This is a genomic window from Fibrobacter sp. UWB5 (assembly GCF_002210295.1).
Classification (GTDB): domain Bacteria; phylum Fibrobacterota; class Fibrobacteria; order Fibrobacterales; family Fibrobacteraceae; genus Fibrobacter.
Genome location: NZ_MWQH01000008.1, coordinates 57,672 through 141,635 on the forward strand (window position 1 = coordinate 57,672; position 83,964 = coordinate 141,635).

65 protein-coding genes (1 of these 65 cut by a window edge) are annotated in these 83,964 nt (G+C 51.5%); 45 read left to right on the forward strand and 20 right to left on the reverse strand.

Features of this window, described 5'->3' with window-relative positions:
• Both B7989_RS11320 and B7989_RS11325 read left to right on the forward strand, forming a co-directional pair.
• A protein-coding gene (locus B7989_RS11320; protein ID WP_088628595.1) for a TonB-dependent receptor crosses the window boundary here: on the forward strand, positions 1-384 show its end. 1,710 nt of this gene lie to the left of the window's left edge; the window shows 384 of its 2,094 coding nt (coding positions 1,711-2,094); its start codon lies beyond the left edge, outside the window; it ends in the stop codon at positions 382-384.
• Between the two features lie 40 nt (positions 385-424).
• Positions 425-1,915: a hypothetical protein gene (locus tag B7989_RS11325; protein WP_088628596.1), complete on the forward strand. Its 1,491-nt coding sequence runs from the start codon at positions 425-427 to the stop codon at positions 1,913-1,915.
• Between the two features lie 8 nt (positions 1,916-1,923).
• Here the strand turns inward: B7989_RS11325 and dusA are convergent, their stop codons facing one another.
• Positions 1,924-2,907, reverse strand: coding sequence for a tRNA dihydrouridine(20/20a) synthase DusA (gene dusA / locus B7989_RS11330; RefSeq protein WP_088628597.1), 984 nt, complete (start codon positions 2,905-2,907; stop codon positions 1,924-1,926).
• The gene (locus B7989_RS11335; protein ID WP_088628598.1) at positions 2,907-3,731 is read right to left on the reverse strand and encodes a tetratricopeptide repeat protein; all 825 of its coding nucleotides are present in this window, start codon (positions 3,729-3,731) and stop codon (positions 2,907-2,909) included. Before B7989_RS11335 ends, dusA begins: the two co-directional genes overlap by 1 nt.
• A gap of 113 nt (positions 3,732-3,844) precedes the next feature.
• Here B7989_RS11335 and B7989_RS11340 point away from each other — a divergent pair, with 113 nt between their 5' ends.
• The 10 genes from B7989_RS11340 to B7989_RS11380 all read left to right on the forward strand — a co-directional run bounded on the left by B7989_RS11340 (position 3,845) and on the right by B7989_RS11380 (position 13,655).
• Complete coding sequence (locus B7989_RS11340; RefSeq protein ID WP_144265044.1) at positions 3,845-4,366, forward strand: hypothetical protein; 522 nt, start codon at positions 3,845-3,847, stop codon at positions 4,364-4,366.
• On the forward strand, positions 4,359-5,108 hold the full coding sequence (locus B7989_RS11345; protein WP_088628600.1) for a hypothetical protein: 750 nt from the start codon (positions 4,359-4,361) through the stop codon (positions 5,106-5,108). The genes B7989_RS11340 and B7989_RS11345 overlap by 8 nt, the downstream gene beginning before the upstream one ends.
• Positions 5,105-6,037, forward strand: coding sequence for an AraC family transcriptional regulator (locus B7989_RS11350; RefSeq protein ID WP_088628601.1), 933 nt, complete (start codon positions 5,105-5,107; stop codon positions 6,035-6,037). Before B7989_RS11345 ends, B7989_RS11350 begins: the two co-directional genes overlap by 4 nt.
• Positions 6,034-7,161: an AI-2E family transporter gene (locus B7989_RS11355; protein ID WP_088628602.1), complete on the forward strand. Its 1,128-nt coding sequence runs from the start codon at positions 6,034-6,036 to the stop codon at positions 7,159-7,161. The genes B7989_RS11350 and B7989_RS11355 overlap by 4 nt, the downstream gene beginning before the upstream one ends.
• 106 nt (positions 7,162-7,267) lie before the next feature.
• Positions 7,268-7,570, forward strand: a complete 303-nt coding sequence (locus B7989_RS11360; RefSeq protein ID WP_073053306.1) for an HU family DNA-binding protein — start codon at positions 7,268-7,270, stop codon at positions 7,568-7,570.
• Positions 7,571-7,717: 147 nt separating this feature from the next.
• A complete protein-coding gene (locus B7989_RS14015) occupies positions 7,718-7,891 on the forward strand; it encodes a hypothetical protein (RefSeq protein ID WP_158212908.1) in 174 nt (57 codons plus the stop codon).
• Between the two features lie 271 nt (positions 7,892-8,162).
• Complete coding sequence (carB, locus tag B7989_RS11365; protein WP_088628603.1) at positions 8,163-11,381, forward strand: carbamoyl-phosphate synthase large subunit; 3,219 nt, start codon at positions 8,163-8,165, stop codon at positions 11,379-11,381.
• A gap of 88 nt (positions 11,382-11,469) precedes the next feature.
• Positions 11,470-12,273 carry a hypothetical protein gene (locus tag B7989_RS11370; protein WP_144265045.1) on the forward strand — a complete coding sequence of 268 codons (804 nt, stop codon included), beginning with the start codon at positions 11,470-11,472 and terminating at the stop codon, positions 12,271-12,273.
• Between the two features lie 54 nt (positions 12,274-12,327).
• Positions 12,328-13,119: a hypothetical protein gene (locus B7989_RS11375; RefSeq protein ID WP_233144392.1), complete on the forward strand. Its 792-nt coding sequence runs from the start codon at positions 12,328-12,330 to the stop codon at positions 13,117-13,119.
• Positions 13,119-13,655, forward strand: coding sequence for a hypothetical protein (locus tag B7989_RS11380; protein ID WP_088628606.1), 537 nt, complete (start codon positions 13,119-13,121; stop codon positions 13,653-13,655). Before B7989_RS11375 ends, B7989_RS11380 begins: the two co-directional genes overlap by 1 nt.
• A gap of 216 nt (positions 13,656-13,871) precedes the next feature.
• Here B7989_RS11380 and bioB read toward each other — a convergent pair whose 3' ends face one another.
• The 4 genes from bioB to B7989_RS11400 form a co-directional block, all read right to left on the reverse strand.
• The gene (gene bioB / locus B7989_RS11385) at positions 13,872-14,843 is read right to left on the reverse strand and encodes a biotin synthase BioB (RefSeq protein ID WP_088628607.1); all 972 of its coding nucleotides are present in this window, start codon (positions 14,841-14,843) and stop codon (positions 13,872-13,874) included.
• Positions 14,844-14,910: 67 nt separating this feature from the next.
• A complete protein-coding gene (argF, locus tag B7989_RS11390; RefSeq protein WP_088628608.1) occupies positions 14,911-15,870 on the reverse strand; it encodes an ornithine carbamoyltransferase in 960 nt (319 codons plus the stop codon).
• 383 nt (positions 15,871-16,253) lie between these two features.
• Entirely contained in the window at positions 16,254-17,885 is a 1,632-nt protein-coding gene (locus tag B7989_RS11395) for a hypothetical protein (protein ID WP_088628609.1), read from the reverse strand.
• A gap of 137 nt (positions 17,886-18,022) precedes the next feature.
• Positions 18,023-18,928 (reverse strand): DMT family transporter, encoded by a 906-nt coding sequence (locus tag B7989_RS11400; protein ID WP_088628610.1) that lies wholly within the window; start codon positions 18,926-18,928, stop codon positions 18,023-18,025.
• A 70-nt stretch (positions 18,929-18,998) separates the two neighbouring features.
• Here B7989_RS11400 and B7989_RS11405 point away from each other — a divergent pair, with 70 nt between their 5' ends.
• From B7989_RS11405 to trpS, 4 genes are all read left to right on the forward strand, one after another.
• Positions 18,999-19,838, forward strand: coding sequence for a type III pantothenate kinase (locus B7989_RS11405; protein WP_233144394.1), 840 nt, complete (start codon positions 18,999-19,001; stop codon positions 19,836-19,838).
• A gap of 86 nt (positions 19,839-19,924) precedes the next feature.
• A complete protein-coding gene (locus B7989_RS11410; protein ID WP_158212909.1) occupies positions 19,925-20,890 on the forward strand; it encodes a GGDEF domain-containing protein in 966 nt (321 codons plus the stop codon).
• A gap of 31 nt (positions 20,891-20,921) precedes the next feature.
• Entirely contained in the window at positions 20,922-21,863 is a 942-nt protein-coding gene (locus B7989_RS11415) for a UDP-glucuronic acid decarboxylase family protein (RefSeq protein WP_072798431.1), read from the forward strand.
• A gap of 16 nt (positions 21,864-21,879) precedes the next feature.
• Positions 21,880-22,875: a tryptophan--tRNA ligase gene (gene trpS, locus B7989_RS11420; RefSeq protein ID WP_088628612.1), complete on the forward strand. Its 996-nt coding sequence runs from the start codon at positions 21,880-21,882 to the stop codon at positions 22,873-22,875.
• Between the two features lie 67 nt (positions 22,876-22,942).
• On the opposite strand, the gene B7989_RS11425 is transcribed toward trpS, so the two are convergent.
• Entirely contained in the window at positions 22,943-24,736 is a 1,794-nt protein-coding gene (locus tag B7989_RS11425; RefSeq protein ID WP_088628613.1) for an ATP-dependent endonuclease, read from the reverse strand.
• Positions 24,737-24,964: 228 nt separating this feature from the next.
• Here B7989_RS11425 and B7989_RS11430 point away from each other — a divergent pair, with 228 nt between their 5' ends.
• Together B7989_RS11430 and B7989_RS11435 are read left to right on the forward strand one after the other, a co-directional pair.
• The gene (locus tag B7989_RS11430; protein WP_233144395.1) at positions 24,965-27,655 is read left to right on the forward strand and encodes an outer membrane protein assembly factor; all 2,691 of its coding nucleotides are present in this window, start codon (positions 24,965-24,967) and stop codon (positions 27,653-27,655) included.
• A gap of 9 nt (positions 27,656-27,664) precedes the next feature.
• Positions 27,665-28,180: an OmpH family outer membrane protein gene (locus B7989_RS11435; RefSeq protein ID WP_088628615.1), complete on the forward strand. Its 516-nt coding sequence runs from the start codon at positions 27,665-27,667 to the stop codon at positions 28,178-28,180.
• 99 nt (positions 28,181-28,279) lie between these two features.
• On the opposite strand, the gene B7989_RS11440 is transcribed toward B7989_RS11435, so the two are convergent.
• Positions 28,280-29,452 (reverse strand): sugar transferase, encoded by a 1,173-nt coding sequence (locus B7989_RS11440; RefSeq protein ID WP_088628616.1) that lies wholly within the window; start codon positions 29,450-29,452, stop codon positions 28,280-28,282.
• 93 nt (positions 29,453-29,545) lie between these two features.
• Here B7989_RS11440 and B7989_RS11445 point away from each other — a divergent pair, with 93 nt between their 5' ends.
• The 7 genes from B7989_RS11445 to B7989_RS11475 all read left to right on the forward strand — a co-directional run bounded on the left by B7989_RS11445 (position 29,546) and on the right by B7989_RS11475 (position 41,508).
• Positions 29,546-33,064 carry an InlB B-repeat-containing protein gene (locus tag B7989_RS11445; protein WP_088628617.1) on the forward strand — a complete coding sequence of 1,173 codons (3,519 nt, stop codon included), beginning with the start codon at positions 29,546-29,548 and terminating at the stop codon, positions 33,062-33,064.
• 49 nt (positions 33,065-33,113) lie between these two features.
• Positions 33,114-34,403 carry a homoserine dehydrogenase gene (locus tag B7989_RS11450; protein ID WP_088628618.1) on the forward strand — a complete coding sequence of 430 codons (1,290 nt, stop codon included), beginning with the start codon at positions 33,114-33,116 and terminating at the stop codon, positions 34,401-34,403.
• A 55-nt stretch (positions 34,404-34,458) separates the two neighbouring features.
• Complete coding sequence (locus B7989_RS11455) at positions 34,459-35,910, forward strand: sugar transferase (RefSeq protein ID WP_088628619.1); 1,452 nt, start codon at positions 34,459-34,461, stop codon at positions 35,908-35,910.
• On the forward strand, positions 35,910-36,773 hold the full coding sequence (gene nadC, locus B7989_RS11460; RefSeq protein ID WP_072798449.1) for a carboxylating nicotinate-nucleotide diphosphorylase: 864 nt from the start codon (positions 35,910-35,912) through the stop codon (positions 36,771-36,773). The genes B7989_RS11455 and nadC overlap by 1 nt, the downstream gene beginning before the upstream one ends.
• Positions 36,774-37,133: 360 nt before the next feature.
• Positions 37,134-39,455 carry an NADP-dependent malic enzyme gene (locus tag B7989_RS11465; protein ID WP_088628620.1) on the forward strand — a complete coding sequence of 774 codons (2,322 nt, stop codon included), beginning with the start codon at positions 37,134-37,136 and terminating at the stop codon, positions 39,453-39,455.
• Between the two features lie 189 nt (positions 39,456-39,644).
• Positions 39,645-40,478 (forward strand): TIGR02147 family protein, encoded by an 834-nt coding sequence (locus B7989_RS11470; protein WP_088628621.1) that lies wholly within the window; start codon positions 39,645-39,647, stop codon positions 40,476-40,478.
• Between the two features lies 1 nt (position 40,479).
• Positions 40,480-41,508, forward strand: coding sequence for a hypothetical protein (locus tag B7989_RS11475; protein WP_088628622.1), 1,029 nt, complete (start codon positions 40,480-40,482; stop codon positions 41,506-41,508).
• A 97-nt stretch (positions 41,509-41,605) separates the two neighbouring features.
• Here B7989_RS11475 and B7989_RS11480 read toward each other — a convergent pair whose 3' ends face one another.
• Complete coding sequence (locus B7989_RS11480) at positions 41,606-42,214, reverse strand: hypothetical protein (protein WP_088628623.1); 609 nt, start codon at positions 42,212-42,214, stop codon at positions 41,606-41,608.
• Positions 42,215-42,462: 248 nt separating this feature from the next.
• Between B7989_RS11480 and B7989_RS11485 the strand changes: the two genes are divergently transcribed.
• Both B7989_RS11485 and B7989_RS11490 read left to right on the forward strand, forming a co-directional pair.
• Complete coding sequence (locus B7989_RS11485; RefSeq protein ID WP_088628624.1) at positions 42,463-44,592, forward strand: FISUMP domain-containing protein; 2,130 nt, start codon at positions 42,463-42,465, stop codon at positions 44,590-44,592.
• Positions 44,593-44,670: 78 nt separating this feature from the next.
• The gene (locus B7989_RS11490; RefSeq protein ID WP_088628625.1) at positions 44,671-48,357 is read left to right on the forward strand and encodes an SNF2-related protein; all 3,687 of its coding nucleotides are present in this window, start codon (positions 44,671-44,673) and stop codon (positions 48,355-48,357) included.
• Between the two features lie 125 nt (positions 48,358-48,482).
• On the opposite strand, the gene B7989_RS11495 is transcribed toward B7989_RS11490, so the two are convergent.
• From B7989_RS11495 to polA, 3 genes are all read right to left on the reverse strand, one after another.
• Positions 48,483-50,573: a glycoside hydrolase family 5 protein gene (locus B7989_RS11495; protein WP_088628626.1), complete on the reverse strand. Its 2,091-nt coding sequence runs from the start codon at positions 50,571-50,573 to the stop codon at positions 48,483-48,485.
• Positions 50,574-50,820: 247 nt separating this feature from the next.
• A complete protein-coding gene (locus tag B7989_RS11500; protein ID WP_088628627.1) occupies positions 50,821-52,407 on the reverse strand; it encodes a glycoside hydrolase family 5 protein in 1,587 nt (528 codons plus the stop codon).
• Between the two features lie 122 nt (positions 52,408-52,529).
• Positions 52,530-55,340, reverse strand: a complete 2,811-nt coding sequence (gene polA / locus B7989_RS11505; protein ID WP_088628628.1) for a DNA polymerase I — start codon at positions 55,338-55,340, stop codon at positions 52,530-52,532.
• A gap of 53 nt (positions 55,341-55,393) precedes the next feature.
• Here polA and B7989_RS11510 point away from each other — a divergent pair, with 53 nt between their 5' ends.
• Positions 55,394-56,095 (forward strand): SIMPL domain-containing protein, encoded by a 702-nt coding sequence (locus B7989_RS11510; protein ID WP_088628629.1) that lies wholly within the window; start codon positions 55,394-55,396, stop codon positions 56,093-56,095.
• A gap of 51 nt (positions 56,096-56,146) precedes the next feature.
• Positions 56,147-57,304, forward strand: coding sequence for an FprA family A-type flavoprotein (locus tag B7989_RS11515; protein WP_088628630.1), 1,158 nt, complete (start codon positions 56,147-56,149; stop codon positions 57,302-57,304).
• 45 nt (positions 57,305-57,349) lie between these two features.
• On the opposite strand, the gene B7989_RS11520 is transcribed toward B7989_RS11515, so the two are convergent.
• Together B7989_RS11520 and B7989_RS11525 are read right to left on the reverse strand one after the other, a co-directional pair.
• A complete protein-coding gene (locus B7989_RS11520; RefSeq protein WP_088628631.1) occupies positions 57,350-58,990 on the reverse strand; it encodes an NAD(P)H-hydrate dehydratase in 1,641 nt (546 codons plus the stop codon).
• A complete protein-coding gene (locus tag B7989_RS11525; protein WP_088628632.1) occupies positions 58,991-59,911 on the reverse strand; it encodes a porin family protein in 921 nt (306 codons plus the stop codon).
• A 210-nt stretch (positions 59,912-60,121) separates the two neighbouring features.
• Between B7989_RS11525 and B7989_RS11530 the strand changes: the two genes are divergently transcribed.
• The 9 genes from B7989_RS11530 to B7989_RS11570 all read left to right on the forward strand — a co-directional run bounded on the left by B7989_RS11530 (position 60,122) and on the right by B7989_RS11570 (position 69,903).
• Complete coding sequence (locus tag B7989_RS11530) at positions 60,122-61,546, forward strand: esterase (RefSeq protein WP_088628633.1); 1,425 nt, start codon at positions 60,122-60,124, stop codon at positions 61,544-61,546.
• A 94-nt stretch (positions 61,547-61,640) separates the two neighbouring features.
• Entirely contained in the window at positions 61,641-63,026 is a 1,386-nt protein-coding gene (locus B7989_RS11535; RefSeq protein WP_088628634.1) for an ATP-binding cassette domain-containing protein, read from the forward strand.
• Entirely contained in the window at positions 63,026-64,150 is a 1,125-nt protein-coding gene (locus B7989_RS11540; protein WP_088628635.1) for an Mrp/NBP35 family ATP-binding protein, read from the forward strand. Before B7989_RS11535 ends, B7989_RS11540 begins: the two co-directional genes overlap by 1 nt.
• The gene (locus B7989_RS11545; RefSeq protein WP_088628636.1) at positions 64,147-64,443 is read left to right on the forward strand and encodes a DUF971 domain-containing protein; all 297 of its coding nucleotides are present in this window, start codon (positions 64,147-64,149) and stop codon (positions 64,441-64,443) included. Before B7989_RS11540 ends, B7989_RS11545 begins: the two co-directional genes overlap by 4 nt.
• 62 nt (positions 64,444-64,505) lie before the next feature.
• Positions 64,506-65,357: an RNA polymerase sigma factor RpoD/SigA gene (locus tag B7989_RS11550; RefSeq protein ID WP_088628637.1), complete on the forward strand. Its 852-nt coding sequence runs from the start codon at positions 64,506-64,508 to the stop codon at positions 65,355-65,357.
• Entirely contained in the window at positions 65,357-67,072 is a 1,716-nt protein-coding gene (locus tag B7989_RS11555; RefSeq protein WP_088628638.1) for a lipopolysaccharide assembly protein LapB, read from the forward strand. Before B7989_RS11550 ends, B7989_RS11555 begins: the two co-directional genes overlap by 1 nt.
• 117 nt (positions 67,073-67,189) lie before the next feature.
• Positions 67,190-69,094, forward strand: coding sequence for a tetratricopeptide repeat protein (locus tag B7989_RS11560; RefSeq protein WP_233144396.1), 1,905 nt, complete (start codon positions 67,190-67,192; stop codon positions 69,092-69,094).
• Positions 69,081-69,548 carry a septal ring lytic transglycosylase RlpA family protein gene (locus tag B7989_RS11565; RefSeq protein ID WP_233144397.1) on the forward strand — a complete coding sequence of 156 codons (468 nt, stop codon included), beginning with the start codon at positions 69,081-69,083 and terminating at the stop codon, positions 69,546-69,548. The genes B7989_RS11560 and B7989_RS11565 overlap by 14 nt, the downstream gene beginning before the upstream one ends.
• A 127-nt stretch (positions 69,549-69,675) precedes the next feature.
• On the forward strand, positions 69,676-69,903 hold the full coding sequence (locus B7989_RS11570; protein WP_088628639.1) for a hypothetical protein: 228 nt from the start codon (positions 69,676-69,678) through the stop codon (positions 69,901-69,903).
• Between the two features lie 52 nt (positions 69,904-69,955).
• On the opposite strand, the gene prmC is transcribed toward B7989_RS11570, so the two are convergent.
• Both prmC and prfA read right to left on the reverse strand, forming a co-directional pair.
• The gene (gene prmC, locus B7989_RS11575) at positions 69,956-70,825 is read right to left on the reverse strand and encodes a peptide chain release factor N(5)-glutamine methyltransferase (RefSeq protein ID WP_233144398.1); all 870 of its coding nucleotides are present in this window, start codon (positions 70,823-70,825) and stop codon (positions 69,956-69,958) included.
• Positions 70,826-70,845: 20 nt separating this feature from the next.
• A complete protein-coding gene (gene prfA, locus B7989_RS11580; RefSeq protein WP_072800236.1) occupies positions 70,846-71,913 on the reverse strand; it encodes a peptide chain release factor 1 in 1,068 nt (355 codons plus the stop codon).
• A gap of 110 nt (positions 71,914-72,023) precedes the next feature.
• Between prfA and B7989_RS11585 the strand changes: the two genes are divergently transcribed.
• Genes B7989_RS11585 through B7989_RS11595 form a run of 3 tightly spaced genes read left to right on the forward strand, consistent with a single transcriptional unit; the run spans position 72,024 to position 74,954 of the window.
• Positions 72,024-73,553, forward strand: coding sequence for a hypothetical protein (locus tag B7989_RS11585; protein WP_144265046.1), 1,530 nt, complete (start codon positions 72,024-72,026; stop codon positions 73,551-73,553).
• Between the two features lie 11 nt (positions 73,554-73,564).
• A complete protein-coding gene (gene tsaA, locus B7989_RS11590) occupies positions 73,565-74,377 on the forward strand; it encodes a tRNA (N6-threonylcarbamoyladenosine(37)-N6)-methyltransferase TrmO (protein ID WP_088628642.1) in 813 nt (270 codons plus the stop codon).
• 25 nt (positions 74,378-74,402) lie between these two features.
• A complete protein-coding gene (locus tag B7989_RS11595; protein ID WP_088628643.1) occupies positions 74,403-74,954 on the forward strand; it encodes an outer membrane beta-barrel protein in 552 nt (183 codons plus the stop codon).
• On the opposite strand, the gene B7989_RS11600 is transcribed toward B7989_RS11595, so the two are convergent.
• Entirely contained in the window at positions 74,932-75,483 is a 552-nt protein-coding gene (locus tag B7989_RS11600) for an NUDIX hydrolase (RefSeq protein WP_088628644.1), read from the reverse strand. The two genes, B7989_RS11595 and B7989_RS11600, sit on opposite strands and share 23 nt — an antisense overlap.
• 131 nt (positions 75,484-75,614) lie before the next feature.
• On the opposite strand from B7989_RS11600, the gene B7989_RS14195 reads away from it, so the two are divergent.
• Positions 75,615-76,748, forward strand: coding sequence for a GGDEF domain-containing protein (locus B7989_RS14195; protein WP_233144399.1), 1,134 nt, complete (start codon positions 75,615-75,617; stop codon positions 76,746-76,748).
• A gap of 29 nt (positions 76,749-76,777) precedes the next feature.
• Here B7989_RS14195 and B7989_RS11615 read toward each other — a convergent pair whose 3' ends face one another.
• From B7989_RS11615 to B7989_RS11625, 3 genes are all read right to left on the reverse strand, one after another.
• Positions 76,778-77,971: an MFS transporter gene (locus B7989_RS11615; RefSeq protein ID WP_088628645.1), complete on the reverse strand. Its 1,194-nt coding sequence runs from the start codon at positions 77,969-77,971 to the stop codon at positions 76,778-76,780.
• Positions 77,972-78,056: 85 nt separating this feature from the next.
• Positions 78,057-79,217: a class I SAM-dependent RNA methyltransferase gene (locus tag B7989_RS11620; protein ID WP_088628646.1), complete on the reverse strand. Its 1,161-nt coding sequence runs from the start codon at positions 79,215-79,217 to the stop codon at positions 78,057-78,059.
• A 48-nt stretch (positions 79,218-79,265) separates the two neighbouring features.
• On the reverse strand, positions 79,266-81,320 hold the full coding sequence (locus tag B7989_RS11625) for a carbohydrate-binding domain-containing protein (RefSeq protein WP_088628647.1): 2,055 nt from the start codon (positions 81,318-81,320) through the stop codon (positions 79,266-79,268).
• Positions 81,321-81,502: 182 nt separating this feature from the next.
• Between B7989_RS11625 and B7989_RS11630 the strand changes: the two genes are divergently transcribed.
• Genes B7989_RS11630 through pheS form a run of 3 tightly spaced genes read left to right on the forward strand, consistent with a single transcriptional unit; the run spans position 81,503 to position 83,678 of the window.
• Positions 81,503-81,994: a pyridoxamine 5'-phosphate oxidase family protein gene (locus B7989_RS11630; RefSeq protein ID WP_088628648.1), complete on the forward strand. Its 492-nt coding sequence runs from the start codon at positions 81,503-81,505 to the stop codon at positions 81,992-81,994.
• A 14-nt stretch (positions 81,995-82,008) separates the two neighbouring features.
• On the forward strand, positions 82,009-82,647 hold the full coding sequence (locus tag B7989_RS11635) for a GNAT family N-acetyltransferase (protein WP_088628649.1): 639 nt from the start codon (positions 82,009-82,011) through the stop codon (positions 82,645-82,647).
• A gap of 8 nt (positions 82,648-82,655) precedes the next feature.
• Complete coding sequence (gene pheS / locus B7989_RS11640; RefSeq protein WP_088628650.1) at positions 82,656-83,678, forward strand: phenylalanine--tRNA ligase subunit alpha; 1,023 nt, start codon at positions 82,656-82,658, stop codon at positions 83,676-83,678.
• The last annotated feature ends 286 nt before the right edge of the window (positions 83,679-83,964 follow it).

Here is an 83,964-nt window from a genome sequence, read left to right on the forward strand (position 1 = left end):
CGTCCGGTTGATTTTTTCCAGACCGTATTGCGTGCCACCATCCAGGACCCGCGTGATGATAGCAGAAATAAATCCTACAATGGAAATCTTTTGCCCGGAGAGCCGGTACACAGTTACTATGCCGAAGGGACGGTGTTCTTGCCGTTGCATTTGAGTAGCACATTTTCGATGGATAGCAGGTCTAGAATTTACAGCGATCGCCTGAACTTTACGAGACAGCCTCCGGTAACGCATTACAATGCATCGCTTGCATGGCAACCGTGGGAAAAAACTCGTCTTGTTTTTGCGGTCAATAACATATCGGATGAAACTTATCGAAACATTTATACGCCCTATCCGACACCAGGGCGTGAATACAAGTTCACAATCATACAGGGGTTCTAGCCCCCGCGCTAAAATAGCGTAAAGCCAGAAAGGAGCAATAATGAATAAAAAGATACTCACAACACTAGCGGCGTTATCGTTCGCGTTCTACCTGGGCGCTTGCGGTGACGACAATAGTTCCTCGGCAAGCATTGAATGCTTGGACAACGAAAACTGCTTGGATGAAGATCTGAGCAGCAGTTCCGAAGACGATGGCAGCTCTAGCTCTGCCAAGTCCGGCAAGGACAAGTCTTCTAGTTCTGTCAAGAAAGATGGCAAGTCCAGTAGCTCCGAAAAGGCTACCTCTAGCTCCAGTGAAAAGAAGGACGAAAAGTCCAGTTCCAGCGCTAAGGATGAAAAGTCCAGCTCTAGCGAAAAGAAAGACGAAAAGTCCAGTTCTAGCGAAAAGGTTGAATCCAGCAGCTCCGAAGCTCCGGTATCTAGTTCCTCTGCAGAACCCGAGTCCAGCAGCTCTGTCGAACTGAAGGTGACATACCTTTCTGAAACCCCGAATGCCGCTGACCTCGAAGTTTCTGGCGACACGCTGTTCGCTGTGTTCCAGCGCTATGTTCCGGTTGAAGGCGGCGCCGATTTCAAGGACCCGGGCCTTCTCGCCATGTTCAAGTTGAGCGATGGTACCCTTCTCGATACGGTTCAGCTTCTGACGAAGAACCCGATGTCTGTGAAGGTTGTGAAGGGCAACGTGTATGTGGGAACTCAGGGCGAATACAATTCCTCTTGGGGAATCGATGCCGATGAAAACCGCGGTATTGAAAAGATCGACCTGAAGAAGAAAAAGTCTGAACTTTGGGTAAGCGGTGAAAAACTCGGCGGTGGCGTAAACTCCATGGAAGTGAATGCTGCAGACGGCAAGGCCTATGTCGCTGTTTACAAGGCTTATGGCACCGTCCCTGTTGTAGAAGTTGATTTGGCTAGCAAGACTGTGAAGAGCGTTGGCGACGTGATGGATGGTTCTGGCGGATTGTTCTATGATGCCGATGCAAAGCTTCTTTATATCGGTGACCGTGGCTTTATGGATTGGAACCCTCCATACGATATGGGAAATATGTTCGTCCATGTTTATGATGGTAAGACCCTTAAGGCTGCAACAGACGAAGATGGTTTCTTGCAGTCCTACAGCATTACCAAGGCTGGTGGCGAAATATTTGTCTACGTTTCTGACTATTCGAGTGGCGCTCTCTACTGGATTGAAGACGATGACTTTAGCTCTGAACGCGTCCAGTTCTCTTCTGACGCCGTCATTAGAAATGTGGGCGGCAAGCTGATTGTGCTTGATCGTGGCGGAGCTGCCGAAAAGGGTAACATTGCAGAGGTGGATCCTGCTGCAAAGTCTGTTTCTTGGCAGAAGGCATTTGAAACCAAGGTCAACCCCTATGACATAGTTGCAATCAATGGTAGCAATGCTTGGGTGGCCCTCTATGATGTTGCTGAAATCCGCAAGATTTCCCTTGCAGACGGTTCGACGATTTCTTCCATCGACACGAAGGAATTCAGCGCCAAGAAGGTCGAAGAAGTTACTGACGCCGAATAATTGACAGACTAAGGTTCTGTAACCAAGTCCATAGCCCTGCGGATCATTTCCGCGGGGTTGTTTGTTTTGGGGGCATTTTCGCCGAGGTACTGGCGGAACTTGCGTGCGCCGGGCTTGCCGTTAAAGAGCCCGTAAATGTGGCGCACTAGAATGGTGGCGGGCGTTCCGCGGGCCGATTCCATCTCTACGTAGGGGAGGTAGGCTTCCAGGAGTTCCTTGCGTAACGAGAATCGCGGCGGTTTGCTTTCACCGAAAATTCTTTCGTCGGCATCGCGTAGGAACCACGGATTTTCGTAGGCTTCGCGACCGACCATCACGCCGTCCAAATCTTGGAGCAGTTCAAGCGTTTGGTCGAGCGTCTTGATGCCGCCATTAATCGAAATGTTCAGCTGCGGCATTTCTGCCTTGAGTCGGTGTACCGTGTCGTAGTTTAGCGGAGGAACTTCGCGGTTTTCTTTAGGGCTCAGGCCCTTGAGCCATGCCTTACGGGCGTGAACAATGAACACGCGGCAGCCGGCATCGGCAATAGTGCCGATAAAATCGCGGAAAAATTCCCAAGAATCGAATTCGTCGACGCCGATACGGCACTTGATAGACACGGGGATGCTCACGGCGTCCTGCATCGCCTTAAAACAGTCGGCGACTAGGTTCTTGTCTTTCATGAGGCACGCGCCGAAGTTTCCGTTCTGCACGCGGTCCGAAGGGCAGCCGCAATTCAGGTTGACTTCCTGAAAACCGGATTCCTCGACCATCTTGCTGCATTTGGCCAAATCGGCGGGATTAGAGCCGCCGAGCTGCAACACCGCGGGGTATTCGAATTCCTGATGGCGCAGGAACTGGTCCGGGTCAGTGTGCAGCAGCGCGTTGGTCGTGACCATTTCGCTGTACAACAAGATGTGCTTGGACAATAACCGCAAGAAATACCGTTCGTGACGGTCGGTGCAGTCGAGCATCGGGGCGATAGATAATCTGCGGTTGAAGTCAAGATTCATTAGATAAACATCATCGTGTTGAGTTTGGCGCGGTACTTCCAGGTGAGTTCGTGTTTCGGGCCGAGAACTCCGAACAAAGTAAGCATGGCCTTCTTGGCGGCGCCGTCGTTCCATTCCGGAGCTTCCACGTACAGGTTCAGGAATGCCTGCAATGCACTTTCAAAATCTTCGCTACAAGCGAGCTTGCATGCTTCGTGGTAAACAATCGCTTCTTTGCCCTGCACGTCTTTCTTGGCGGCTTCGGCGTGGAAGTCCAGAAGTTCCAACAGCGATTTCGCTTCGCGGTACTGGTCGTCGGCTTCGGTGAACTTGGCAAGTACAGATTTTGCCTTTTCGGTGTCGCCCATGCCGAGGCTTGCCTTTGCCCACAAAAGCTGCAACTTCTTGTCGTCGGGGGTCTTTGCAAGCGCTTCGTCGAGCATCGGGAGCGCCTGGTCAAAATTCTTTTGGGCGATGGCGTCTTCGAGGGCCATCTGGAAGCGGGCTTCGTCGCTCACGAAGAATTTTTCGAGACGCTTCTTGAGGTCTGCTTCGGGCAACACGCCCTGGATTACGTCTGCAATCTGACCCTTCTCGACAATGTGAACTTCGGGCACCGAGCGCACGCGGAACGCCTGGATCAGCTGCATGTTTTCGCGTTCGTCGCAACTCACGACGCCGAGCGTAAAGTCCATGCTGGTAGAAAGCTGCCCCAGCAACTGGGAATACGGTGCGCAGTCGGGGTATTCTGCAGAAGAGAAAAGCACTGCTACGGCGCGGGTTTCAGAGGCCTGAGCGACCTCGGTTTCAAAATTTTCAGCGGTAATCTGTACAACTTTAGCCATACGCTAAATATAGAACTTAGAACTTAGAGCTTAGAACTTAGAACCAAGATAATGAGCTTTTTTCTAAGTTCTACCAACTAAGTTCTATCAACTAAAATACTATATTCCTCAACATGAATACCTGTCCTTATTGCAAATCGGAGGTGGCAGAAATCAAGTTCCAGCATCTGGACTTGCGCATTTGCCCCAAGTGCTATTCTACGTTTTTCCCGTGCGACCAGACCATGGCCTTCCGCAGCGACCTCACCGACAAGTCCCGCGAGCTCTGGCTCAAGGCGCTCCTTGCCAAGAACGTGCAGGACCCGGTTTGCGAAGACCCCTGCTGCATCGATCACGGCGAACCTCTGGTGCAAGGAAAACTCCCGGATTACGGCTACGACGGCAAGGTCACCACTTGCTGCAAGATGTTCCACATGCCGCCATCCATGACCATTACGCTTTTAAAACGTACATTGGAACACCCGTTTCAGATGCCCGCTAAAGAAGGCAAACATCATTTCTTCTTTATCCGCGCGCTCGATGCCGTGGTGAACAAACTCTTTGGCGAAAAGGAACCTGACGAAGATCCGCTGGATTTGGTGCAGTACAGCCTTCACCTGAAACCGATTCTGGAACCTGAAGATTCTAATGGCTAAGACATATATTATAATAGTGGCGATTGCCGCCGTCATTCTCGGCGTATACTTTGCCTTGCCGGATCGTCACTTTGTCGATTCCGTGTTCCCGCTGCACGATGGCGCCTCTGTCTTTGAATACGACGACAAGGCCGATGGCGGTTCGTCCGAGGTGACGTTTGCGTTGACGGATTCCTCGGCCTCCTTTAGTTGCATGCTCGGTGCCGATACAGCCAAGAGCGCCTGGTGCGGACTTTTGTTGGACCTCAGTCAAGGCGAGAAGGCGGAATACCGCAACTGGACTTTTGTAGATTCGCTCATTTTTGAATTGGAATCTAGCGGAACCGATGAAATCCTTGTGAAAGTTTGGACGTTTGATCCGGATGTCACCGACATCTCCAAACCGCGTACGTTCCGCCTGCTCATGAAGGAAATTCCGCTGACCAAGGGCCGCCAGCGTATCGCCTTCCCGTTTGAACAGTTCTACACGCCGGACTTTTGGTATGACGACGAACATGTTGATCGTACGTTGAACCGCCGCCATCAAGAAACAGTGGCCCGCGTCGAAATCGCTCCGGGCTGGAATCAGCCGCGCGGCAAAAAGTTCTCGCTCAAGTTCTATTCCATTACGGCAAAGGGTGTGAGCAATTTTGCCTTTGGCGTCGTGATGTTCTTAATGCTTGGGCTCATGATTGTGGCGATCGGCCGCACGCATTCGTATAACAAGGAACACGAAGAAAAGTCTGCGGAGCCTCGCGCATGAAAAAAATCATCATCGCAACAGCTGCGCTTGTAGTTGTTGTCGCCGTATGGATTTGCCTGTTCGTCAAGTTTAGCGCAACTGAACAAATCCTGTTCCCTGGCGGCACGTTCCAGGTGTATGCCGTTTCTGACGCAAATGTGGGCGGATTCTCGACGGTCGAACTTTCCAATCAGGATTCCGTCATTTCTGCCCACGTGAACATTCGCTCGGGCATGGCTTACCCGTATGCAGGTGTGGGCGTTAATTTGCTCTCGGTCAATAATCGCCCGGCAAACGGATTCTTCGATTTTTCGGATTTCGATTCGCTCGTCATCGATGTCGAAACGGTCCGCATGCAGCGAGTGGGCATCAAGATTCTGAATGACGACCCCGTGTACAGTAAAAAGAATGTGTACCAGAGCTATCGCCCGATGGTAGCCCAGGCGCCTGTGATTGTTCGCGACCGCGTGAGCCGCGCCTCCGTATCGATGCTCGACTTTAAAGTGCCTGAATGGTGGCTTGCCATGCAGGGCCTCGACAAAGACGATGGCTTGCGCTACATGAACCGCGGCATGTTCTTTGAAATCTGTAACGGCGAAGGAACCATGCTCGGCATCCCCGACGACATCGTGGTGCGCTCGATCAAACTCTGGGGCGAAAACCGTACCTTCAAGGCGCTCATGGTTGTGGCGCTCGTGGTCATGGTTTTGGTGTATGCGGGCATTGTTGCGCTGACGGTTCGCAATTCCGCAGGCCATATTGCTAGCCGCGAAAAGAAACGTGACGAACTGAAAACTCGCATGGCGCAGGCTGCCAAGCTCTTAAAAGAATCGGACCGCTCGGTTGCCGAAATCGCGCTTGCCGTAGGCGAAAAAAATCCGGCGGCATTCGAAAAAGCTTTCGCCAAAATCTATGGCGTAAAACCTCTGGAATATAAGGCTAAGAAATGAGACGTATTTGGACTGTAGACCGCGTGATGCGGCTTTTGATTATGGCCGCCGGTGTCGGCATTCTACTTTGGGTGCTGCATTATTTGAGTGGCGTGCTCGCTCCGTTTTTTGCGGCGTTCCTTATCGCCTACATTTTCGATCCGCTGGTTACAAAAATTCAGAACAAGGTCAAGTTTCGCATTGCCGCTGTCATAGTGGTGCTTACGCTCATGATTCTTGTGGTGGGTGGAGCCTTGTGGCTTTTTATCCCGATGGTGGTTGGCGAAATCAGGCACTTGGGCGAACTGATTCCAAAACTGTTTAACGATTCTACATGGGCTGAACGCTTGTCAATGTTCGTGCCGAAAAACTTGTGGCAAGAAATAAAGACGTTCATTTCTTGGAACAAGGTTGCCGTCGCCATGCAAACTCTCGATTTCTGGAATGCCGCGCAGTCCGTGGCCGGAAAGGTTTTGCCGAGCGCATGGAACGTACTTGCCAAGACTTCTAATTTGTTTGTATGGCTTTCCGGCGCGATCCTTATCTTTATGTACCTTGTGTTCATCATGCTTGATATGCCTAAGCTTCGCGGCGGTATCAAGAAGCTGTTTCCGACAAGGTATAAAGAGGGCGCTTCTGATTTTGCAAAGAAGATGGACGTGTTCATGGGTAGCTATTTCCGTGCGCAATCCTTGGTCGCATTGACGGTCGGTATTTTGTATGCAATCGGCTTTGGAATCATCGGACTGCCAATGGGAGTCGCCTTTGGCTTGTTCTCTGGCGCACTGAACATGGTGCCGTACTTGCAGCTGGCGACAATCCCTGTGGCCTTACTGCTAGCGGTGGTCTATGCTCTCGACAAGGGCATGCCGTTCTGGGAAGTTGCTTTGCTTGTGAGCGCTGTTTACTTGATTGTGCAAATCATTGAAGACATGTTCTTGGTGCCAAAGATTGTCGGATCGTCGATGGATTTGCCGCCCGTAGGCATTCTCCTTTCGCTTTCTATCTGGGGAAAGCTGCTTGGTTTCCTCGGCTTGATCGTTGCGATTCCATTCACTTGTTTGTGTCTGGTGTATTTAGACAAAATTCAGAAGAAAGCAGACACGATTGTAGAGTCGGAAGGCGAACCACCGCCCGAGGCTTGATTTTATAAGGATTTTTCAAAAATTTTTCAAAAAAAGTGTGCCGCGACGCAAAAAAAAAAGTATAATATCACTATAAAATTCTTAACCTACTCAAGGAGTTAATAAAATGAATAAGCAAGATCTCATCGACGCCATCCTCGCTAACAAGGAAGCTGGCATTGAATCCAAGGCTGCCGCTGGCCGCGCTGTTGACGCCGTTCTCGACGGTATCACCGCTGGTATCAAGAAGGACGGTCTCGTTCAGTTGATCGGTTTCGGTACCTTCACTGTTAAGGAACGTGCTGCACGTACCGGCCGCAACCCGCAGACTGGTGCTACGATCAAGATCAAGGCTTCCAAGACTGTTTCCTTCAAGGTCGGCGCTGGCCTCAAGGAAACCGCTAAGAAGACCAAGGTTGCTAAGAAGTAATTTTGCTCTAAAGCGATTTGCTTTTGCACTCGGGACTCCCGGGTGCTTTTTTTATTAGGTGTTCAAAACCGCGGCGCTCGCCTTTTGCATCGCCTTTTATTATATTTAATTGTAAGGTGTTGAATATCAATTAATTAGCGAGGTTTTATGATTCGCAAATTTATCGGTTTCGTCTCGATTTTGGCCGTTGCGCTCGCTTTTGCGGGTTGCGGTACCGCAAGTTCTGATGCAGATGACCACTGCACTGTGGACCCGAACGCAGCAGATTGCGCAAACGAAGAACCGGATGAACCTGCTGGTGATCCTGCCGGCGAACCGTAAGCCGAAATAATTTTTCATTTTTTGGTTTTTGCCTTGAAAGCGTTACATTTTTTGTCTATATTTGCGCAAGTTTAAACCTTGAGCAATTTAGACAGGAAGATGAACAAAAATCTTGCAATGTCGAAGCCCCAGAGCTGCGAGACCTGCGCAATCCACTGCGCAACTGCAACGGGTTTTTCCAAGGTTGATAATTTTTCTGATTTTATTTTTGTCGAGCCGTTTGGTTCGACATTTTTTTTAGGATTTAATTAATACAAACGGAGAAAACAAAATGAAGATTGAAGGCATCGACAAAGTCCTTATCATCGGTTCTGGCCCGATCGTGATCGGTCAGGCTTGCGAATTCGACTATTCCGGCACCCAGGCTTGCAAGGCCCTGCGCGAACAGGGTTACAAGATTGTGCTCGTGAACTCCAACCCGGCTACCATCATGACCGACCCGGTCATGGCCGATGCCACCTACATCGAACCGCTGAACGTCGCCCGCCTCACCCAGATTATCGAAAAGGAACGCCCGCAGGCCCTCCTCCCGAACTTGGGCGGTCAGACTGGCCTGAACCTCGCCTCTGCTCTGAGCAAGGCCGGCGTGCTGGACAAGTACGGCGTGAAGGTCATCGGTGTGAACCTCGACGCTATCGAACGCGGCGAAGACCGTGAAATCTTCAAGGAAACCATGCAGAAACTCGGCATCGACACCCCGCGCTCCGGCATTTGCCACTCTGTGGAAGAAGCCGAAAAGATCGTTGCTGAAATCGGCTACCCGGTGGTGGTTCGCCCGGCATACACCATGGGTGGTGCAGGCGGCGGTTTCTGCTACAATGTGGAAGAACTCCGCACCATTTGCTCCAACGGTCTTGAACTCTCCATGACGCACCAGTGCCTCATCGAAGAATCCATCCTCGGTTGGGAAGAACTCGAAGTTGAAGTGGTTCGCGATTCCAAGAACCAGATGATCGCCATCTGCTTCATCGAAAACATCGACCCGGTGGGCGTGCATACCGGCGACTCCTTCTGTGCCGCCCCGTTCCTCACCATCGACAAGAAGCTCGAAGAAGAACTGAAGGAAAAGGCCTTCAAGATTGTGGAATCCATCGGCGTGATTGGCGGTACCAACGTGCAGTTCGCTCACGACCCGAAGACCGGCCGCGTGGTGATTATCGAAATCAACCCGCGTACCAGCCGCTCTTCCGCTCTCGCTTCCAAGGCTACCGGCTTCCCGATCGCCCTCATTTCTGCAAAGCTCGCCGCAGGCCTTACCCTCGACCAGATTCCGTACTGGCGCGACGGAAGCCTCGAAAAGTACACCCCGAGCGGTGACTACGTGGTGCTCAAGTTCGCTCGCTGGGCATTCGAAAAGTTCCGCGGCGTCGATGACTGCCTCGGCACCCAGATGAAGGCCGTGGGCGAAGTCATGGCTATCGGCAAGACCTACAAGGAAACCCTCCAGAAGGCTATCCGCGGCCTCGAAAACGGTCGCTCCGGCCTCGGCTTTGCGAAGGACTTCAACAAGAAGAGCAAGGAAGAACTCCTTGAAATGATGAAGACCGCTTCTTCCGAACGCCACTTCCAGATGTACGAAGCCATCCGTAAGGGTGCTACCGACGAAGAAATCTTCGCCGCCACCTACGAAAAGGCCTACTTCGTGCAGCAGATGCGCGAACTCGTGGAACTCGAAGAAGAAATGCTCAAGACTCCGGGCCGCCTGCCTTCTGACGAACTCCTCATCAAGGCCAAGAAGGACGGCTTCAGCGACAAGTACATCGCTAAGATTCTCGGCATCCGCGAAAAGGACGTGCGCAAGAAGCGTACGGAACTCGGCGTGGTCGAAGGCTGGTGCGCAGTGCCGGTGAGCGGCGTGAAGGACCAGTACTACTACTACAGCACCTACAACTGCAAGGACGAATCTACCGCTTCCAACAACCCGAAGAAGATCATGATTCTCGGCGGTGGCCCGAACAGAATCGGCCAGGGTATCGAATTCGACTACTGCTGCTGCCACGCTGCCATGGCCCTCCGCGAAATGGGTTACGAAACCATCATGGTCAACTGCAACCCTGAAACGGTTTCTACCGACTACGATACCAGCGACAAGCTGTACTTCGAACCGGTCAGCCTCGAAGACGTTCTCCAGATTTACCACAAGGAAAAGCCGGCTGGCGTGATCGTGCAGTTCGGTGGTCAGACTCCGCTGAACATCGCCCGCGCCCTCTCCGACGAAGGCGTCAAGATTCTCGGTACGAGCATCGACTCCATCGATATCGCTGAAGACCGCGACCTGTTCCGCAAGATGATGGATCAGCTCGGCATCCCGATGCCGGAAAGCGGCATGGCCACGAACATCGACGAAGCCCTCGCTTGCGTCAAGCAGATCGGTGGCTACCCGGTGATGATCCGCCCGAGCTTCGTGCTTGGCGGCCGCGGCATGGAAGTCATCTACGATGAAAACATGCTCCGCGAATACGTTGCCAAGGCTGTCGGCGTGACCCCGGATCGTCCGCTCCTCATCGACCGCTTCCTCCACAACGCTCTCGAATGCGAAGCTGACGCCCTCTCTGACGGCGAACACGTTTACATCCCGTCCGTGATGGAACACGTGGAACTTGCCGGTGTCCACTCCGGTGACTCCGCTTGCATTATCCCGCCGGTAACCATCACGAAGGAAAACTTGGCAACCATCAAGGATTACACCAGGAAGATTGCTGAAGCCCTCCACGTTTGCGGCCTCATGAACATGCAGTACGCCATCGAAGACGGCAAGGTGTTCGTTCTCGAAGCCAACCCGCGCGCCTCCCGTACGGTGCCTCTGGTCTCCAAGGTCTGTAACACGCAGATGGCCCGCCTTGCGACCCGCCTGATGCTCGGTGCCAAGCTCGAAGACTTGAAGCTCAAGGACAAGAAGTTCAACCACCACGGTGCCAAGGAAGCGGTGTTCCCGTTCGACAAGTTCCCGAAGGTGGACCCGGTTCTCGGCCCCGAAATGCGCTCCACCGGCGAAGTCCTCGGCCTTTCCGACGACTACGCCCTCGCTTACTACAAGAGCCAGGAAGCCGCAGGTTCCTTCCTCCCGTCCGAAGGCGCTGTGCTCATCAGCCTTTCTGACAAGGTGAACCTCTCCGAACAGGCGATTGAAATCGGTAAGGAATTCCAGAAGCTCGGCTTCAAGATTTACGCTACCGAAGGTACCGCCAAGTTCTACGAAGCCGCCGGTGTCAAGTGCGAAGTGGTGAACAAGATCGCTGAAGGCCGCCCGAACGTTCTCGATATCATCCTGAACAAGCAGGTGAACCTCATCATCAACACGCCGTGGGCAAAGCGCGACGCCATCAAGGACGAAAGCGCTATCCGCAAGGCCGCCATTAAGTACAAGGTTCCGTACATCACGACCCTCGCCGGTGCTTACAACACCGTGAAGGGCATCGCCGCTGCCCGCAACGGCCACGGCGCTGTGAAGAGCCTCCAGGAATACCACGCTTCTATTGAAGAAGTGTAGTCTCCTTCAATCCTAAAAATATTACACCTCGTCGCCAAAAGCGGCGGGGTGTTTTCTTTTGTTTGCAAGGAAATTTATATTTGCCACCATGAATCATTTGATTGCTAGAAGAATCTTTGCTTTGCTCGCTATGGCGGCATTTATGCTCTCTTTTACGGGGTGCGCTGTCACTTCTTCTGGAAACATGCTGGGGGAGGCGGCGGTTCTCAAGTATTCGAAAGGGGATAACAAATACCGCTTTATTGACGTGGGGATAATGTCGGTGTCATCAGACGACGATCATATGATTTCTTCTCCGCATTATAGCACTACGGTGGGAGGCTTTTCGGCCAAGGCGAACTTTAACCTTTGTTCGTTTGATTATTCGCTCGCGGGGCAAAAAGGAGGCCTGTTCCTGTCTGTTCCGGTAACGATCCCGATGGATGTCGGCTTTAGGCCGAGTTTTGTGCAGTGGGTTGGCCCGTTCTATTTGGGGGCGGGAGCCTCTTTTGTGGGCGGCTATTATTCCAACAAGCAGAAAGAATACTATGATTCCGAAGTGAGAAATCCGAAGGGACGCTTTGATGGATTTATCCTGTACAATGTTGGTGGGGGCGCCCTATTCAATCTAGGCGAATCGTTTGCGCTGGGAGCCTATGCGAATTACGAAAGAATGGCCTTGAATAGTGGTGGCTCTACGGTGGAAAACTATGACCCGATGCCGATAATTTGGGGCGATGGACATGAAAACTATCCGGCCTATGCATTCCGTAAAAACGTAATGACTCTGGGGGTGAACGCCTTTTTCGATTTGAAGAAACCGTTTGGTTTTTATATGGAGTACAGCCCGGAATCCTTGATGTATAATGACGGCTGGTCGAAATTCAGTTGGGGCGCCATCATTCTCTATTGATGAATTGAAGCATTTATGAAATTCTGTGCTGCTTTAATTGTTCTTTTGTGTGCCATGCTTTGGGCGAAACCAAACGTGTGCATTCCCACTGTGGAATTGGACGGAGTGCATCAGGATTATGCCGATAAGCTTGTGCGCTTGACCAAGGAATCCCTGATAGATAAAAATGAGGTGCAGGTAGTTGAAGGTGAATCCGAAAGCGACTTCGTTTTGCAAATCAAGATGCTGAGCTGGGAAAATGGCATCGTGATTGTTTATAGTTTGATGGATTCCGACGATAAAGATGTAATCTGGACGTGCAAGCACATGGCCTATACGCCAGAAGATCTTGCCCCTGTTGCAAATTTAGTCGTGAATACAAAGAAGTTTGATCAGGAGGACCGTTTTAAATTGGGCGTTGGCCTTGGTGCAATCGGGTTCGCTGCTCCGGAGTTTGCTGCCGCGCCATCGGTTGATTTGGTTGCGAATTACCTTCGCAAGGACCTCCTTTTGTCGCTAGATGTAAACTGGGGCTTTGACGAAGGGCTGGGTGACGATTTTAGTTATTTGGGCGCGTTTCTTTCGGCTGCCTATGTGTTTGATGGCCGAACAGTTTCTCCTTTTGTGGGGCCTGGTGCCGGCTTAATTTATCTTGACTACGATTCTAAAAAGTACAAGATTGACGAAGCTCCCGAAGGCTTTGCCTTTTTCTTGAAGACGGGTGTTCTTTTTAAACCTGTCGATTATAAAACGGTTTTCGCTTTAGATGTCCGTTATCTGTACAACTTCTGCAATCTTGAGAAAAAGTCTGATGACGGCTATAACAATGCCCATGGGTGGAGTGCTAGCGTGCAGGTGTGGTGGTAATGATGAAATCTGTTATTGCATTGTTGTTGACAATAGTACTTGTGGGGTGCTCGGGGCATTCTTGGAAGAGTGTTTCTGAAAATGGTTTCTGGGTGACGGTTTCTGAAGGCAATGATTACGATTTTTACCAGAATGGCAAATTAGTCTGCGAATCGGCCCACAGCTGCAGATTTGACCGCACTTTCGATAAGGAAATCCTTCTGGAAATCCGTAAGGGAGACGTTGTGTACGGCCATTTGCTTGTGGCCCGTAAAGACAGCGAATTCGGCAAGCGCATGATGAATGCAGTCGAGTCGACGAATACTGCAAGGCGTGATGCCGAAGAAATTGCGAAATTTTTGCCGGTGCTTACCGGTAAAAATACAAAGCTTGAAACATTTGTGGGCGGGTCTTTAGTTGTGGCCAGTCTTTTCGCTTTTCCTATTTCGCTTGCGTTGAATGTTCCTGATCAAGCTCCGGAAAACAGGACCATCTCTATAGGCGCTGGCGATAGTTCCGCGGTCGCCTTCCCCTGGAATCAACCTGCGAAAGAATAAAAAATCCCGGAGCGCATTGCGTCCGGGAAATGGAGTACAAAAAAAGCCGCTCTGGTGGGTCTGTCTCGTCTAGAGACTTGCGGCTCGCGTTTGCTGACTGGAACGGCTGCGATGCCGGCGCTTCTTATCCACCAGAAGGGCTCAATCACTAATATACCACTTTATTTCTAAAGTGGTACGATTTTCTTTGTTTTCGATATTCCAAGTTGGAATATATTAGCCGATAAACCCGTGCGGGGTAAAGCCGAGGCCTTTAACCAGCTCGAAGTCCTTGCAGCTGTTGACGCCGGCGGTGGTAAGCATGTCGTCGGTGATGGCTGCGTTGGCGCCGCTCTTGAAGGCGCGTTTGCCGTCGTCGCCCAGTACACCGCGGCCGCCCGCGAGGCGGATGAATGCCTTCGGGTTGATGAATCGGTAGATGGCCACGATGCGGCAGAACTCGTCGTTCGTGAGTTTCGGAAGGTTCTCGTAGGGCGTGCCCGGGATGGCGTTCAGCACGTTCACCGGCGTGGACTTGACGCCGAGTTTGCGGAGGTCAAGGCACATGTCGATGCGGTCTTCCATGGTTTCGCCGAGGCCCATGATGCCGCCGCTGCAGATTTCAAGACCTGCGGCAAGGGCGTTTTGCAGAGCGCCAATCTTGTCGTCGTAGGTGTGCGTGGTGCACACGTCCGGGAAGTGCCTGCGGTAGGTTTCAAGGTTGTTGTGGAAGCGGGTGAGGCCTGCTTCTTTGAGCTTGTCGAACTGCTCGCGGTTCAAGAGTCCTGCCGAAAGGCATACGGAAAGTTTTGTTTCTTTCTTGAGGCGGCGAATGGCTTCGCCAATCTGTTCTACGTCGCGGTTTGAAAGCGTACGGCCCGAGGTCACGATGGAGTAACGCGGAATGCCCGCGGCTTCTTTCTTCTTGGCATCAGCCACGATTTCGTCGGCGCTGAGGAGCTTGTATTCGGGGGCACCGGTATGGTAGTAGCTGCTCTGGGCGCAGTACTTGCAGTTTTCGGAGCAACGCCCACTGCGGGCGTTCACGATGGAGCAAAAATCGAAGTCGTTTCCGTGGAATTTTTCGCGAATCTCGTTCGCGGCATCGCAGAGTTCCTGCAAATCTTCGCTCAAAAGCTGGATAGCCTCTTCGCGAGTAATTTCGTAACCGCCTAAAACTTTTTCTTTAAGATCTTGAACGAAGGACATTTTTGATTCCTTAAAAAAGGAGATGCCCGCACAAGGCGGGCATGACAATTTTAACTTTTTCCCGCTATTAGGCGTTGAATGGCGGCATGACCTGCCAGAGAACAGCCTTATGAGCGTGCAAACGGTTTTCGGCTTCTTCGAAGCTCATGTTCACGTCGAGGTTGTCCATCACGGAGTCCGTGATTTCTTCACCGCGGTGAGCCGGCAGGCAGTGGCTGACCTTGCAGTGAGCCGGAGCGAGCTTCAAAAGTTCGTCGTTGATCTGGAACGGCAAGAAGTGAGACTGCTTCGTAGCCTTTTCACCTTCCTGGCCCATGGAGACCCACACGTCGCTATAAAGAATGTCGGCGTCCTTGACGGCTTCCTTCGGATCGTGGAATACGCGGTACTGGCAACCGTGCTTCTTGAGGCCTTCCTGAGCTTCTTCGACAACCTTGGCGGGCTGTTCGAAACCCTTTGGGCAGGCGAGCGTGAAGTTCATGCCCACCTTGGAGGCGAGGGCGAGGAAGGAGTTGGCGACGTTGTTGCCGTCACCGATGAAGGCGACAGTCTTCGGCTTGCCATCGGCGTTCTTGAAACCGCCGAGGTTTTCGCAAATCATCTGGGCAAAAGCGATTGCCTGACACGGGTGATAGTCGTCGGTCAAGGCGTTCACGACCGGCACGCTACCGTATTCGGCGAGCTGTTCCACCAGGTCCTGCTTGAAGCAGCGGACCACGATGGCATTCACCCAGCGGCTGAGGCAACGGGCGACGTCCTTGACGCTTTCGCGCTTGCCAAGGCCAATGGAATCGGGGGCGAGCAATACGGCGTGGCCGCCGAGCTGGTTCATGCCTACCTGGAATGTGGTGATAGTTCGCAGCGAGGGCTTTTCGAAGAACATGGCGATGTTCTGGCCGTGCAGGCGGTCAGACACCTTGCCGGCGTGGACTTCTGCCTTCAGGCGAGAAGCGATTTCGATAGTTTCCAGGATTTTTTCTTCGCTCCAGTCCATGAGGCGGAGGAAGTGCTTGTTGCGATCAATCATTTTTTGATTCCTTTGGGCAAGCCCGTAAAACAAAAAAAATTAAAAAACGGAGCTTTTACACTCCGTCTTTAACAGGAAATCACAATAGAATGCTAACGGATATTAGCGAAGTTTCTTTTTGTGACGGTCACGACGACGGCGCTTCTTACGCTTGTGAGTCGCAATCTTCCTGCGCTTTCTTTTCTTTCCGCAAGGCATGTTGTTTCTCCGTTAAGGGTTAAACTTGAAAATGTGCCTCCAAATAGAGAAAATTTTAGGGGCTTTGTCAAGGTGAACGACCCTTAAAAAAGGTAAAAACGCATAAAAATATGCAAAAAGAGCATGTAAAAAAGCCCCCCAGCTTGCGCCGAAGGGCTTTCGAGGTGTCTGGTTTTCTAGGGGAGCTAGTTCAAAGTGGGTGTTTCCCAGTCGATCCATTCGGACTTGTTGAAGTTGATGGTCTGGGTGTTCTTGCTGTAGTCGATCTTGCCCGTCTTGGCGTCCTTGCCGAGCAGGAACTTGTTCATAAAGTCCTTGACTTCGTCGAACTGTCCGTTCGGGAGCGAACAGTGCGCGTGGCCGCCTTCCTGGCTATAGGTGTAATTTTCCGTCACGCCGAGAGCCTTGTAGGTTTCGAGAGAAGCCTGGCCGCAGTAGTTCGACGGCACTTCGCCCAGCCATTCCTGGCCCGCGTTGTCAATGATGAGGAGCGGACGCGGAGCGACCATGCTTACGAGCATGTGCTGGTCGAACGGGAGCGTGTTTTCCTTGCCATCGTAGTTCTTGAACGACTTGATCATCCAGTTACCTTCGGAACCCGCGCTATTCAGACCCTGCACAAACTGCTTGCCCTTCTGCTTGTTGACCTGGGCGCCTACACGCCAAAGCGATGCGCCGCCCGAACCGGATTCCTGCGGAATGGTGAGCGCGATGCGTTCGTCAAAAGCGCCGATGGCGAGGGCTGCCTTACCCAGGCGGGAACAACCGCTAACAGCCAGGTGCTTGACATCGATGCCTGCATCGGGGTCTTTTTCCAAAGCGTCGATCAGACGGCTCACTCCCCATGCCCAGGCGATAATGGTGCCCTGGCCGCCGTTGTAAAGCTGGAAGAACTTGCCGCCACCGTTTTCGGGAGCGACATTGTTCGTATTGAAGGTTATCATGGCGATGTCCAAGCCATTGGTCGAGGAGCCGAGGCTTCCGCATGAGCCAAATCCCTGGTCCAGGCCGATGAGGGCCGGCTTCGGCTTGTCCTTGGTGCCGGCGCTGTTGATGGTGACGTCGAAGGAGGCGGACTTGCCCTTGTCGGTAACGGTGACGGTGTACTTGTTGCCGGACTTCTTGCCCTCGACCTTTTCGGGATTGCGCGGCTTTTCGCCGAACATGAGTTTTTCGTACATGGCGCCGATTTCTTCGCGACGGCACTTCCAATCGGCCTTGCTAGAAATACGCTTGCCGTCAAGTCCCATGAACGGGTCCGGGAGTTTGGCGTTGTTCACGCTCGTCGGGATGTTACCGATCTGGCATTCGCTGCGGTGGTCTTCCACGAAGTCGTTGCCGGGTGTCGGCGGAATGACTTCTTCTTCGCTGGAACTGGATTCGGCGGGTTTCACGTCGCCTGCAGAGCTGCTAGAAGTGTGGTGATGGTGTCCGCTGCTCGAAGATCCGACAACGGGTTCTGAGGTCAAAGAACTTGAAGATGTGTAAGAATTATTTGGAATAGAGTCGTTTTGAGCATTGGCGAGACTATCCGTTTGGCTGGAATCTTGAGGCGTTACGACCGGTTCCTGGGTGGTTGCTCCCGAAGAGTCTGACGGAACGTCAATCACGTTCGGCCCTTCGTTAATTTCAAAGTCGATTGTCTCGACAGGCGTCTGCTGATTGGCTAAATTTGCCGAATCTATGTTAAATTCGCCATATTTGTCAATGAGACACTGCTCTGTGGTACATTCGGTAGCGGTCGTGTTCTCGTCGCCGCATGCCCAAAAACCGGTGGCAATAATTGCCACTGGCAACAAGTATTTATATTTCTTCATACATCCAATCCCAATTAGAGTGTAGTGAATTCTGCACTCGTAAATGTGTAAATAAAATATATTCTTTTTTTAAAAGTGGAAACTTTTGTTCCGATTTTTTACGTTAATTTTTATCAACAGGGCGTGTCGCTTGCTTTTTAGCGCCTAATTTGCGCGAAAACGATAGCGACCATCATGATGGCGCAACCGCAGATTTCGCGGGCTGAAAGTTGTTCCCCTAGAATTGCCCAGCCCGCAAGCACGGCGAAAACCGATTCCAGGCTCATCGTAAGCGAAGCGATGGTGGGTTTTACTTTGTCTTGAGCAACAATCTGTAACGTGTAGGCGATTCCGCTAGAGCAGAAGGCGGCAAAGCAAAGTCCTGCGACGGCTCTTGGATTGACAAGCGCGGCAGCAATCGTGCTAAATTCCATAACAGGGAATTTCATGTCGAAAACAATCATGAGCGGTGCCGTCAAAACGCCGATAGTGAGGAACTGGATCGCCGAAACGCAAATCGGATCAACACGATTCACGAACTTGTCGATGACCAAAATATGGATTGAAAAGGCGAGGGCGCACAGCAGCGAAACACCATCCGAAAGTTCCAATGAAAAACCGTCCTTGATGCAGAGCAGGTAAAGCCCGAAGGTCGTGATGACGACGCATAGCCAAGTCTTGATTGAAGTCTTCTTGCCAATGAATAAGCTGACGATGGGTACAAGCACGATATAGCATGCGGTAAGGAAACCGGACTTTCCGGCTGGGGTGCCGAGAAACATTCCCAGCTGTTGCAGGTTCATGGCCGTGCACAAGGCGAGCCCGCAAAAGAATCCGGCTTTCCAGTGTAGAATCCGCTCCTCGCGGTTGTGAGGCCTGCGCGGACTTTTGCCGAAAATGTCGAGAATCTTGAAAATCAGGGCCAAAAAGCCAGCCGCGATAAAGCAACGTATGCACGAAAAGGTGAACGGCCCGAAGGCGTTGCCCTCAATTTGGGCTACAAAGCCCGACCCCCAGATGGCGGCGGTTAGAACGAGTAAAAGCGTATACCATAAATTGGTCATGTATACATATATAGAAATCCTCAAGATTTGAAAAAAAATTATATCTTTTAAGGAAAAGACTATTTTACAGATGAAAAAGACTGCTGAAAAGAAGAATACGATTTCCTTTGTGGTCGATGTGGGCAACTCCCACACGGTGATTGGCATTTTTAAGGATACCAAGGTTGTTGATTATTGGCGCCTGACCACCCGCAAGGAAACCACCTCTGATGAAGTGATGAATAAAGTGGGCGGCCTATTGAGGTTCTCCAAGATTAAGTCCGAAGAGATTACCCACGTGGGACTTTCTACCGTGGTGCCCGCTTTGGAACGCCCTTGGATCAAGGCTTTGGATTCCTTGCTTAAAAAACGTGTGCAGGTGGTGAATTCCAAGAACTGCATGGGTTTGCAGATTAATTACCAGAACCCGTCTATGGCCGGTGCCGACCGTTTGTGCAATGTGGTTGCCATGCGCGAGGCTGGCTTCAAGAATGCGATTGTCGTGGATATGGGGACCGCTACCACTTTCGACGTCATGAAGGATGGCGCCTTTGCGGGTGGCGTGATTATTCCCGGCATTAACGCAAGCCTGGATGCCTTGACGGAAAAGGCCGCGCGTCTTTTGCCTGTGACGATTGAATGGCCCGATGCTGTAGTGGCGGACAATACCGATGACGCAATCCGCGCTGGTCTTCTGTATGGATTCCTTGCTCAGTTGGAGTTCCTGATCGGAAAAATCAAGAAGGAAATGGGCTGCGATGACATGCCCGTCTATGCGACCGGTGGTTGGGGGAAAACCATCGCTCGTAGAACATCCTTGATTGATAAATACGATCCGTTTTTGACGCTGCGAGGGATTCGTCTGGTAGCGTTGAACGGGACGGCAACTTCTGCTTACAGCGAAGAGTCGCGGGACGCCGAGGAAGAATAATTTTTCTCAAGTAAGAAGGGGAAAGACATATGCCAAAAAAGATTCTCGAAAATCTTTCGGAGAATCGGACCTTAATCTTTTTGATTATGTGTCTGTGCGTCCACGTTTTTAACGTGTTCCTGTTCTGGGAATTTGGACTGTATCCGTTGGTCGTTTTGAATGCCGTCAGCTCTGCGATATACGTTATTTTCTTGACTTTTTTTAAGAACGAAAATCTCAGAATTTCTTTCGCCTACTTTGAAATCATTATATTCTCTGCCATGACGGAATTGATTTCTGGCGGCCATTTTGGTACCTTGACTTTTGTTATTGGCATGGAGGCGGTGATTTTCTTTATGCTGCCTTATTCCAACAGGAAAAAACACATATATCAGCTTATTGGTGCTGCGCTTGCGGTTGCAATTAGCTTGATTTCCGTTTTTAATTATTCCCTTTATCCAGAACTGATGGATTTGGTTCTGCTTCACAGCTCTTTTGTGAAAGTCTTGAACTTGATCATTACGCTGTTCTCGCTGTTCTATTTGACCAACCTTTATTTGGTGGAACTGAGAACCACTCGTGAAAAGTTGGACTACAACAGTAATCATGACATGCTGACCGGACTCTATAACCGTCGATTCTTTGAAGGTATCATGAAACGTAGCAAAGAGGAAAAAGAAACCTCTTACTCCGTGGCTATGTTGGATGTGGATGACTTCAAGAAAATTAACGATACATACGGCCATGAAACGGGTGATAAGGTTTTGGCTGCGGTGAGCAAGTGTATTGAAAGTTGCCTTCCCCAGAATGGCGTGGCAGTTCGTTGGGGTGGTGAAGAATTTGTGCTGTATTTGCCGCAGGCGGATAGTGCCCAAGCTGAGGGTATTTTGAACTGTTTTAGAACCAAACTTTCGGAACAGGTGATTTATCATAGGGGGACTCGCGTCTCCATTACGGCGACGATCGGCCTTTGCACGGGTGAAAGTATTGCTGACTACGAGGAATACATCCGCCAGGCGGACGAAAAGCTGTACTGGGGTAAACAACACGGCAAGAACCAGATCGTTAAATAGCTATATTATGCTCATATAATTGGAGCTTAATATGCGCTGTCTAGTTACTGGTGGGGCTGGTTTTTTGGGAAGTCACTTGTGTGAACGTCTTTTGAACGACGGACACGAGGTTATTTGCCTTGACAACTACTTTACGGGTCGTTTGATGAATGTCGACCACCTGCGCGACAATCATCGCTTCGAACTGATCCGCCACGATGTGACAGAACCGATTCTGTTGGAAGTGGACCGCATCTTTAACTTGGCATGCCCCGCAAGCCCCATCCATTACCAGTTTAATCCGGTAAAGACCATCAAGACGAGCGTGATGGGTGCCATCAACATGCTTGGCATGGCCAAGCGCGTAAAAGCACGCATCTTGCAGGCAAGCACCAGCGAAGTCTATGGCGATCCGGCCGTGCATCCGCAGACCGAAGACTATTGGGGAAACGTGAACCCGATCGGCATCCGTAGCTGCTACGATGAAGGCAAACGCGTCGCCGAAACCCTGTTCATGGATTACCACCGCCAGAACAATGTGGATATCCGCATCGTGCGAATTTTTAACACCTACGGCCCGCGCATGCTCATGAACGATGGCCGCGTCGTCAGTAACTTTATTGTGCAGGCGCTCAAGGGCGAAGACATCACCATTTACGGTGACGGTAGCCAGACCCGTAGCTTCTGCTATGTAGACGACTTAATCGAAGGCTTTATCCGCATGATGAACCAGGACAAGATTATTGGACCGGTCAACATCGGAAACCCCGGCGAATTTACGATGCTTGAACTTGCTAAAGAAGTTCTTGAACTCACGAGTTCCAAAAGCAAGATCGTGTACAAGCCGCTTCCGGGTGATGACCCTAAGATGCGCCGTCCGAACATTGACCTTGCAAAATCCGCTCTCGGCTGGGAACCGACGATTCCCTTGCGTCAGGGCCTCGAAAAGACGATTGTGTATTTCGACAAGCTTTTAAAAGACAATAAACAATAAACCCTAAAATCGTTCCATGAAAAAAATTTCACTCACGGGCATCAAGCCCACCGGCACTCCTCACTTGGGTAACTACTTGGGCGCAATTCGCCCGGCTCTTGAACTTTCGAAGACCTACGATACGGTATACTTCATTGCCGATTACCATGCTTTGACTACGGTGCAGAACGGCGCCGAAATGCGCGCCAACATCTACAAGATTGCTGCAACCTGGCTTGCTCTCGGCCTGAACCCGGAAGAAGGCTTGTTCTACAAGCAGAGTGATATTCCTGAAATTTTCGAACTCAGCTGGGCTTTGAGCTGCTTTACGCCGAAGGGTTTCATGAACCGCGCTCACGCTTACAAGGACAAGGTGGCGAAGAACGAAGCCGCCGGCGAAGATCCGGATGCCAACGTGAACATGGGTCTTTACTGCTACCCGTGCTTGATGGATGCCGACATTTTGATGTTCAGCGCAGACATCGTGCCGGTCGGCAAGGACCAGAAACAGCACGTGGAATTTGCCCGCGATATCGCCATCAAGTTCAACAAGCATTTTGGCGAAGACGTGTTCACCATTCCGGAACCCGTGTTCCAGGAAACCACGGGTATCATCCCGGGCCTCGATGGCCGCAAGATGAGCAAGTCCTACGACAACGTCATCGACATCTTCCTCGAAAGCAAGGCCTTGAAGAAGAAAATCGGCAAGATCGTGACGAACTCCCAGGGCATCGAAGAGCCCAAGGATCCGGATACTTGCAACGTGTTCAAGCTGTACAAGCTGTTTGCAACTCCGGAACAGACTGAGGCTTTGGCTGCCCGCTACCGCGCTGGCGGCATGGGCTGGGGCCACGCCAAGCAGGAACTCCAGAACGTTCTCGAAGAACACCTCGGCCCTGCTCGCGAAAAGTACTTCTACCTGCTCAGCCATACCGAAGAAATCGACAAGATTCTTGCCTACGGTAAGGAGAAGGCTCGAGTTAAGTCTAAAGCTATGATGGAAAAGGTTCGCAGCCTTCTTGGAACGTACTAATTCGTCTATAAGCTTCGCAATATTGTATATGAGAAGACCCTCGGTTGTCCGAGGGTCTTTTGTCTAATTAATTTCCGCGGCTGCCTTCAATAATCCAATTACACAGTTCCTCGATACTTGCGTAGTCGGGGAGAGTTTTTATAAAGTTCGATGATTTGCTGCGTTCGATGAACTTGCTCCAAGCCTGTTCATTCTTGGCTTCGAGACCCAAGTGTTCTTCGATGGCGCCGCGCGTCCACACCCAAATGCCTTGGTTGCGGAGCTTGGCGTGAATGCTGCGGATGGGTTGCTGCGCTTCTTCCATTTCGGCCATCATGGCATAAGCGGTGGAGGCGCTAATGTTACTGTGCTTGTTGACGGGCAGCCCGTTTACCAAGCGCAAATGATTGTGGAAGGCGAGTTCGCGGAACAGGTCGCGGCAATACTTGATGTCGGGATCGTTCGGTTCCAGGAATCCGTCGCGGGTCGCGGTGGTGAATGCGTAATCAAGGTCCACGATGGCGCGCACGGGCATGTCCATGGCATCGAGCACCTGCATGCTCTTGCGGGTGTTGCTTACGCCGCCTTGGCGGACCAAGGCGCATTTGATGAGGGCGAAAGACTGCCCGGTAATGCGTTCGAACAAGGCGGGAAGCACGCGCCATTCTGTTTTACCTTCGGTCAAAAGTACATAGTCGGCAAACAGGAGCTCGTTGCTGTTTGAAAGGCTGAACAGCATCTGCAGCTGGCTGGGAGCATCTTGCACCACCTGGTGCACGGCGTCTTCCATTCGCTTGCGCATGTAGGTGCCGCGTTCCTTGTTCTTGCGGATGAGTAGCGAGGTGCTTACGTCTTCGCTGGTAACCATCTGGGCGCTGTGGGTGGCAAATACCACCTGGTAGCCTTCGTTCGAAAGGTTCTTGAGAGCCACGCGCACGAGTTCTACTGCTTGCGGGTGCAGGTAAAGTTCCGGCGAATCGATGAGCAGCAGCGTGCGGCTAAGGTAATGGTTGTGGTGGTGCTTCTTGACATCGGCTAGATAACGCACCAAAGCCATCTGGATGGCGCGCTTGCTGCCTTCGCCCATGCGGCTAATGTCGCGTTCAAAGCCGTCGTCTTCGTCGATGACTTTGAGGCTTGCGCTCTTGAGGAATGTTTCAAGGGTCGGCATGGGAATGTCGAATTCCACTTTGACGCTTGGGAACAGCGGCGAAAGCTTTTCGTTGACTTCTCGGTCAAAGGTCTCGATTTCGGCGGCGCGGTTTTCGCTGTCGGGCGAAAGCAGGTCGCTGAATTTGTTCAAAAGCGTGTTGATTTCGTTGCCGAAACGGCGTTCCAGCGGCTTGAAAATTTCGTGCAGGAGCTTGGTGAACGCCTGGTTCCCTTCAAAATCCCAAATGGCGATCGATTCGGGGAACATGCGGTGGTAAGCGAACTTGAACGCTTCACTGGGGCGAACCCATTCGCGTTTGTCGCCCTTGCGGTGATTGCTCGGCACGAATACGAAAAGCTCGAGCGCTTCCGGATTTTCGTTGGGAATGCGCTGCACTTTTTTGACGCGCAGGCGGCCAGGGCCTTGCGGCGTGTTCTGTAAAAACGGTCGCACTTCGGCGGCGTATTCTTCGCCCAAACGGTTCAGGACCTGTTCCGTAATGCCGTCAAAAACGCCAGTGACTTCTACGGGGTCGTTGGGGTCGTCAAAATACGAAATATCCAGCGAAAATTTGGACAAAAGCCAGCGAATACCCATCAAGATGTTCGTTTTGCCCGCATTGTTGTAGCCGATGAGCGCGGTAAAGCTACTGAGAGGAAACGTCTGCCTCTGAATAGAACGCAGATTCGAAATAGTAATCTCGGATAATCTCAGTGCTTGTTGTGTCATACCCTGAATGTATATAAAAAGTGTGGGGTGCGAACACTAAAAATGCCGTTTTTTTTACTTTTTGGAAAGGTCGGCATAGGTCTCCCGCTTATAACTTTTGTATTTTTGTCCCGAATTTTGTTTATAGGTAGGTTTATTCTGCGCTTTCGCTGGCTGTTTTTTATTGCTGTGTTTGTAGGGCTCGCTCAGGCCCAGCTTTTGGACATGTCCGAAATGTCCGAGAGCTATATGGTCGAAAATAAGATCCATAAGGTCAAGGTCGAAGGTACCGTCCACATGGACGATCGCGCTGTCCTTAGCCGTATCGGGATTCGTGATGGTCAAAGCTATTCTCCGACGGCCCTGACCGAAAAGGTGCAGTCTTCGGTGACTTCCCTTTACAAATCCGGCCTTTTTGACGATGTGACCGCCTGGATCGACTACGTGGGCGATGGCACCGATGTCGACCTCATTTTCAAGATTAAGGAACTCCCGGCTTTGGATACGGCCGTATTCGAAGGTTGCGACGAAGAATCCGAAGAAGATTTGAAACTCAAGATCCGCATGATTCCGGGTCAGGTGTATAGCAAGAGCCAGTTGGAACGCGACCGTCAGGCTATTTTGGACTTCTACCGCGCCGAAGGCTACCTGTTGGCCGAAGTGGGCTACCGCGAAACGCCGGTCGACGAAAACAAGAATATGGTGACCTTCCTTATCCGCGAGGGTGAAAAGGTCAAAGTCCGTCAGTTCGATATCCAGGGCAACGACCATGTGCCCGCCGAAGATATCATGGAACACATGGTTACAAAGCTTGACCAGTGGTGGGGCGGCGGCGAATTCAAGGAAAACATTTTTGAGGCTGACCGCGACACGGTGTTGAACGCAATTCGCCATTTCGGTTACCTGGATGCAGAATTGACTGAATACAGCGCCGAATACCTGCCGGACTCCACCTGCTTGTTCTATATGGGCCGCATGGTTCCGCTGGGCGAAAACCTGGAAGTCCTTTACAAGCAGTTGAACCTCGCTTTGGGTGACTCCGCGACGCCGCTTTACAAGATGGCGGGTAAGCCCACCATGCAGGTGACTCATTTCTTCCGCAGGCACCGCGAAGTGGGCGAAATGCCGTGGGTGTCTAGACCTAAGGTCACGGTTAAGGCCGAAGAAGACGCCTGGAAGATGCTGAACGACATTATCCGCTACGAAAATGCCCGTAAGGAATTCCTGGACATTGTCGATGGTCGCAAGTGGAAGAACCCCAAGATCGATTCTTTGCGCAAGGTCAAGAAGCGTTCTACCTATCAAGAAAAGTTGATGGTCCGCTACATGATCGAAGACATGTTCCCGGTCCTCAACAAGTACGACAATATCAAGACCTCCAGCTCGATTCTCATTCATATCCACATGATTGAAGGTCGCAAGTACTACATGGGTGGCTTGCACTTCTCAGGTAACGAAGTGCTCAACGACAAGATGCTTGCCTATGCCTATCGCCTCGACAGCGGTGAAGTCTTTGACCAGTACAAGTACGACGCTTCCCGCAAGGCCCTTCTGGATGCCTACCGCGAAGACGGCTACCTGTTTGCCCAGTACGAAGAAACCCGTACGTTCGAAAACGATTCTATTGTGAACCTGTCCTACAGGATGACCGAAGGCCTGCCTGCCCAGATTCACAAGGTGCATATTCACGGCAATACCAAGACCAACGAAAAGGTAATCCGTCGCGAAGTCCGCCTGTATCCGGGCGATACTTACCGCCAGTCCCTGTTGGAACGTAGCTTCCGTGAAATCATGCAGCTCAACTACTTCGACATGGTCGTGCCCGACATCAAGGTGGTGGGCGAGCAGGACGTGGACCTCGACTTTACCGTGCAAGAAAAGGAAGCTGGTACCGGCCAGTTCAGCTTGGGCGTGTCTTATAGCGAAAGCGACGGTGTCGTGGGTACGGCTAGCGTGTCTATTCCGAACTGCTGTATGGGTGACGGCCAGGCCGCATCGTTCAGCGTGGAATACGGTGCCGACAAGAAGAGTGCTTCTATCAGCTTCCAGGAACCCTGGTTCATGGATAAGCCGATTACCTTGGGTGCAAGCCTTAGCTACTCCTGGTGGAACATGTCCAAGTATGACGACCCCGACATTACCCGTTACGGCGGTTCTGTCTACCTGGGTAAGCGCCTCAAGTGGCCCGATGACTATTTCTACGGCCAGATCGGTTACAGCTGGCTCATGAACAAGCAGGGCCCCAACATTGACGACAGCTACGTGGTTTACACCGGTGTGGAATCGGCCTTGAACTTCCGCCTGTTGCGTGACGACAAGAACCTGCCGCAGTTCCCGACCGAAGGTTCTCGCTATGTGCTCGATATCCAGTGGGCAGACGACGTGCTGTTCAGTGACTTCAACTTCGTGAAGACAGAACTTACGGTGAAGTGGTGGTTCCCGCTGTTCCGCGACCGCTTGGCCATTGCCCTTACGAACCAGTACGGTGTGATCTTTGGCGACCAGTTGCAGTATCGCACGCTTTACACTATGGGTGGCGTGATGGGCTACGAAGGCATGATGCGTGGTTACAGCTCGGGTTCTATCGGCTATCGCCGCTTGGGTCGTAGCTACCAGTACACGGGTGCTGAACTGCAGCTCGGTCTTGTACCGCAGACCTTCTACCTGTTGCCGTTCTTCTTCGATGCCGGTAACGTGTTCGGTGAACGCTACAACCCGCGTACCAAGGTGCCCGAACCCTCCAGGAACCCGCTCAACGAATGGGATCCGACGAGCCTCAAGAAAGATATCGGTTTCGGTTTCCGCGTGATTGTTCCGATGCTCGGTATTATCGGCTTCGACTTTGCTTGGCCGCTTGATGTGGGCGAAACCTATAGCGGTACTCAGCGCACCGAAGTGGGCGACATGCAGTTCAACTTTGTCATCGGCCAAGGATTCTAAGGAGGCATTATGCTTAAGCGTCTGCTGATTGTTTTGGTTCTCGCGTTTGCGACCGTCTCGTTTGCCGAAGACGGGCTCCGCATTGCGCATGTGGATTCCAAGCTGATCTTTGACGGCTACAAGGGCACCAAGCGCGCCCAGGAAGAATACGACCGTCAGGTGGCTAAGTGGGAACAGCAGGGCAACTTGCTGCAGAAGGAACTTGCCGCCATCAAGGAAAAGCTCGACAAGCAGGTGCTGATGCTCAGCGACGAAAAGAAGCGTGAGCTCGAAGCCGAATACAACAAGAAGGACATGGAACTCAAGAACTTTATTGACCGCGTGTATGGCCGTAAGGGTGAACTGATTTCTGAAAACGAAAAGGTGAGTGGCCCGATCATTCAGTTGATTCGTAAGGCCATTAACGAAATTGCCCTGCAAGAAGGCTACGATATGGTGGTCGACCGTGCAACGGGCGCCGTAGTGTTCTGGAAAAAAGAAAACGACCTGACCCAGAAAGTGCTTGACTACCTGAACAACAGATAATTTCCGAAAAGTCCGAAAAAATTTAAAACCTCGCGATGAGCGAGGTTTTCTTTTGTGAAATATTTTCAGGAATGTTCATCTCACATTTCACATTACTAATTAGTACGCGCCTTCGCCCTTGAACACGACCTTGAAGGTCTTTAAGATGAGCGAGACGTCGTCGCTCAGTTTGCCGTTGCGCTTGATGTAGTCGTTGTCCAAACGCATCTGACCTTCGAAGCTGATGTTGCTGCGGCCGCTGACCTGCCAAATGCAGGTGAGACCTGGCGTTACGGAAAGACGCATGCGGTGCCAGGGCTCGTATTCCGCCACTTCGGACGGAATCGGCGGACGCGGGCCCACAATAGACATGTCGCCCTTGATGATATTGAAAAACTGCGGGAGTTCGTCGAGGCTGAACTTGCGGAGCACGTGACCGAACGGATAGATGCGCGGGTCGTTCTTCATCTTGAACGTCTTGCCGCCCGTTTCGTTCTGGGCCATCAATTCCTTTTTGCGTTCTTCGGCGTCCACGTACATGCTGCGGAACTTGTACATGGTGAACAGCTTGCCGTTCTTGCCTACGCGGGTCTGCTTGAAGATGACAGGACCCTTCGGGTCGCTAATCTTGACCGCGGCGGCGCAGAACAGGAGCAGCGGGGAACAGAGTACGATTGCAATGCTGGTGCAAGTCACGTCGACAATGCGCTTGACCATGTGGCGGTAGCGAATGGTGTGCGGGTGTTCCCAAATGTGGTCGAGGTTCAAGCGGCTAAGCGAGAAGAAACGGCCGTTGGCGCTGTTGAAATCCTTGATTTTGTCAGCCAGCTCCAGGTTGTCTTTTTCCTGGTAGCCCGTGTAAAGGTAGGCTTCGAAAATCGGGCGCTTCGGGTTGATGCGGAGCGTCTGGATAAGGCCTGCGTCGTTCAACTTGTGCAAGATTTCTTTGCGAATAGATTCCAACACCGAGAGGTCGGAATTCAGCAAGATAATGCCGAGACCGCTACCATCGGAAAGGTAGCCCAAAACATCGATAAAGCGCAAGTGCGAAAACATGGTCAAAATGCTGATTCGCCAGGTGTTTTCGACGGTCTTGTTCGGGCTGCCCCAACCAAAGAAGTCGTACTGGTGCGAATACATCTTGATGTACAGGAACGGCTTGCGTGTGCGGTTCGCACGCATAAATTCTTCGTTCAAACGCGTTCTAAAGAGCTTTGCCGGGTAGACAATGTTCTTTAGCTTTTGCTCGTCGAGAATAGAGCCAATTGCCGGGTTAACGGATTCCTGTTCCATGTCGCTAAATATAGTTACTTGTAACTGCTTAGGCAAAGTTGAACTTTCAATTATTGTATCTTTCTATTGTTAATCGTATAAGAAGGAATTATTATGAAACACGTCCTTTCGGCAACTGTTGGGGTCCTGTTTGCAGCCCTGTCTGCAAGTGCGGCAACTATCTTTCCCAAAACCCCGACTTTATCAGGGGGGTGTTACGAAATTTCGGATGCGCGAGAGCTTTATGGCTTTGCTGCAATCGTGAACGGAACTGATGGCAATGTCAAGAACAAGTCTGCTTGTGGCAAGCTTACAAAGGATATCGTTGTCAACGATATAGAAGACGTTTACGATATAGATATTAATGATGTCGATGCTGTAGTTCAGTGGAACCCGTTAGACACCTTTGCGGGAACGTTCGACGGGAACGGGCACACCATTTCGGGGCTTGTTCGGAACGTGGCTCAAGAAACCGATCCTCAGGATGTGGGCTTTATTCGCGTGCTGGTTGCCAACCCCGAAACCCCGACGGTCGTCAAGAATTTGGGACTTGTAAAATCAATGTTCTATGCAAAAAATTCGGATGTTGCCATGGGGATTTTTGCAGTTCGCGTTGTTGATTCCGATTTAGAAGATGGAGCGGATTCCTATGCTCAGATAGTCAATTGCTTTAACCAGTCTGTGGCTTACTTTGAAAAAAATGGTGAACGTTCTTACTTGGTGCGCTATGCCGATAGACATGTTATACTGACTATAGAGAATAGCTATAATGTGGGGGAAGGGCAACTGTTTGGCAGTAGTTCGGATACTGTCATTGTCAAGAATTCTTATCAGTTGGATAATAAAGAGTCAATGGACTCAGATGGTGTTAAGCATGCGACCGAGAAACAGTTCAAAAGTGGCGTTGTGGCGTATGTTTTGCACGAAGCGGATCCTGTTTGGGGACAGGACGTGGGGACTGATGTATACCCGAATTTTTCGGGCACTATCAAGAATTCCAAGGTGGATCGCTACAAGGTAACGTTCCATACTTTTACGGGAGATACAGCAACTTATTTCGATAGTTACATTTCTGGATTTACTTATGATTTACCCGATACGGTTGCCAAGGAAAAAACGATTTTCCGTGGTTGGTTCAAGGACAAGGAATTCAGTGGGGAGCCTGATAAATTTATTGATGCTAGTACATCGGGCAATCTTGAGTATTGGGCGAAATTGGAAAATTTCTATGAAATAACGTTCCATCTTGATGGCGGGCGTGTTCGTCAGGATTGGTATACCAATTATGGTTCTGTATTCAGTAATGATTGTGAGTTTTGGCGTAACAATGAAACTACATCCTGTAAATATGTGGAAGGCTTTAAAGGTAATCTTCCAACTGCAAATAATGCCTTTAAAGAGGGCTATTTTCTTGAAGGATGGTACGATAACGCCGAATTGACGGGGAACCGGATTGACTCTATGAGCGATACGGATGCTGGCGATAAGGATTTCTATGCAAAGTGGGTCAAACTGAAAACGCCTACATTGGATGCCGCAGACAATTGCTATGAGATTTCGGATGTGGCAGAACTCTATGGCTTTGCTCAAATGGTAAACGGAATGGACAGCCTCGATCGAGTGGGGCCGTATGCTAACCTATGCGCTAAACTTACGAAAGATATTGTGGTAAATGAAAATGTCTTGAAGTCGGATGGAACTCTTGATAAGTCAAGAGCGAATAAGTTCTTGCATTGGTTGCGGATATCTCAATTTTGGGGAACGTTTGATGGCCAGGGACATAGTATTTCGGGTCTATACATGTTTGACTCTTTCGGAATGATAGACAATATTTTGTCAAAGGCCGATGGAACACCCTCCGTTATTCGCAATCTGACGATTGTCGATTCCTATTCTGTGGGCAGCGGCATCGTTGCGTCTTTGTATAATCCGCTGATTGTGGATAACTGCCATTTCAAGGGCAATATTGATGTCAGAAAGAGTATTTGTTATGGATACAGGTGTAGCTTGCCTAGAATTGGAGGCGTAGGCGGACTTGTCGGACATTCCGAAACCAATCTCGTTGTTAAGAATAGCAGTTTTGAAGGCAAGATGATCGCGAAAGAAGAAGCGAATATGGGAGGCCTTGTGGGGAGCAGTTATGGAGAATTGACTCTCGTACAGAATTATAGTAAGGGGGCCGCTTATCTGGAAAACGAATCGACTGACGATTATATTTTTATTAATGCAGGATCTCTTGTTGGGCATCTTCTCGGGAACGCTCTTATAGTGAATAATTACAGCGTCTTTGATATGAACGGAGAGGGGAGAGGTTTGCTTGGTGGCTTAATTGGAAACAACGCTAGCTTTTTCATAGCATCTAAGAAAGATAGAATAGAATATAAACCATTGCAGTCATATATACTGAACAATTACAATATGGGATCTTTCTCGGATGGATATACGATTTCTCGGCCTGCTGACGTGTGGGCCATAGAAAACGTTTTCTATAAGGCTGCGGAAGGGGTCGATGTTGACGGCGCCCAGTCGGTTGCGGCAAGTGGTTTTAAAGATGGTTCGCTCGCGACAACTTTGCATGACTATGTGCAGAAGGACTCTCTGGGTAATGCGATTGCGGGGGGTGTCGATGGCAAAGTCTGGAAACAGGGCGATGACTATCCTGTGTTTACCCAAAAGGATGAACGGTATATCGCGGCTCTCCATACGGATACCACGGGTTCGTGTGCTTATCTTTTCTACACGCCCGGAGAGACGCTTACTTTGCCGGAACAGAAACGTGAAGGCTATACGTTTGAAGGCTGGTACATGTCACCAAAATTCTTGAGTGACGAACTTGTTACCGAAATTGCTGCGACTGATTTCGGCTACCTTAATTTCTATGCAAAGTGGAGTATAATCACTGTAACTGTTCGGGCTACTGCGGAAGATCCTGATGCGGGTCGTGTTAAGGTTGGAAACACGTGGTCCAATCTGTCTAACCCCACTGCTTATGGAACCTATGATTATGGGACAACGGTTTATGTACAGGCTATACCTTATGATGGTTACCGTTTTGTGGAATGGGATAACCTGTGCGGAACGAAGTCCTATTGTTCCTTTAGCGCAACGGAAGATGTCAATCTCGTAGCAATCTTTGAAGAGGCTCCTTCGAGCAGTTCAGTTACATCTAGTTCTAGTGAATCGTCATCGAGCGTTGCGTCTAGTTCTTCTGCGGAGCCGCCGAAATCGAGTAGCAGTTCCGTGAAGTCGTCGTCGAGCGTTTCGAGCAGCAGCGCAAAGAGCAGCTCTTCTGCAAAGTCGAGCTCAAGTTCTGCAAAATCGTCTAGTTCTGCGAAGTCTTCTTCTAGTGCAAAGTCTAGCTCGAGTGGAAAGTCGGACAATTCTTCGAGCAGCGGAAAGAAGGACTCGTTTGAACAGATTCCTGTGCCGCAGTTTAGTGTGAGCGTTGTAAATCGCACCTTGCAGGTGGCGGGAGCCCGTACGGGCGACAGGTATGTATTGTTCGATATGCAGGGCAATGTGGTGCTCCGTGGAACCGCAAATAGCGCGAATTTCAGCATCGCGGTGCCTGTTTCGGGTCATTATGTGCTCCGAATCGGTTACGGAACTCGCAAGGTGGCTGTGGGAAACTAGCGCAAAATTCTATATTTGTGCGCGTAAAAATTTAAAATGGAGACGCCTTATGCTGCGTATTGGTCTTATTGGTACTGGAACCGTTGGTGGCGGTGTTATCCAGATTCTGGAACAGAAGATTGCCGAGTACAAGGAAAAGCTCGGTGTTGAACTCGAACTCGCCTGCATCTGCGCGAAGTCCGAAGAAGAAGTTGCCCCGTACAAGGCAAAGGGCTACAAGGTTTCGACCAACGCCGACGAGATGATTGCCGGTAACGACATTGACGTGCTCGTGGAACTTGCCGGCGGCTACAACATGCCGCGCAAGTGGATCCTCGCTGCCCTTGAAAGCGGCAAGCACGTGGTGACTGCCAACAAGGCTCTTCTCGCCAAGTACGGTCACGAAATTTTCCCGCTTGCAGCCAAGAACGGTCTGCATGTGCTGTTCGAAGCCGCTGTTGGCGGTGGCATTCCTATCATCCGTAGCCTGCAGGAAGGCCTGCTCGGCTCTACGGTGGAACACCTGAGCTGCATCATTAACGGTACTTGTAACTACATCCTCAGCCGCATGGCCGACGAAGGCCTGGACTTCGACGTGGTTCTGAAGGATGCCCAGAAGCTCGGCTTTGCCGAAGCTGACCCGACCTTCGACATTGAAGGTATCGACTCCGCCCACAAGACTGCCTTGCTTGCTAGCCTCTGCAGCGGCCACCGCGTGGACTTCGAAAAGATTCACGTGACGGGTATTTCCAAGATTACCGCCCAGGATATCGCATTTGCCAAGGAACTTGGCTGCTGCGTGAAGCTCCTCGGCATCTATCACCGTGACGGTGACCGCGTGGACGCCCGTGTCCATCCGTGCTTCGTTTCTAACGAAAACCTGCTTTCTAACGTGAACGGCGTAATCAATGCCGTGTACCTGAAGTGCGACAACCTGGGCGAAACGGTTCAGACTGGCGCCGGTGCAGGCCGCTTGCCGACTGCTTCTGCTGTCGTAGCCGACCTCGTTTCCTTGGCCCGCTCTGTGGATCAGGGTAAGCGCAAGGCTCTCCCGATGGGCTGGTTCAACGTCGACAACTCTGCAACGCTCGTTCCGATTTCGGAAACCTCTGCCCGCTACTACCTGCGCTTCACCTCTCGTGACGCTTGCGGTGTGCTCGCCAAGATTACCAGCATTCTGGCCGAAAACAAGATTTCCATCGAAACCATTATCCAGAAGAACGTGAAGGATCCGGGTAAGGTTTCTATTGTGGTAATCACCGAAAAGACCCAGGATTGCAAGACCTCGAAGGCTGTCGACGCTATCGATGCATTGCCCGAAATCGTCGAAAAGAGCCAGGTGATTCGTTTCCTTGCCTAAAAACGGCACCGAACGGAAAATCTGAAATTCTGTAATTTGGTAATTTAGGGCTGTTATGATTCGCGCCGCAACATTGGAACGCATTCTCGTTGTCCTTTCGGACTTCGTGGCGTTGTCGATTTGCTTTGTACTCGCTTTCTGGGTGCAGTTCCACAGTGGTTGGATTGCCGATAAGTTCGATCCGAGCAAGTCGTTTGCCGACTATGCCCATATGGGCCTCGTGCTGAATATGGGCTGGCTTGTGCTGTTCACTTGCGCCGGGCTTTACCGTTCATGGCTGTTGATGTCGCGTACGCACCAGGTTTTGCGCGTGTTGCGTGCGGTGCTCATTGGCATCGTGCTTGTAATTGCAGTCCTGTTCGGTGCAGAATTTATCGGTAAGGTCATGGTGAACGAACCGCTCAACCAAGGCTACCTGTACGGTTCTCGATTCCCCTGGATTTTTATTTATGGCGGCTTTGCGCTGTTCCTGGTGATTCTCTTCAGAATGCTCATTTACCGCTGTCTGCGTAGGCTCTTGAGCCTTGGCTTTGGTGCGAATAACATTCTGGTGCTGGGTGCAACCGAAGCCGGCAAGAATATTGCCGAAGCGCTTGCGAAGACTCCTGAACGCGGCCAGCGTGTGGTGGGCTTTGTCGATGAACGTTTCCAGGTGATGGAACATGAGTTTGCGAATGTTCCGGTGCTTGGCAAGTATTCTGATCTTGCGTCTCTTATCAAGAAGTACAAGGTAACGGGCATTATTATTGCGCACGAAAGTTCTTCGCCGCAAGAAATCATGCGCGTGCTCGTGTGGGTTTGCGACCAGCCGGTTCACATTTACCTGGTGCCCGAACTTTATAGCGTGATTAACGGCCAGTTCAAGGCGAATTTGGTTTACGGCTTTGAATTGCAGGAACTGTTTGCGTTTACCATGCCTTTGTGGCAGGTTCGCGTCAAGCGCATTATCGATATTCTGTTTGGTGCATTCCTCGGCTTGATTTCGTTCCCGGTATGCGTGCTCGCTGCCATTGCAATCAAGCTCGAAGATCATGGACCGGTGTTCTATTCCCAGGAACGCATTGGCCTGTACGGCAAGCCCTTTACGGTTTACAAGTTCCGCACCATGCGTACCGATGCCGAAAAGTTTGGCGCCCAGTGGGCCACCAAGGACGACCCCCGCATTACCAAGGTGGGTAAGTTCTTGCGCAAGACCCGTATCGATGAACTTCCGCAGATTTTGTGTGTGCTTAAAGGCGACATGAGCATGGTGGGCCCGCGCCCGGAACGTGCCGTGTTCATTGCCAAGCTTCGTGAAGAAATACCGTTCTATATTAGCCGCCTGAAAATGAAGCCGGGTCTGACCGGTTGGGCTCAGGTGTGCCACCATTACGATACTAGCACCGAAGACGTGAAAATCAAGTTGCAGTACGACATGTACTATTTCGAAAACATGAGCTTGTTGCTTGATTTCCAGATTCTGATGCGTACGGTTTATGTTGTTTTAACTGGTAAGGGAGCGCAGTAATGTACGGTGACAATTCGACTCCGATTTTTCCGACCGAAGATGCTTTGACCATGATCCGTCTGGCTTTGGCCGAAGATGTTCGCACGGGCGACGTGACGAGCGAATGGACGATTCCTGCCGACCAGAAGCAACATGCCCGCTTGATTGCCAAGGAAGATGGCGTGCTCGCAGGCCTCCCGGTGATTGAACTTGTGTTCCAGGAACTCAAGGCAAACGTGAAGGTGACCCTCCACAAGAAAGACGGCGATGTCGTGAAGAAGGGTGACCTGATTGCCGAAATGGACGGCACGACGCACGAACTCTTGACGGGCGAACGCACGCTTTTGAATTTTATCCAGCAGCTTTCCGGTGTGGCAACGGTTGCCCATACCTTCCAGGAAGCTTTGAAGGCAGGCAAGACCAAGGTTCTCGATACCCGCAAGACGGTTCCCGGTTTTCGCACTTTGCAGAAGTACGCCGTTCGCGTGGGTGGCGGTTCCAACCACCGCATGGGTCTCTTTGACATGGTGCTCGTGAAGGACAACCACATTGCTGCAGCAGGTGGTGTGCTCCAGGCCCTCGAAGTCGTGAAGAAGAACAACAAGCAGAACTTGATGGTCGAAATGGAAGTCGAAAATTTCGATCAGCTGCGCGCACTCCTGAACAAGGGTGTGGACGTGATCATGCTTGACAACATGAGCAATGAAATGATGGCCGAAGCTTTGAAGATTATCAAGGAAAGCGGCGACAAGTGCCTGGTCGAAGGTTCCGGCAACATGACGCTCGAACGCGCCAAGGAAATCGCGACCCTGGGTCTTGACTATATTTCGGTTGGCGCCCTTACACATAGTGTAAAGGCTCTCGACATCTCTATGAGAATATAAGACCGTTCGCGCCCAATCAGATAAGTACGTCCCCAGAGCGCTCACTCTCGCAACCGCCCCAGCTTAACGCCTGGGGCTTTGTTGCTCACGGAAGACCGTTCGCGCCCAATCTAGTTAAGTACGTCCCCAGAGCGCTCACTCTCGCAACCACGCCTCGTTAATACGAGGCGCCTGTTGCTCACGAATCTAATAGTAAAATATGGCCTAAAAAGGGCGTTTTGGCTCCCTTTGGACGTCAAAAAAATACATCTTTCTTAAATGGGTACAAAAATCTTTACAGTACCCATTGCTTTTTTTATATTTGGGCGCGAAAATTGAACTTTCGCGGCTTTAGATGCTGGCGAAAACAAGGAGAAAAGAATGAGCAAGGACTTAAAGGAAAAAGCTCTCGAATATCACGCCATGGGCAAGCCCGGCAAAATCGAAATCGTGCCGACCAAGCCGCATAGCACGCAGACCGACTTGGGCCTTGCATACACTCCGGGTGTAGCTGTTCCTTGCTTGGAAATCGAAAAGGACAACAACCTTGCTTATGAATACACCGGTAAGGGAAACCTCGTTGCTGTGATCAGTAACGGTACGGCAGTGCTTGGCCTCGGAGACATTGGCGCCCTCGCTGGTAAGCCGGTGATGGAAGGTAAGGCTCTCCTCTTCAAGATTTACGCCGGTATCGATGTGTTCGACATCGAAATCAACGAAAAGGATCCGAAGAAGTTTATCGAAATCGTGAAGGGTATCGCCCCGACGTTCGGCGGTATCAACCTCGAAGACATCAAGGCTCCGGAATGCTTCGAAATCGAAGATACCCTGAAGGCTGAACTCGACATCCCCGTGATGCATGATGACCAGCACGGTACCGCAATCATTTCTTCTGCAGGCCTCTTGAACGCAATTGAAGTGGCTGGCAAGAGCATTCGCAACGTGAAGATGGTGGTGAACGGTGCGGGTGCAGCCGCTTGCGCCTGCACGCGACTCTACTTGTCGCTCGGTCTCAAGAAAGAAAACTTGGTGATGTGCGACAGTAAGGGTGTCATTCGCAAGGACCGCAAGGGCCTTACCGAAGCGAAGGCTTTCTTTGCGACCGACCGCACCGATATCGAAACGCTTGAAGACGCCATGAAGGGCGCCGATGTGTTCGTCGGCCTCTCCAAGGCTAACGTCCTGACTCGCGAAATGGTCCGCAGCATGGCCGACCAGCCGATTGTTTTCGCTCTCGCTAACCCGAACCCCGAAATCAGCTACGAAGAAGCCATGGCAAGCCGTGGTGATCTGATTTTTGCAACGGGCCGCAGCGACTATCCGAACCAGGTGAACAACGTGATCGGTTTCCCGTACATTTTCCGCGGTGCCCTCGACGTTCGCGCTACCTGCATTAACGAACACATGAAGCACGCCGCCGTGCGCGCCATTGCAGCCCTTGCCCACAAGCCGGTTCCGGATGTGGTGAACATTGCTTACAACTCCCAGCGCTTTACCTTCGGTAAGGAATACTTGATTCCGAAGCCGCTGGATCCGCGTCTGTTGACCGACGTGTCTATCGCTGTGGCCAAGGCCGCTATCGAAAGTGGCGTGGCCCGCAAGCCGATTACCGATTGGGACGCCTACTACGACCGTCTGCGCGACATGATGGGTTACGACAACAAGCTTATCCGTCAGTTCAGCGATACGGCTCGCAGCAACCCGAAGCGCGTGGTGTTTGCCGAAAGCAACCTCAACATGCTCAAGGCTGCGGTGCAGGCCAAGACCGAAGGCGTTGCACACCCGATTCTGCTCGGCAACCCCGAACGTATTCAGATTATTGCCCAGCGCGAACAGCTCGACCTTACGGGCATCAAGATTGTGAACCCGCGTTCTCCGGAAGAATTCGAACGCCGTCGCAAGTATGCTGAAATCTACGCCGAAGAAAACGGCCGTAACGGTGTTACGCTCGACGAAGCTCGCGACGACATGTTTGAACCGAACCACTTCGGTATGATGATGGTGAAGGTTGGCGATGCTGACGCCCTCATTTCCGGTGGTTACTCCAAGTATTCCGAAACGATTGAACTCGCCAAGGAAATCATCGGTATCCGCGAAGAATACAAGCATTTCGGTGCTATGCACATTTTGAGCACTCGCAAGGGTACGTTCTTCCTGGCCGATACGCTGGTGAACCGCGACCCCGATGCAGAAACCCTCGTGGATATCGTCAAGCTCACTCACGACGCCGTGCGCTTCTTTGCTCACGAACCGGTGATGGCCATGCTCAGCTACGCTAACTTCGGTAGCGACAAGGGAGCTCCACGCGGAACGTCCAACACTGCCCGCGAAGCCGTGCGCATGATTCACGAACAGTATCCGGATTACGTGATCGACGGCGAAATGCAGGTGAACGTGGCGCTCGACAAGGATCTTCGCGATACCAAGTACCCCTTCAACAAGATCAAGGGCCAGACTGTCAATACGCTCATCTTCCCGTGCCTCTCTTCTGCAAATACCACTTGCAAGATGCTCCTCGAAATGGGCGTGGGCGAATCTATCGGTCCTGTGCAGATGGGCCTGAACAAGCCGGTGCACTTCACCGACTCCGACGCCTCTGTGCATGATATCTTCAACCTGACTGTTGCCGCCGTGATTGACGCCATCGTTCAGGAAAAGAAGGATGAAGAAAAGAACCGCAAAAAGTTCGACAAGATGTGGTAATTTGGGGGCATAAAGCCTGATTCAGTCGCCGCGGGGGTCCCTTCGCGGCGATTTTTATGATACGTGTGTATCATATAGTGCAAAAATACGTTTGTGTTTTTAATGAAAATGCGTAAAAATGAATAAAAATTAAAATTTTGTACTATAAACTATTGACTTTAGCTTTTTTAGAGTGTATATTTGAGATGTATGAAACCGATTGTAGAATATCAAGATTATCACGCCTTCATGAGCGATTACTATGAAGAACGCAAAAGGACTTCGGCGTTCTCGTGGCGTGAATTTGCAAAGATTGCCGGTTTCATTTCGCCTACTTACCTTAAATTGGTTTGCGAAGGAAAAAGCAATCTGAGCAAAGTGGCCATGGGCCGCGTGGCACGGGCGATGGGGCTTGTGGGGCACGAGGAAACTTACTTTGAGGCGATGGTCCAATTTGGAAACGCCAGAAAAGACGACCAGAAGAAAAAATTCCTGGAACAAATGCAGTCGATGGCGCTCTCGCATAAAGTGCGTGTTGTCGACAAGGATGCTTTTGAATATTACGAGACCTGGAAAAATTCGGTGGTGCGCGAACTTGCTCCCATGATGCCGGGGGCCATGCCGGGCGAGATTGCCAAGATGTGTACGCAAGAGGTCTCTGCTCTGGAAGTTCGCAAGTCGTTGCAGTTCTTGGAACGGGCCGGATTCTTGAAGCAGACGACGGAAAACGTTTACGAGCAAACTGAAAAGTCCGTGGAAGGCTCCAAGGAAGGCTTGCCGCTTGCGATTCGTGCGATGCACCGCGAAATGGGCAACCTGGCCGTTGATTCTCTGGACCGTTTTACGGCGGATGAACGCAACGTCACTGGCGTTACCATGGGCGTTAACCGCGAAACCTATGAAAAAATTGTCGAAGAACTCGACGCCTGTCGCAAAAAAATTGTGGCCATTGCGTCGGAATGCAAGGACATTTCACAGGTTTATAGACTAAATTTACAACTATTCCCCCTTAGCAGGGACTTCAAGAAAGTCGAGGAGGCTTAAAATGAAACGGAACTTTTATTTGGTTTTCGCTGCGGTAGCCGCTGCGTTTGTGGGCTGTGCCGATGAGTCGGCAGTCAGCGGAACGTCGGTAGAACCGAATACGCTTGCGGAACTTTCTTCAAGTTCGGAACTCGATATTCCGAATAGTTCGGAAGATGTTGTTCAGGAAAGTTCTTCCAGTGAAGTGGTTAATGTCTCCTCTAGCTCGGAAATCCCGATGTTGTCATCGAGCTCGGAAACACCGATGTCGTCATCAAGTTCGGATGCTCCGGTGCAGTCTTCAAGTTCTAGCGATCCTTCTTGGGTGTTTTCTAGCGCCTATATTCCGCCTATTAACTGCAAGGTTGGTGGTTATGGCGGTTGCGTGGTTTCTTATTATGGTGATTTGTGGAGTGGTGAAGAAACGATTGATACGGTACAAACGAGCGCATTTGCCGAAGATAAATCCCAGTTCGGGATAAATGCGGGAAAATGGTTCTTGGATGGAAATCCTTTTGATGAAGGTGGTAAATCGACAATCCAGTGGGCGGTTCCTGTTGGTGACGAAAAGGATTCTACTTCGCTTCGTCCTGTGATAGAAAATTGCAATGGACTTTGCGGAACCTTTGAACTGAATAAGGGATCGTTGACTTATAATCCATTTGTTGAGGTCGGTTTCTATGTGGCAGGCTTTGATTCCAATGGAGTGATGCTATCGGCCGATGTTTCGAACTGGACTGGAATTTGTGTGATGTACTCTTCTTCAATTCTTGGCTCTTTGGTGCTTGATTTAGGTGATTCGCTTAATCAGGTTTTGAAATATGATGTGCCTTCTGTAACTCTATCTAAGTCGCTATCGGGAACGTCCAAGTGTTTTGAATGGCGCAAGTTCAAACGTGCGGGCTGGGGCGCTAAAGTGGAAGGCTGGGAAGATGAAAATGCCGGTGAAATGGCTGCACAGCACCTTGCCAAGGTCGTGTTCCGGTTCCAAGATAAGGATGGAACGAAAGGCGAATTCAACATTCATGCTATAGGCACGGCTCTAGAATAAAGCGAAATGATTCGTCGCTAGCGATTTGCAAAAAAAATACCGCATGCAGTAAATGCTTGCGGTATTTTTTTACAAGGTTATTTAGCTGAAAACCGGATTATTTCGTCCAGAATTTCTTGATAAACTTGTTGTAGTAGGTGCTAGCAGCAGTTTCGTTGCTAAAGCCCTTTGACGTCGTAATCAGAACGGTGTCCTTTCCGTGAATGACGCGGTGAACGCCGATGAATGCGAGATACTTGGAGCATTCGGTGTAATGGCGTGCCGTGGCGACGTTGTTGCCGTGATTAACACCGCTGCGAGCGTCATCTAGGAACTTGTTGAGATTTTTCGTGTTGACCGGGTAAATGTGGCTTTCGATATCGGGGCTACTGTACGGAACCATTGCTCCGACTCTGCTGTCGTAGACTTCGACTGTGGTCGTGGTTGTACCGAGAATGTCGTAGCAGCCGATTTCCGGGTCGTAAGTTGTAGAGATGCTTGTAGATGCATGCATTCTTACGGGGAACTGCGTGACCGTCCTGGATGCTGCAAAATTTGCGGTGTAGTAGCTCATCTTTGCCAAGGCGACATCGTTGTTGATGTTGCCGACAGAAGCGATGCTTTCACCAGTCGTTTCTTCGGTGATGCTGGCTTCTGTTCCGAGGCTAGATTCCTGCGAACAGGCGAACAGGAATGCAGATAAAGCTAACAGGGAAATATATTTCATTTGTCCTAACTCCTTTTGTTAAATTGTAGGTAAAATTAAATATAAATGAATTAAGTAGATTTTGTAAGCTGGTCAAAAAGGAAAAAATATAAATGTAATAATTGAAAAGAAGCGGTTGTATTACGATGTGGTTGAATTGAAAATTGTTGTAATATTGCCTTGCTTTGGCTCAAAATTTGATTGCTTTGGTATGACAATAGTGGAAAAATGTTATCTTTCCTGCAGTAATATGTTAAAGGGGGGCCGGAATGGCTATCAAAAAGTTTAGTTCGCTTCTTATTGCGGGTGCACTGTCTGCTTTTATTTTTGCATGCTCGAATGGAGCCGATTCGTCTGACGAAAATCGGGACGAGATTCTGACGAGTTCGTCTTCGGAGTCGGATGATCCTGCGGAAGAACCGGAATCGTCCTCTTCGAAAGTTTCTGACTCGACGGATGAGGATTCCTCTTCTTCGGACGCATCCTCTACGGATGTTCCCTCTTCGGATTCGCTCGGTTGGAAGGCGGGGGATACCATCACCCTTTCGGGCTATGTGAACAGGGGCCTTGTAAAGCTCGCTACTCCGGTCACGATCTATGAATTGAACGAAAATCTTGAAGAAACGGGTGTCGTGTATAGTAGCTTTGTTAATGATTCCCTCGGTTTTTATTTCGTGCATGATGTTGTACTTTCTTCGCCGTACGTTTATATTAAAATGGAAAATGTGGCTGCGAACTACGTTTGCGAAGAGGGCACTGCGACGAGGCAGCCCATTGAGGCGTTGCTTGACTTGCGTGAGGGACTCGATGCTAATTTGAATATTTTGACTACGTTGCAGGCATGGCGCACCAAGCATTTTATGAAAAAAGGGAAGAGCTTTGCCGAAGCGAGAAAGCTGGCTTACGATGAACTGCGCACTGAATTTATGATGGATTCGCTCCAGTTGCGCTTTGAACAGATTTCGATGGCGGAATCGATTGTGGATAATTATTACTTGCTGGGTGTCGAGGCGATGTCCATCTACGAGACGGATTTCGGTCCTTTCAAAGAAGTAAATTTCCAAGAAGATACCATGAACCTGGACTATTTCTGGGACGTTGCCTACGCCAGGACGGCGGGTCAATTTTGTTTTAAGCTCGAGGAGCATTCCAAGGCCTGGCATTACAAGGTCAAGTTGACGCAGACCAAGGAATACATAAAGCAAGTTTATGAAGCGCGATTTGATTTTGGTAGTTGTTCCGCCGAAAATTATGCCGAAGTAAAGACGCCGCGCTATCAGCAGGGTTATGAAAACAAGAGTTCCTATTATTGCGACTCTACCAAATGGATTCACTTGAACCAATATAATTGTATAAGTCTGGATCAACTTGTTATCGATACGCTGCATGGCGAAATCGGTGACATGGTAGAAGGCGCTTACTGTAAGGGACGGTTCTACAAATATGTGGATTTTGATGGTTGGAAAACAGCCACGGAACTGGATGTCGGCTTAAAACAGCCTTGCACCTCTAAGGCGGTCGGGTATAAGGCGAGTGGCCGTAAGTGCTATGCTTGCGACGCAAACGATTGGAAGGAAGTTTCGCTTCCTAAGGACGATTGTGACGAACTATTGCATGAATGCGAAGAAGATGACGGAACGATTTTCAAGGGCTACTTTAACCAGGATAGTTCCTATGTGTGCGATGGTTCCAAGGCCCGCCGTATCAATGAACGCGAAAAGCTCTTTAATTCGGCCTGTGTTTCTACAAGCGAAAAGAAATCGTTCGAGGTCGGCCTTTCGACGTTCAACTGCGAAAAGGGAAAATGGAGCTTGACTTCGGGCGATTCTGCCGCCAATGCATTGCTCGATGAACGCGACGGTCAGGTTTACCGCACCGTGGGGCTCGGGACCCAGCGCTGGATGGCCGAAGAACTGAACTACTATGATACCGTGTCTTCGGAATATCTGGTGGGGAATATCTACAGGGTTTCCCAGGAATCGGATGAGTATACCATTACGCTTTATTCTGCCGTAGCCAAGGCCTCTAGTGTTTGCCCGGCGGGGTACCATGTTCCCACGCAGGATGAATGGCAGACTCTCTTCCAGTTTGCAGACAAGTACCGCCTTGCGAGCGATGTTGTCGCAAGCCTCAGTTCCCAAGACCATAACAACATTCCTTATTATTCGGACTATTTCGACGAATACGGCTTTTCGCTAAATGCGTACGGTTTTGTGAATGGCCAAGGACAGTATACGCAGAATTTGAATGAGGTTTATCTGTGGGCGGCGGACTCCGTTGATGGTCAGAACGTCATGTTCTTTACGAGCCGTACTGCTAAAGAACCCAAATTCATTACGAGTTCCATTGCGGCTCACCGGGCCTCAATCCGGTGCGTAGAAGACCGTAAAGAAGAGTAGAAAGAGCCTTGTATTTCTGTTAAATTTTTGCTCAAATGAGCAATTTTTATTGCGAAAAATTGCTATATTTGGGCGACTATGGAATATGGTGTTTATGGAAGTACCTGGTGGAGCAAGCAGTGGCTAGACCGCTTGCTTGCGGGTGCTTCTGAACGCGATATCGATTACGCCTTCAAGTACGTGGGGCGCGGGCAGGTTCAGCCTTTTACGGTGAACGATAACCGCGTCATGGCCGAGGTCAAGGGCCCGAATGGGGGCTTGCACAATGTGTACCTCGTGTTCCCCAAGTTCGACAAGGAACGGGGCGAAGCCTTCGTGGGGCTTTTAAAGCAGCAACCGGTCGAGCTCATGGCGCTTTCGAATGGCGCCCTCAATCCGTCCATAGAATTGATTCTGTCGAAATGTGGGCTTTCGTTGTTCGAAGGCTTTGACCAGGTGAACATGAATTGCGACTGCAAGGACGCCTTGCCTTGCCGTTACGTGATTTGCGTGTGCCTGAAGTTGGCCGAAATGGCGTCTGCCGATCCGTTTTTGTTGTTCAGGCTGCATGGGCTTGATATTGCCTACCTCAAGGATTACAAGCCCGAAGAACCGGTAGAATCGGATGTGCCGCGTGAATCGACTTTGGTGCGAATTTTGCCGGTGAATAACCGCAGCGCGGCCCCGCGCGTGCCCATGTTCAAGTTCGAGGAATGGCGCGACTATTCGCATGTGTTGCCGGCCATGCTCAAGAACTTCCCGGATTTTTGCCCGGCGGGGAACTTTAAGAAGAGCTTTGTCGACGAACTGGCTCGCTGCCGGGAATTCTACAACCACTTCGAAAATTTTGGCCAGTTTGCGCAGGATTTTGGCATTTACCATGCCCGAACCTTCTTGATGGAACAGGAACGCTTGCAACTGATTCACGCTCGCCCCTGGCAGTGGACTTTTGACCAGATGGTTGAAGATACCGTGGTGGCCTCTGCGCTTTCGGTTGAAAACGTGATGGGCGCCCTTTGCCGCCTGAACCAGGATTGCGTTTGGCATAACCATGTGACGGTCCGCTTTTTGCACCAGCTTTTGCAGGTGGCATATTACCTGGTGCGCTGCGGGGCGATTTACCCGCAGGTATTCTGGCTGAATAACGTGACCGCGCAGGTGCGCTGGCTGCCTGCGGAAATGCTGCCCGATGTGCTTGCGATTGTGGCTGAACTCGAAAAGTCCGTGCCCGATGATTTTGCTTTTACGGTACGCGATGGGTCGCGTGAAGAAAATTCTCGCGAAGAAAAATCTCGTGAGGATCTGGATGCGGCGGCCGAGCATATTCTTTCGATTTTTATCGGTAAGCTATTGCGTTTTGCCCGCACCGCCCAAAGTTACAAGAAGGGTCCGCACGAAAACTTGCTCGGATTCTTTTTCGATTGCAAGTCGGGCAAGCTTGCTGCCAACGGCCTCAAGATTCCGTCCAAGATTCAGGCGTGGTTCTCGGTCTACAATTCGCTAGAATTCAACCACAAGATTGTATTTGTCTGCTCGGAGCTTGGCAAAGAAATTGCGTTGAATGTCTTTATTGAAGATGCTTCGGGCCGCGTGCCGCTTGCGCAGCTGTTCCGCGATAGCGATCCGAGGCTCTTGTCGCTCTTGAATGTGCTGAACTGCATGGCCGAAATCTTTAAGCCCATGAAGGCCTACCTTGAAAACCATGCGACAGAGCCTGTGGTAATGCATGGTGCCGAACTCAAGGAATTCGTGAATTACACGGTCAAGAAGTCCGAAGTCTTTGGAATCGTGACCGAAATTCCGCGCTCGCTTTTGGAACGTACTCGCCCGAAGACCCAGATGAAGTTGAAGGGTAGCCTTGGAATCGGCGCGTTTACCGCAGGCGACTTGTTGGACTTTGACTGGGAAGTGGCTCTCGGCGAAGACAAAATTTCGGCTGAAGAATTCCTGAAGCTTGCCCGCGATGCCGAAGGCTTGCTCAAGTTCAAGGATCGCTATATCGAATTCAATAAAGATGACTTGGATTTGTTGCAGCAGCGCTTGGACGAACGCGAAAAAGAGAAGGCGAAAAAGCAGAAAGCAGATGATTCTGACGATGTCGAAGTCATCGATGGCGCCGAGAATGCGGAATCGGCCGAGGCTGCAGAACAGTTTATTCCGTCTACCGCCAAGCTGGTGCAGGCATGCCTTACCGGCAAATGCGATGACATTACGGTGGACATGACCGATGGCCTGAAGGACCAATTTGACGCCTGGCGCAGCGAGACAAACTGCTCGTTGCCCGAAGATTTGAACGCGACACTCCGCCCGTATCAGGAACGCGGCTATTCCTGGATGTACAAGAACCTGCAAATGGGTTTTGGCTGCATTCTGGCCGACGACATGGGCTTGGGCAAAACATTGCAGGTGATTGCTTTCTTGCTCAAACTAAAGCAAGAAGGGCGCCTTGCCGAGAACCGCGCGCTTGTGGTGGTGCCGGCGGGCCTTTTGCTGAACTGGCAGATGGAAATCAAGAAGTTCGCGCCCGCGCTGACCGTGTTTGCCTACCATGGCGCCAACCGCAAACTTGAAAAGTTCGATGCCGATTTGCTGATTACAACCTACTCGACATGCCGCCTCGACTTTAAGAAGCTGGAAAAGCTGAATTGGCAAGTGGTGGTGATTGACGAAGCGCAGAATATCAAGAATGCCGACAGCGAACAGAGTCGCCGCATTCGCGCATTCCGTGCGCCCATGAAGATTGCCATGAGCGGTACGCCGGTCGAAAATCGCCTTATGGAATTCTGGACGATTATGGACTTTTGCAACCGCGGCTTTTTGCCCTCGGCAAACGAGTTCCGCGATAAGTTCGAAACGCCAATCCAGAAGAACGCGAACCAGGCAGTGGCCGAGCATTTCAAGAAGATTACGGCGCCCTTTATGCTGCGCCGCATGAAGACGGATAAGTCTATCATTAGTGACTTGCCCGACAAAATCCAGCAGAATGAATACGCCGAACTCACGCGCACGCAGGCAGCCTTGTACAAGCGTACGCTCGACGAATTCATGAAGCAGTTGGAACTTTTGGCCGAGGGCGCCTCGCTTGACATTAATGATGATGTGCTTGCGGCTGCCGCAGGCGATTCTCTGGATGCCGGCGAAGGTTCCGGTGGTCACAATCTCTTCAAGCGCAAGGGCTTGATTCTGCAGATGATTCTCGCGCTCAAGCAGATTTGCAACCACCCGCGCACGTATTTGAAGGCGGGGGAGGCCCGCGTCGAAGATTCCGGCAAGCTTGGCATGTTGCTCGATTTGCTCAAGTCCATCGAAGAATCCGGCGAAAAGACAATCATCTTTACGCAGTTCCGCGAAATGGGCGAATTCCTTCAAGAAACGCTCGACCGCGAGCTGTCGATTAAGGCGGATTTCTATCACGGCGGCTGCACGCAGAACCAGCGTAACGAAATGGTCCGCAAGTTCCAGGAAGATCCGGAAGTCAAGGTGCTAATCTTGTCGCTGAAGGCGGCTGGAACCGGCCTGAATCTGACTGCGGCCTCGCAGGTGATTCATTACGACTTGTGGTGGAATCCGGCGATTGAGGCGCAGGCAACCGACCGCGCCTTCCGTATCGGGCAAACCAAGAACGTGCAAGTGCACCGCTTTATTACCAAGGGCACCTTCGAAGAAAAAATCGACGCCCTGTTGCAGGCCAAGAAGGCTGTCGCCGACATGACCGTGAACGCCGGCGAAACCTGGCTTGCGAACATGGACGACAAGCAACTCACCGAAATCTTCAATCTTGATTAAAGTCGCGCTGCCGCGCGTTTTTAGTTGCAAAAAAATCCGGCCCCATGTAGGACCGGATTTCGCTGCTTTTCCAAGCAGCTCCCGGCGAGACACTCCAACCTGCCGGGATCCACACCAGATTCGTTTTACTTCAGAATCACCTTCTGCATGTAGCGCTGGCTGCCCTGGCGAACCATGAGCATTGCCGGACCGCGGTAGTTGCTAGAAAGTTCAACTGTGTTCATTCCCTTGTTGGCAGTAAAGTTCTGCTGGGCAATCACCTGACCGAGGCTGTTCATGAGCGTGGCCTTTGCCGGAGCAGTCTTTGCTGCAACAAAGTGGGCGCTCACCATGCCGGGCTGCACGTTCACGAGCATCTTGCTTGCTGCTGCGACAGTTGCGGTCTTGATGGCTTCAGTGCCGTTGAGGGCGACAACCTTGCCGCTTGCGGTGCCTTCGAGCTGCGGTTTCTTGTCAAAGTCGTCAATGATTTCGGTGGAACCGTCGGCCTTGATGCCCTTGATGTAGTCAAAGGTAATGGTGCCGGTGACCTGCGTGCCATAGAGGTTCAGACCGATGGCGTTTGCAGAGTTGAGACCGGTCGGTTCAGAGCGGAAGTCTTCCCACTTAACTTGGATTGTCTGGAATGCGTCTGCGTCGAGGTCCTTGTCGGCCTGTTCCACAACAGAGGCGTCGAACCAAGCCCAGCTTTCACCCGTCATCATGAAGAGGTCCATGGAGGTCCAGCCGTATTCGCCGCAACCATCGCTTGCGCCAGAGCAGGGGCCTGCAGTAGCAACTTCGCCCTTCAAGCGAACTTCAATACCCACATACTTGGAAAGATCTTTCTTGGAACCCTGAAGGTTGATGCGCAATGTTCCCACTTCGCTAGAGTCAGAAGTTACAGTTTGGTAAGTCACCTGGACGCCCTTGCCAGCTGCGGTTTCGGGAATGTCCGGGTTCTGGGTAACGATAGAATCAATGCTGTTGCCCGGGAGAGATGCCTGTCCATAAGCTTCACGCATGGCGTTCAAAGTTTCAACGTCGGTAATGTCGCCCACGTTGCCGCCGAACTTGTTCACCTGGCGGCGAATAATGGTGAAGTTGCCGTCGCCTTCGTCGCCGGTATCCCACACGCAAGGAACGAGGCCATTCTTCTTAGCTGCGGCGACCGTGTAGCCGTACCATGCGGCGCGTGCCTTCAGGTGAACCTTCAGGTTATCGCCGGTGAGGACTCCGAGACGCTTGACGGCACCCATTTCACCGATCACAACAGGAATGCCCTTGTCGTAGAAACGGCTCTTGAGTCCGCTGAACAATTCATCGATCGATTTTTTGGAACCGAGGGCGGAGCCGGAACAGGTGTGTGCGGCATCGTTACCCGGAGTCTGGTCTTCCCAGTAGTAGAACATCTTGCCCCAGTCTTCGTCACCGCTGGTCATCAAGGAGAACTGATACGGGTAGAAGTGGACTTCGGCCATGGTGTAGCCTTCGCCTGCCGGGTCAGTCGGGTACATGGACGCGAGCAACGGAGACTTGTCAATTTCGGTACGCGGAGACTGCACGACCACGATACGGGTGGCGTTGTTTCCGCCGGTAGAACGCACTGCCTTAAGGCATGCTTCATGATAGCTCTTGAGAACCTGCATGCGGGCTTCGTCGAATGCCCACTGACCATTGTCGGAACCGCCGTTCCACGGGTCGTTCACGCCCGGTTCGTTGGCAGATGCAAAAATCAGGTGTTCGTCGTATTCGGCGAACTTGGTTGCAATCTGCTTCCAGTAGCTTTCCTGCTTGGCGGCGATCTCGGCTGCAGAAACAGTCACTTCGCCGGTCTTGTCGAAGCCCTTGCCGTCAAAAACGTGGTCTTCGAGCCAACCTTCGTCCCAGTGGCTGTTCAAAATGGCGTACATGCCGTTGCCAATCACGAGGTCGACAACAGTCTTTACGGAGTCGAGCCAGCCTGCGTTAATGGTGCCGTTAGAGGCATGGCTGTTCCAGGCGCAAGGAATACGGACGGTATTGAAGCCGGCGTCTTTGATGGCCTTCACATAAGCGGCATCCGGGAATGGATTGCCCCAGAGCGTCGGGTTCTTGGGCACTTCCATGGTGTTGCCGATGTTGTAGCCGAGACCCATGTCGGGGTAGATCTCGGTCGCCTTGGGGAGAGCGAACGCTGCGGTGCTTGCGAAGAGTGTCATTCCGCAGGCGATGCCGAAAAGTCCGTAAAGCTTCATTTTATGCTCCTTTTGGGGTTGCCCCCGTTGAAACCCAGTATTCATCCCAAACTGGGGTTGTTCCTTGCTTGAAATTAAATTCTGCCAAGACGCATGTAAATAAAATACTGCTAGTGTTGAAAATTTGCGGTGCAGATTTCTCAACAAATGTAAACTTGCAGTTACGTTTAAAAATGAAAATTGCCGATTTTTAGCTAAAATCGGCAATTTCTGTTAATGAGGAAAGATTTGTTTGGTGTAGAGGTTTTTATTTCACATCAACAAGCAACGTCTTGTTGGCGCTCTTGGCCAGGTATACGCCCTGATGGAGTCCTGCGAGCGAAAGTTCGGCGCGTCCGGCGCTCTTTTTGGCCGAGCGAATCTGGTTTCCGTTGATGTCGAACAGGCGGATGGGCTTGTTGGAATAAAGCATGCTGCCGTTGCGGGTGAACTGCACCGTAGAATTCAGGCCGGCGATGATTGTCGTCGTGGGGGCGCTCGAACTAGAAACGGCTTCGCTGGAACTGGAAGCGACTTCGCTAGAGCTAGAGGCAACAACGCTAGAGCTAGATGCTGGTTCGCTGTTGCCGCCGGTAATAAAGTCTTCGACATGGGTGACGCCGGTGTTGTTGTAGTTGCCGAGGCTGTACACGCTACGCATGGCGTTGATCACGTCGACTTCGAGCACCTTGCCCATCGGGGAAGACTGACGGCGAATGTAGGCCATGTTGTCGTAGGTGCTGTTGCTTTCGTTGCCCATGTCCCAGAGAATCGGGGTGAGGCCGTACTGCTTGGCGGCAGAAACCACGTCTTTGTGCCATTGCACGCGGCCCTGCTTATGGGTGTTCAGGTCATTACCGCTCAATTCCGGGCTGCGGACGTTGGCGCCGAATTCACCTACGATGACCGGGTAGCCCTTGTCCACGTAGTTCGTCTTCATCTTGGCGAATTGTTCTTGTGGGTGCACAATGCTTCCGAGCTTGGAATCTACGGAGCCTGCCCAGGCGTTGTAACCGGCGTTGCGTTTGGGTTCGCTGGCCTTGGTATAGTCACCGTAGTAGTACTGCGGCAGAATGGGTTCGCTTGCGCCCCAGTCCTGCTGGCTCGTCATGAGCGTGTACTGGTACGGATCGTAGTAATGCACTTCGAACATCAAGCGGCCTTCGACCTTGTCCTTCGGGAAGGTGCTCACCGGAGCGTTTGCGACAGACTTGTCGATGTCGGTGTTCAAGCCCTGAATAATCAAGGTGCGGGTTTCGTTGTTTCCGCCTGTAGCACGCACCGCGTCAATAAAAGTCTGGTAGTAGTGCATAAGGGTGGACACATGCTGCGATGTCCACGTATTCACATTAGGACCGGGTTCGTTGGCGCCTGCAAATAGCAAGCGTTCGTTGTAGTTCTTGAACTTGTTTGCAATCTGCGTCCAGTAAGTCTTCATCTTGTTATCGATCGTCTGGTCAACGCTTGTACCGATGTTGCTCTGGAACCAGCCGCCTTCACCTTCGTGGTGAATGTTCAAAATCGTGTAGAGGCCTGCGCGCATGGCGTAGTCGACCACCGTTTTCACGGAGTCAAGCCAGGTTTCGGTGACCTTGCCGCCACTGGTGTGGCTGTCCCAAGCGCAGGGAATTCGGACCGTGTTGAATCCTGCCGCCTTCACGGAATCGAGCAAAGCCTGAGTCGGGTAGGGGTTGCCCCAAGCCGTGGGGTTGTTCGGCACTTCCATGGAGTTGCCGACATTGAAACCCATGCCCATTTTGGCTTGGACTTCCTTGGCGGTGGGGAGCGTCGCTGCGGTCGCAGAAAGGGTTCCTGCGAGGGCAAAGAGGGCGGTTTTGGCAAGAATATGCTTCATTTTCGGTCCTTTTTCAAAATTCGCCCTTAATCTATACCGAAAAAATTGAAACATATCATATAATGTGTAAGGCCGTTCAAAAACTATTGAACGGCTTACAACGTACGAAAAGATTTGGTTACTTAATGCGCTTCGAGCCAGTTCTCGCCGAAGCCGACGCTTGCAACGAGCGGAACCTTGAGCTGCATGGCGCCTTCCATTTCAGCCTTGACCATTTGCGACATGGGTTCCACCTGGTCGCGGGGGCATTCGAATACGAGTTCGTCGTGCACCTGCAGCATCATCTTGAGCGGCAAATGCTCTTCGTTGATTCGCTTCTGGATGCGGATCATTGCAATCTTGATGAGGTCGGCTGCAGAGCCTTGGACGGGAGTATTCACGGCCATGCGCTCGGCCATTTGTGATTCCATGCGGTCGCTGCTATCGATGCCTGCGATATAGCGGCGGCGGCCCGAAAGCGTTTCCACGTAACCGTCGCGGTGGGCGGCCGCCTTGATGTCTTCGATGTATTGCTGCACGCCTTTGTACATGTCGAAGTAGCCGGTGATAAAATCCTTTGCCTGTGACATCGGAATTTTCAGATCGCGGCTTAAGCGGAAGGCGGTCATGCCGTAGAGCACGCCGAAATTCACCACCTTGGCGTCGCGGCGCATGTCGCTGTTGACTTCGTCGAGACCCACGCCGTAAATTGCGGCGGCGGTGCGGGCGTGAATGTCGATGCCTTCCTTGTAGCTTTCGATGAGAGCTTCATCGCCACTGAGGTGCGCAAGCATGCGGAGCTCGATCTGCGAGTAGTCCACCGCAAGAATGACGTTATCCTTGCTCTGTGGCACGAATGCGGCGCGGATTTTTTTGCCGAGATCGCTACGAACGGGAATGTTCTGCAGGTTCGGATCGCGGCTAGAGAGGCGACCCGTTGCAGTGCCCCACTGGATAAAGCTCGTGTGGATGCGCTTTGTATCCGGGTTCACCAGCGTCGGGAGCACCGTGATGTAAGTGCTCTGCATTTTCTTGAGTTCGCGGTATTCAATGACGGCGAAAACGATCGGGTGCGGAGCCTTGAAACTGAGTTCTTCGAGAACGACGGCGTCGGTACTGCGCTTCTTGATTTCAGGGAGTCCGAGCGTATCGAAAAGGACTTCGCCGAGTTGTTTGGGCGAGCCGATGTTGAATTCGAAACCAGCCATGTCGCAGATTTCTTTTTCCAAGTTTTCGATGCGGCGCTGAAGTTCCTGCTCTAGCGTCTTGAGGGAAGGAACATCAATCGCCACTCCCACGGATTCCATCTGGAAAAGTACCTTCAAGAGCGGCATTTCTTGTTCGAAGAAATACTTCACGTAATCGAGCTTTTCAAGTTCGCGGCGGAGCGGTTCCCACAGGCGAAGCGTGTAGACCGCGTCTTCGGCGCCGTATTCTGTCGCGTCCTTGATGTTTACGCGGTTGAAGGTAATCTGGTTCTTGCCGCGACCAATCAAGTTCTCGATGGGAATCATTTCGTGCTGCAGGCGTTGCATCACCTGGTTGTCGAGGCCAAGGCCCGACTGTCCCGGCGAAAGCATCCAAGCCGCAATCAGCGTGTCGATGAGGTTTGCGTTATCGATGGCGCTCTGCGGAATCTTGAAGGTGCGTGCCAGCACATGCAAGTCAAATTTCGCGTTATGGAAAACGAGTTCGCGAGAATTGTCGGCGATAAATTCGCTGAACCATGCCTTGACCTTGTTCAAGTCGTAATTGCCCTTGGGGCCTGTCGGCAACGGGAATCCGATTTCGTCGGAATGTCCCAGCGGAATGTAGTAGCCCTTGGCGGGGTCTGCCGAAAGGCAAAGTCCTACGAGGTTACATTGCATCGGGTCCAGGCCGTCGGTTTCGGTGTCGATGCCTACAGTGCTTGCGGCGGCAAATTCGGCCTTCATCTGCTCGAAGATTTCATCGGTGTCAACGCAAATGTATGTCGGCAGAACATCGACCGGGAAATCTGCACTTACTACGGCGTCACCGTTCGCTCCATCGGCGCTTCCGGTGCCGTCACTTTCGCGCACAAAGCCCGTCTTGCTGGGAATGCCTTCCAAAAGGCGGAGCAGACTGTTGATTTCGTGATCCTTGAACATCTGCGCCAAGGTATCCACGTGCAGTCCGTTATATTCCAGCGTGTCAAGGTTTCCGCTAAAGGCTCTCTTCGTCTGGAGTGTCACCAGTTCGCGGCTGAGGAATGCTTTTTCGCGATTGTTTTCCAAATTGTCATGCAAACCCTTCTTGGTCACTTTATCCAAGTTTGCGTAAAGGTTGTCCATGTCGCCGAAATCGTTCAGCAACTGGATAGCGGTTTTGGGGCCTACTTTCGGAACACCGGGGACGTTGTCGCTGGCGTCACCCATGAGCGCCAGGTAGTCGCGGATTTTTTCGGGCGGAAGACCGTATTTTTCGAGCACCTGTTCCGGGCCAAAGTCAATGCCGTCGGCGCCTTTGGTCAGGTGGAAAAGATGGATCTTGTCGGTTACAATCTGCGACATATCCTTGTCTTTACTTAAAATCACCACATGGTCAAAGCCCGCTTCGACCGCAGCCATGGCGGTACTTGCCATCACGTCGTCCGCTTCGTAACCCGGTTCCGATAAGAGCGGGATTCCGCTTGCTTCCAAACTTTCGCCAAGGAGCGGCATCTGTGCCGCCATTTCTTCGGGCATGGGCCCGCGATTGGCCTTGTAGTCGGGGTAAAGTTCGTGCCTGAATGTCTTGGTGTGCGCCACGTCGCGTGCAATGGCGAAATGCGTCGGCTTGTGCTTTGCAAGAATGCGGAGTACTGCGCCCCAGTAGCCGTGCATCATCGAAACCTCTTCGCCCTGGCTGTTTTTCAGCGGGTTCTGCGAATAGGCGTAAAACATGCGGAACGCAAGCGCGTAAGAGTCGAGCAAAAGTAAGGTCTTTTCAGGCATACTTTGAATGTAGAAAATTTGTATATTGGATTTATGTAAAAAAGGAGTTGGATATGCAATCAAGAGTTAAAGAGGCTCTCATTCTGGCGTTTGCCATTTTGTGCCTGGGTGCATTTTTCTATCGCGCCCAAATTGACGTTAAAGACCGCGACCGCGTGGTGTTTGTACGCGGACTTGCCGAACGCGAAGTTTCGGCTGATTTCGTGATTTGGCCGATTGTGTACAAAGAGGTGGGCAACGATCTAGCCGAACTTTCGGCGACGTTACAGTCCAAGTCGCAGATACTTGAAAAGTTCCTGCTCGAAAACGGCGTGAAAAAAGAAAATATCACTTACTCGACCCCGGCCATTGTCGATGCCGATGGCGAATTGTACAGCGGTGGCAAACATGCTTATCGTTATGTCGCGACGGTTGTGGCAACGGTGGCCACGAACAATGTGGAACTTGTCCGTAAGGCCATGGAAAAACAGGGCGAACTCCTGAAGCATGGAATCGCTTTTAGCGGTAGCGATTACCAGTACCGCACCGTCTATAGCTTTAATGGTCTCAACGAAATCAAGCCCGCCATGATTGACGAGGCTACTAAGAATGCAAGAAGTGCCGCCGAAAAGTTTGCGAAGGATTCCGATAGCAAACTCGGCAAAATCAAGACGGCAACGCAGGGCGTGTTCTCCATCGAAGACCGCGACGAAAATACGCCGTACATCAAGAAAGTGCGCGTCGTAACGAACGTGCAGTATTTCTTGGAAGATTAAAAATCATTTCCAAAGAAATTGTTAAATTCTTTGCGAAATTAAGGAGTCTCTATGAAGAATTTTAGCGAAAATATCAAGTACATCGGTGTCGATGATCGCGACATCGATTTGTTCGAAGGCCAGTACGTGGTGCCCGAGGGCATGGCGTACAATTCCTATGTGATTGTAGACGAAAAGATTGCCGTAACCGATACGGTCGATGCACACAAGGTGAATGAATGGCTTGCTAATCTGGAAGCGGCTCTCGCTGGCCGCAAGCCGGATTACTTGGTGATTCACCACTTGGAACCGGACCATGCTGGCGGCATTGCTGATTTTGTCGCGAAGTACCCGGAAACAACGCTCGTTTCTTCGGCGAAGGCTTTCGCACTCTTGCCGCAGTTCATGGCGCTCCCCGAATCGGTCAAGAAGCAGACTGTGAAGGAAGGCGATACGCTTTCGCTCGGTGCGCACACTTTGCAGTTCATCGGAGCGCCGATGGTGCACTGGCCCGAAGTGCTGTTCAGCTACGAGCAGAGCGAAAAGGTACTGTTCGCGGCCGATGCGTTCGGCAAGTTCGGCGTGTACGATGCCGACCCGGATGACTGGGCGTGCGAAGCCCGCCGCTACTACTTCAACATTGTGGGCAAGTACGGCAACCAGGTGCAGGCAGTGCTCAAGAAGGCGGCGACGCTTGACATCAAGACGATTTGCCCGCTGCATGGCCCGGTGCTCACCGAAAACCTTGGCTACTACATCGACAAGTACAACACCTGGAGCAGCTACGCTCCCGAAGACAAGGGCGTGCTTGTGGCATTCGCCTCGATCTATGGTGGAACCAAGAAGGCCGCGGAAGTACTCGGCGAAAAACTCAAAGCTGCCGGTGTCGAGAAGGTCGTTGTTTCTGACCTTGCCCGCAGCGACATGGCCGAAGTCATTGAAGACGCCTTCCGCTACGACCGCATGGTGGTGGCCGCTCCTACTTATGATGCGGGCCTCTTCCCGGTCATGGAAGATTTCCTCAACCACCTGAAGGCAAAGAACTATTCCAACCGCAAGGTGGGTGTCATGGAAAACGGCACCTGGGCTCCGATGGCTGCCAAGAAGATGACCGAAATCCTCGCCACGCTCAAGAACTTGACGCTCGCCGAAACCGTGGTGACGGTGAAGTCTACGCTCAGCGCCGAATCCGAAGCTGCGCTTGACAAGCTGGTTTCTGAACTACTTTAGTAGAAAAGGAGATGCCGCATCAAGTGCGGCATGACATTAGTAGTCTTAGCAGCCAAAGGCTGCGGGCAACATTTCAATGACATCAGTCGGGAGCATGCCAAATGCTCCCATTTTTTCGCGGGTCAAACGGCCTGCTTTCTGGTGCAAGAGCACGCCGAGTACGGCTGCTTCTGCGGTGGGCAAACCCTGTGCGAGTAGTGCGGTGATAATGCCGGTAAGCACATCGCCTGCGCCGCCCTTGGCAAGTCCGGAATTGCGGGCCGGAATCACGTACACGCGTCCGTCGGGAATGGCCACGTAAGTGGGGCAACCCTTCAGCACGATTGTAATCTTGAACTGCGTTGCAAACTGCTGCAGGTATTCCGGATAGAAACTTTCGTTTGCCGGAAGCGGACCGAAGTTGCGTTCCCATTCGCGCTTGTGCGGCGTGATAATCGCATTCGCGGGGCCGCCTTCCATGCAGAAATATGCCGAGCCGCAGGCGTTAATGGCGTCGGCGTCGACAACCACGGGAATCTGCAATCCGGTCAAGAACATGCGGACTGCATCTTGCGTTTCGGTGTCGGTTCCAAGTCCGGGACCGATGGCAATGGCGTTCTGGTGCGTCGCGATATCCTGCAACTGCATCAAGTGCATAATCGAAAGCTTGTCGGTGGTCCTGTCGCCGATTCCGTAGAATACGGGCTCGTCAAGCTTGGATTGCAGTGCCGGGAGCAAAGCCTTCGGCGTCGCGGTCGTGACAAGGCCTGCGCCGCTTCTTAAAACAGCCTTGGTACAAAGGGCGGCTGCCCCGGTCATATTGCCGGAACCTGCAATCACCATGGCTGTACCTTGGCTACGCTTGTCGCCAAATTCATCGCGGTCGGGGAGCAATGCCGGAATCATGTCTTCGGTGGCGAGGAATACGCCCGACAGGACTTTGTCAATCAGGTTTTCGGGGTAGTCGAGCGGTTCGACCGTCGTCTTGCCGAAAACGCGAGCGCCTTCGTTGGTGTAGGCATCCAAGCGGGGGAGCCCGAAGACGAGCGTCTCGGTGGCTTGAATGCAGTTTTCGCCGCAGCGGTGTTCCGAAGAATCAAAACCGGTAGGGGCGTCTGCTGCAAGAATCGGAATGTTCCATTCGTTCAAGTTGATGACGACTCGAGCAAAGGCCGGGCGCAGTTCGCCCGAGGCTCCGTTGCCGAGCATGCAGTCCACGGCAAGAGCGAATTTCGGTTCATGTACGGGGAGGTCATTAATGACAATGAGCTTTCCGCCGCTTTCCGAGAAATCCTGGTACGCCATGGCCGCTTCGTTCTTGAAGGTTTCGGCCTTGGCGAGCGAATAGACGGTACAGGGAATGCCTGCTTCAATCAGCAATTTGGAAAGAACGAGGCCGTCGCCGCCGTTGTTTCCGCCGCCGACAAATACGGCGACCGATTTACCTTCGCGGCTTTCGCCGAGCATGGCAATCGTTTTTTCAAAGAGCTTCTGACCGGCCAATTTCATCAAGCCGTATCCGGCATCGATGGCGGTAGCGAATCCATCTACGAATTCTGCGTCAATATCGGTCTGAGGTTCCCAAAACGGTGGAAATCCGGCGCTAGAAACGCGGCTCCTCTTGGTGTCGCCATCCAAGAAGCGCATGGCCTCTGCAGTCACTACAGGGGCACATTCCTTGAAAGTCAGGTTCGAAAGGAGTTTCAATTAGATAATCCAGTAGCTGAGACCGACCTTGAACTTCATCATTCTTGCGCCAGACATATCAACCAAGGAGTAATCACCCGTAGCGAATTCCAGGTCGTCCAAGGTCTTCACGTCGGGGTAGAGTTCCGTGATGCCCATGTAGAAGCGGAAGTCGAAGAACAGACCTGCGACAATGTTGACGCCTGCACCGGCTACAATGCCGAATCCGAATGTTGCCTGTTCAACCTTTTCGTTGCTTTTGACCGAGATGTTCAAGGTGGCGTTTTCGACAGCGTCAATCTTGGCTTCGCTGCTCAAAGTAAAGTTGAACTGGGCACCGCCGGTCACATAGAACCTGTTGGCAATGACGCCGCGCATCAGCAAGGGAAGTTCCAAGTCCGTAGTAGAGTATTTGCGCTTGTGGCGCATGAATTCGTGTTCGGTGGTAATGTGGGCGATGTTGACTTCGGGGGTGAAGTACAGGTTCGGGATCATCTGGATGCGGAACATGAGGCCGCCGTCAAAACCGATGCCCGACGGAGTTCCGTCGATGTCGCTATCGTTGTCGAGGTCTTCCTTGAAGCCGAACATTCTGCCGTAATTGAAGGCGAACCTCAGACCGAAGCCGAAGAAGGGCGTATTGTTCGTATTTGCCGGAGCGTATTCGTCGTTCTGGGCGCTTTCCTGGGTGTTTTCCTGAGCGCTGGCCTGGTACGGAGCCGGAGCGGGGGCCGGAGCAGGTTCTTCTGCTACGTTAGCCTTTTCTTCTACAGGTTCAGCAACCTGTTCCTGTTCGGCGGGTTGCTCTTCAGCTTGTTCTTCGGGCTGTTCGGCGACCTGTTCTTCAGCCTGATCGGTATATTCAGGGTCAAAGTCGTCTTGGGCAAATGCGACGGAAGCGACCAACATGGTGCTTGCAATGAGCGTCCAAAGCTTTTTCATATTTTCTCCAAACTAGATGTTATTTGCGTAATAAAATAGTATATTCCGACGCTTTCATTGTTCTAATTGGCCTAAAATGGCCATAAAACGCATTTTCTGTAAAGATTCCTAAACCCCTTTTGGATATTTTGTCCAAACCAATTGCCTTTCGGCGTGAACAATGGCTCCCTTTTGAATTTATTTTCCATAAAAGCAATATAAGGAGCTACTATGAAAAAGAGTGTTTGGGAATCTCTGGCTCTCGCTTGCGCAATGGCTGTATCGGCTAGTGCCTTTACGCTTACGGGCAAAGTGAGTGACGAACAGGGCGGCGCGGTAAGCGGTGCATCTGTTTTACTGGTCAAAAATGGCCTTTCCACCAAGACCGACGACAAGGGCGAATTTAAATTCCATGAAGACGGTATGTCTATCATGAATGATCGCGTGTTGCCGGGCTATATCAGCGTCAATAACGGCGTGCTTTCGTTTTCTCAACGTTCCAGCGAACCCGTACAGGTCCAAATCTTCGACATGATGGGTAACCGCTTGATGAGCGAGACCCTTTATGGCTCGGGCAGCCTCGACTTGCAGGCATGCGTCAAGGCCCAGGGGGCTTACTATGCGAACGTGAAAATCGGCTCGGCTCAGCGCAGCATCCGCTTCACTTCGAACGGTAATTACGGAGCCTCTTTCGCTAACGGCAAAAAGGCGGCTCTTGCAAGGCTGACGACCAACGAAACGCTCAAGGTCATTGCCGATGGTTTCGACACCCTCTCGGTGATTTTGAATAACCTTGACACGAATCTTGCTCTTACGGTCAAGAAACCGAAGGCTGAACCGCAGTATGCTTACGGTTGGGGCCTCAAGAACGATCCGGTGCCCACGCGTGGTTGCGGCAAGACTTGGAGTCGCGTCAAGTCCGGCAGCTACGAATTCCAGTGGAGCAAGGGCAAACGCACCATCCGTATCGACATTCCTGACAATTACGACAACAAGAAACCGTACAAGCTCATATTCGGCATGCACTGCATGGGCGGCTGGGCCGGTGGTGTGCAGCAAGAAGGCTACTATGGTTTGAAACCGCTTGATACCCAGAAGACGGCAATCTTTGTCGCTCCTGAAGGTAACGGAAACCAGGCCCCGTGGGGTCAGGATGACTACCTGCTCTTCGATGAACTTTTGGCCGATTTGGAAGGCAATCTCTGCATTGACTCTAGCCGCGTGTTCTCTACAGGCTTTAGCTACGGCTCCATGTTCAGCAACGGTCTCTCTTGGAACCACCAGGATGTGCTTCGTGCTGTAGCCGTGTATGAAACCGCCGAACGTAACATCTGGCTCCCGCAGCGTCAGAATAAGGGCGTGGGTTGGATGGGTGTGCTCGGCCTGCAGGACAACCTTTGCACTCCGCAGATGGGTCGCGCCGCTCGCGATATCATCTTGACGCTCAACTCCGAAGGCGGCAAGGCCAAGAATGAAAAGGCTCAGGAATATGGCGGCAGCGGTCCGCACGTGTGCTACGACTATACCACGGTTGAAGAACGATTCCCGGTTCGCTGGTGTACGCAGAATGGCGGCCACATCTGGGACCACAAGGATCCCGGCCAGCAAAAGTCCTGGGTTCCGCAGGCCACTTGGGATTTCTTCAGCAAATTCTAAAGCTTCCTATAACACATCCAAAAAATCCCCTACTGCAAAGCGGCAGGGGATTTTTCTTTTTTATAAAGTGACCATATTTTCTAAATTTGGGCGCATGGAATTCAAGCGTTTTGAGGCCTTAATCGAGATGTTCCCGCAGGTGCAGATTTTCAGCACCGAGGGCGAAGATCTTGACAGGGTCATTACCCATTTTTTGAATCAGCAAGAAAATGTCTCCACCATGTCGGAGGCAATGCAGCGTAAGATTCAGCATGCGCTCGCACCGTTCTTTCAGCAGCGCTTTATTAGCCTGCACGACGAAGAAGCCCCGTTGGTGCGTCACTTGCTCTTGAAAAAGAAATTCTTTTTGCAGACCGACCGCTATATCGACGATATGGCGTGGCCCGAAACCGACCCCGACAAGCTGGGCGAGGCCTTGAAGATTGCCGACCTTTCCGAGGAAATTCTCGACCGCAAGTTGCTGAGCCTTTCGAACGGGGAACTGCGCCGCGTGTTGCTTGCGCGCATGTGGATGGAAAAGCCCGAGTGGGTTTACTTTAACGATTTGTTCGGAGGCCTCGATCCTGAATATCGTAGGCACTTGGCTGCCAGCGTGGTTCAGCTTTCAAAACGCGATGGCTTGAAGGTGGCGGTGCGCCTTGCCCGCGAAGATGAACTTCTACCCGAAATTCCGGCGTTCGTTTACGCCAACAAGACTTTTGCTCCGTATGCAGGCGAACTTCCGCAAGAAATCGCGGCTCCCAAGTATTCCAAGAAAGAACTCAAGGATTACGAGATCGTGAATCTCGGCACGCCCGATACTTCGGACCCGGAAATCCTTTTCGAACTCAAGAACGTGAATGTTCGTTTTGGCGAAACTGATGTGCTCAAGAATCTGAACTGGACGGTTCGCAAGGGCGAACATTGGGCGGTCATGGGCGAAAATGGTGCCGGCAAGAGTACGCTGCTCGGTATGCTTACAGCCGACCATCCGCAGATTTACAACAATGACATTACCCTTTTGGGCGAACGCCCGGGCCATGGCCTGAACATTTGGGACCACAAGGCGAAACTCGGATTCTTCTCGCCGGAACTCGCACTCCAGTACCGCGAAGACCTTAGCTTGTCCGAAGTCTTGTGCACGGGCTTTACCGCAAACCTTTGCAAGGCCGACAATACCACTTGGGAAGAACGCGCAAAGGCCAAGGAATGGCTCAACTATTTGGGCTTTGAAGACGTGGATGCGCGCTACCGTGACCTGTCGCCAATCGACAAGCGCGTGGTGCTCATGGCGCGTGCCGCTATCCGCCCGCCCAAGGTGCTTTTGCTTGATGAACCGACTCAGGGCCTCAAGGGCGAATACCGCGAAAAGATTTTTAACTTGTTGCAGTTGCTTTCGAAAGAAACGACAATCATTTTGGTTAGCCATTACGAAGAAGAATGGCCGCCTTGCATGACGCACCTGCTCCGCATGCCTAAATTCTCGATGGAGAAAACGTAATGCAGTTGAATGAACAGACTATTATGACGGCTTTGCAGGCGGTTCAAGATCCGGACCTGCACAAGAATATTGTCGAATTGAACTTCGTCCAGAATCTTAAGATTGATGGCGACAAGGTGAGCTTTGATCTTAGGCTTACAACGCCGGCATGCCCAATCCGCGACAAGTTCAAGGATCAGTGCATTACGATCGTGAAGTCTCTTGGCGCAAGCGAAGTGAATGTGACGTTTACCGCCCAAGGCCGTGTGGATAGCTCCAATACGGCGGCGCAGGCTCCCAAAGTTTCGTACATCGGCGATGTCGCCCATGTGGTGGCGGTCGCAAGCGGCAAGGGTGGCGTGGGCAAGTCCACCGTGACCGCAAACCTCGCTATGGCGTTGAGCCTCTCGGGTGCCCGAGTGGGCATTCTGGATGCCGACATTTACGGCCCGAGTATGGGTCTCATGTTCGGTATTGACCGCGCTCCCGAAGTTTTTGAAGACAATACGATCGCCCCGGTCGAAGCAAAGGGCGGCATTAGCATTGTGTCTATGTGCATGTTCGCCGATAGCGACAAGGCGACCATCTGGCGTGGCCCGATGGTATCGCAGATGATACAGCATTTTATCCATCATGTGCGTTGGGGCAAGCTTGACTACCTGTTGGTAGACTTTCCTCCTGGAACGGGTGACATTCAGCTGACCTTGACGCAAAATTGCCCGATGGCCGGTGCCGTCGTGGTGACGACACCGCAAGAGGTGGCTCTTGCCGACTGCCGCAAGGGTCTTGCCATGTTCGATTCCGTGGGCGTTCCGGTGGTGGGCGTCGTCGAGAACATGAGCTACTTTATTTGTGATGAATGCGGCAAGCACCATCATATCTTCCGCGAAGGCGGTGGAGACCGCATTGCCAAAAGTTGGGGCGTGCCGGTCATTGCGAAGGTCCCGCTCGAACCCGCCGTTGCCGATTGTGGCGACCAGGGAACTCCTGCTGTGCTCCGTTACCCCAATTCCGAATCGGCCAAGGCGTTTATGCAGGCTGCCGATGCCATGGTGCGCACGCTCTCGGTATTCAAGACCGAAGGCGACGGCGTACTCAAGACGTTCAACTATGAATTTGCAGAACTCCCCGAGGAGGATGTATGATCCAGCCCAAGAAAGTATTTAGGACAAAGGATGGCCGTCTCGGATTTGAATGGAACGATGGCAGCCGCGGTGCATGCGCCATTCGCGATTTGAGACTGGCGTGTCCGTGTGCTTTGTGTGTCGATGAACATACAGGCGAAAAACTTTTGGACGAATCGACCGTGCCTCAAGATATTACGCTTGTCAAAGTGCAGTCGATTGGCCGCTATGCCGCAGGCCTTACCTTTAGCGATGGCCACAATTCGGGAATTTACCCTTACGAAAAGTTATATAACTTGACGAAAACAAAGTAAAAAGACATATTTGGATAGTCTTCAAGGAAATTTCCTATGAAGAATTGAAGGTATGTATTTCTATGAGTGATGCAAACGAAGCGCTTTATTTTAGGGACCTCAACAGGTTTCCGACCCTGAGTCCTCAGGAGGAAGAGGCTCTTCTTGCGATTATCAAGAGCGACCAGGCGGAAGAAATCCGCAAGTCGGCCTTGCAGCGCCTGATTCGGGGTAACCTCCGTTTTGTGGTGAGTGTCGCAAGAAAGTACCAGGGGCGTGGACTTTCCCTGCTTGATTTGATTAACGAAGGAAATATCGGGTTATTCAAGGCGGCAAAACGCTTTGATATGGGAAAGGATGTCAAGTTTATTTCTTACGCGGTCTGGTGGATTCGCCAGTCTATCCAGAAAGCCCTGTTTGAACAGGTGGGCGCGGTCCGAATTCCGCCCAACAAGCTTGCCTTGGTGAACCGCTTTAAACGGGCCTTGATGCAGAACGACGGTGACTACGATCGTACCATAGCCATGGACGAATTCGCACCGTTCGAAAAGGACATTGTCGAGGTCATGGAAAAAATCGTGGACATTTCGCTGGATGCCCCCATTGGCGACAGCACGAATGTCGGCGGTAGCGGTGACACGGTCAGTACGCTTATGGATGTCTTGGGATCCGACGGTAACCAGGACGAAGACATGGAAAAGGATGAACGCAAGAAACTCATCCAGGAAACCTTGTCCGCCCTGCCGCAGCGCGAAGAAGAAATCCTTCGCATGTTCTATGGTCTTGATACGGTTGAAGATACGACGCTCAAGGATATCGGTGAAGATTTGAAACTGAGCCGCGAACGCGTGCGCCAGATCAAGAACAAAACCTTGCGTCGTTTGCAGAAGAGCAAGGAACATAAAGAAAAACTGGCTGATTTCTTGGAAAAGTAATGGCGTATTCGTCTTCGGCAGCCCGCAGGGCTGCATACTTGTTTTTGACGCTTTGTTGCGGAGTCCTGCTTGCATTTGTGGGATTTCGCGTTTATGATATTTATGGCCCCAGTAAAATTTCGGTAGGCGGGATTCCTTATGGTCTTCCGGCCGGTTCGACCGTTGCTCGCGGTGACACCCCGGACTTGACGGCCGACGTTGCCAAGGTGCCGGTGCAGGTGCAGACCGAACTTCGCCGTGCGACGGAGCTTGCCCGTTCGGGCTCTTACCAGGCTGCCTACGATATTTATGACGGCGTAATTGTTCTTTACCCGGACCTTTTGCCGGCCCTCCTTGGACAAATTAATACTTTGTTTGAAATGGGCTCGCTTACGGAAAATCAGCAGGACCGCCTTTCCCTTTTGATTGGAAAACTGCAAGCCCGTTTGCCGGGCTCTGGCGTGGCCACCTATGTCGAAAGCCGCAAGATTTACCAGGCCGGTAACGCCTCTGCTGCGTTGGAACTGGCCCGCGTGGCTTCTGAACGTGCTCCCGCCTTGTACCAGACTCGCCTTTGGTACGGCAAGCTCCTGATGGATAACGGACGTTTCTTGCAGGCTGCCAACGAATTCAAGACGGTGGTGAGCCTTTCGGGTGGCGATGTGCCTGCCGCCTACGAAAATCTTGCCGAACTTTACCACCGTAGCGGTCAGCTGGACAGTTGCGCTGCCGTTGTGGAATACGCCCTTTCGCAGTACCCGGTCAACGTGAAGCTTTTGCTGTTGCAGGGTTACATGGACGAATACCAGGGCCATTTCGATGCCGCCGAAAAGATTTACCAGCGCATTCTGGCCTTTATGCCCGATTACGCTCCGGCACGCGAAGCGGTCTCTACATTGGGAGAAAAGTCTCCTCCGGGGCCGGGTAACGGCGTGGTGCTCTCTCCGCAAGACCGTGCTCAGACTGCCCTCGATATTTTGGAACCCATGGTCGACAAATATCCCGAAAACTTGCCGCTCAAGGAAGCTCTCGGCCGCGCTTATTTGAAGGGCCGCCAGTTTGACCTTGCCCGCAAGCAGTTCCAGGAAATCCAGAAGATCGATCCGGAATACCCCGACATTCAGCAGCGCATTCAGGAATCGAACATTACGAGGCCCGCTCCCATTAACAAGAACGATGGCTTGACCGCGAACTTGAACCGAGCCGTGGACAGCCTGCGCGAAACGATGGCTCCGTCTGCCGTTCATGATTTCTCGACGATGCTTGGCCACTATGTGGTGCGCTACGGTGCAACCCCCAAGGAATTCTTCAAGAAATACTCGATTGGAAACTTCAGGCCCGTGGCAAAGAACGTATGGCAGGAATCGTTCTTTATCGCTCCCTACATGCACACTTACACGGTTGTCTTTGATTCCCTGAATCATTTCCGCGAAGTCCACGTGGTCGTTTACGATTCTTCGTCTAGTTCGAACCATTTCGGAATCGCTCCTGAAATCTACACGAGACTCCTGAAACAGAATTCCAGAATTTCCGGCATTGGCAACAGCACGGGTGAAACCGATTGCGGCGATGGCCTGATTATCGATGCCGCCGTGTGGGAAACTCAGGATAACTTCGAAATGCTTGCCCGCGTGGTGGGTAAACCGGCCGAAGTCCGCATGGTCCGCTTTGACAAGTCCGCACTCCCGCCGGGCCTCAAACTGTGCGATTACACCAAGTATCTGAATGAATTCTAGCGAAGAACGTTAATGAGTGATGTGAAATGTGGAGTGTGTAATGAATAATTTTACATCACTCATCACACATCGCACATCTCACATTTTTTTTAGCCTGCATTTTTGTATCTTTACACCATGATGTTCCGTTTTTTGGCATTAGCTATTGTCGCCCTCGTGTTCGAGGGGTGTACTTGCTGTGCCTACCTGAACCACATGTTCAATGCGGAACGCCTGGATGAGCAGGCTGCCGAAATGCGTGCCGCCCGACTCGACAGTATTCCGGATAGCGAAAATTCCCTGCCCGGTTCTGAAGAACGCCAGAAATACGACAGGATTATCGAAAAAGGCTCCCGCGTGCTGGAACGTTTCCCCAAGAACAAGAAACGGACCGCCGAGGCCGTGTTCCTGATCGGTGAAGCTTTCCGCCACAAGCACGAATGGGGCAAGGCCATTACCAAGTACGACGAATTTGAACGCTATTTTGCCGACCATGATTCCATGAAGGCGGTGGAATACCAGCGTGCCTATTGCCTTTACCGCAACCATGAATTCAACATTAGCCGTTTTGCCTTGGAACCGGTGATCGCCTCCAAGGACCACCCGTATTATTTCCAGGGATTGAACCTTCTTTCCCTTCTGGATGAACAGGCCGAATTCCCGGACCAGGCGATTGCTTCTTTGGAAGCGGTGCTGGCCGATACGGCGGGTACGCCCTTTATGCGTGGCAAGGCGCACTTTAGACTTGCTGGCCTGTATTTCAAGAAAGAAAATTGGGACAAGGCTCGCGAACATTATACCGCCAAGGAAATCAAGGAACTGAACGCGCGCGAACAGCAGACGGCGGGGGAACAGGCTGCAGAATGCCTTGCTTACCGTAAGGAATACCTGAAGGCCGCCGACGAATACAAGGAACTGTACAAGAATCCCGAAAACGAGTCCAAGCAGCCGGAATACCTGGTTCGCATTGGCGAATTGACCATGTTGGGCGGCCGTTATCCGGATGCGATTATCATTTTGCAGAAGGTGAATACGGAATACCCGCGTTCCGAGTTTGCATCGCGCAGTTATTTCTGCCTGGGCGACTACGAACAGCACAAGACGATTGATTACGACAAGGCCGTTGTCTATTACGATAGTAGCTTTATTTCTCGCACGATTAGTAAGTGGGGCCAGGAAGCCCGCGAACGCCGCGATGCTTTAAAGCGCTTGATTGCCATGCGTAACCAGAACGACAAGGAACGCAAGGATTCGATTCCGAACGTGGATAACTTCTTCAAGTCGGAATTCCTGATTGCAGAGCTTTTCCTGTTCAAGCTGGATGAAGTCGACAGTGCGATGACTCGCTTGGATGCTGTGATTGAATCGGGCGACAGTGCGAAGTCCCTGCGCGCATTGTACGCCAAGGCCTTCATTTACGACGAATACATGCATGATCCCGATTCTGCCGAAGAAATCTACAGGCAGATTATCGAGAAGTACCCGGAAACGGAATATGCAAAGCAGGCCCAGGTGAACTTGGGTATGCGCGTGACTTTAAAGACCCGCGAAGATTTGGCGAAAGAAAAGTACATGGAAGCCGAAAGCCTTTGGACAATCGCTGCCGAAATGCCTTTGGATAAGATGGATCAGGTGGATTCCGCTTATGCCCGTGCGTTTACGCGTTTCGACAGCTTGTATCAGGAATATCCCGAAACGCAGGCCGGCATTCAGGCGCTTTACATGAAGGCGATTTACTTCCAGATGAATCCGGAACGTATCGACAGCACCATGCTCACTTACAAGCTCCTTCGCGACAAGTATGGTCAGACTCCTTGGGGCAAGGAAGCTGCGAAAAAGATGAACACGCGCCTCACGATTACCGACCAGGATCTGGAACGCCTGCGCAAGCGAGTCAAGAGCAGCGAAACGCATGTGAACAAGCTGTCTGCGCAGTATTACGAAGAATTGAACAAGGCTCCCGAAGAAAAGCAGGCCGAAGTCAAGAGTCAGGAAGATGAAATCCTTGAAAACACGTACAACAGCATGTATGATTTTGAATAGGCGCATCGTTTTTGTGGTGCTGGCGATGTTTGTGGCAGTGCTTTTGTCTAGCTGCGCCGATGGAAATGCAAAGATCGCTTCCCGTCAAGGTTACGAAAGGTTCCCCGAAGACACTCAAACTCCTCAAAAGGGTAAAAAGGGCAAAAAGACCGCTCCAATCGGAAAGGTCATGAAGGGCCAGGCGAGCTATTACGGGCCTGGATTCGATGGCAAGAAGACTGCCAGCGGTGAAATTTTCAATCAGAACGCTATGACCTGCGCCCACAAGACCTTGCCTTTTGGCACCAAGTTGCGTGTGGTTCGCGACGACACGGGAGCTTCTGTCGAGGTGCGCGTAAATGACCGCGGCCCCTTTGTGCGCGACCGCATTATCGATTTGAGCGCTGCCGCCGGCAAAAAACTGGGCCTCGATAAAGTCGGACATGCCAAGGTCACTGCTACGGTAATTGAATAGCGGGCTCGTTGTCCTCTCAAAAAAGAAATTTGCCGATGTCATAATTTGACATCGGTTTAATTTTATATTTAGCTGTACAGAAAAGCACTAGTAAGTTTGTGTGTTTTTCTATAGAAAAGAGGAAAAAATGTATAGCGAATATGACTTTGGAAAATCCGCCTGTAAAGCCGACCGCGAGCCCGTAACGCTCTGGAATTCCGGCTTTTCGTCCTTCAAACGCCGCATTGACGAGCAACTCCAGCTGAACGGTTTTGACGATTCTTTAGTAGACGACGAAACTTTGCTGCCCTATTACCGCGCGGGCGAAAGCGAAACTTACGTCCTCTCCGCCCTCGGCTGCACTGTCGGCGTGTAACGTCTGCGTTGTCATCCCGGGCGACAGCCCCGGGATCTCCTCTTGTAGAGGCTTATTTCGCCTTATAGCTCACGAAGCGGGTATTGCCGCAGTAATCCTTGTGGATTCCGGAGAATTCAAGCCACGGGTAGTTGGCGGCTTCGTTCTTCAAGACTTCTGCCTGTTCAGACCCGATTTCCAAAAGAATCGGGGCGCCTGCGTTTAGCTTGCCTTCGGTCTGCTGCAAGAGCTTGCGCACGAGCGTAAGGCCGTCCGGTCCACCATAGAGGGCGAGTTCCGGGTCGAACTTGTCGACTTCGGGCTGGAGCTTCCCTTTTTCGCCATCGGGAATGTACGGCAGGTTTGCAATCAGGCAGTCGATTTTGTCGGTTGCGGTGACGGCGTCCAGCAAGTCGCCCTTTGCGAAGGTGAGACTTGCGCCTTCTGCGCTTTCGCTGAGGCCGTTGGCTGTTGCATTTTCGCGGGCGAGCGAAAGTGCGTCTTCGGAAATGTCAGTCGCGAGCACTTTCGCACCGGCGATTTCTTTCGCGCAGGCGATAGAAATCGCAGCTGTTCCCGTGCCCACCTCGACGATGAACGGATTTTCGATTCCCTTGAGCGCGTCCTTCGCCATATCCACCAGCGACTCCGTTTCGGGGCGCGGGACCAGCGCCCGCGTGTCGCACTTGATGATGAATCCGCGGAAACTGGTGTCGCCAATAATATGCTGTAGCGGTTCGCGGTTCGCGCGGCGTGCTACGAGCGGGCGGAGCGTATCCAGTTCGGCGGCGGTAAGCGGCTTTTCAAAATTCAGGTAAATGTCCATGCGGCTCTTCATGCCGAGCCCGTGGCTAATGATGTACTCGGCATCCAATCGCGCGTCAGGAACCCCCTTCTTTTCGAAGAAGGTCTTGGTGCGATTCAGAATTTCAAGAACAGTCATCTGCTGCATAGAATAAAACCTTAAGCGTTGAACTTACCGAGCTTTTCCTGGGCGTTAGCCATCTGGAGCCCGTTGATGATTTCATCGAGGTCGCCAGTGATGACTTTGTCCAAATTGTACAGCGTAAGACCAATGCGGTGGTCGGTCACGCGGTTCTGCGGGAAGTTGTAAGTACGAATCTTGGCACTACGGTCACCGGTGCCCACCAAGGCCTTACGGCTAGCGGCTTCTTCCTGTTCCTTCTTGGCAATCACGGCGTCCAAAATCTTGGAACGCAGCATTTCCATAGCGTGCAAGCGGTTCTGCAACTGGCTACGTTCGGTCTGGCAGCTCACCACCACGCCGGTCGGAATGTGGGTGAGTCGCACGGCGGAATCCGTCTTGTTGATGTACTGACCGCCAGCGCCCGAAGAACGGTAGGTATCCATGTGAATATCGGCTTCACGGATTTCCACGTCGACTTCTTCGGCTTCCGGGAGAATAGCGACCGTTGCGGCGGAGGTATGCACGCGGCCCTGCGTTTCGGTTTCGGGCACGCGCTGCACGCGGTGCACGCCACTTTCGAACTTGAGCGTACCGTACACGCTGTCGCCTTCGATGAATACGCGGATTTCCTTGTAGCCACCCACGGTGCCTTCGCTTGCATCCTGAATGGTCATCTTCCAGCCCATGCGGCTGCAGTAGCCTTGGTACATGCGGAACAAGTCGCCCGCAAAGAGGGCGGATTCGTCGCCACCGGTACCGCCGCGGATTTCGAGCGTGGCGTTGCGGTAATCCCACGGATCCTTCGGCACCATCAAAATCTGGAGTTCGTCGGTAATGCCCGGCAATTTCTTTTCGATATCGGAAAGTTCCGACTTTGCCATCGCGACCATTTCGGGGTCGGAATCGCCGAGGGCGGCCTTCCATTCTTCTTGGTCGTTAAGCATCTGCAGGTATTCCTTGGCCTTCAAAACGGCCTTTTCGATACCCTTGTACTGCTTGTGAATCTTGTTGTAACGAGCCTGGTCAGCGAGAACGTCCGGATTCCCGAGTTCCGATTCCAGTTCTTCGTACTTTTCAATCAGTTTTTTAGCTTTATCTTTCATCGGGTGCAAATTTAGAAAATTTAAAAGAGTATATTTACCACAATAACTGGAGAATAAGGAATATTATGAAAAAACTGATTTTTGCCGCCGGTGCAGCGGCTGTTTGTTCTTTGGGTTTGGTTGCTTGTGGCGATAGTTCTTCGAGCCCGAGTTCAAAAAAAGGCCAAGATTACTGCAAGGTCGTGTCTTCGGAGCCTCTGGTTCTTGAAACTCTTGAAGACGGTATTTATTCCAAGACGTCGTTTGAATATTCAGATGAAAGACTTGTCGAAAAGGTTGAATTCGACGACCAGTCGATCGCCAAGTTCGCTTGCTCTTCGTATATGGAAGACGATGATTATGGTGTAGTAGATTGCAATGGTAAGTCCGTTGTCGCATACAGTGGCGCACGCTTGACGAAAGACGAGTACAAAAAACTTCTGAACACGTTCTTGTCGATGTGCAAAGATTATGACGAACCCGAAGATGAAAATTCGAATAGCGATCCCGGGGATTCGAATCAGCTTAGCGAATCGAAATCTTCCTCCAGTGCGCAGGGGTATCAGACGGGACTGTCGGATTATTGCGAGGTCGTTTCAGAAAATCCTTTCGTGATGAACATGAATTTTATGGGTTTGCCTAGTACATCCCGTTATTCATATAGCAATGGAACGGTGACGGTTGAAACCGAATACGAAAATTCGGCGGTTGTCGATTCCATGTGTGCCCTTGAAAAGAATGATTACTCATACACGAATGTTCGTTGCAAAGGAAATAAAATCACGGCCGATTTCGATGAAACCATGTCGGAACGTGAATATACACAACTTGTCAAAATGTTTAAAGAAAGTTGTATCAATTATAAGGATTGGGGCAATGTCGAAACCTATTTCGAAAGTTCCAGTTCTGTCGTTGAGGTGAGTTCGGCAAGTGACGAAGCAAATGCAGATGGCTCCATCAGTTGGTATGATAAGGCTTCGTACAAAAAAGAGTGTGTGGTAGCCTCGAACGCCGCTGAACTTCGTTGTGCTGAGACTCATGAACCGGAAAATCTTTCGAAGTATGATGTCGCCTATGAATTTGATGATCCGGAAGATTTAGGACGCGATTATTTTGGAAAGAACAATGCCTATATAGATGACAAGGTGACTCCGGTGGAAGCTGAATGTGGAAGCCTTGTCTTGAATGGCTCAAATGGTTTGCTTATTCCGTTGAGCGAAACCTTTAAAAGCAACGGGTTCGTTGCTGAAGTCCGCTTTATGGCTACGGCGGAAGGTAATATGAGCAATATATTTGTTGCTGAACCTCCAGGATCCGGTGTTGACGGTTGGCAGATTCGTCTTGATGGGTCCATCTTGAGATTCCATTATCGTGATGCAAAAAATGATTATGATTGGCAAATTGAAAAAGTGGGCGAAATAACGCTGAATGAATGGCATGTTGTCAATATTTCAATTGGAGGAACTTCAGGTTCGTCGACTCTTTATGTGAGCATTTCGTTAGATGGCGATCCTCGCGTTGATGCTATCACTCATGGGGACATCTCGAATATCGAATATGGTCTTGGAATCGGTTATGACTCTATGTATCAGGAATTGCATAATCAAAGATTCTTTACCGGTAAGATTGACTATATCCGTTACGGAAAAGATTCGGAATAAGACCTGGAATAATGACCCCGATAGGCACATTCTACGGCGATGCTGTTTACAAGTACGACGCTCCCCGGCAGGGGAGGCTGTTTGCGGGGCATCTTGGCCGGATTGAATTGAATGCGGGGCAGAACTTCGAGATGGCGCTCCGTGACTTGGACGGTTTTGAACGCATCTGGGTCATATTTCAGTTTCACGAGAACGAGGGATGGCGCCCGACGACGCGCCCGCCGGTACCGCCCAAGGGCAAGGACCGTGTCGGCACTTTTGCGAGCCGTAGCCCTTACCGCCCGAATCCCATTGGACTTTCTTGCGTGCGCTTGCTCAAAATCGAAGGTCTTACGTTGTATGTGGACGAAGCGGATTTGCTGAACGAAACGCCCGTGCTCGATATTAAACCGTATATCCCGATGGCAGATGCTTTCCCCGATGCCAAGGCCGGCTGGGTCGAAGAACAAGTGGGCGATGTATGGGCTATCGAAATGTCCGAAGAGTTTACCGCGCAAAACCGCTGGATTGCCGAGCATAGTGTCTTTGACTTGTTCAGCTTTGCGCAGGTGCAGCTTTCTCGCGGAAATTTTGCAAAAGATGTCTTTGACAGTTCACGCCGCCGTTTGACGATTGATTCGATGGCTCATACGGGCGTGCTGGCGTACCGCACCTTCCGCATCCATTTCAGCTACGACGAACCTGAACGACAAGTGTTGCTACAGCGCATAACGAGCGGTTATTCTGCCGAAGAGCTGGAACCTGGTGCCGAAGACAAATACGGCGACAAGGACTTGCACAGAGAATTCTTATATTTGTGCGCGAACGGCTTAAAAAAGAATTAAGCCTTTAATTAAGACAGGAGAAAAAATGAAAAAAATAGCCCTTTTGCTAATTTTCCTCGCAATACCTTCTTTCGCCGTTTATATTGATGCGGGATTAGGTTATGGCGGCGCAAGTACGGAAGTTGATGACAAGTCCGTAGATGACATTATTTGTAATGACTGCGATGAGCTTGCTGTGAGCTTTGGTGTCCGCGTCGGTGGACAAGTCTCGGAACGGTTTTGGATTGCCGGCCAACTCGCCGGTTTGGGCCACCGTTACTATAAGTCCGGCGATTATATCCAGTTTAACTCTTATCTTTTGGGCCCGAGTTTTATTTTCTACCCTGTAGATCATTTCCATTTGTCGGGCTCGGTTGGCTTTTCATGGACTGCGAATCAGACCGATATCCGTGGCCTAGATATGTATGATGGAGTAGGTGCTGCAATCGAATTTACGGCTGCCTACGATACGGGAGTCCGTGGTCATGGCGTCTTGCTCGGCATGAAGTTGTTCTCGTCTTCGAATGAATTGGAAACAAGCGAGAAGGACTTGTCCATGGTGGGCGTGACGCTCTTTATTGCTTACGTCCATAAGTAAGTCGCCATTTGAAATATCCGGCGATTTGTAGCGGGTGGTTGAATGAACCATCCGCTATTTTTTTCTGCAAATCTTCGTCGCTTAACAAAAGACTTTCGATGTCTTCGGTGCTGTCAAAGTGGGTGCTCCCGCCCTTTACGACGCCGTCGATGAATACCACGTGGAACTTGCCGCGGTGCCTGTCCGGATTCACGGGGTATGCGCCCAGGTAGGTGACCTTGTCGGCTGTGCCGCGGAAGGCGACTTCTTCTTGCAATTCCCGCAGGGCGGCTTGTTCCGGCGTTTCGCCTTTGTCGATGATTCCGGCGGGGAATTCTAGCGCGATTTTCCCGGTGCCGTGGCGGTACTGTTCTGTCATGACCCATTTGCCTTCGGCGGTGCGAGCCAAGATAAGGACCCAGTCCGGCTGCCATAGGGTATAGAAATCGTCTATCACCTTGCCGTTGGGCAATTCGCAGGTTTCTTTAGCGACTTTTAGCCACGGAGCGTCTACCAGATATTCCGAATTAAGCAATTTCCAGGGTTTCATACTTGTCAATTTAGTAATTATAAGTTCGGGGGTAAATTTGGGACCATTCTAGGGTGTAATGTTGTTAAAAATCAGATGCCGTAATTGAAAAATAAGATTTTTTTCTATTTTTCTATGGTAGGTGTAAGAATATGAGTGATTTTGTTTTTTATGCAGAAGTCAGTGTCGGCTGTGCGTGTGTCTTGACACTCCTTTTGTATAGCATCAAAAGACTCCCGACGCCGCAGTTCAAATTCAAGCTTTTCCATAACTTGGTGCTGTGGCATATTCTCTATTTCTTGAGCGATGCGCTTTGGGCGCTTGTAAACGACGGCATCATTCCCAAAAATGTCTATAGCGTTTTGGCGGTAAACTACTCGAACGCGATTATTATTTCGTTGCTTTTTTATAGCTGCTTTACTTTTGCCGAAATGAGCACGCGCCCAGAGATGACTCGCTTGCAAATCCACAGCCTTCAGGCAAAACTCCGAATTCCGATTTTTGTAGAAATGGTGCTGTTGCTTGTTTCGTTTGTAGTTACGCCTGGTTTTTGGCTAGACGACAAACTGGAACTGCGTGACTTGTACTATGTTGTGCTGATGTTCCTCCCGTTTATTTACATCATGACGGTGACGGTCCGGTGCTTTTTCCGCGGACTTAAACCGGAAAATCGCAAGAATTTCAAGACGTACTTGATTGTGGGTAGCTACACCCCGGGCTGCATAGTGGCGGCAGCCTTGCAGGTGTTCTTCTCGATGACGACGCCGATTTTCTGCTTCTGGTGTACCATGATCATTCTGTTCGTTTACCTGAACCTGCAAAATCTTCTGATTTCGACGGATACGCTGACCTCGCTCAACAACCGTAACCAGTTGGAACGCTTTTTGCAGTCTCCGCGCGACTCCAAGAGCTATTACGTGGTGATGGTGGATGTGGACCATTTCAAGCAGATTAACGATACCTACGGCCATATCGAAGGCGATCGCGCACTTGTGCTTGTTTCTAAGGCGCTCAAGAGCGCATGTGCCTGCATGGGCAAATCGGTGTTCCTGTGCCGTTATGGCGGCGATGAATTCTTGCTTGTTGTGCAGACGGAAATACCCGAATATGTCATCAGGATTATCCGCGAATGCTTGCGTGAAGAAATTGAAAATCGCGACGAACGCCGGTATTATACGCTCCAGGTGAGCATCGGTTATGCCAGTTGGGATGGTCGTATTTCGAACTTCAGGAAGAGCGTCATTGATGCAGACCAGATGATGTACGAAGACAAGCGTTCGACGTAATGCTTCTTTTTGGGTGCAAACCTGCTCCGTTATCCTTCAAGTTTATTTTTCGAATAATGTCTTGCGGTCCACGTGAAGTAAAGCACGTCGGCGATTACGAGTGCTATGGCGCAGGCGAGGAATACCGGCTGGTGCATGCCAAAATATCCTGCCATCGATCCGCCTGTGAGAATTCCTGCTCCGATACCGATGTCCCAACCGCTTAGGTAGGTGCTGTTGGCGGTGCCGCGCTGGTCATGGCGGGCGAGGTTCACGCACATGGTCTGGTAGCCCGGGAAAATCAGGCCGAGGCTTGTACCGATCAGGAATGCCGCGACAAAGAAGGTGATGGGCGAGTGGCTGAAGGCGAGAATGAAGTAGGCAACCACATTCAAGGTCATGCCGGTGCCCACCAGGTGAATCAGGTAGCCGCGGTCAATCAAGCGCCCTGTCATAATGCGGTTCATAATCAGGCCGGCCGCAATCAAGGCGTAGAACCAGCCGGAACCGCCGATGCCAAGCTCCTTGGCGTAAAGGGCGATGTAGTTGGTGACCGGGCCGTAGGCGAATCCGACGAAGATGAAGTTTACGAATTGCGGAATGGCGCGGGTTAAGAAGAATCGGTCAAGCGAAAGCGGTGCGTGCGGTTTCTTTTCTTTGCGTGGCACGTTCAAAGTTTGCACAAGAATCAAGCCAATTACGCACAAAATAATCGAAATCGCAAACACGATGGTGTCGCCGAAAGCCTCATACAGGAACATGCCGGTCATGGGGCCTGTCGCAAACGCCAGATTCACGCTGATGCCGAAGTAGCCGATGCCTTCACCGCGACGGCTTGCGGGCAGGGCGTCGATGGCGACCGTATTGCTCGCCGTGCTCGAGATTCCGAAGAACAGACCATGCGCAAACCGCACGGCGGCAAGAATCGGCAAAATGCCGACGGTCTTGTAGCCTAAAAAGCAGGCGGTAAACGCGAAGAATGTCCAAAAGTACAAGGGCTTGCGGCTGAGCGTATCCACCAAGAATCCGGCGAAAGGCCTGCAGGCAAGTGCACCAATCGTATAAAGCGAGATGATAAATCCGGCGGTCGCGTTGTCGGTCGCGAATTTCTCGATAATGTAGAGCGGGAGAATCGGCAGCAGCTGGTAAAAGCTGAAGAACAGCAAGAAGTTCGCGGCGGCAACCGTCACGAAATTCCGCGTCCATAGTGCAGGCTTTTCTGTTGTCGAAACTTCTGCTGACATAATCCTTTCTCAATGTGTGATGTGGAATGAGGAATGTGAAATGAGAAATTTCTCATCACACATCTCACATTTCACATTTCACATTCTACTTTCTCTCCAGCATAACAATCGTTTCGAGATGCGGGGTGCCGGGGAACAAGTCCAGCGGCTGGATTTCGCGCACGCGGTAGCCGTAGCGTTCCCATTCCTTGAGCGAGGCCGGGATTTCGTCGGTGCCGCAGAACACATGGCATACGCGAATCGGTTTGCGCATGGCAAGTGCATGAATCACGCCGGGTTCGCAGCCCTTGCGAGGCGGGTCCAGCAGGATTTTTTCGGGTTCGCCTGGGATCGGCCGCGGCAGGCGAGTCTGCACGAACATTTCGTCAATCTTGCCGGCGATAAAGCGGTAAGACTTTTTGAGGTGCTTGGCAGAAGCCTTTGCGCAATCAATCGACGGACCTTCCCATTCCACGCCCAAGACGTCCTTGGCGGCTTCGCCGAGCGCAAAGCTGAACAATCCGTAACCGCAATACAAATCTAAGAAATGGTCTTCTTTGCTCAGACTGAGCAAGCGGCTTGCAGCCTTGATCAAGTTGTGAATCTGGCTTTCGTTAATCTGGCTGAATCCCGTGACAGGGTAGCGCAAGCTGAACTTGCCGAGTCCCAGGCTCATTTCGCGCGGGCCATAGAGCTGCTTGAAGTTTAAGCCTTCGGTCGGGCGCTTTGATTCCAAGTAGTAATCCGATTCAGTCGTGTCCACGTAGGCGTGCGCGGCCGTCACCTTGAAAGGGGTTTCTTTCAAGGCGTCCGAAATCAGCTTGAGTTTGCGAACGACGCTTGCATCAATCTTCTTGATGTTGAAAATGACCACGCGATACTGGTAGGTGCCGCGGATAATAATCCAGTTGAGAGCGTAGGCCAGCGGCTTGTAAGCCGGCTGAATCAGCTTTTCGAACAAGAAGTCGTAAATCTTGTTGTGTTCTTCGGGCTCGAGCATCGATTCTTGACGATCGAACTGCAGGTTGCCCGGTTGCATGTATACGCGGCGCTTGCTTGTGGTGCGGTAGGCGCGCGGCAGCGGGCTTGCAATCACCTTCTGCGGGGTGCCCGCAAGGCGATTGACGTCCCAGAATTCTTGAATGGCGAGGTCCTTAATGCGGAGCTCGTCTTTGTAATCGAGCATCGCGAGCGATTCGCCGTGGGCGGAATCTGCTTCGCGGGTGTAGCCCGGAACCTGATGTGCAATGGCTTGTTCGAAAAACATGCCATAAATTTAGAAAGTTTTAAAGACGGTAGGGAATCGTGCGCCGCTTTACTTGTGCATGTAACTCACGCCGTTGGGGAACTTGACTTCTGTCCAGCCGTTCGTCTGTACCTGAGCAACCGATGTCACCTCGCCGCCGTAGATAATGGCGTTGCCTTGGTAAGTCGGCTTGAATGCCGCCTTGTCGGAGCCGTAGTAGCTTGTGTTGTTGTAGGTAACGGTGGCACACTTGGGAAGGTCCGTGGAGTAGTTTCCGAATGCAAGGAGAACGCCTCCGGTAATTTCAAAGCCGGCATCGGTATCGATCAGGCCACCTGCCATGTTGGAGGTGCATCCGCCGTTACCGCCACCCATGCCGCCGCCACCCTGGCCGCCCCAGCCGCCAAAGTTAAATCCGCCCATGCCATTCTCGTAGCTTTCGCCAGTGATTTCGAGAATCAGCACGCCGCCGGTCATCTTTCCGGAGCCGTTTGCATCGAACACGTCGACCATGTTGCCCTTTGCACTGATGTAGTGGTAGCCTCCGCTAACGACGATATGGCCACCGCTTTCGCTAAACGCTGCGTACTGACCGACGTTATCCTTCGGGCCGCCGGCGCCGTTCCAGCCATCATTCGTTGCGAATGTCGAGGTGATGCCCCCTTCAGCAAAAATCTTGTAGGATTCAATACCTTCATTCGCAGTGACCACGTTGATGGTGGAACCCTTCATGTACAGGGCAGAATCCGCATGGATACCGTCGTCCTTTGCGTTGATTGTGACATCGCCGCCGTTCATATAGATTTGCCAGTGAGTGTGCAGGGCGTCATCGCCTTCGGATTTCACGTCAAGCTTGCCGCCATTGACATAGATATACTTTTCGGCAACAAGTCCCTTGCCCGTAGCAGTCACCTTGACTGTGGAGGTTTCGGTGGAATCGCTAATCATTACGTAGTTGGCCGCGTCGATACCATCGTCGCCAGCCTTGATGGTGATATTGCCGCCCCTGATATCGATAATGCCCTTGCCTTCGACGATGTTCTTGCATTCGCCATTGACTTCTTCGCATTCGTCGCTTTCAAGGCCGTCGCCCTTCTTGGCGGTAAGGTTCAGGGTGCCGCCCGAAATTTGGAGGCTGCCCTTGCCCTTGACGGCGTTTTCTTCGGCTTCGACCGTAATGTTGCCGTTCTTGATTTTAAGATCGTTGCTGCACTGGATGCCGTTCCTGAATTTGCCCTTGACGGTCAAGGTACCTGCACCCTTGATGTTCAAGTCATCGCGGGAGTAGATGGCAGCCTTGGCGGTGTCCTGTGCGCCGTTGATCTTGGTGAACAAATGATTGCCGTTACCGTCTTCGACCACGTTGGTGGTGCCCTTGACCAGGTGAATCACCGTCTTGTCGGCGTTCTTCACGAGAATCGGGGCGTTAGAACTTTTCAAAGTCGCGTTATAGAGGTAAATGCCGGTGTTGCCCTCTTTTTCGGCGGCCGGAGTGTTTACGACCACCTGGAAGTCAGAAGATTCTCCGGTTACGTAGTAGGCGCCCGGGCACGTGATGGTTGCAACTTTGTCTGCAACTTCGACACAACCGTTGTTGTTCTCGACCGTGGCCGAGGTGCCCGCAAGTTTCAAGAGAATCTGCGTGCCGTTCAAGGTGCGAGCGTCTTCATTGTCGTTCTCGTCATCGCCAGATTCGCTGCCCGGATTCGGGGTGACCGGAACTACGCTGCTGGAACTTGAAATGTCTCCGCCAGGGATTTGACTGCCTGGATTTTGCTCGTCGGGAATGTTACTGCTGGAACTGGAAAATCCTGTGCCTGGATTTTCTGTTCCCGGAATTTGAGGGTTGGAATTTTCGTTACCTGGAATCTCTGAACCGGGAATTTCATTACCCGGCGCTTCATAACCCGGAACGTCTGTTCCAGGAATCTGGTTTCCTGGAATGCCTGTGCCAGGATTTTCAGTACCGGGAACTTCCGTTCCGAAAAATTCGTTCCCATAGGGGTTTTCGGCAGAGATGGGTGTTTCGCCGTTGGGGACGGCGTTTGTAGTATTGTCTTCGAAGCAGGCCGTTAAGCTCAATGTTACGGATGCCGCAATCACAGGCAACTTCAACATTTTCATATAGTACTCCCTTTTTCTTGTAATATAGCCCCTGTTCCCGAAACAGGCAATGTTTTAATAATAGTTTCCGTTGCTATTAAAAACAACATAGGTAAACATCTTTTTGTGTAAGAGGCGTGTAAAGTAAATCTTGATGAAATAACTACATTATTAGGGCTATAGCTTAGATTCTGGAGAAAATAATGCGTCGTAAAGACCGTGAAGTTTTGGGCGACGAAAATATCGCAAAAGTTATTGAACAGTGTACGACCTGCCATGTCGCGATGATAGACGATGCCGATGCGGGGATGCCCTATATGATTCCGCTGTCGTTTGGATACAGCTTGAAAGACGGCGTTCTTGAATTGTATTTCCATTGCGCACATGTCGGCAAGAAACTCGATTGCATCCGCAAAAATCCGAACGTGGCGTTCAGCATGTGCGTCGAGAACCGCATCGAGATTCACGAGGATGTTTATTGCAAGAGCGGGCGCTTTTATGCAAGCGTTGTCGGGCTGGGCAAGGCCGAAATCGTCGAGGATAGCGCCGAGAAATGCCGCGGACTTTCGCTCCTGATGGAACGGCAAGCCGCAGGCGCCCCGCACAAGTTCGAATTCACGCCCGCGCAGGCCGCCGCCGTGACCGTATTCAAGATTACGAGCACGAATTTCACCGGGAAAGCGAAAACGGAATAGAAGGGGATCTCTATATGGCAAGTAAACTTGAATTCGGGTTACAGACTCGCGAAGAACTCGACGAAGCCGGCTTAATTATGGCAAGGGCGTACGAAGATTATGACTACGTTACGCTCTATTTCCCTGATAGGGAAAAAAGCCGAAAGGGACTGCAGATTTTTATGCAATGCGTCCTAAAAGCGTGCTATGGAAAGGCTGACTTGTTGGCGGCGCATCGTGACGGTAAGTTGGTTGCCCGAGCAACACTGGAGGCTCCCGGTTTCAAGAAACCTTCCGCGTTTCAATACATTATACACGGCTTTTGGCGTGTGTACCTTAATACGAAATGGAGCGAAATCAACGGATTTATAGCTATGGACGAGAACGCCAGCAAGCCCTGCCACGATTTTCAGAAATCGGGGCCGGACATCTGGTATCTCAGCATGCTCGAAGTGGACCCGTCTGCGCAGGGGCAGGGTGTCGGCTCACAGTTTCTGGCTTATATGGAAGAATACGTGCGGGAGCGCGGCGGCAAGCAGTTGGCCCTATTTACCAACTCACGGGAAAATCTCGACTTTTACAGCAAACGCGGCTACGAGGTCTTTCACGAATGCGAAATTGAGCACGACGGCAAAAAAATCGGCAGCTGGAGCATGAAAAAAATTCTAAATTAACGGCCACTATGAGTGAAGCTATTAACAATGTGAAGCAGGCGTTTGACGCAGAACTTGCGCAAACCGACCTTACGAACCAAGAAGCCGTCAACAACCTCCGCGTGAAGTACCTGGGCAAGAAGGGGGCCGTCACCGACCTCATGAAGCAGATGGGCACGCTCAGCGCCGAGGAACGTCCGGCTTACGGCAAGCTCGTGAACGAACTTAAGGTCGCCGTCTCCGAGGCTATCGACAAGGCTATCGAGACCGCGAACCAGGCTGCCCTCCAGAAGAAGCTGGAAAGCGGCTTTGTAGATACCACGCTCCCGGGTGCAGGCATCCCGGCGGGCAGCACGCATCCGCTTTACGACGTGCGCGAAGAGATTATCGACTTCTTCAGCCAGATGGGTTTCGAAGTGGACTTCGGTCGCGACATCGAAACGGACTGGTACAACTTCGAAGCCTTGAATACGCCTCCTGACCACCCGAGCCGCGACATGCAGGACACGTTCTACGTGGACGATAAGGTGATGTTGCGTACGCATACCTCCGGCACGCAGATCCACTACATGGAAACGCACAAGCCGCCGTTCCGCATGATTGCTCCGGGCCACGTGTTCCGTGTGGACAACGATGCTACCCACGCCCCGATGTTCCAGCAGTGCGAAGGCCTCGTGGTGGACGAAAACATCAGCTTTGCAGACCTCAAGGGCGTGCTGCAGGTGTTCATGAACAAGCTGTTCGGCGAAGGCGTCAAGACGCGTTTCCGCCCGAGCTTCTTCCCGTTCACGGAGCCCAGCGCCGAAATGGACGTGAGCTGCGTGTTCTGCGGTGGCAAGGGTTGCCGTCGCTGCAAGGGAACCGGCTGGATGGAAATCGGCGGTTGCGGTTCCGTGGACCCGAACGTGTTCAAGAACTGCGGCATCGATTCCGAGAAGTACACAGGCTTTGCATTCGGCTTCGGTCTCGACCGTATCGCCATGCTCCGCCACGCGATTCCGGAAATCGGCCTCCTGACCAGCAACGACCAGAGATTCCTCTCCCAGTTCTAGTCTAGACGAAAGATATGAAAAAATGAGTCCGATCTCGTGAGAAGTTGAAGACTCTAAAAAATTAGATTACGATTGAGCGGTCCTATAAGGTCCGCTTTTCTGTATATAGACTATTCTAAGTTGGAATAATGTTGCGGATTTTTTTCTCTTGACATTGTAAATAAAAACTATACATTTGAAACAAAGTGTTTCCCCAAAAGAAGGAGAAAATCATGAGATTTGCACAAAACCATAAAATCACGATAATCGCACTTGCTTTGGGTGCGGTCGGTTTCATTGCCTGTTC

What these genes read in the sequence shown, in the direction of transcription:
- B7989_RS11325 (WP_088628596.1), top strand. Translation starts at nt 425, where the DNA reads ATGAATAAAAAGATACTCACAACACTAGCGGCGTTATCGTTCGCGTTC.
- dusA (WP_088628597.1), bottom strand. Translation starts at nt 2,907, where the DNA reads ATGAATCTTGACTTCAACCGCAGATTATCTATCGCCCCGATGCTCGAC.
- B7989_RS11335 (WP_088628598.1), bottom strand. Translation starts at nt 3,731, where the DNA reads ATGGCTAAAGTTGTACAGATTACCGCTGAAAATTTTGAAACCGAGGTC.
- B7989_RS11340 (WP_144265044.1), top strand. Translation starts at nt 3,845, where the DNA reads ATGAATACCTGTCCTTATTGCAAATCGGAGGTGGCAGAAATCAAGTTC.
- B7989_RS11345 (WP_088628600.1), top strand. Translation starts at nt 4,359, where the DNA reads ATGGCTAAGACATATATTATAATAGTGGCGATTGCCGCCGTCATTCTC.
- B7989_RS11350 (WP_088628601.1), top strand. Translation starts at nt 5,105, where the DNA reads ATGAAAAAAATCATCATCGCAACAGCTGCGCTTGTAGTTGTTGTCGCC.
- B7989_RS11355 (WP_088628602.1), top strand. Translation starts at nt 6,034, where the DNA reads ATGAGACGTATTTGGACTGTAGACCGCGTGATGCGGCTTTTGATTATG.
- B7989_RS11360 (WP_073053306.1), top strand. Translation starts at nt 7,268, where the DNA reads ATGAATAAGCAAGATCTCATCGACGCCATCCTCGCTAACAAGGAAGCT.
- B7989_RS14015 (WP_158212908.1), top strand. Translation starts at nt 7,718, where the DNA reads ATGATTCGCAAATTTATCGGTTTCGTCTCGATTTTGGCCGTTGCGCTC.
- carB (WP_088628603.1), top strand. Translation starts at nt 8,163, where the DNA reads ATGAAGATTGAAGGCATCGACAAAGTCCTTATCATCGGTTCTGGCCCG.
- B7989_RS11370 (WP_144265045.1), top strand. Translation starts at nt 11,470, where the DNA reads ATGAATCATTTGATTGCTAGAAGAATCTTTGCTTTGCTCGCTATGGCG.
- B7989_RS11375 (WP_233144392.1), top strand. Translation starts at nt 12,328, where the DNA reads ATGCTTTGGGCGAAACCAAACGTGTGCATTCCCACTGTGGAATTGGAC.
- B7989_RS11380 (WP_088628606.1), top strand. Translation starts at nt 13,119, where the DNA reads ATGATGAAATCTGTTATTGCATTGTTGTTGACAATAGTACTTGTGGGG.
- bioB (WP_088628607.1), bottom strand. Translation starts at nt 14,843, where the DNA reads ATGTCCTTCGTTCAAGATCTTAAAGAAAAAGTTTTAGGCGGTTACGAA.
- argF (WP_088628608.1), bottom strand. Translation starts at nt 15,870, where the DNA reads ATGATTGATCGCAACAAGCACTTCCTCCGCCTCATGGACTGGAGCGAA.
- B7989_RS11395 (WP_088628609.1), bottom strand. Translation starts at nt 17,885, where the DNA reads ATGAAGAAATATAAATACTTGTTGCCAGTGGCAATTATTGCCACCGGT.
- B7989_RS11400 (WP_088628610.1), bottom strand. Translation starts at nt 18,928, where the DNA reads ATGACCAATTTATGGTATACGCTTTTACTCGTTCTAACCGCCGCCATC.
- B7989_RS11405 (WP_233144394.1), top strand. Translation starts at nt 18,999, where the DNA reads ATGAAAAAGACTGCTGAAAAGAAGAATACGATTTCCTTTGTGGTCGAT.
- B7989_RS11410 (WP_158212909.1), top strand. Translation starts at nt 19,925, where the DNA reads ATGTGTCTGTGCGTCCACGTTTTTAACGTGTTCCTGTTCTGGGAATTT.
- B7989_RS11415 (WP_072798431.1), top strand. Translation starts at nt 20,922, where the DNA reads ATGCGCTGTCTAGTTACTGGTGGGGCTGGTTTTTTGGGAAGTCACTTG.
- trpS (WP_088628612.1), top strand. Translation starts at nt 21,880, where the DNA reads ATGAAAAAAATTTCACTCACGGGCATCAAGCCCACCGGCACTCCTCAC.
- B7989_RS11425 (WP_088628613.1), bottom strand. Translation starts at nt 24,736, where the DNA reads ATGACACAACAAGCACTGAGATTATCCGAGATTACTATTTCGAATCTG.
- B7989_RS11430 (WP_233144395.1), top strand. Translation starts at nt 24,965, where the DNA reads ATGGTCGAAAATAAGATCCATAAGGTCAAGGTCGAAGGTACCGTCCAC.
- B7989_RS11435 (WP_088628615.1), top strand. Translation starts at nt 27,665, where the DNA reads ATGCTTAAGCGTCTGCTGATTGTTTTGGTTCTCGCGTTTGCGACCGTC.
- B7989_RS11440 (WP_088628616.1), bottom strand. Translation starts at nt 29,452, where the DNA reads ATGGAACAGGAATCCGTTAACCCGGCAATTGGCTCTATTCTCGACGAG.
- B7989_RS11445 (WP_088628617.1), top strand. Translation starts at nt 29,546, where the DNA reads ATGAAACACGTCCTTTCGGCAACTGTTGGGGTCCTGTTTGCAGCCCTG.
- B7989_RS11450 (WP_088628618.1), top strand. Translation starts at nt 33,114, where the DNA reads ATGCTGCGTATTGGTCTTATTGGTACTGGAACCGTTGGTGGCGGTGTT.
- B7989_RS11455 (WP_088628619.1), top strand. Translation starts at nt 34,459, where the DNA reads ATGATTCGCGCCGCAACATTGGAACGCATTCTCGTTGTCCTTTCGGAC.
- nadC (WP_072798449.1), top strand. Translation starts at nt 35,910, where the DNA reads ATGTACGGTGACAATTCGACTCCGATTTTTCCGACCGAAGATGCTTTG.
- B7989_RS11465 (WP_088628620.1), top strand. Translation starts at nt 37,134, where the DNA reads ATGAGCAAGGACTTAAAGGAAAAAGCTCTCGAATATCACGCCATGGGC.
- B7989_RS11470 (WP_088628621.1), top strand. Translation starts at nt 39,645, where the DNA reads ATGAAACCGATTGTAGAATATCAAGATTATCACGCCTTCATGAGCGAT.
- B7989_RS11475 (WP_088628622.1), top strand. Translation starts at nt 40,480, where the DNA reads ATGAAACGGAACTTTTATTTGGTTTTCGCTGCGGTAGCCGCTGCGTTT.
- B7989_RS11480 (WP_088628623.1), bottom strand. Translation starts at nt 42,214, where the DNA reads ATGAAATATATTTCCCTGTTAGCTTTATCTGCATTCCTGTTCGCCTGT.
- B7989_RS11485 (WP_088628624.1), top strand. Translation starts at nt 42,463, where the DNA reads ATGGCTATCAAAAAGTTTAGTTCGCTTCTTATTGCGGGTGCACTGTCT.
- B7989_RS11490 (WP_088628625.1), top strand. Translation starts at nt 44,671, where the DNA reads ATGGAATATGGTGTTTATGGAAGTACCTGGTGGAGCAAGCAGTGGCTA.
- B7989_RS11495 (WP_088628626.1), bottom strand. Translation starts at nt 50,573, where the DNA reads ATGAAGCTTTACGGACTTTTCGGCATCGCCTGCGGAATGACACTCTTC.
- B7989_RS11500 (WP_088628627.1), bottom strand. Translation starts at nt 52,407, where the DNA reads ATGAAGCATATTCTTGCCAAAACCGCCCTCTTTGCCCTCGCAGGAACC.
- polA (WP_088628628.1), bottom strand. Translation starts at nt 55,340, where the DNA reads ATGCCTGAAAAGACCTTACTTTTGCTCGACTCTTACGCGCTTGCGTTC.
- B7989_RS11510 (WP_088628629.1), top strand. Translation starts at nt 55,394, where the DNA reads ATGCAATCAAGAGTTAAAGAGGCTCTCATTCTGGCGTTTGCCATTTTG.
- B7989_RS11515 (WP_088628630.1), top strand. Translation starts at nt 56,147, where the DNA reads ATGAAGAATTTTAGCGAAAATATCAAGTACATCGGTGTCGATGATCGC.
- B7989_RS11525 (WP_088628632.1), bottom strand. Translation starts at nt 59,911, where the DNA reads ATGAAAAAGCTTTGGACGCTCATTGCAAGCACCATGTTGGTCGCTTCC.
- B7989_RS11530 (WP_088628633.1), top strand. Translation starts at nt 60,122, where the DNA reads ATGAAAAAGAGTGTTTGGGAATCTCTGGCTCTCGCTTGCGCAATGGCT.
- B7989_RS11535 (WP_088628634.1), top strand. Translation starts at nt 61,641, where the DNA reads ATGGAATTCAAGCGTTTTGAGGCCTTAATCGAGATGTTCCCGCAGGTG.
- B7989_RS11540 (WP_088628635.1), top strand. Translation starts at nt 63,026, where the DNA reads ATGCAGTTGAATGAACAGACTATTATGACGGCTTTGCAGGCGGTTCAA.
- B7989_RS11545 (WP_088628636.1), top strand. Translation starts at nt 64,147, where the DNA reads ATGATCCAGCCCAAGAAAGTATTTAGGACAAAGGATGGCCGTCTCGGA.
- B7989_RS11550 (WP_088628637.1), top strand. Translation starts at nt 64,506, where the DNA reads ATGAGTGATGCAAACGAAGCGCTTTATTTTAGGGACCTCAACAGGTTT.
- B7989_RS11555 (WP_088628638.1), top strand. Translation starts at nt 65,357, where the DNA reads ATGGCGTATTCGTCTTCGGCAGCCCGCAGGGCTGCATACTTGTTTTTG.
- B7989_RS11560 (WP_233144396.1), top strand. Translation starts at nt 67,190, where the DNA reads ATGATGTTCCGTTTTTTGGCATTAGCTATTGTCGCCCTCGTGTTCGAG.
- B7989_RS11565 (WP_233144397.1), top strand. Translation starts at nt 69,081, where the DNA reads ATGATTTTGAATAGGCGCATCGTTTTTGTGGTGCTGGCGATGTTTGTG.
- B7989_RS11570 (WP_088628639.1), top strand. Translation starts at nt 69,676, where the DNA reads ATGTATAGCGAATATGACTTTGGAAAATCCGCCTGTAAAGCCGACCGC.
- prmC (WP_233144398.1), bottom strand. Translation starts at nt 70,825, where the DNA reads ATGACTGTTCTTGAAATTCTGAATCGCACCAAGACCTTCTTCGAAAAG.
- prfA (WP_072800236.1), bottom strand. Translation starts at nt 71,913, where the DNA reads ATGAAAGATAAAGCTAAAAAACTGATTGAAAAGTACGAAGAACTGGAA.
- tsaA (WP_088628642.1), top strand. Translation starts at nt 73,565, where the DNA reads ATGACCCCGATAGGCACATTCTACGGCGATGCTGTTTACAAGTACGAC.
- B7989_RS11595 (WP_088628643.1), top strand. Translation starts at nt 74,403, where the DNA reads ATGAAAAAAATAGCCCTTTTGCTAATTTTCCTCGCAATACCTTCTTTC.
- B7989_RS11600 (WP_088628644.1), bottom strand. Translation starts at nt 75,483, where the DNA reads ATGAAACCCTGGAAATTGCTTAATTCGGAATATCTGGTAGACGCTCCG.
- B7989_RS14195 (WP_233144399.1), top strand. Translation starts at nt 75,615, where the DNA reads ATGAGTGATTTTGTTTTTTATGCAGAAGTCAGTGTCGGCTGTGCGTGT.
- B7989_RS11615 (WP_088628645.1), bottom strand. Translation starts at nt 77,971, where the DNA reads ATGTCAGCAGAAGTTTCGACAACAGAAAAGCCTGCACTATGGACGCGG.
- B7989_RS11620 (WP_088628646.1), bottom strand. Translation starts at nt 79,217, where the DNA reads ATGTTTTTCGAACAAGCCATTGCACATCAGGTTCCGGGCTACACCCGC.
- B7989_RS11625 (WP_088628647.1), bottom strand. Translation starts at nt 81,320, where the DNA reads ATGAAAATGTTGAAGTTGCCTGTGATTGCGGCATCCGTAACATTGAGC.
- B7989_RS11630 (WP_088628648.1), top strand. Translation starts at nt 81,503, where the DNA reads ATGCGTCGTAAAGACCGTGAAGTTTTGGGCGACGAAAATATCGCAAAA.
- B7989_RS11635 (WP_088628649.1), top strand. Translation starts at nt 82,009, where the DNA reads ATGGCAAGTAAACTTGAATTCGGGTTACAGACTCGCGAAGAACTCGAC.
- pheS (WP_088628650.1), top strand. Translation starts at nt 82,656, where the DNA reads ATGAGTGAAGCTATTAACAATGTGAAGCAGGCGTTTGACGCAGAACTT.